121 protein-coding genes, 2 pseudogenes, 1 riboswitch and 1 other annotated feature (1 of these 125 only partly in view) are annotated in these 115,343 nt (G+C 42.0%); of the genes and pseudogenes, 23 read left to right on the top strand and 100 right to left on the bottom strand.

Features of this window, described 5'->3' with window-relative positions:
- Positions 1–300: 300 nt before the first annotated feature.
- The 13 genes and pseudogenes from CN378_RS03260 to CN378_RS03205 form a co-directional block, all read right to left on the bottom strand.
- The gene (locus CN378_RS03260; protein WP_098350502.1) at positions 301–1,263 is read right to left on the bottom strand and encodes a helix-turn-helix transcriptional regulator; all 963 of its coding nucleotides are present in this window, start codon (positions 1,261–1,263) and stop codon (positions 301–303) included.
- A gap of 52 nt (positions 1,264–1,315) precedes the next feature.
- A complete protein-coding gene (locus CN378_RS03255) occupies positions 1,316–1,498 on the bottom strand; it encodes a PspC domain-containing protein (protein WP_082197370.1) in 183 nt (60 codons plus the stop codon).
- 148 nt (positions 1,499–1,646) lie between these two features.
- Entirely contained in the window at positions 1,647–2,192 is a 546-nt protein-coding gene (locus tag CN378_RS03250; protein ID WP_483295047.1) for a GNAT family N-acetyltransferase, read from the bottom strand.
- A 113-nt stretch (positions 2,193–2,305) separates the two neighbouring features.
- Positions 2,306–2,998 carry an aspartate/glutamate racemase family protein gene (locus CN378_RS03245; protein WP_098350500.1) on the bottom strand — a complete coding sequence of 231 codons (693 nt, stop codon included), beginning with the start codon at positions 2,996–2,998 and terminating at the stop codon, positions 2,306–2,308.
- Positions 2,999–3,284: 286 nt separating this feature from the next.
- Entirely contained in the window at positions 3,285–3,851 is a 567-nt protein-coding gene (locus tag CN378_RS03240; protein WP_098350499.1) for a CBO0543 family protein, read from the bottom strand.
- Between the two features lie 749 nt (positions 3,852–4,600).
- Positions 4,601–5,092, bottom strand: coding sequence for a hypothetical protein (locus CN378_RS03235; RefSeq protein WP_098350498.1), 492 nt, complete (start codon positions 5,090–5,092; stop codon positions 4,601–4,603).
- An 878-nt stretch (positions 5,093–5,970) separates the two neighbouring features.
- Positions 5,971–6,549, bottom strand: a complete 579-nt coding sequence (locus CN378_RS03230) for a YcxB family protein (protein WP_098350497.1) — start codon at positions 6,547–6,549, stop codon at positions 5,971–5,973.
- 180 nt (positions 6,550–6,729) lie between these two features.
- Positions 6,730–7,203, bottom strand: a complete 474-nt coding sequence (locus tag CN378_RS03225; RefSeq protein WP_098350496.1) for a GNAT family N-acetyltransferase — start codon at positions 7,201–7,203, stop codon at positions 6,730–6,732.
- A gap of 374 nt (positions 7,204–7,577) precedes the next feature.
- The gene (locus tag CN378_RS03220) at positions 7,578–8,852 is read right to left on the bottom strand and encodes an MFS transporter (RefSeq protein WP_179884788.1); all 1,275 of its coding nucleotides are present in this window, start codon (positions 8,850–8,852) and stop codon (positions 7,578–7,580) included.
- A 59-nt stretch (positions 8,853–8,911) separates the two neighbouring features.
- Positions 8,912–9,721 (bottom strand): hypothetical protein, encoded by an 810-nt coding sequence (locus tag CN378_RS03215; protein WP_257140975.1) that lies wholly within the window; start codon positions 9,719–9,721, stop codon positions 8,912–8,914.
- A gap of 72 nt (positions 9,722–9,793) precedes the next feature.
- A pseudogene (locus CN378_RS23105) lies at positions 9,794–10,054 on the bottom strand (winged helix-turn-helix domain-containing protein); the annotation flags it as partial.
- A gap of 371 nt (positions 10,055–10,425) precedes the next feature.
- Complete coding sequence (locus CN378_RS03210; RefSeq protein WP_098350493.1) at positions 10,426–10,797, bottom strand: hypothetical protein; 372 nt, start codon at positions 10,795–10,797, stop codon at positions 10,426–10,428.
- Between the two features lie 299 nt (positions 10,798–11,096).
- Entirely contained in the window at positions 11,097–11,987 is an 891-nt protein-coding gene (locus CN378_RS03205) for a LysR family transcriptional regulator (protein ID WP_179884786.1), read from the bottom strand.
- A gap of 104 nt (positions 11,988–12,091) precedes the next feature.
- Between CN378_RS03205 and CN378_RS03200 the strand changes: the two genes are divergently transcribed.
- A complete protein-coding gene (locus CN378_RS03200; protein WP_098350491.1) occupies positions 12,092–13,303 on the top strand; it encodes an MFS transporter in 1,212 nt (403 codons plus the stop codon).
- A 182-nt stretch (positions 13,304–13,485) separates the two neighbouring features.
- On the opposite strand, the gene CN378_RS03195 is transcribed toward CN378_RS03200, so the two are convergent.
- The 8 genes from CN378_RS03195 to CN378_RS22500 form a co-directional block, all read right to left on the bottom strand.
- A complete protein-coding gene (locus tag CN378_RS03195) occupies positions 13,486–13,839 on the bottom strand; it encodes a hypothetical protein (protein WP_098350490.1) in 354 nt (117 codons plus the stop codon).
- Positions 13,840–13,982: 143 nt separating this feature from the next.
- Positions 13,983–14,504, bottom strand: a complete 522-nt coding sequence (locus CN378_RS03190) for a hypothetical protein (protein WP_098350489.1) — start codon at positions 14,502–14,504, stop codon at positions 13,983–13,985.
- A 142-nt stretch (positions 14,505–14,646) separates the two neighbouring features.
- Positions 14,647–14,991: a hypothetical protein gene (locus tag CN378_RS03185; RefSeq protein WP_098350488.1), complete on the bottom strand. Its 345-nt coding sequence runs from the start codon at positions 14,989–14,991 to the stop codon at positions 14,647–14,649.
- A gap of 482 nt (positions 14,992–15,473) precedes the next feature.
- On the bottom strand, positions 15,474–16,469 hold the full coding sequence (locus CN378_RS03180; RefSeq protein ID WP_098350487.1) for an aminoglycoside phosphotransferase family protein: 996 nt from the start codon (positions 16,467–16,469) through the stop codon (positions 15,474–15,476).
- A gap of 152 nt (positions 16,470–16,621) precedes the next feature.
- The gene (locus tag CN378_RS03175; protein ID WP_098350486.1) at positions 16,622–17,266 is read right to left on the bottom strand and encodes an HAD family hydrolase; all 645 of its coding nucleotides are present in this window, start codon (positions 17,264–17,266) and stop codon (positions 16,622–16,624) included.
- Positions 17,267–17,429: 163 nt separating this feature from the next.
- The gene (locus tag CN378_RS03170) at positions 17,430–18,056 is read right to left on the bottom strand and encodes an HD domain-containing protein (RefSeq protein WP_098350485.1); all 627 of its coding nucleotides are present in this window, start codon (positions 18,054–18,056) and stop codon (positions 17,430–17,432) included.
- 179 nt (positions 18,057–18,235) lie between these two features.
- Positions 18,236–18,703 (bottom strand): GNAT family N-acetyltransferase, encoded by a 468-nt coding sequence (locus CN378_RS03165; RefSeq protein ID WP_142323565.1) that lies wholly within the window; start codon positions 18,701–18,703, stop codon positions 18,236–18,238.
- Positions 18,704–18,851: 148 nt separating this feature from the next.
- Positions 18,852–19,001, bottom strand: a complete 150-nt coding sequence (locus tag CN378_RS22500) for a hypothetical protein (protein WP_179884785.1) — start codon at positions 18,999–19,001, stop codon at positions 18,852–18,854.
- 337 nt (positions 19,002–19,338) lie between these two features.
- Between CN378_RS22500 and CN378_RS03160 the strand changes: the two genes are divergently transcribed.
- Entirely contained in the window at positions 19,339–19,647 is a 309-nt protein-coding gene (locus CN378_RS03160) for a hydrolase (protein WP_098350483.1), read from the top strand.
- Between the two features lie 674 nt (positions 19,648–20,321).
- Here the strand turns inward: CN378_RS03160 and CN378_RS03155 are convergent.
- From CN378_RS03155 to CN378_RS03130, 6 genes are all read right to left on the bottom strand, one after another.
- Positions 20,322–20,726 (bottom strand): hypothetical protein, encoded by a 405-nt coding sequence (locus CN378_RS03155; protein ID WP_098350482.1) that lies wholly within the window; start codon positions 20,724–20,726, stop codon positions 20,322–20,324.
- 284 nt (positions 20,727–21,010) lie between these two features.
- Complete coding sequence (locus CN378_RS03150) at positions 21,011–21,457, bottom strand: hypothetical protein (RefSeq protein WP_098350481.1); 447 nt, start codon at positions 21,455–21,457, stop codon at positions 21,011–21,013.
- A 151-nt stretch (positions 21,458–21,608) separates the two neighbouring features.
- Positions 21,609–22,805 carry a M20 family metallopeptidase gene (locus tag CN378_RS03145; RefSeq protein WP_098350480.1) on the bottom strand — a complete coding sequence of 399 codons (1,197 nt, stop codon included), beginning with the start codon at positions 22,803–22,805 and terminating at the stop codon, positions 21,609–21,611.
- 12 nt (positions 22,806–22,817) lie between these two features.
- A complete protein-coding gene (locus tag CN378_RS03140; protein WP_098350479.1) occupies positions 22,818–23,654 on the bottom strand; it encodes a MetQ/NlpA family ABC transporter substrate-binding protein in 837 nt (278 codons plus the stop codon).
- An 11-nt stretch (positions 23,655–23,665) separates the two neighbouring features.
- The gene (locus CN378_RS03135; RefSeq protein WP_098350478.1) at positions 23,666–24,328 is read right to left on the bottom strand and encodes a methionine ABC transporter permease; all 663 of its coding nucleotides are present in this window, start codon (positions 24,326–24,328) and stop codon (positions 23,666–23,668) included.
- On the bottom strand, positions 24,318–25,343 hold the full coding sequence (locus tag CN378_RS03130) for a methionine ABC transporter ATP-binding protein (protein ID WP_098350477.1): 1,026 nt from the start codon (positions 25,341–25,343) through the stop codon (positions 24,318–24,320). The genes CN378_RS03135 and CN378_RS03130 overlap by 11 nt, the downstream gene beginning before the upstream one ends.
- Before the next feature lie 122 nt (positions 25,344–25,465).
- A riboswitch (SAM riboswitch) is annotated at positions 25,466–25,570 on the bottom strand.
- A gap of 384 nt (positions 25,571–25,954) precedes the next feature.
- Here CN378_RS03130 and CN378_RS03125 point away from each other — a divergent pair.
- Positions 25,955–26,749, top strand: coding sequence for a DUF2935 domain-containing protein (locus CN378_RS03125; protein ID WP_098350476.1), 795 nt, complete (start codon positions 25,955–25,957; stop codon positions 26,747–26,749).
- 167 nt (positions 26,750–26,916) lie between these two features.
- Here the strand turns inward: CN378_RS03125 and CN378_RS03120 are convergent, their stop codons facing one another.
- Complete coding sequence (locus tag CN378_RS03120) at positions 26,917–27,174, bottom strand: hypothetical protein (protein WP_098350475.1); 258 nt, start codon at positions 27,172–27,174, stop codon at positions 26,917–26,919.
- 166 nt (positions 27,175–27,340) lie between these two features.
- Positions 27,341–28,762, bottom strand: a complete 1,422-nt coding sequence (locus tag CN378_RS03115; protein WP_098350474.1) for a M1 family metallopeptidase — start codon at positions 28,760–28,762, stop codon at positions 27,341–27,343.
- Positions 28,763–29,027: 265 nt separating this feature from the next.
- Here CN378_RS03115 and CN378_RS03110 point away from each other — a divergent pair, with 265 nt between their 5' ends.
- A complete protein-coding gene (locus CN378_RS03110) occupies positions 29,028–29,462 on the top strand; it encodes a hypothetical protein (protein WP_098350473.1) in 435 nt (144 codons plus the stop codon).
- A 432-nt stretch (positions 29,463–29,894) separates the two neighbouring features.
- Here CN378_RS03110 and CN378_RS03105 read toward each other — a convergent pair whose 3' ends face one another.
- From CN378_RS03105 to CN378_RS03095, 3 genes are all read right to left on the bottom strand, one after another.
- Positions 29,895–30,239 carry an ASCH domain-containing protein gene (locus tag CN378_RS03105; RefSeq protein WP_098350472.1) on the bottom strand — a complete coding sequence of 115 codons (345 nt, stop codon included), beginning with the start codon at positions 30,237–30,239 and terminating at the stop codon, positions 29,895–29,897.
- Positions 30,240–30,379: 140 nt separating this feature from the next.
- On the bottom strand, positions 30,380–31,099 hold the full coding sequence (locus CN378_RS03100) for a hypothetical protein (RefSeq protein WP_098350471.1): 720 nt from the start codon (positions 31,097–31,099) through the stop codon (positions 30,380–30,382).
- A 390-nt stretch (positions 31,100–31,489) separates the two neighbouring features.
- Positions 31,490–31,993 carry an MgtC/SapB family protein gene (locus tag CN378_RS03095; protein ID WP_098350555.1) on the bottom strand — a complete coding sequence of 168 codons (504 nt, stop codon included), beginning with the start codon at positions 31,991–31,993 and terminating at the stop codon, positions 31,490–31,492.
- 424 nt (positions 31,994–32,417) lie between these two features.
- On the opposite strand from CN378_RS03095, the gene CN378_RS03090 reads away from it, so the two are divergent.
- On the top strand, positions 32,418–33,170 hold the full coding sequence (locus CN378_RS03090) for a hypothetical protein (RefSeq protein WP_098350470.1): 753 nt from the start codon (positions 32,418–32,420) through the stop codon (positions 33,168–33,170).
- A gap of 616 nt (positions 33,171–33,786) precedes the next feature.
- On the opposite strand, the gene CN378_RS22830 is transcribed toward CN378_RS03090, so the two are convergent.
- From CN378_RS22830 to CN378_RS03065, 4 genes are all read right to left on the bottom strand, one after another.
- Positions 33,787–33,963, bottom strand: coding sequence for a hypothetical protein (locus CN378_RS22830; RefSeq protein WP_257140973.1), 177 nt, complete (start codon positions 33,961–33,963; stop codon positions 33,787–33,789).
- A gap of 168 nt (positions 33,964–34,131) precedes the next feature.
- The gene (locus CN378_RS03075; protein ID WP_098350468.1) at positions 34,132–35,403 is read right to left on the bottom strand and encodes a PucR family transcriptional regulator; all 1,272 of its coding nucleotides are present in this window, start codon (positions 35,401–35,403) and stop codon (positions 34,132–34,134) included.
- Positions 35,404–35,510: 107 nt separating this feature from the next.
- Positions 35,511–37,142, bottom strand: coding sequence for an L-glutamate gamma-semialdehyde dehydrogenase (gene pruA, locus CN378_RS03070; RefSeq protein ID WP_098350467.1), 1,632 nt, complete (start codon positions 37,140–37,142; stop codon positions 35,511–35,513).
- A gap of 54 nt (positions 37,143–37,196) precedes the next feature.
- The gene (locus CN378_RS03065) at positions 37,197–38,114 is read right to left on the bottom strand and encodes a proline dehydrogenase family protein (RefSeq protein ID WP_098350466.1); all 918 of its coding nucleotides are present in this window, start codon (positions 38,112–38,114) and stop codon (positions 37,197–37,199) included.
- A 319-nt stretch (positions 38,115–38,433) separates the two neighbouring features.
- Between CN378_RS03065 and CN378_RS03060 the strand changes: the two genes are divergently transcribed.
- Positions 38,434–38,709 carry a hypothetical protein gene (locus CN378_RS03060; RefSeq protein WP_098350465.1) on the top strand — a complete coding sequence of 92 codons (276 nt, stop codon included), beginning with the start codon at positions 38,434–38,436 and terminating at the stop codon, positions 38,707–38,709.
- A 40-nt stretch (positions 38,710–38,749) separates the two neighbouring features.
- Complete coding sequence (locus tag CN378_RS03055; RefSeq protein WP_098350464.1) at positions 38,750–39,445, top strand: YfjL-like protein; 696 nt, start codon at positions 38,750–38,752, stop codon at positions 39,443–39,445.
- Positions 39,446–39,635: 190 nt separating this feature from the next.
- Here CN378_RS03055 and CN378_RS03045 read toward each other — a convergent pair whose 3' ends face one another.
- The 9 genes from CN378_RS03045 to CN378_RS03005 all read right to left on the bottom strand — a co-directional run bounded on the left by CN378_RS03045 (position 39,636) and on the right by CN378_RS03005 (position 45,619).
- A complete protein-coding gene (locus CN378_RS03045) occupies positions 39,636–40,370 on the bottom strand; it encodes a hypothetical protein (protein ID WP_098350462.1) in 735 nt (244 codons plus the stop codon).
- A 71-nt stretch (positions 40,371–40,441) separates the two neighbouring features.
- On the bottom strand, positions 40,442–40,738 hold the full coding sequence (locus tag CN378_RS03040; RefSeq protein WP_098350461.1) for a DUF3784 domain-containing protein: 297 nt from the start codon (positions 40,736–40,738) through the stop codon (positions 40,442–40,444).
- A gap of 323 nt (positions 40,739–41,061) precedes the next feature.
- Complete coding sequence (locus tag CN378_RS03035) at positions 41,062–41,238, bottom strand: RNA polymerase sigma factor (RefSeq protein WP_306471832.1); 177 nt, start codon at positions 41,236–41,238, stop codon at positions 41,062–41,064.
- A gap of 278 nt (positions 41,239–41,516) precedes the next feature.
- The gene (locus tag CN378_RS03030; protein ID WP_098350459.1) at positions 41,517–41,738 is read right to left on the bottom strand and encodes a hypothetical protein; all 222 of its coding nucleotides are present in this window, start codon (positions 41,736–41,738) and stop codon (positions 41,517–41,519) included.
- A gap of 197 nt (positions 41,739–41,935) precedes the next feature.
- Positions 41,936–42,601 (bottom strand): HAD family hydrolase, encoded by a 666-nt coding sequence (locus CN378_RS03025; protein WP_098350458.1) that lies wholly within the window; start codon positions 42,599–42,601, stop codon positions 41,936–41,938.
- Between the two features lie 173 nt (positions 42,602–42,774).
- Entirely contained in the window at positions 42,775–43,119 is a 345-nt protein-coding gene (locus CN378_RS03020; protein WP_098350457.1) for an ASCH domain-containing protein, read from the bottom strand.
- A gap of 584 nt (positions 43,120–43,703) precedes the next feature.
- Complete coding sequence (locus CN378_RS03015) at positions 43,704–44,213, bottom strand: GNAT family N-acetyltransferase (RefSeq protein WP_098350456.1); 510 nt, start codon at positions 44,211–44,213, stop codon at positions 43,704–43,706.
- Positions 44,214–44,405: 192 nt separating this feature from the next.
- Complete coding sequence (locus CN378_RS03010) at positions 44,406–45,077, bottom strand: 5'-methylthioadenosine/S-adenosylhomocysteine nucleosidase family protein (RefSeq protein ID WP_098350455.1); 672 nt, start codon at positions 45,075–45,077, stop codon at positions 44,406–44,408.
- A 62-nt stretch (positions 45,078–45,139) separates the two neighbouring features.
- Positions 45,140–45,619: an Lrp/AsnC family transcriptional regulator gene (locus CN378_RS03005; RefSeq protein ID WP_098350454.1), complete on the bottom strand. Its 480-nt coding sequence runs from the start codon at positions 45,617–45,619 to the stop codon at positions 45,140–45,142.
- 196 nt (positions 45,620–45,815) lie between these two features.
- On the opposite strand from CN378_RS03005, the gene CN378_RS03000 reads away from it, so the two are divergent.
- On the top strand, positions 45,816–46,757 hold the full coding sequence (locus CN378_RS03000; RefSeq protein WP_179884784.1) for a DMT family transporter: 942 nt from the start codon (positions 45,816–45,818) through the stop codon (positions 46,755–46,757).
- A gap of 317 nt (positions 46,758–47,074) precedes the next feature.
- Here the strand turns inward: CN378_RS03000 and CN378_RS02995 are convergent, their stop codons facing one another.
- Together CN378_RS02995 and CN378_RS02990 are read right to left on the bottom strand one after the other, a co-directional pair.
- Positions 47,075–47,809, bottom strand: coding sequence for an N-acetyltransferase (locus tag CN378_RS02995; protein WP_098350453.1), 735 nt, complete (start codon positions 47,807–47,809; stop codon positions 47,075–47,077).
- Positions 47,810–47,822: 13 nt separating this feature from the next.
- Positions 47,823–48,932, bottom strand: a complete 1,110-nt coding sequence (locus tag CN378_RS02990) for a mandelate racemase/muconate lactonizing enzyme family protein (RefSeq protein ID WP_098350452.1) — start codon at positions 48,930–48,932, stop codon at positions 47,823–47,825.
- An 86-nt stretch (positions 48,933–49,018) separates the two neighbouring features.
- On the opposite strand from CN378_RS02990, the gene CN378_RS02985 reads away from it, so the two are divergent.
- Positions 49,019–50,269 (top strand): transcriptional regulator, encoded by a 1,251-nt coding sequence (locus CN378_RS02985; protein ID WP_098350451.1) that lies wholly within the window; start codon positions 49,019–49,021, stop codon positions 50,267–50,269.
- Positions 50,270–50,274: 5 nt separating this feature from the next.
- On the opposite strand, the gene nhaC is transcribed toward CN378_RS02985, so the two are convergent.
- From nhaC to CN378_RS02940, 9 genes are all read right to left on the bottom strand, one after another.
- Complete coding sequence (gene nhaC / locus CN378_RS02980; RefSeq protein WP_098350450.1) at positions 50,275–51,693, bottom strand: Na+/H+ antiporter NhaC; 1,419 nt, start codon at positions 51,691–51,693, stop codon at positions 50,275–50,277.
- 129 nt (positions 51,694–51,822) lie between these two features.
- Positions 51,823–52,917 carry an amidohydrolase gene (locus CN378_RS02975; RefSeq protein ID WP_098350449.1) on the bottom strand — a complete coding sequence of 365 codons (1,095 nt, stop codon included), beginning with the start codon at positions 52,915–52,917 and terminating at the stop codon, positions 51,823–51,825.
- 102 nt (positions 52,918–53,019) lie between these two features.
- Positions 53,020–53,547, bottom strand: a complete 528-nt coding sequence (locus CN378_RS02970; RefSeq protein WP_098350448.1) for a P-loop nucleotide/nucleoside kinase family protein — start codon at positions 53,545–53,547, stop codon at positions 53,020–53,022.
- A 30-nt stretch (positions 53,548–53,577) separates the two neighbouring features.
- Entirely contained in the window at positions 53,578–54,390 is an 813-nt protein-coding gene (locus CN378_RS02965) for a sugar nucleotide-binding protein (protein WP_098350447.1), read from the bottom strand.
- Positions 54,387–56,300: a S9 family peptidase gene (locus CN378_RS02960; protein WP_098350446.1), complete on the bottom strand. Its 1,914-nt coding sequence runs from the start codon at positions 56,298–56,300 to the stop codon at positions 54,387–54,389. Before CN378_RS02960 ends, CN378_RS02965 begins: the two co-directional genes overlap by 4 nt.
- Before the next feature lie 79 nt (positions 56,301–56,379).
- Positions 56,380–57,288: an alpha/beta fold hydrolase gene (locus CN378_RS02955; RefSeq protein ID WP_179884783.1), complete on the bottom strand. Its 909-nt coding sequence runs from the start codon at positions 57,286–57,288 to the stop codon at positions 56,380–56,382.
- 20 nt (positions 57,289–57,308) lie between these two features.
- Entirely contained in the window at positions 57,309–57,920 is a 612-nt protein-coding gene (locus CN378_RS02950) for a CPBP family intramembrane glutamic endopeptidase (RefSeq protein WP_179884782.1), read from the bottom strand.
- 155 nt (positions 57,921–58,075) lie between these two features.
- Complete coding sequence (locus tag CN378_RS02945) at positions 58,076–60,175, bottom strand: heavy metal translocating P-type ATPase (protein ID WP_098350443.1); 2,100 nt, start codon at positions 60,173–60,175, stop codon at positions 58,076–58,078.
- A 21-nt stretch (positions 60,176–60,196) separates the two neighbouring features.
- Positions 60,197–60,568 (bottom strand): ArsR/SmtB family transcription factor, encoded by a 372-nt coding sequence (locus CN378_RS02940; RefSeq protein ID WP_098350442.1) that lies wholly within the window; start codon positions 60,566–60,568, stop codon positions 60,197–60,199.
- A 261-nt stretch (positions 60,569–60,829) separates the two neighbouring features.
- Between CN378_RS02940 and CN378_RS02935 the strand changes: the two genes are divergently transcribed.
- Both CN378_RS02935 and CN378_RS22495 read left to right on the top strand, forming a co-directional pair.
- Positions 60,830–61,675: a COX15/CtaA family protein gene (locus tag CN378_RS02935; protein WP_098350441.1), complete on the top strand. Its 846-nt coding sequence runs from the start codon at positions 60,830–60,832 to the stop codon at positions 61,673–61,675.
- Between the two features lie 579 nt (positions 61,676–62,254).
- A complete protein-coding gene (locus tag CN378_RS22495) occupies positions 62,255–62,428 on the top strand; it encodes a hypothetical protein (protein WP_179884781.1) in 174 nt (57 codons plus the stop codon).
- A 263-nt stretch (positions 62,429–62,691) separates the two neighbouring features.
- Here CN378_RS22495 and CN378_RS02930 read toward each other — a convergent pair whose 3' ends face one another.
- The 6 genes from CN378_RS02930 to CN378_RS22825 all read right to left on the bottom strand — a co-directional run bounded on the left by CN378_RS02930 (position 62,692) and on the right by CN378_RS22825 (position 69,845).
- Positions 62,692–63,483, bottom strand: coding sequence for a nucleotidyltransferase domain-containing protein (locus tag CN378_RS02930; RefSeq protein WP_098350440.1), 792 nt, complete (start codon positions 63,481–63,483; stop codon positions 62,692–62,694).
- 82 nt (positions 63,484–63,565) lie between these two features.
- Positions 63,566–64,138 carry a GNAT family N-acetyltransferase gene (locus tag CN378_RS02925; protein WP_098350439.1) on the bottom strand — a complete coding sequence of 191 codons (573 nt, stop codon included), beginning with the start codon at positions 64,136–64,138 and terminating at the stop codon, positions 63,566–63,568.
- A gap of 691 nt (positions 64,139–64,829) precedes the next feature.
- Positions 64,830–65,270 carry a GNAT family N-acetyltransferase gene (locus CN378_RS02920; protein WP_257140972.1) on the bottom strand — a complete coding sequence of 147 codons (441 nt, stop codon included), beginning with the start codon at positions 65,268–65,270 and terminating at the stop codon, positions 64,830–64,832.
- 12 nt (positions 65,271–65,282) lie between these two features.
- Positions 65,283–65,969 carry an HAD family hydrolase gene (locus CN378_RS02915; protein WP_179884780.1) on the bottom strand — a complete coding sequence of 229 codons (687 nt, stop codon included), beginning with the start codon at positions 65,967–65,969 and terminating at the stop codon, positions 65,283–65,285.
- 106 nt (positions 65,970–66,075) lie between these two features.
- Positions 66,076–69,168 (bottom strand): isoleucine--tRNA ligase, encoded by a 3,093-nt coding sequence (ileS, locus tag CN378_RS02910; protein ID WP_098350438.1) that lies wholly within the window; start codon positions 69,166–69,168, stop codon positions 66,076–66,078.
- A 51-nt stretch (positions 69,169–69,219) separates the two neighbouring features.
- Positions 69,220–69,475: a binding site (T-box leader), on the bottom strand.
- 280 nt (positions 69,476–69,755) lie between these two features.
- Complete coding sequence (locus CN378_RS22825; RefSeq protein ID WP_219927342.1) at positions 69,756–69,845, bottom strand: putative holin-like toxin; 90 nt, start codon at positions 69,843–69,845, stop codon at positions 69,756–69,758.
- A 318-nt stretch (positions 69,846–70,163) separates the two neighbouring features.
- On the opposite strand from CN378_RS22825, the gene CN378_RS22490 reads away from it, so the two are divergent.
- On the top strand, positions 70,164–70,316 hold the full coding sequence (locus CN378_RS22490) for a hypothetical protein (RefSeq protein WP_179884779.1): 153 nt from the start codon (positions 70,164–70,166) through the stop codon (positions 70,314–70,316).
- Between the two features lie 143 nt (positions 70,317–70,459).
- On the opposite strand, the gene CN378_RS02905 is transcribed toward CN378_RS22490, so the two are convergent.
- Entirely contained in the window at positions 70,460–70,867 is a 408-nt protein-coding gene (locus tag CN378_RS02905) for an Lrp/AsnC family transcriptional regulator (protein WP_098350437.1), read from the bottom strand.
- Positions 70,868–70,997: 130 nt separating this feature from the next.
- Here CN378_RS02905 and CN378_RS02900 point away from each other — a divergent pair, with 130 nt between their 5' ends.
- Complete coding sequence (locus CN378_RS02900) at positions 70,998–71,759, top strand: MBL fold metallo-hydrolase (protein WP_098350436.1); 762 nt, start codon at positions 70,998–71,000, stop codon at positions 71,757–71,759.
- Between the two features lie 259 nt (positions 71,760–72,018).
- On the opposite strand, the gene CN378_RS02895 is transcribed toward CN378_RS02900, so the two are convergent.
- From CN378_RS02895 to CN378_RS02830, 14 genes and pseudogenes are all read right to left on the bottom strand, one after another.
- The gene (locus CN378_RS02895; RefSeq protein ID WP_098350435.1) at positions 72,019–73,095 is read right to left on the bottom strand and encodes a DUF3626 domain-containing protein; all 1,077 of its coding nucleotides are present in this window, start codon (positions 73,093–73,095) and stop codon (positions 72,019–72,021) included.
- 37 nt (positions 73,096–73,132) lie between these two features.
- Positions 73,133–73,342, bottom strand: a pseudogene (locus CN378_RS02890) (VOC family protein); the annotation flags it as partial.
- Positions 73,343–73,393: 51 nt separating this feature from the next.
- Complete coding sequence (locus tag CN378_RS02885) at positions 73,394–73,795, bottom strand: hypothetical protein (protein ID WP_098350434.1); 402 nt, start codon at positions 73,793–73,795, stop codon at positions 73,394–73,396.
- Between the two features lie 67 nt (positions 73,796–73,862).
- The gene (locus tag CN378_RS02880) at positions 73,863–74,240 is read right to left on the bottom strand and encodes a YciI family protein (protein WP_098350433.1); all 378 of its coding nucleotides are present in this window, start codon (positions 74,238–74,240) and stop codon (positions 73,863–73,865) included.
- Positions 74,241–74,270: 30 nt separating this feature from the next.
- Complete coding sequence (locus CN378_RS02875) at positions 74,271–74,738, bottom strand: DUF3291 domain-containing protein (RefSeq protein WP_098350432.1); 468 nt, start codon at positions 74,736–74,738, stop codon at positions 74,271–74,273.
- 204 nt (positions 74,739–74,942) lie between these two features.
- Positions 74,943–75,692 carry an ABC transporter permease gene (locus CN378_RS02870; RefSeq protein ID WP_098350431.1) on the bottom strand — a complete coding sequence of 250 codons (750 nt, stop codon included), beginning with the start codon at positions 75,690–75,692 and terminating at the stop codon, positions 74,943–74,945.
- Positions 75,682–76,455, bottom strand: a complete 774-nt coding sequence (locus CN378_RS02865; RefSeq protein ID WP_098350430.1) for an ABC transporter ATP-binding protein — start codon at positions 76,453–76,455, stop codon at positions 75,682–75,684. The genes CN378_RS02870 and CN378_RS02865 overlap by 11 nt, the downstream gene beginning before the upstream one ends.
- A gap of 140 nt (positions 76,456–76,595) precedes the next feature.
- The gene (locus CN378_RS02860) at positions 76,596–76,940 is read right to left on the bottom strand and encodes a DUF1048 domain-containing protein (RefSeq protein WP_098350429.1); all 345 of its coding nucleotides are present in this window, start codon (positions 76,938–76,940) and stop codon (positions 76,596–76,598) included.
- A gap of 1 nt (position 76,941) precedes the next feature.
- On the bottom strand, positions 76,942–77,280 hold the full coding sequence (locus tag CN378_RS02855; protein WP_098350428.1) for a PadR family transcriptional regulator: 339 nt from the start codon (positions 77,278–77,280) through the stop codon (positions 76,942–76,944).
- 264 nt (positions 77,281–77,544) lie between these two features.
- On the bottom strand, positions 77,545–78,018 hold the full coding sequence (locus CN378_RS02850) for a hypothetical protein (RefSeq protein WP_098350427.1): 474 nt from the start codon (positions 78,016–78,018) through the stop codon (positions 77,545–77,547).
- Between the two features lie 69 nt (positions 78,019–78,087).
- Positions 78,088–78,756 carry a Type 1 glutamine amidotransferase-like domain-containing protein gene (locus tag CN378_RS02845; protein ID WP_098350426.1) on the bottom strand — a complete coding sequence of 223 codons (669 nt, stop codon included), beginning with the start codon at positions 78,754–78,756 and terminating at the stop codon, positions 78,088–78,090.
- Positions 78,757–78,909: 153 nt separating this feature from the next.
- A complete protein-coding gene (locus tag CN378_RS02840; protein ID WP_098350425.1) occupies positions 78,910–79,281 on the bottom strand; it encodes a VOC family protein in 372 nt (123 codons plus the stop codon).
- Positions 79,282–79,411: 130 nt separating this feature from the next.
- Positions 79,412–79,738, bottom strand: coding sequence for a MazG nucleotide pyrophosphohydrolase domain-containing protein (locus CN378_RS02835; protein WP_098350424.1), 327 nt, complete (start codon positions 79,736–79,738; stop codon positions 79,412–79,414).
- 37 nt (positions 79,739–79,775) lie between these two features.
- The gene (locus CN378_RS02830) at positions 79,776–80,747 is read right to left on the bottom strand and encodes a quinone oxidoreductase family protein (RefSeq protein ID WP_098350423.1); all 972 of its coding nucleotides are present in this window, start codon (positions 80,745–80,747) and stop codon (positions 79,776–79,778) included.
- Positions 80,748–80,907: 160 nt separating this feature from the next.
- Between CN378_RS02830 and CN378_RS02825 the strand changes: the two genes are divergently transcribed.
- Both CN378_RS02825 and CN378_RS02820 read left to right on the top strand, forming a co-directional pair.
- Positions 80,908–81,339 carry a MarR family winged helix-turn-helix transcriptional regulator gene (locus CN378_RS02825; RefSeq protein WP_098350422.1) on the top strand — a complete coding sequence of 144 codons (432 nt, stop codon included), beginning with the start codon at positions 80,908–80,910 and terminating at the stop codon, positions 81,337–81,339.
- A 69-nt stretch (positions 81,340–81,408) separates the two neighbouring features.
- Positions 81,409–82,062 carry an SDR family NAD(P)-dependent oxidoreductase gene (locus CN378_RS02820; RefSeq protein ID WP_098350421.1) on the top strand — a complete coding sequence of 218 codons (654 nt, stop codon included), beginning with the start codon at positions 81,409–81,411 and terminating at the stop codon, positions 82,060–82,062.
- Between the two features lie 43 nt (positions 82,063–82,105).
- Here the strand turns inward: CN378_RS02820 and CN378_RS02815 are convergent, their stop codons facing one another.
- Both CN378_RS02815 and CN378_RS22485 read right to left on the bottom strand, forming a co-directional pair.
- Positions 82,106–83,203, bottom strand: a complete 1,098-nt coding sequence (locus CN378_RS02815; RefSeq protein WP_098350420.1) for a flavin monoamine oxidase family protein — start codon at positions 83,201–83,203, stop codon at positions 82,106–82,108.
- Between the two features lie 137 nt (positions 83,204–83,340).
- Complete coding sequence (locus CN378_RS22485; RefSeq protein WP_179884778.1) at positions 83,341–83,493, bottom strand: hypothetical protein; 153 nt, start codon at positions 83,491–83,493, stop codon at positions 83,341–83,343.
- A gap of 108 nt (positions 83,494–83,601) precedes the next feature.
- Here CN378_RS22485 and CN378_RS02810 point away from each other — a divergent pair, with 108 nt between their 5' ends.
- Positions 83,602–84,054, top strand: coding sequence for a universal stress protein (locus CN378_RS02810; RefSeq protein ID WP_098350419.1), 453 nt, complete (start codon positions 83,602–83,604; stop codon positions 84,052–84,054).
- Positions 84,055–84,214: 160 nt separating this feature from the next.
- On the opposite strand, the gene argH is transcribed toward CN378_RS02810, so the two are convergent.
- Together argH and CN378_RS02800 are read right to left on the bottom strand one after the other, a co-directional pair.
- Positions 84,215–85,609: an argininosuccinate lyase gene (gene argH / locus CN378_RS02805; RefSeq protein WP_098350418.1), complete on the bottom strand. Its 1,395-nt coding sequence runs from the start codon at positions 85,607–85,609 to the stop codon at positions 84,215–84,217.
- Positions 85,606–86,817, bottom strand: coding sequence for an argininosuccinate synthase (locus CN378_RS02800; RefSeq protein WP_098350417.1), 1,212 nt, complete (start codon positions 86,815–86,817; stop codon positions 85,606–85,608). Before CN378_RS02800 ends, argH begins: the two co-directional genes overlap by 4 nt.
- Before the next feature lie 210 nt (positions 86,818–87,027).
- Here CN378_RS02800 and CN378_RS02795 point away from each other — a divergent pair, with 210 nt between their 5' ends.
- Positions 87,028–87,348, top strand: a complete 321-nt coding sequence (locus CN378_RS02795) for a hypothetical protein (RefSeq protein WP_098350416.1) — start codon at positions 87,028–87,030, stop codon at positions 87,346–87,348.
- Positions 87,349–87,367: 19 nt separating this feature from the next.
- On the opposite strand, the gene CN378_RS02790 is transcribed toward CN378_RS02795, so the two are convergent.
- The 8 genes from CN378_RS02790 to sppA form a co-directional block, all read right to left on the bottom strand.
- Positions 87,368–88,207, bottom strand: coding sequence for an EcsC family protein (locus tag CN378_RS02790; protein ID WP_098350415.1), 840 nt, complete (start codon positions 88,205–88,207; stop codon positions 87,368–87,370).
- A gap of 465 nt (positions 88,208–88,672) precedes the next feature.
- Positions 88,673–89,866 (bottom strand): acetate kinase, encoded by a 1,194-nt coding sequence (locus CN378_RS02785; protein WP_257140970.1) that lies wholly within the window; start codon positions 89,864–89,866, stop codon positions 88,673–88,675.
- A gap of 747 nt (positions 89,867–90,613) precedes the next feature.
- Positions 90,614–91,597, bottom strand: coding sequence for a class I SAM-dependent methyltransferase (locus CN378_RS02780; protein WP_098350551.1), 984 nt, complete (start codon positions 91,595–91,597; stop codon positions 90,614–90,616).
- Between the two features lie 134 nt (positions 91,598–91,731).
- Positions 91,732–92,232, bottom strand: coding sequence for a thiol peroxidase (gene tpx, locus CN378_RS02775; protein WP_098350413.1), 501 nt, complete (start codon positions 92,230–92,232; stop codon positions 91,732–91,734).
- A 131-nt stretch (positions 92,233–92,363) separates the two neighbouring features.
- Positions 92,364–92,840, bottom strand: coding sequence for a GerW family sporulation protein (gene ytfJ, locus CN378_RS02770; RefSeq protein WP_098350412.1), 477 nt, complete (start codon positions 92,838–92,840; stop codon positions 92,364–92,366).
- Between the two features lie 15 nt (positions 92,841–92,855).
- Positions 92,856–93,566, bottom strand: a complete 711-nt coding sequence (locus CN378_RS02765; RefSeq protein WP_098350411.1) for a DUF2953 domain-containing protein — start codon at positions 93,564–93,566, stop codon at positions 92,856–92,858.
- 297 nt (positions 93,567–93,863) lie between these two features.
- A complete protein-coding gene (locus tag CN378_RS02760; RefSeq protein ID WP_257140984.1) occupies positions 93,864–94,316 on the bottom strand; it encodes an RDD family protein in 453 nt (150 codons plus the stop codon).
- 92 nt (positions 94,317–94,408) lie between these two features.
- Positions 94,409–95,419: a signal peptide peptidase SppA gene (gene sppA / locus CN378_RS02755; protein WP_098350409.1), complete on the bottom strand. Its 1,011-nt coding sequence runs from the start codon at positions 95,417–95,419 to the stop codon at positions 94,409–94,411.
- Positions 95,420–95,575: 156 nt separating this feature from the next.
- Here sppA and CN378_RS02750 point away from each other — a divergent pair, with 156 nt between their 5' ends.
- The gene (locus tag CN378_RS02750) at positions 95,576–96,376 is read left to right on the top strand and encodes an NAD kinase (protein WP_098350408.1); all 801 of its coding nucleotides are present in this window, start codon (positions 95,576–95,578) and stop codon (positions 96,374–96,376) included.
- Between the two features lie 145 nt (positions 96,377–96,521).
- Here the strand turns inward: CN378_RS02750 and rarD are convergent, their stop codons facing one another.
- From rarD to CN378_RS02720, 6 genes are all read right to left on the bottom strand, one after another.
- Positions 96,522–97,436 (bottom strand): EamA family transporter RarD, encoded by a 915-nt coding sequence (gene rarD, locus CN378_RS02745; protein WP_098350407.1) that lies wholly within the window; start codon positions 97,434–97,436, stop codon positions 96,522–96,524.
- Between the two features lie 74 nt (positions 97,437–97,510).
- The gene (locus CN378_RS02740) at positions 97,511–99,106 is read right to left on the bottom strand and encodes an amidohydrolase (protein ID WP_098350406.1); all 1,596 of its coding nucleotides are present in this window, start codon (positions 99,104–99,106) and stop codon (positions 97,511–97,513) included.
- A 115-nt stretch (positions 99,107–99,221) separates the two neighbouring features.
- Positions 99,222–100,805 carry an acyl-CoA synthetase MbcS gene (mbcS, locus tag CN378_RS02735; RefSeq protein WP_098350405.1) on the bottom strand — a complete coding sequence of 528 codons (1,584 nt, stop codon included), beginning with the start codon at positions 100,803–100,805 and terminating at the stop codon, positions 99,222–99,224.
- Between the two features lie 375 nt (positions 100,806–101,180).
- Complete coding sequence (locus CN378_RS02730) at positions 101,181–101,384, bottom strand: alpha/beta-type small acid-soluble spore protein (RefSeq protein WP_034765764.1); 204 nt, start codon at positions 101,382–101,384, stop codon at positions 101,181–101,183.
- Positions 101,385–101,470: 86 nt separating this feature from the next.
- Entirely contained in the window at positions 101,471–102,682 is a 1,212-nt protein-coding gene (thiI, locus tag CN378_RS02725) for a tRNA uracil 4-sulfurtransferase ThiI (RefSeq protein ID WP_098350404.1), read from the bottom strand.
- On the bottom strand, positions 102,679–103,830 hold the full coding sequence (locus tag CN378_RS02720) for a cysteine desulfurase family protein (protein WP_098350403.1): 1,152 nt from the start codon (positions 103,828–103,830) through the stop codon (positions 102,679–102,681). Before CN378_RS02720 ends, thiI begins: the two co-directional genes overlap by 4 nt.
- Before the next feature lie 331 nt (positions 103,831–104,161).
- Between CN378_RS02720 and brnQ the strand changes: the two genes are divergently transcribed.
- Positions 104,162–105,502 carry a branched-chain amino acid transport system II carrier protein gene (gene brnQ / locus CN378_RS02715; RefSeq protein ID WP_098350402.1) on the top strand — a complete coding sequence of 447 codons (1,341 nt, stop codon included), beginning with the start codon at positions 104,162–104,164 and terminating at the stop codon, positions 105,500–105,502.
- 98 nt (positions 105,503–105,600) lie between these two features.
- Here the strand turns inward: brnQ and ezrA are convergent, their stop codons facing one another.
- The gene (gene ezrA / locus CN378_RS02710; RefSeq protein ID WP_098350401.1) at positions 105,601–107,295 is read right to left on the bottom strand and encodes a septation ring formation regulator EzrA; all 1,695 of its coding nucleotides are present in this window, start codon (positions 107,293–107,295) and stop codon (positions 105,601–105,603) included.
- Between the two features lie 491 nt (positions 107,296–107,786).
- Between ezrA and hisJ the strand changes: the two genes are divergently transcribed.
- The gene (gene hisJ / locus CN378_RS02705) at positions 107,787–108,581 is read left to right on the top strand and encodes a histidinol-phosphatase HisJ (protein ID WP_098350400.1); all 795 of its coding nucleotides are present in this window, start codon (positions 107,787–107,789) and stop codon (positions 108,579–108,581) included.
- Between the two features lie 28 nt (positions 108,582–108,609).
- On the opposite strand, the gene refZ is transcribed toward hisJ, so the two are convergent.
- Positions 108,610–109,263, bottom strand: coding sequence for a forespore capture DNA-binding protein RefZ (gene refZ / locus CN378_RS02700; protein ID WP_098350399.1), 654 nt, complete (start codon positions 109,261–109,263; stop codon positions 108,610–108,612).
- Positions 109,264–109,546: 283 nt separating this feature from the next.
- Here refZ and CN378_RS02695 point away from each other — a divergent pair, with 283 nt between their 5' ends.
- Together CN378_RS02695 and CN378_RS02690 are read left to right on the top strand one after the other, a co-directional pair.
- Complete coding sequence (locus CN378_RS02695) at positions 109,547–110,032, top strand: GAF domain-containing protein (protein WP_098350398.1); 486 nt, start codon at positions 109,547–109,549, stop codon at positions 110,030–110,032.
- Positions 110,033–110,227: 195 nt separating this feature from the next.
- Positions 110,228–110,869 (top strand): phosphatase PAP2 family protein, encoded by a 642-nt coding sequence (locus CN378_RS02690; protein WP_098350397.1) that lies wholly within the window; start codon positions 110,228–110,230, stop codon positions 110,867–110,869.
- A 56-nt stretch (positions 110,870–110,925) separates the two neighbouring features.
- Here the strand turns inward: CN378_RS02690 and megL are convergent, their stop codons facing one another.
- The 3 genes from megL to CN378_RS02675 all read right to left on the bottom strand — a co-directional run bounded on the left by megL (position 110,926) and on the right by CN378_RS02675 (position 114,754).
- Positions 110,926–112,107 carry a methionine gamma-lyase gene (megL, locus tag CN378_RS02685; protein ID WP_098350396.1) on the bottom strand — a complete coding sequence of 394 codons (1,182 nt, stop codon included), beginning with the start codon at positions 112,105–112,107 and terminating at the stop codon, positions 110,926–110,928.
- A 179-nt stretch (positions 112,108–112,286) separates the two neighbouring features.
- On the bottom strand, positions 112,287–114,104 hold the full coding sequence (locus CN378_RS02680) for a sensor domain-containing diguanylate cyclase (RefSeq protein WP_098350395.1): 1,818 nt from the start codon (positions 114,102–114,104) through the stop codon (positions 112,287–112,289).
- 41 nt (positions 114,105–114,145) lie between these two features.
- Positions 114,146–114,754: a hypothetical protein gene (locus CN378_RS02675; protein WP_098350394.1), complete on the bottom strand. Its 609-nt coding sequence runs from the start codon at positions 114,752–114,754 to the stop codon at positions 114,146–114,148.
- 337 nt (positions 114,755–115,091) lie between these two features.
- Here CN378_RS02675 and rpsD point away from each other — a divergent pair, with 337 nt between their 5' ends.
- On the top strand, positions 115,092–115,343 hold the start of the coding sequence (gene rpsD / locus CN378_RS02670) for a 30S ribosomal protein S4 (protein ID WP_034765742.1). Its footprint extends 351 nt past the window's final position; 252 of the gene's 603 nt are visible here — the first part of the coding sequence; the start codon lies at positions 115,092–115,094; the stop codon falls past the right edge of the window.

The following is a 115,343-nucleotide window of genomic DNA, read 5'->3' as shown; positions in this document are numbered from 1 at the left end:
TTTCTTTTATTAGAAGCACTTTTGGTTTTTTGTCAGTCAAATATTACGTTGTTAATCATTATAGACATTCCATTAGAAACCCTTCATAAACTGATTCTCCAATGCTCTTTCCATAAAGACAGAGAAATCATCCCATAAGCTCTGATTCTTTGGCAGGTTTTCCATATTACTTACAATAGGTGTTCCCGAGTGCATTATTGATAAAAATGAAGCTCGATTAAAGATGAAAAATCCGAACTAACTTCAATCCCTGAAGGTAAAATAATAAAACTTCCCTGACAGCTAGCGTCAGGGAAGTTCTCATACTTGATGGTATTCAATTAATTCCGACAGGACTTCAATCATTCTTTTCTTAAGACTGATGGGCTCCATCACTTTAATCGATTGATTGTACGGTAAAAGTAAATAAGGTACATAGGTATGTAAGATCTCTTTTTCAAGAAGAAAAACGGCTTGATTGGAAGTCCGTTCTTGTAAATAATGCCCTAAAAACCAATGTTGGCAAATATCATCCAATGAACTTTTTTCCCCATGAAGAACCAAAGACATAATTCCTTCCTTATCTTCTATCGTGGGAAGAAGGTTTTTCACGAAAAAGTCACGTGCTGAAAAATTCTCCGGCCGGTTAAACGTATTTTCAGTCAGCATGAGACGTTCCATTCGATCGACCCTAAAACTTCGGATATCATTTCGAAGATGACAAAATCCAATCACATACCACTTATGATTCCAAAAGATCATTCTGTACGGATCAACCATTCTTTCACTTAATGGCTTTTCGCCACTTTTATGATAAAGAATGTTGACTGAGTACCCTTCAGCTACGGCCTGTTCCAACTCCTTCAGTAAAGGTTCCATAGAGGGTGGATGTAATCGACTTATGACTTCAAGACTGGTTACATGTTGGTTGACCTTTATTTCCTGTTCGCGATTGGAGTGGTGGCTTAGTTTAGAAATGGCCTTATTTAGCGCTTCCCCTCCATAATACCCGGCTTCTTCTGCAAAAACAGCCGCGTGATAAAGGGAAGTTTGCTCCTCAACATCAAAAAACAAAGGAGCCTCAACAAAATGGTTCAATAAAGAGTACCCACCGTTATGTCCTGGTTCTGAAACGATCGGTACACCACTTGTAGAAATGGTGTCAATATAACGATACACCGTTCTTATATTTATCTCTAGCTTTTCTGAAATTTGCTGTGCCGTCACTTTTTTCCCTGAACGAAGCATCCATAGAATGGCAAGCATATTGTCAATTTTGGGCATATGATTCTACCTGTATTCCTCTATATTTTTTTAAAAAATTAGAAATTAGTAATTATAATGTTCGGGGACTGTCATGCATGATATTAACAAGAATTATATAGATAAGTATATTAGCAGGTAATAAAAGAAATATTAACCTTACTCCCAAAGAAGAAATACCGAAATATTCCGCTATTCCTCCACAAACACCGCTTATTGACTTATCTGTTCGGGATTTTGTTAACTTGCTATTCACTTCAACTCCCCTCCTTGGGACACCAAAGCATTTATATTTTTGACAGGAATTATTCCATTAACGTGCCCGATAACTTGAATAAAAAAACCGAAGATCTGCTGCATGATCTTCACTTAATACCCCTGTCAGCTAAATAAGGTTTGTTATATTACAATTTCCATTCGTGCTCCAAAACACTGTATAGTAATGAATCTCGCCAGCCATCTTTCAATAACAAATCTTCACGCATTCTACCTTCTTTGGTCATTCCAACTTTCTCCAACACTTTTGATGAACCTATGTTCCTTGGATCACAAGTTGCATATATACGATGAAGCTTAAGTTCTCCAAATCCAAAATCAATTAATAGAGTGGCAACTTCTGTCGCTATCCCTTTTCCCCAATAATCTGGATTAAGAATATAGCCAATTTCTCCAACTTTATTAGTAAAATCCCTTATATTAAACTCTCCAGCTCCAATCAAAATCCCATCATATATAATGGCAAAAATAAACCTTGTTCTTGGGTTTTGTGCAGAGTCTTTAATCGCTTGATTTACAAAATCCTGCGAGTCTTTTTCTGTATTCGGTCCCCAAGGTTGATATTGACAAACGATCTCTTGTGATGCGTATGTATGTACACCCATCCAATCACTCGTAGTAAATTCCCTTAACCATAACCTTTCATTTGAGAGCCTACTATTACTGTTTTCTATTAGAATCCCCTCCGCATATCCTTTTTTTACTAAGCTGCCTCAATAATTGAAAAAGAGCAGTAGGTGGACAAATGAACAAATTTTCAATTATTGCCCAGCTTCTTTAAGAATCCTCATTTTTTTAGAGCCGTATTTACTGCTTCAATCGCATGAATAACGGTTGTATCAAACAATGGAACTTCTGAATCTTCGGGTTTAATTAACAATCCGATTTCTGTACACCCCAAGATGATCCCTTCAGCTCCTCTATCCACTAATTTTTGAATAACGCTCTTATAATACTCCTTAGATGATTGTTCCATTTTTCCTAAACACAACTCTTCATAAATCACGTTATTGATGGTGTTTCTTTCTTCTTTGTCTGGAACCAACACGTTAATCCCGTTAGATTGAATCCTAGATTTATAGAAATCTTGCTCCATTGTATATGCAGTTCCAAGTAAGCCAACTGTTTTCATATCGGCTCTTTGAATTTCATTTGCTGTTGCATCAGCAATATGTAATACCGGAATGTTGATCCGTGCCTCCACGTGATCAATGACTTTATGCATCGTATTTGTACAAATGACGATGAATTCTGCACCTGCTTTTTCTAAAGAGGAGGCAACTTCTCCTAATGCTCTACCCGCACTTTCCCAATCACCTTCCGCTTGATAGCGTTCAATCTCCTCAAAGTCAACGCTGTATAATAGACACTTTGCCGAATGTAACCCTCCTAATCTTTCTTTTACTTCTTCGTTGATTACTTTGTAATACTTTACGGAGGATTCCCAACTCATTCCACCTATAAGTCCAATCGTTTTCATTGCTTTGTCCCCCCTGGTTTTCAAGTCCCTCTACTTAACTTTCAATACTTTATCTTCTTTGAAATACTCCTTATAAAATAATGTTGTCGTGTTTCAATTGTGATGGTTTCTTAATCTATCTTAAATATAAGTCCCGAACCCACCTGCTTCTAAAATACCCACGTTAACTTAATACCAATTATTCCAAAAATTTTTACTTCTTACAATGGTTTTACTCCGCCAAAAAAAGCGCGATGTAAATAATCGCGCCCGTTACTTGAACAAATCATAGGCTCTCTTCCGTATCTCAAGAGCGATCTGATATTTTTTTAAAACTATCCATGTTGCTGAACCAATGCGCTACAAAGAAAAGGAATAGATAAATAAAAAAGTCATAAATGGTTGGCCATCCTTTTGGATTGTAAAAATCAATCATGGCAAAGAAATTCATACCTATAAAAGCTCCAATTGCAGCAAATATTGAACCCTTTAGTAGTGCATTCGTTCTCGGTTTAATTTGAAGTGCAAACATAATGGCAACAGGAGCTAATGAAAAATGATAGGGAAGAAATAACAGTGGAGCTATAGGTGAAAATTTCATGGGGTACGACCACAACCCATAAGACAAGGCAATAAGGTCAATTACTAATGATAAAATGATGGTTACAAACCCTCCAATAAGAAGTCTGCCTGTACTTTCCTTATTTCTAAACAGAAACCAAAGGATCCAAGGAATAATAAATAGTCCGATTCCAAACCACCACTGCCATGTAAACATAAAGGAATGAACTACTGCTTCAGTCATCAAATTATTTACTTCAATTATCTGTTGGGTAGCTCTATTCGCTTGTTGTATTCCTTCATTCACTGTCATTCTTCAATCCTCCTCACATATATCCTTTACCCCTGAATTGCACGTGTGTTTTAATGATTATCTTTTGTTATTTATTTTCCTTTTATGCGTATAACAATTTTATTAGTGTTTCTAAGCTCTCTGTACTTTAGTGCTAGAAGTCCATTCTAAAATCTTTCCCGAAACAAGAAGAAAGAGCCTCTGGCCTAATGGAGGTCGAAGCTATGAAAGTGTAAAAAATATTTACAATTGAAGTACTGGCGCAGCATAGATAATCTCACTTACATTAGCGCCCCCTATAACTGAATATTGTTATTCAATCCAAATTAATGGTTTCCTTTAACATTTTTTCATCTTCATTTTCCCACTCTACCTTTAAAATTATCTTTTCAGCAAAGTCATTAATTTTAGCTGTGGTACCAGGTCTTGAACCTCCACTTTGTAATATTTTTATGTTTTTTCCCTATGATGTGCCAGAACCCTCTCCAGTGGGATAGGATAAATAATATTTAACTTTTTTGGGGATATAATTATTCTGGAATTTTAGGTTCCCCCCAATATAGTATTTATCCTCTTCCTCGGAGCTGGTAAAGACAACTTCAATATTCGCATTCCAAGATCTAGAACTCCCATTTAGTACACGGGTTTCATCTCTTTCGCCACCACTACACCCCGTCGTAGTAAGGAATATAATAAAAACGATAAATGCTAATTTTCTAATGTTACCACCCTTTCATACTTTCAAGCATAATTTCAGTGTTGTTCTTCCGTTAAACTGCCCGTGAGCTGCAGATGCTAACGCTTAATGGCGTAGTTGGAAGGGAGGGGGCTGCTTCTTCAGCAAACGCCTCCTTAAATTCAAGCTGAAACAATGTTCGTATTTCTTCCTTCCAATTTTTTTGAACAAAGAACTCGAAAGCACCGTAAATAACAGGTATAACCAAAAAATAAAAGATTGCAAAGAATGAATTATCTTCAATAATTACAAATGGAAAATAGAAGAGAATAAGGCATAGAGTGAAATACATTAACATTGAAAAAGCGATATTTGTTTTATGAAAATATTTTTTTATGAAGTCCACAATGTACGAAATAATAATACTTGGGGACATATACATTAGGACAACTGGAAACATAAAGGTTACATAATAGATTATTTCCCCAATACCTTTTTCAGTAGTAAATACAACTGCAACAAAATAAATACTACCTAACAATGATACTATAGAAAGAGTTATGAGTTTCGAAATAAAATTTTTCACAATACCCCCCTCCTCGATTGATTTTACAATTATCTAAAGCACACACCTTGTTAAACTAAACTGCCCTTTATTTGAACAAAGGGGAGGCTGCTTATTTAGCAAACGCTCCTATAACTGAATAATGTCATTCAATCCAATTTAATGGTTTCCTTTAACATTTTTTCATCTTCATTTTCCCACTCTACCTTTAAAATTGTCTTTTCAGCAAAGTCACTAATTTTATCTTTGGTACCAGGCCTTGAACCTCCACTTTGTAATATCTTAATGTTTTTTCCTTTTGATATGTCAGAACCCTCTCCAGAGGGATAGGATAAATAATATTTAACTTTTTTTGGAATATAGCTATTTTGGAATTTTAGGTTCCCCCCAATATAGTATTTATCCTCTTCTTCGGAGCTGGTAAAGACAACTTCAATTTCCGCATTCCAAGATCTAGAATTTCCATTTAGTACACGGGTTTCATCTCTTTCGCCACCATTACACCCTGCCGTAATAAGGAATATAATAAAAACGATAAATGCTAATTTTCTAATGTTACCACCCTTTCATACTCTCAAGCTCCACTTCTAAGTTATTCTTCCGTTAACTAAACAAAAAAAGCTGAAGATCAGCTGCCAGATTGACCTTCAGCTATAGCCCCCTAAAATGGAACAAACAATTTTTTGATAATTTCGATAATAAAGGTTCTTTTTGTTGGGTATATGATGGTCTATCGTACTGCTTCAAAAATTTTCTTTCTCTCATAATCAAATTGGTCTTCCCATTCAGAACTATACTCATTCAATTTCACAATAGGTTTTGTCATTAATTCTCCCCACAACAAATATTTTTTGGATAATTGCAGGAGATCATTAATCTGTTCTTTAAATATTGCCCCTTTATTGGAGGGAATCTTTAGATAATGTTATTTTTTCTGATGAAACATTCTCCCTAATAATTTGTTTAAATAGCTTTATTTCTTCAATTGATTCAAAAAATCTCCTCGGTAGTACAATGGATTTGTTTTTTGACACATATAAAAGAAACATAGGAGAGTGTTCACGAACAAAAACAATTTCATTCCATTCAATATAATTTATCGATCTACCTCTATTTTGATTTATCCCATCTTTACTAATTGAATAAATGATTTCTTGCTTTATCAATTGGTCACTCTTATATTCTCTTTTTGCTTTAATTCTAATAACTGCTTTGGTGTAAAGAAAAAATATACCTGAAATAAAAACTGAAACCGTAGAACTCACAAATAAAATGGCTGCCATTTCTCCAAAAGAAAAAATGTCTCCAGGATTATAAAGAAAGTAAATACTTAAAGCAAAGAACAGTATAAATGTAGAAAGCGTAAACCATATAACCCATCTTCTACTATGAAAAGATGAGAACTTTTTATATTCTTTAAACGTTAATGTGCCACGCACAGTCAGAACTTCTTTAGAATCTATATCTGTGTTGCTCAATGGACACTCCTCCTTAAGTTCGAATGTTCAACTCATAATTTAAAAACAAAGCTACATAACCAATATATGTTAACTTTAAGCATCTTCCATTAACCTGCCCAATAATTGAAGAAGGGTAACTGCCGGATCAATTTGCTTATCTTAAGTTATGGCCCCCAATAGTTGAAGAAGAAATCATAATTATTCCAGATGTTTTATAAATAATACCCTGTCTTGATTTAATCCATCATAATTAGTATTAACGTAGACGCCATCAATTTTTTTATCGCCTTCTTCAATCTCGAATCCCATCTTAGTGTGATAAGCAATCGAAACTTTGTTAACAGGAGATGTTACACACCGGACAATGTTACGTCCATTTTGTTTTACTACATTAATGAATTGATTATATAGTTCTTTCCCAATATTGTGTTTTCTAAATTCAGGATGAACTCCTACAAAGTGAATATAGGACTCCTTAGGTTGAGATTGGGATAGAAATCCTATTAGAAAGCCTACAATTTCCCCATTTTTTTCCGCAATAAAACTTGTATTTTTAAAATGGTCAAAAAATAATTTTGGTAACATATCAGACATATTCCTTCCACCCCACCACTCATTTATAAGTGGTGCTAAGGTATAATAATCTGACCCTTTCACTATTCGGATATTCATTGTTACCCCCCATTTATGTACTATTACCGTCTAATGTTATCAATAAATTAACTCCTGAAATGCTTACTTCGATAATAAAAAAGGCGAATCACTGTGCTGCAATCGCCCCCTTTAGTTTAACAATGAATTTATAAATACTGTTCCCCAATAAAGAAAACTCATAGTTAAAAACACAGATGCAAAAACAGTAAGTGCTTTAGGTAATCTTCCATAAAAATAAATTAATGCTAATCCTACCAATATGTGAACGATAACAAAAAGAAAAATATTCACTCATTTCACCTCTACCAAATTGTAACATTTTGTATTAAGTGATTGTATACTTATTCCATTATCCTGCCCGTTTATGGAATAAGGATATACTTAGCCCTATTCTAATTTACTTCCTTTTTAAGTTCCCTCTTTGTGTCAGACTGCTCATCTATTGAAAAAGATTTTTCCTTCTTCCAGATAATCTGCTGAAAAACAATACCCACCATACCTAATAAGAATATAACCACTCCGATGCCCCTAAACACCAGGACCACTCCAAGCTGTTGTATCAGCACTCCACCAAGGAGAGGCCCAGCAATAAACAAGATACTTAACATCGAATCCACTATGCCGGATACCCTGCCAATTACTTCTCTCGGGGGCTCTTTCTGTATCATGTAATTAACAGCGGTTAAGGTGATCCCTGTACCAATACCGCCTATAAATGCAAAAAAAAGGCCTATGGTAAGAGGGCTTTCACTATTTAGAAATCCTAATCCACCAGCCATTATCCCAATCATTAAACTACCACTTCCGAAAAACCACCCGTACCTATCAATAGTTTCTTTTTTTGTTAGGACTAAAACAGCCAGTAGCGCTCCCACTCCGATTACCGAAATGGTCCAGCCTGTCATTTCTGGTTTTTCAGGAAACAATTCACTGAATAACGTTACAAATTGAGCATCTATCATTTGAATGGTCAAGGTAATGATCATCCCGTAAAGGATACTGACCAGTAGGATTCTATTCTTTAGGACTAGTTCCCAACCTTCTGTCCATAACCGAAAGAATTGAATTTCCCCACTCACTTCTTCAGGTTTCATATGATTTTTCTTAGTGATCATTGAAAAAATAATTCCTGAAATGAAGAAAGAAGCAGCGTTAACTGCAATTGAAATGTCTGGAGTAAAGACACCTGAAACCGAACCCCCGATTAATGGGCCAACTACTTTAACTAATTGAAGAAGGCTGCCATTGATGGTAACAGCCTTCATAATATGCTCTTCATCTACAATTTTTCGCATAAGGCCCTGCTGTGCAGGAAGGCCAACAACACCTACCGTATTGCGAAAGAGGAGAACCAGCAATGCCCAAAATGGGGAAGAAACGAACACAAGTAATAAGGTCAAGGCACCTCTGATCCAATCGGAATAAATAAGGATTCTCAACTTATCCTTTCTGTCGGCAAGTACTCCTGCCAACTGGCCAAATAAGGTACTTGGTATAGCGTACATCACAGGAATGAAAGCAATTAACATAGGTTCAGCGTTCCATGTATACCTAAATAAAATAAGTACGGCTATAAAGTCAAACCAGTTTCCTAGATTCGAAAGGGCATTTGCTGAAAAAAACTTGATATAATCTGGATTTTTCCATATTGAACTTTTTCTCTTCATCATTAGTACCTCCACATTCATTCTTTACCAAATGATAATGAATGAATGTCAGAGGAGTATCAGAGCAAAGCGTTAAGTTCACGGCTAATGATAGATTTTAATCCAGTTAACTTGTAGTCCAGTTCATATTGCGTTAATTGCGTTTTGTAATATTGCTGGAGTTCATTATACTTTCCTGTATCAGATAGAAAGAAAAGGATGATGGTGAGGCTAATGAACAACCCAGGTATGTATCTGGCTTCTATAAACTGATCCATACCTCGATCAAAGCAGATCTTTGCTTGCTCTTCATCCCCGTTGTACAGGTAATCTATCCCCTGAATAACGGTAAAGCTTGCCTGCTCCCTTGAGTAGGGATACTGATTGAGCCCAACTTCAATTTCCTTTATCCTTTTCTTAGCCCACATAAGGTCCTTTTGTAAAAATATTAAGTAAAGCTCTATAAAATAAAGATTTGGTATGAATCCTTCTGCATTCTTTTCCTGAATGACTTTGACAGATTGTTGTAAAAGGTTTTTGGCTTCCTCCCACTGACCGGTAAAACCAAGGACCGTTAATTGATTCAACCACTCCATTTCAAAACGGTGTTCTTCTGGGACCTTATCAGACACCAATGCTCTTTTAAAATAATCCAAGCATTTTGTTTTATCGTGCTCAATGTAGGAGTAAATGTGAAGTAAGTAAAAACATCTATCCCAAAATGAAAAGTCAGTTGTCTCAGCGATCCATCTGAAATTGCCTTTCATAAACTGAATATAGAGAACACTTTGCGGCTTGAGTTCAAACCCCAAAACAGATTGATTTTCCTCCAGTAGCTTTAAGGCATCACCCTGACCATATAACTGGTACTTGTGAAATAACCTTTCCATACTAGAAGACACCTCATAATCCTGCTTCAAGGGACTTACATCTTCCTGCTTGCTAATCTTCAGCCGGTAACCAATGCCCCTTATCGTCTCGATCCATATACATGAAGCAATTGGCTTCAGTTTCTTCCTTACACGGTAAATATGGTCATCAACCGTCCTATCAGTTGGCTCCTCTTGCGTCCACACCACTTCCAGAAGTTCTGCCCTTGTATAGACCCGGGATGGATTCCTAAACAAGCATTCAAACAGTTGAAATTCCTTTCGTAACAGTTGGATTTCTTCCGATCGATACTTCACAATATAATCATCCGGTAAAAGCTTGATACCTTCCATAAACATCACCTGTTTTGTAAGTCATTACTCATCTCAATGCGATCTAACATACTTTAATTGTCTTATTTGAATACAACTCAATTATCCCATTATTTCCTAATTTCACGCAACAGCGTTGTTCTAATAAGGAGCCCAATTAATAAAGGTGCAATCAGTTCTAGATTGCACCTACTTTGTACCAAGATATAAAGCTGGAGAGATCATTTGTCAGATTTTCGATTAACTTCTCTCGATAACGAAAACAGTACTTGATTTATTTCAAAAACCGATTCTATTTTCTTCAATATGCATTAAACTGTCCATTAATCGAATATACTTACTTTTCTGAAAGACATAATAGGCTAGGGATCGTTTCGCGATTTTGCTTAGAACTACTCTTTTTTAGCAGAATACTTTTCATACCATTCTTTACCCGTTGACCACTCATAAACTGGATTTTTATCTCCCAAGATTTCCACACAAGCAGCAGCCATAATATATTCTTCCAAACCATTTTCTTCGCTTTTTTTAAGTTTTTTAAGGAAGTGGTCCAGAGTGATTTGTTTTTTCGAAACGATGTTTTCAAAATCATCTAAATGAGCATTAATATAATCATTTGGATTTGAAGAAGATTTACTTATAGCATTCGAACTGACTATTGTTTCTAAGTCTTTTTCGACTTGTTGGATGATGTCCATTTCTTTCTCAGCAGATGTACAAGCAGTTAATAAGATCAAAAGAAAAATCGAGAATACTTTTTTCATTAAAATTCGACTCCTAATTTTACATACGTTAGTTATACGAAAAAAAATCGGAATATGTTAATTTCATTATATTCCGTTAAGTTGACCTTTAACTTAGTTCCAATTATTTCAAAGGCAATCAGCATATTCAAGAAAAATCTGCCCAGCATAAAGCTTTTTTCTATCCTGTACACCTTCTGTTGTGTTTATTTAATAATCAGATAAAAAAAGTTATAGTCAGAATAATTCATTTCCATTTTTCAATGAAAAAGTTGATGGTCATGCATTTTTATAATTCTAATTCAAACCAAGCAGAGAGATTAATCTTCATTTTTCTGTAAGATTAAATCAATTAGATTCCTCACTGCCGGAGCTAAATCAACACCCCGACGCATACACAATCTTATTTTTCTAGAAAGTTGTAGGTCTTTTATGTGAACTATATCAATAAGCTCTGCTTTTAAATAAGGAGCAATAGCTAATTTTGGTGCTAAAGTAATACCGTATCCAAATGCAACTATCTGAATCGCTTCTTCTATTCTCTCTACTTGAATTGGTGCATTCTGCAAGTGGATTTGCCTGACATGACATAACGAATCTATTAAAGCTTTAGTGGAACTTCCCTCTCCTCTTAGAATAAAGCACTCATTCATAAGATCTTTAAATTCTACAACCTTTGAACCTAGAGGGTGGCCTCGAGGTACAATAAAAAAGAGTTCGTCTTCTAGCAGATCAATCGCTTCCATCTCATCGGGAATCGAAAAAGGACTTGCAATTACTGCAATATCGGCTTCATACATGACCAATTTTTCTAATCCACTTTCAGTATTACCGGAATTCAACGTAATTTCAGCTGATGGATAAAGCTTTTTAAAGTTAGCAATCCATTTAGGAAGTAAGTAACTTGCCGGAAAATTTGTAGCAAAAATTCTTACCTTACCTGCTTCCCCAGTCGTATATTGTTGAATTTTCTTTTCTACTTCCTCCTCTGTAATAAACAATTTAATGGCTTGTTGATATATAAATCCACCTGCCTCGGTAAGCTCGATTCCCCGACCTTTTGCTCTAAAAAGTGTGACACCAAGTTCTTTTTCCAAATTCCTAATTTGCATAGTAATTGCAGGTTGACTAATATGTAACTGCTTTGCTGCGCTTGTAACACTTCCCATCTGTACTACATTGATAAATTGGCGTAAAGCGTGTAGATTCATCAACATCCCGCCTATAAATAAAATTTATGAATTTATAAAATATATATATTTTTCTTATTATTTTATCTCTTTTACAATAATTATGAAAGAGAGGGAGGAAATTGATGGGAAAAATATCTAGTAAATCGAACATAATAATAACTGCTCTCATTACAGGTATTTGCTTGCTAACAGATTCTATGCTGTATATTGCTTTGCCCCTTTATTGGAAAGAAGCTGGATTATCTTCACTAATAGAAGCGGGACTCCTATTGTCGGTTAATCGCTTAATTCGTATACCACTTAACCCGTTTGCTGCTATTATAACTAGAACCTTAAATCTTAGACTTTCCTTGTTACTAGCCATCTGTTTAACCATAATAGTAAACATTGGTTTTTTCTCCCTAAATGGGCTCCTATTTTGGTTAATACTTCGTTGTGTATGGGGATTTGCATGGGCCTTATTACGCCTTACAGGTCAATTACTGGTGGTGCAATTGTCTACCAATTCCAATAAGGGGCACTTAATGGGGATGTATAATGGAACTTATCGATTAGGAAGTTTAGCAGGAATGACCATAGGGGGATTTTTATGCTACCAAATCGGCCTTAAGTTAACTTGCCTGGTATTTGCATGTATATGCTTTTTAGCTATACCTTTCATATATTTTCTCTCTTATAAGTCTTTATCACCTAGACAAGAATCGGGAATAATTAAGATCTCTCTTCTGAAAAAAAGGGGTATCCAGTTATCGCTTTTCAGAGGTTTCATCGTATCTTTCCTTCTACAAGGTGTGTTTCTTTCAACTGTTAGTTTTTACTTATCTAAGCATTACGGTGGGGCTTTGACTTTTAACGGTATACTATTAACTTCAGGAGTGGTCTCAGGGCTTCTTCTCGGAATGAGATGGGCATGGGAACCCTTCTTGGCTCCATTTATAGGAAGGGTTTCAGACGGGAAATGGGGCAGGCATTCTATACTTCTGAGCGCCTTACTAATTATCGGAAGCTTATATCCTTTTATGGATAGCCAACTCCCATTTAAAATATGGGGTCTCATCATTATCGCCATACTAATTTGTTCAACCATTATCACAACCTTAACCGATACATTAGTATCTGACGAAGCTTACCAAATTGAGGGGAAAACTTCATTAATTAATTACTATTCACTCGCTGTAGACTTTGGGGCAGCTTTAGGGCCACTTATAGCCTATCAATTTATCACAGAAGGAAAACTCTTCCTCTTGCTCTGCTCAGGATTAGCTATCTGTCTAGCGATGATATCCTCAAACGAACATTTAAAACAAAAAGACGGTTCTTCTGTTACACAATGATCAGAAGAACATTTGTCTTTTACTAGTACTTCCTTATATATATCTTTTTTAGAAATCCTTCTCTAATTTCCAGCATTACTTTGGGCGATCAGCTTTTTCATTCTTTCGTTAAACTCCTTTTACTTGATCAAAGGGGTGGCTGCTTGTTCTGTAAACGCCCCCGTTTATAGAATAAGACTAAATTACATACTAATGCTTTTGTTTCTCCCTTTCTTAAAAAGATTAAGAATCAGGAAACTTAACAATAGTAGCACAACGTACATAATGGTGTAGAGACTGGGGGTTATTAGGACAGATAAGATTTCTGAAATGGATAACCCCGAGAACACAGCTAATCCTTTTCCAGTTGCATCCCTTTCAACTCCTGCAAATCCGCCTTCTGAAAGATAATAAAAAGCCAAATTAGATAGTAAAAACCCTATAAAAATGATTAAAATCGCATTTAACTTTGAGGTCTTAAAGAAAATCCCTAAGACTATACCTAAAAGCAAAAAGAACACAGGATACCAAAACAGCAGTGCAGCAAAAGAGGTCACTACATCAACTCCTAGTTTGAATTTTCAAAATAATTATAACACAAAATGGTTAAATATGGATATTCAATTAACCTGCCCAATAATCGAAGAAGGGCAATAATCGGATCAATTAGTTAAACTCCGGCTATTGCCCCCTGTATGACTTATAGTTTATTTTTGTAAATAACTTTACCTTCTTTGTCGTAAATTGATAATTCAAGTTCGTTGCTAATTGTTAAATTACTTTTGCTTTTATCATAAAACATCAACATACCCTTGGTACTACTAAATTGTTTAGTAGCAGTATTTCCATCACTAAATTTAACTGTTGCTTTTTCTGCTTTGTTTAATAATTTTTCATCTTGTACAATGACATATGCGTGAGGACTTCCAGTGCTTGTCATACCTAATTGCACTTTTCCCTTGCTATTGCCGCCCCATCCAGTTCGATTTACTATAGTCTCATCTTCATTTTTAGATAAATAATAAATGCCACCTTCATATAAGACCATTGTAGAATCTTGTACTTCTTCTATTGCTAATGGTTCAATGCTCTTTTCTTCAATAAATTGTTCGATTTCTGTTTTTGATAAAGAAGTGTAGTTAGGTTTTTCATCACTTTGAGAACAACCGATTACAATTCCACCGAAAGAAATCAAAAACATAAATAAAATAAACCTTTTCAAAAATCTCACCCCTTTTAAGATTAACATAGTTTTCCATTAACCTGCCCTTTAACTGAAGATAGGCAATAACGGGATCATTAGCAGATCTTTAGTTATTGCCCAAGTTTAATTGTAGACTTGAATCCAAGATATGTATTACTGATTACTGAAAGGTTTCAGCTTCCGTTTCAGTTAGCCACTTATCTATTGCCTTTACAGGAAAATATGTAGTATATCCAATTTTCACATAAGGTATTTCACTTGTAGTAACATTTCCCTCTTTTTTGGGTAGTATCTTTTCTAATTCCTCGTCGTTTATGCCAAGATATTCTTTTAGTTCTAAATGACTTAATAATTGATGTTCTTGAGGTGTAACAACAGTAACTTGATCAACTGGTCCAACCGCTTTCTGATTGCCGTTATTATTTAGTGCATTAGAAACTATCCAAGCACCAGCTAATATACAAATACCCAAGAATATTAGAGAAAAATTAATTGTTTGCTTCATAATATTAAGAACACTCTCCTTCCCATTAACTTATATAATAAATTATTCCTAATACTACCAATTATTACAAAGCACTGCATTGTGAGCAAGATTGGGCGATCAATATTTGTCCATTTAATACTTAATTTCAGTGCTTCTTCTCGGTTAAACTTCTGCCCTTTAACAGAAAAAGTAAATAAATTCTCCTATTTTCTTAGTAATTCCAGGTGGATCTCTTTTAAATAATAAAGCCCTCTCACCAAACATCCTAGAATTATTCCGAAAGCAAGTACTACACCGATTTCATCTAACGGAACTAAGAGATATCCTAAAATGCTTGCTGCTAATATCAAAAACAACAAAAACAACAAAATAACCTCTCAAACATTACATTTTAATATCATATTCTTAAAGAAACCTGCCCAATAATTGAAGAAGGGCAATAGCCGGATAAATTAGCTGATCTTGAGTTATTGCCCCCATTAGTTGAAGAAGGAAAAATACTAAAGTTGGAATGGTACACCTTTAGAAAATAAGTATTCTTCTGCTTCATTTATTCTCTTTCCGTTATGTCTTACAAAAAGTTCGTAACGTCTCTTTAACCACTCAAACGACCTGTCACGAATATGTGAGTCAGCAGCACCTTGTATTATAGGAACCACTTTAGTAAATGAGTCAAAACTTAATAAAGCTTCAAAGCAATCCAAATGCTCAATTCTCTTGTTTGTTATGCTCTGATAAGCATCTAACATAGGTTCTTTGAAGCTAGTCCCGAACATCGAGTATCCCAAAACAAGTGTATTTGCAATATCATAACGAGGATCTCCTATAAAAGCTTTTTCCCAATCCAAAATACACAATGTATTTTCATTAGTTATTATTGTATTCCAAAAATGATAATCACCGTGATTTAAAACTTTAGTAAATGAAACAGATTTGAACATATCGTAAATATTATGAAGGCAATTTATGTATACAGGGTCTTCAAACTTCTCAACTCTTGTTTTTAAACTTTCAATATAAAAATTGATATAATCTTCTTGTCTTAAATCGTTATCCGTAAAACAGTCATGAACCGCATCAGTGCAAATTGAGTGAACTTGTGCAAGCGTGAGACCAAACTTTCTAAATATTGACTGCATATCCTCTGGGTTTGCTAAGTAATATTTATCCAATGTAGCTCCCTTGACTAGTTCCATCAACATTATTCTCTTTTCTTCATCTTCAAAATAAACAGTAGGAATATTTATGTTCGAATTTACTGCCTTACTCTTTAGAATCTTTAATTCTTTATTAAATTTTTCAATTTCACTAAATTCTTTTAAGACGACTTCATTGGAAAATATATCTCCACCTTGAGAGTAAGTAAGATGGAACATTGTGATATCGTTACTAAATCCAGCTTTATTTGTTACTAAGTTATTTATCTCAATTGCAGTATCTATTCTTTTTGTTTTCTTTATCAATTGATCTGCAGTTTTATAAATTCCTTCCTTCATTTTCGGTTCCCCCAACTATTGCAATCCATTTGTTAATCCATATTTCTCCTTAGATCTTCTGCACTCTGAAACAAAGCCCCTTCTTCAACTAACCTGCCCAATAATTGAAGGATCAATTAGCTGATCTCTAGTTATTGCCCACGTTTAAAGCGTTATAAGAGGTTTAGTTCTTTTACTAATTCTAATAAATTTGTCTTTTTTCTATCTAAATGAATCCCCATTATTCCTACATTTTCTGCTCCTTGCACATTTTTGATGATGTCATCTACAAAAATGCTTTCGTTTACAGTTGCTCCTAACTTCTTTAATGCTATGTTGTAAATTGTTTCTCCTGGCTTTTCAGTTTCCACAAAAGCAGACAATACAATTTCATCAAAATATTTTCTAATGTCCAGCTTGTCAAAAATCCAGTCCATACTAGGCATTGCATTCGAGATTACCCCCAATTTATATTTCTTGCTTAGTGAATCTAAGACTCCTTTCACTTCAGGAAACAACTCACAATGAGCAGCAAAGTGAGCAAAAAACAACAATTCATTTGTTAGTTCAACCTCTCCAAGTTCTTCAGCTATTGTTCCGTAATAACTCTTGTAGTAATGTTCTTCTTCTTCCCATTTCGTTATAAAGGTTAGCTTTTGTTGTTTTGCTTTAAGTATCGCCTTATCAATTTCCTCTTTTTGATACCCTCTAGCTATAAGGAGATTCCTTACCCTGTCGTCTCCTTTTTGAAAAGTATCAAAGAGGACACCACCAGCATCAAAGAATATACATTTAATATCAGTATTTATTCTTTCCACCTTAACAATCCCTCTCCCTTTAAACTCCCCTTTTGGAAAATACTCAGTTAGACGGAACCCCCACTTATTTAAGTTTCGAATTGTTCCGTTAAACTGCTGCCCGTTTGTTGAATAGAAAACAGAATCCCCTCTAGGTGTAATTAGATAGGAGTCCTAAAAATTATTATTTAGTCAGGAGAGTATCTTTAATTATTTCCGTATCTATTCCTGCTTTTTTTAATTTCATTTCAGCTTCACTTTCAATTAAATCCTTTAATAGTTGTAGAGTTTGGTCAAACTCTACGTGTTTGCCCATCATAAAGCTCATACTGTGCTCAATTTCTAACCATGATGATAAATCAGCTTCATTATGTTGAATTTGTGCTTCTAATTTATCTAAAGCATTTGCCACTTTTGCTTCGTATGTCTCTTTATTTTCAAACTCGAACCATAGATCATATAAATCGTTCCCTAATGAATTTCCTAAAGTATCCCTTATCCTTTCTATTGATTTAATCTCATTTGATGCCTTTTTTTCCTTAACTGCATGATTATCCATCGTATTAAATGCAGGAATGTCCCCGGCTTCTGCCTCAACCAAATCGTGGATAGTAATCATTTTTAGTAATTTGGAGGTATCTACCTTCTGTTTTAAATAGGGTTCTATTAATATAGCCATTAAGGTGACCCTCCAGGTATGCTCCGCTACACTTTCCTGCCTACCGTTAGATAGCCAACTGTGCCTCATTTCAAATTTTAATTTTTCTCCCAGTTTGATAATTTCAAGTATCTTTAAAAGATTTGTTTTCATTTATCCTTCCCCCATAATCTAGTTTCGTCCATTAATAAATTATCCAGTGAGTAGTTTATTCACATGGGGACTTTAACCTAATACCAATTATTTCAAAATCAAACAGCTTACTCAAGAAAAACTTCAAACAAAAAAGAATCTCATCCTGTTCCGGATAAGCCCCCGTTTACGGAATAACGCTATATATCCTTTTCTAAACAATAGTGTGGTTTTCCTTCGAAAATTATTACTTTGACCTTATTAAATCCTATCCTAGACCAAAACGACAAACCTTTCTCATTCTCCTTATGAACCGCCAAATGTAATTTTGTTTTTCCTTCTTTCCTAACCAGACTTTCTAGAAGTTCAAAAACTTCATGAGAGTTACCTGACCCTTGGAATTTCTTATGAATAACAAATAAACTAATCCAAGGAGTATTATCAGAGGGATTATTTATGCAGTAGTCCACTAATCCTATGTAATTATTACCCTGCTTGATTAGCAGTCTAGTAGTATTTAATTTCTTGGATTCATCATACTCAGAAAGGATATCATCGTAGTTAATAGTGCTTTTACTTTTAGACATCTGATTATAAGAAGGGTTTGAATTCATAATTTCTAATTCAATCTTCCATTTATTAATTTCGTTAGTTTCAAAAGAAATCACGTCAAACACCCTTACACTCTTCAATCTTAACCAATGCTGCCGGATACTCACACAACAGGGAGGCTGCTTATTCAGCAAACGCCCCCTTTACTTGAATAACTCCACATGAGTGCCAAATCGATCCCCTTCATCTGTCCACTACCAGCATTTAAATTAAAATGAATATAACAAGGTTTTGTTCTCTCGCTTGTTGGATAATTTCCTTGCTAAAATCTGGACATTTAAACATATCAATATCAATTACAGAGTCTTTTACTAATTGCTTCGCCTCATTTGAATAATTTACAGCTATCTTCATATCTGCACCTCATTTTTTTCTATTTCTTCACCTGCCCAATAATTTAAGAAGGGCAATAGCCGGATCAATAACTGATCTTTAGTTATTTCCCCCTTTATGGAAGAAGGTCGATACCATTTTTCAGGAAATCGTCTATTAGTATTGCTTATTGAACATGTTTGAACTGCGAACTACACATAAGTAATGGGGACCGTTAAAGATCCTTTTTTTTATAAATATTTTGATTCTTAACAAAAAATGTGTTTTTGACCTCTATACTTGTCCAACCATTTCCTTCGCTTTCTCATATACTACTTGTGTAGGGCCCTACTCTATGAGAAAGGAGGTGAAATATATAATGAGTGAAAAACAAAACTATTGTAATTGTAAAAAATGCAAGGAAAGATATTGGCAAAAAAGCAATAATGACAGAAATGACCACAAAACAAACTGTAAGGGGTGTGTATGTAATGAGTTAAGAAAGTTACAAACCCAAACAGAAGTTGACGTATTTTTGTCAGGCGGACAAATATTAGAAGATGTAGTTTTTATTAGTTTAAATCCCAAAAATTGTTGTGCTTTCTTTGTAGATAATGAAACAGAACCAGGTTCAACATTAATAGTTGATTGTGAAAAAATCCAAGCAATCCGAATAGAAGCCGACTAATTATTGAAAGGTCCCATCAAAATGATGGGGCTTTTTTGATGCCCCTTTTACAGATTTATTTCAGTAATTACCGTTGTCTATTTTATAACTTTTATATTTAAAAAAAGAAAATAGAACGTAGAATTGAGCTAACAGTATCTCTTTAATGCTTTTTAGTTATTTTGTAATATTTGTCAATTTTGGAATAGAGAGTTGTTCAATTAAACTGGCATTATAATGGAAGAACTCCATAAAATTATGTAATGAGAATATCAGAGCTCCTTCTAAAATTAAGGTAATAAAAGCACCTTCTCAAAGAAGGAGCTCGTTCCTTACTTTTTTCAATAAACAATAAAAAAACCTGAACTAATTTAACTCCATAAAGGTAAATTAGTTCGGATTTCACTTAGAAAACTATCGAATGCTCTTTTAATGGTCTTGAACCTTTATCCACTCATATCCTTCTCGTTCAGAAGATCCTCGACTTCCTGCATGGTTTTGAAGTTCTAGACATCTGTGACTTTAAGTCCCTCTGTTTCGACTGCCAGCAATCCCGTCTGAGGACTGGAGGATTTGTGCTTTTATTTCTTCATTCCCGGACAAGTTGTATTTTTTGACAAGAGTGGTTTCTCCTTTTGAATCCGTTCCTGCAGCTTTTCCCTGCCGACGAGTGCGGCTGAAGTTCAACAACTAAATCAGTTGCCAATAAACATATTTCTACTAAAAGGAGCCCAGTTTTCTCCCCTAAAACCAGTCATTCCCTCTAGGTTAACAAAACAAGGGAGCACAGTATACATTACACCGGACTTTGCATTAACCCTAAAGGTCAGGATGTATCTCATCCTCGAGTTGTCAGCCGGTGTGATCGTTGCCATATCGGGGCGTATTGCGTTCTCTGCTGTTAATGCATCCTTCATTCCTACACTCGCAATATCAGCAGGACCCATATTACTTCTGATCCAATAATTTGAAACATTTGTTGCTGAACTCAAATCAGTCCTCTTATCATACGTCAATAAAATTTGATTTGAGGCAATTTGTGTTGCCTCCAGAAGAATTGGATGAGGTACCATCTGTCGCGCTGCATGAAAATTCAACATTTTAACCTCCACATACTTTGTAATAGTCAAATGACCTATTTTAAAGTATGTGAGTTCAGTTATTTAAATGCTTCATAAGCAGTCAGCAAGTCATAGAATATCTTTACTGCGCTACCCTATAAGTTAAATAATTTTCCATTAAATGGATTTTTAATACCTCCTTCAGTTAATAAAGGAGCTCGTTCTTTACTTTTTTCGATAAACTTAAAAAACCCGAACTAATTTGACTCCCTGAAGGAAAAATCAGTTCGGATTTCGAATGCTCTTTTAATGGTATGAAACCTTTATCCACTCATATCTTCTTCCATATCCTTCTCGTTCAGATGATCCTCGACTTCCTGCATGGTTTTGAAGTATGAGACATCTGTGACTTCAAGTCCATCCGTTTCAACTGCGACAAACCCGTCTGCCGATTGGAGGATTTGTGCTTTAATTTCTTCATTCCCGGTCAAGTTGTATTTCTTGACGACGATCGTTTCTCCTTTTTCCTCCATCGCTGTTAGTTCAGCAGAATAGGAATCAAGATCCATCCCCTTTTGGATTCGTTCTTGCAGCTTTTCACTGTCGAGAGGTTCGGCTGCCGGTTCGTCCATTTCCTTCGAATCCTGCTGGTCACTCATTTCCGCCGTGTCGCCTGAAGTATTTTCTTCGGGTTCAGCCTCTTCTGAACCGCATGCGCCCAGTATCGAGAGTGCGAAGAAAAGATTTCCTGCTATCAGTAATTTTTTCATGTCATTCACCTTTCTTTGGTTATTACGATACAATCTCTCATGTATTCTTTATCCTTTTCTTGTTTTTGTTAAACATTGGAACATTCTCCATGAAGCTTCTCATCTCTTTCACGCATAAAAAGACAGCCCTGATTTGGCTGTCTTTTCGTCCTTATTTACTTGTACCGAACTCTTTCCATATTTCTTCTAGTAGCTGCTTATCTGTCAACAGCTCATACCCTGTCAGCGCAAGTGCCTTTGCCCCGATCACAAGGGCACGGTCACCCTCGGTGGATTTAGCCGCTTCCCTGAATTCATTCGTGTGTACGACGAGGGATTCGGGGCCGATTTTGATATAGGGATGGATGGTAGGGACCACCCGGCTGACGTTTCCGGCGTCTGATGAGCCGAGTCCCTTTCGTTCCGTATCGTCGAAGGGTTCCCCTAGTGACTCGATGGAGCGCTGGAATACCTGATCGAAATGGCGGTTGAGCTGAAAGTGGTCGACTTCATTTTGAATTTTGATGACATTCAGTTTCGTCCCGGTGGCGAGGGCCGCTCCCTCAGCGATTGCTTTTACTTTCTTCGTGACTTCATTGCACGCTTCCCTGGTTGCCGCGCGTATATAGAAGCGGGCTTTCGCGTAGTCAGGGACGATGTTTGGCGCATCCCCGCCGTGGGTGATGATGCCGTGGATCCGTACATCATCGGTCACGTGCTGGCGAAGGGCGTTAATGCCGTTGAACAGCTGGATCACACCGTCGAGGGCATTGATGCCGTCTTCAGGGGAAGCTGCCGCATGGGCAGACCTTCCTTTAAATTCGAAATCAAGGGGGTCCACCGCAAGGGTTTTCCCTGTCTGCGTTGTCCGGTTGAACGGATGGACCATCATGCAGGCGTCCACTCCTTCGAACAAGCCTGCTTTTACAAAACTGCCCTTCGCACTTCCGTTTGGGCCGCCTTCCTCGGCAGGAGTACCGAACACCACTACTTCCCCTCCTGTTTCCTCGAGTACGGACGACAGGGCGATGGCCGCCCCGCAGCTTGCCGTCCCGATGATATTGTGGCCGCAGGCGTGCCCGAGTCCAGGCAGGGCGTCATATTCAGCCAGGTAGCCGATGACCGCCCCTTCTTCCCCTGAATGTTTGCGTGCCACAAAGGAAGTCTCATGACCCGCCACTCCCCTCTCAATGGAGAACCCGTTAGCTTCAAGGAGGGTGGTCAAGGTCTCTGAAGCAAAGAACTCTTCGTTTCCGATTTCAGGTTTGTCGTGGATCTGATGGCTGGTCGACACGAGTTTCACAGCCAATTGATCCACTGCTGATAGGATGTTGTGTTTACGATCGGCAATCACTGCTGGTTGACTCATCTCTTTTCCCTCCTAGTGCAATTCACTGACCGGCACGAATGTCGGGATCAGGGAATCTTTGTATGTTTTCTTGATATGTTCCGCTACGTCATCTTCCTGATAGAGCTCAACGATCTTTTTATAGGTTTTATTATCTTTATCTTTTTCCTGAGCGGCGATGATATTGATGAACGGCTTGGATTCCGACCCTTCGATATAGATGCTGTCGTCAACCGGGACCAACCCTGCTTCAACAGCCACACCATTATTGATGATCGATGCCGCAACATCCGGCAGTACCCGAGGTGTCTGGGCAGCGACGACCGGTGTGAATTCAAGGTTTTTCGGGTTTTCTTTGATGGCTTCAAGACCTTGTGACTGATCAAATCCTTCTTTCAGTTGGATCAAACCTGCTTCCTCCAACAGGAGAAGGGCACGGCCGAGGTTCGTCGCCTCTTGAGGGACGGCTACTGTACTGCCTTTCGGTAAGTCTTCTACCGATTTATATTTTTCCGCATAGATGCCCATCGGCGCGATGAGCGTCGAGCCGATCGGTACAAGATCCAGATTATGTTCTTCCACGAAAGAATCAAAATACGAAATCGTCTGGAAGGCGTTCAGGTCGATATCCCCATCGGCCAGGGCCTGGTTCGGCCTCACGTAATCGGCAAACTCCACGATCTCGATGTCAATCCCTTCCTTCGCTGCTTTCTCTTTCATATACTCCCAAATCGGCACCCCGGATCCATTCACTCCGACTTTCACGACTTCTTTATCTCCTGAGCCGGATGCACTGTTTCCCGAGCAGCCGCTCAAAATCAAGGTAATTAATAGAATCGCGATACTTGCTAGACTGATTGTTTTTTTCATATCTCTCTCTCCTAACGTCTTCTGATGATTTTTGATAATGTATTCCCTGCTGTCTGCAGTCCTTGGACCATCACAATTAAAATGATGACGGTCACAATCATGACGGATGTTTCAAATCGCTGATATCCGTAAGCGATGGCGAGATCCCCAAGACCACCGCCTCCGACTGCCCCGGCCATGGCTGATGCCCCGACAAGCCCGATGGTTGCAATCGTAATATTCAGGACCAGTGTACTCAATGCTTCCGGAATGAGGATCCCGAAGATGATTTGCCACGGTCCGGCCCCCATGGACTCGGCCGCTTCAATGACCCCCGGCTCCACTTCAAGGAGCGAGCTCTCTACCAATCTTGCAATATACGGTGCCGCAAATACGACAAGCGGTACGACTGCTGCCGCCGTGCCGATCGATGTGCCCACTACCAATCTTGTAAAGGGGATGATGGCCACCATCAAGATGATGAAGGGGATCGAACGGAACACATTGATGATGCTGCTGAGTACGGAAAAGACGGCTTTATGTTCGAGTAAGTGCCCCTTCCTCGTCACCACGACGATGATGCCGAGGGGAAGCCCAATCAACGTTGCGAATAGAAGGGAGAATGACACCATCGCCAAAGTATCCCATGTCGCTTCTATAATTCTTGGCCAGAATAATTCCCAGTTAACTTGCACGCTTCTCCACCTCGCTTACGAATAATCTGTTCTTCCAATATTCCAGGATTTCTTCCGTTTCGTTCTTGCTGCCGATGATCTGTACAATGAGATTCCCGAACGGCTTGCCCTGAAGTTCCGTGATCTGGCCGAACAATACATTGATGTGGGCATTGAATTTCTTTGCCGTTTCGGAAAGAATCGGCGCGCCCGTCGAATCCCCCTTGAAAATGAGGCGGCAGATGCGCCCTTCTTTGCTGTCATTCAATTTGTCGAGAACCGATGCCGGCAGCTGATCATTCATGACACTCTTCACAAAGTTTCTCGTCGTCGAGGTCTGGGGGTTAGAGAAGATATCGAAGACGCTTCCCTCTTCCACGATTTCTCCATTTTCCATGACCGCGACCTTACCACAGATTTCACGGATGACCCCCATTTCGTGGGTGATCATTACGATCGTAATCCCATACTCCGCGTTGATTCTCTTTAATAAGTTCAGAATCGATTCCGTCGTCTGAGGATCAAGGGCGGAGGTTGCTTCATCGCAGAGCAGGATCGAAGGCGACGTCGCCAGTGCTCTAGCTATCCCCACCCTCTGCTTCTGCCCTCCAGACAATTCATCAGGATAATGCTTCGCTTTGTCTTCAAGCCCGACAAACGCGAGCAACTCCTTTACTCTTTCGTTGATTTTATCTTTCGGCCATTTTGCCAGTTTCAGAGGATAGGCGATATTCCCAGCCACCGTCCGGGATTGAAACAGATTGAAGTGCTGAAAGATCATCCCGATGCGGTGCCGCTCCTTCCTCAGATCGATTGCCGACTGTTCCTTCAGGCTGCGACCCTCTATGAAAATATCACCCGAAGATGGTTTCTCTAAAAAATTGAGACAGCGGACAAGCGTGCTTTTTCCCGCTCCACTGAATCCGATCACCCCATAAATCTCTCCCTTCTCCACTTCAAAGGAAACTTCCCTCAATGCGGTGAATGGGCCATCCTTCGCCTCGAAAACTTTCGTAACATTCTGAACTCTGATCATACAAGACTTGCTCCTTTCCCTATGTATTCTTCTTGATGCCTGAGTTTTAAGGACATGGCTGAAAATAAAAAGTGCCCCCCTTCATAAGAAGAGAGGCACAAAAATATGTATATGTCCCGCTCTTCTCATCTTTCAAGTCATATGACTTGATGGAATTGGCACGGTATTCATAAGAACCCGTTGCCGAGGTATCGCAGGGCCAGTCCCTCCACCTCTCTGGATAAGAAGATATCGCTTTATTAAATTAAAGTTATGATGCGTTTTAGCATTAGGGTAATGGTAAAGGATTATAATTGGTTTGTCAATCCTGTTTTTGAATAAATTTCATAATGGAGGACATCATCAAATTGGTTCATTCAGCCAGTCTTTAACTAGTTGTAGCACTATTTTACGTTTTTCAATGAGAAGCATATTGACGATCGACAAAAAAAGTTCAGACGATAAAATTTTGGTACAAAAAGCACAGATCTTCCTCGGCAGGTCACACATAATCCCATACGTTCTCCCGAAAAACTCAATTCCTACACAAATCTGTTCAAACGGTTCATTTGGAATAAGACAACATTTCAACACGTATATTGAAAGGACTATTCAAACAAGAGGAGGATTTTATGTCAAATCCATTCGTTGCAAGATCGTTGGATGAAATTAGATTCTGGTCCAGGATCATGAAAGAGCATGCCTTATTTTTAAGTTTAGGTTTCACTTATGAGCAATCACAACTAATTGAAGAAGCTAAACAGTTCATTACTTTATTTGAAAGGATAGAAGAAAAATTATCTAGATACAGTTTAAATTCTGAATTACGTCAGGTTCAAGCATTCAATAGTGAGGTTTACCAAGCTGCTGCTGCTATATGGGGTTATAAACGAAAGATATTAGGGTTAACCCTCAGATGTGAAATCAGGCATAATAATTTTCCACTGTTAATTGATCACACAAGTAGGGAGGCAGCCTACTTTGCTAATCGATTGAAGGAACTAAATGAAGGCAGGCTCGCACCTACACCGGATGATGTCATCCAGGAAAATGTATTCTTTTTAAAAATTATGGCGGACCACGCCAAGTTCATCGGACATCTTTTAGATCCTTCAGAAAGGCAATTGGTGGAACAGGCAAGAGAATTCAGCCATGATTTTGATCAGCTAATGTTTCAAGCGGTTGATTTAGATTCTATGCGTCACCAATCAGAGACTGAACCATTATTGGATCAGTTCTTGGATCAAAACAGAGTCTCCGTAGTTTCGTTAAGAGATTTTAAGAAAACAGCAAGAGAATTAATCGAGGCATGTCGTATTAAAAGCAATATTCATCCCCTTTTAGCTGATCATACATTTAGAGAGGCTGAGAGATTCTTGGAAATCATTGATTTATTTGAAGCAAATATTAGCGCGAATCAAAAATAAGATCGTATTAAAATTTCAGCATTATTTAAGGAGTTGAAAAATGGTTTTGGGTTAGAGGAATGCATGGCTTGATAGTAAAAGAGCCACACATATGAGATATCTCTAAAATGTGTGGTCTTATTTTGATCTTATTTTCAACTAAAGCCCCTTTTCTTGAAAAAAGGAACTTATAGACCTCCGTTCATCATAATACCTAAAATTAGTATAATAAATCCCCCTACAAGTATTCCTAATAATGAAATGGAAGCTGTCTTGGCCTTCCCTTTTTTACTCAATAGAGCAGTTACCAAAGCTAATATTGCTCCAATAATTAAGACGTTGGTTCCTACATACCCACTAACTTTCCCGCTCATACTCATAAGAGCAAATAATAAAAAAGTAAACCCTATAACTCCAAGGGAAACCAAACCTAGGTACTTTCTCATTTAAAATCCCCTTCCGAAATATTATATTCTAAATACAACTCTGTATTATTAATTAGACTGTAAACAAAGTATTTAGTTTCAGATTATTACAATAATACCCCCCTTGAATTGAGCAAAGGGTGCCAGTTGTTCAGGGAACACTCCTAAAAAGGAACACATAAAAAGTTTATTCTTCATTCAAATTCAGCCATCCTTCAAAATCTTTATTATTCTCTAAGTTAAAATAATGCTTAGTAAACCTTATAAATTCGTTGGTGTCAATTCCTTTGAACTTGTACTCCTCAACGTATGTTTTAAGGAATTTCTTAGCTGTTCCTTCTCCTCCATACTTCTCAAAAAGCATCCCTAGTCCCATAGATGCTTTTCCATAAATATAAGAACTTTGATTACCGTTTTGGTATTGGTTTAAAGGAAGATTAACGGGGAGACTAAGTTCTTCTCTAAATTGATCTCCAAAATCAAAAGTAACGTCTTCCTCTTCATTAACGTAATACAAAAGCGTGGCAATCTCTGCTATACCCTCATCTAGCCAAGCATCGTTATAGGGGTCATTGCTAACCAAGCCATAGAACCACTGATGTGCTATCTCGTGAACAACCATACGTCTTAATGAGTCTGAGTCTACTGGTTTAGAACTATAAATAGAGCCCACAGTTACTACATTTGGGTACTCCATCCCAAGCCCTCCAAGGATTACATCAAACTCCTTATCAGTATAAGATCCGAATTCTTTTTGAAAATAGTCCAGAGCTTTCACCGCAGTTTCTAGCACTTCACTTGCTTGATCAGCTCTTTCTTTATCACTGAATACACGCACATTCACGTTATTTATAGTCGTTGTCTTATCAAAGATCAAGGTATCTTTTAGTAAAGCAAGGAAAATCTCTTTTTCATTTTTCACTTTGATTTTTTTCCCTTGGTCATTAAGTAGGTCATCGTCTTCACTTGATGAAACTATGGTATAAGAAGGTGGGACTTCTACATCCAATTGAAAATCACTAAAGGGAGTATGATAGGTTTCACCTCTTGATTGATACTCTTCTTTATTCCACCCGTTGCGATATGTTGGTACCATAGGATACCATTGGGCCAGATGAAGGCTTTCTCCGACTTTTGTAAATCTTAAACCCTCTGATGGCATTGTAAAATCATAGTTTATTTGAACATTGACATTGTGGTTCGGAGACAGTTGTGTTTTTAAGGGGAGGGTTAGGGTGTCTTTTTCTAAGGAGTAATTTGAAGTTGTTCCATTTAATTTGATATCTTTAATATTTACAGATGCCGGATGATCTAACGAAGGTGAACTTTCTTTTGTAAATATATTCGGAATGAAATATAAAACTAGCCTATCCCATTTGTCTTCAGATATATTGGTAATATCAATTTTTGCTTCCACACTAACCTTTTTATCTTTATCCATCTTTAAAGAAAGATTATAGGAACTCTTACTTCCTGGTAATACCTCTTTAGCAACAAAAGGCTGCTCTTTATTATTGCTCGATATGGTTAAGTCTCTTTGGAAGAGAGAACAATATGCAATTAAACAAATTAAACCAGAAAATATTACAAGGAGAGACCTATTCTTCAAATCATAACCCCCGTATGAAATGCAGTCGATTCTTTCAACAAATAGATGAATAAAAATTAAAACAACGTATACCCAAGATAATCTCCCTATTGAGTATTATGACTATGGGTTTGAATGTTCTTTGTGTTTGAAATATTTAACATTTTTCTATAATCTATTCTTATTCAGACAAGGTACTATTTATGAAATCTCCTATTTCACTCACTTTTTCCGGTATGATTAGCTAACTAATGGACAAAGTATGAAGAGACTGGAGGTGAATAAAGTGAAAAGGTTTATAATATTATTAGCGGTTTCCTTAAGTTTGAATGCTTTATCAATTCCAAGTTCGGCTAGACAGTTTGAATATCCTGCAAACAACGAAAAATCGTTTGCTAATGAAAATGTATTTTATCAACAAATGAACAAAAAGGATTATATAGAGTATAAGGATGCTGCATATAGTGTTAGAAAGAAAATGTCTTATAAAGAAATACCTGATGCATTATTGACATTTGAAAAGAAAACAGGAAATTATGTCGGTCAACCTAAACAAGAGCTCGCCACTTCTATACATCCTGATCGTCAAGTCTATTTCCTCGCTTCTTTTGTACAAACCCAAAATAAAGAGTATTGGAAGCATACAATCATAGATGCAGAAACTCAAAGACCACTTGAAGGTGGGATTTCTTATCACAGTTATGAAAATCCTTATAGATAATCCCTTTTAGTCGTCAAATTAATTGGCGACTTTTATATTTGTCCTCGGGTAACTTTTTTCTGTTAATCTCCCTAATAACTGAAGAAGGGTAATAACACATCAAACCAATTTTTATTGTTTTTTCCGCTCACAAATCTCCAGTTTGTTGTTCCATTCTACTCTAGCAATAATAGTGGTGGCTTTTCTTACTTAATCAAGATTACTTCAACCTTCACTGCCACGACAAATTATTTTGCCAGTTCTCGAATTTTTGGAAGTAGCATTTAATTTAGTAACACCTCCTAAGGAACCTGCAATTGAATCAAGTCGATATGTTATTTTCCGATGGATTAAACTGCTATTTAACTGAACAAGTAAAAAACCAAAACGTTGAACATCAGTCCCCGATCTTCATCTATATCCCCCTATAAAGGAACAAGATAGTTATACATTTCACCTGGAAAGGTTGACCCAGATAATTGCCCCCATAGGATGCTTATATGGAATGGGTTCTTCATAAATTTGGGGCTTTTCAAGAACCCAAGCATACGTTTTTTTATAAGGTAATGCTTGAAAATTCTCACTTTGAACACGATGAAATTCATTGCTTACTTGGTAATCCTTTAGGGTCAACTCTTTACTATCATTTACATTCACTTCACCATATATCATGCCTGAACCACTCTTTATAAGAGCGATAGGTCCTCGTATCTTTGTATTGGAACCCCTGATTTCCCAAGTCTTTTTCCCTTCCAATATTAATTCAATCCAAGGGGATTTTACTATCAGTCCTTTCATTCTACCTCTCCTTTTAAAAAGTTTAGAACTTCAATTTCCTTATTCAACATGTTTTTATTCCTTAATACGCTATCGCTTGCTATGTAATTGAAGGAAGGGCGGCTGCTTGTTCGGCATACACCCCTATAATGGACCCAGAACTATTGTGAAAGATTTGTCAGTTCAAAGAATTCAGGTTCTGGTTTCATTATTTTTGTACCTTTTTGGGATTGAAAATAAATTTCTTTATCATTTCCGTAGTACACCTTAATATCTAAATTCCCGAACTCAATGACACTTGATTTCTCTCGATTAGGTAACTTCTCATCATTCCAGTCAATCGCCTTATTTATTAATGTTTTTATTCCTTTGAGATTCGTTTTGTCATCTATAACTACACAATCCTCTTGGTGTAGGGTTTCATAAATACAAATGCTGTTTGGTAATTCTTCTATCCAAGAAGTTGATTGATAAATAGGAGTCTTATCAAAGATAACCTCTGTTTCTTCATCAAATTGATTATAATTCGACGAAATCCATAACTCTCCGTCAAAACCTTCTTTTCTCCATCGAGAAGAAAAGCCGGACCAATCATTTTCAACATCGTTATCATCCAATCCTGACTGGACATATTCAATTTTCCAGCCAAGGGATGGAAGTTTATTCATGTAAAAGCCATAAATATCTTCCCAACGATTTCCCTTTATTACATATTGACTTCTAGTTGGTTTTAATCCCTTATATAAAGGAATATCTTCGTGTTGCTCTGGTATAATCGACATACCTTTATAAGTATCATCAGTGATTTTATGATAGGCAAACCAACTCATAGAGATGATTATTGCCACTCCCACAGATAATAATAAATTTTTTCTACTCACTTAATCCCCCCTATGAAATCTTAGATCATTAACAAAGTTATTATTCACTAGGTAACAAACATTGTTATCTAAAGAAACTTACCTATAACATTTCACACGTCAGATTAAATGTCCTTATGGAACATCCGCTCCACTACTACCTTATTTTACCACATGTAATATTTTGGAATTAGAAATACTTGTGAAAGATAAAAATAATTCCCAGGCTCTGCTTTTTACTAGTGAACTTGATTCTTCCCCCAAGGGTTAGGAGTCATGTGAAAGTCTGTATTGCGTATCGGAGGGAAGACTGGTCTGATTGCACAAAAAAACTGACCCATGCCAAATCGCAGGTCAGTTTTTCATTCGTTTATATAAAGAACATTAGAAGTTCTACATCCCAGCCTTCTGCTACTCTTTCTCATCCTCTTTCTTCTTTCCGATCTTCGGCAATCGCACGGTCGTAATTTCCCGACCTTCAAAGAAATTTCCAATCCTCGTCATGATGAACGTGACCAGGGTAGCAAAGATCACAATACCGTAAAATCCTGCTCCAATCCCGATACCGACTCCCCCCACGTAGAAAATCATCGCAGCGGAAGTAAGTCCTTTCACCCTCAGGCCGTCCTTCAGGATCACCCCTGCCCCTAGGAAACCGAGGCCTGATACAATTTGGGCGGCGAGTCGGAAGGGATCCATCATTTTCCCACTGTCCGGTTGACTGAGCATTTCGGCACCTTCAATCGAGACAATGGTGATCAAGGTACACGCAACCGATACATACGTATATGTTTTTAAACCGGCTGGCTTATTCTTGGATGACCGGTCCCATCCGATGATGAAGCCTAATATGGCACTCACCACGATCCTGAAATAAATATCATGCTGCCAGAAGAAATTCGTTACTATATCCATGAAATGCGCCATGACTCCACCCTCCTTAAATGAAAAAGAGACCTCGCCACAAAACGAATGCATTCTTTCTCCTCTATCAGGGGAAAAAATCATGCATGTCGCTTCATAGGTGATCTCTTCCGTTCTTCCTACCAAGCTCTTAATACGAATATTTTTTCTATTATACACTAATTCTCCTGTCATTTCAATGTAAACCAGGGAAGGTTCTCACTCTACTTTTGGGTTATTTGGGGATGGGCTATAGGAAAAGGTAGAATCAGAACTTTACCCACTGTACAAGATATAACTCAAGTTGGATTACCATTTCATCAATCGAAAATATTCCTGTAACCCCCCAAAATAAATTACAATTATGTTACAATTTTATTTCATGCTATTTTTATAGCTTGATAGAAATGGGGGATCAGAAAGAAGGCGTTCTAGTATGAAAAACATTAAAAAGAAAGTTGCTTTAGGATTTCTTTGTCTGGGGTTAATAGGAGCTACTTTATGGACTGTAAGTAAAACAGGTGCTGATAATGTTGCTTCTGAAGAAGAAGGACAAAACGCAGAGAAAGTTGTTTTTAATAATCAAATAGAGCTAACCATAAATCCCGAACAGATTTACGGAACATTTGAAGCTGAGCATAGCTGGGATATAGATCCTCGAGTTCCTGAAAATTTAATTAGTAATGGCAAAACGTCAGTAGTCCAACTGAAAGTGCTTTCTGTAGGAGAAGCAGAAATGCTGCCTAAAACAGAAAATTTTTATACAGAAATACCCTATACACCTATCAACGTTGAAATTATTGATACAATTTCAGGAAATCCCTTGTCTGGTAAAAAGACTATCTACATTGAAGGGGGAGATATTAAAATTTCTAAACTTCTTTCATCTATGGATACTCAAAGAAGTTCAAAGATGGGATTAGATGAACTGTCACAAGACCAAAAGGATTCAATGTATATTTCTTATAAATCAGAATTTGATTATAAAATGAAAACTGGTAAAGAGTATGGAATTATCTTAGTAAATCCTATAGAGGATATTTATACTGTAATGGCTAATGGATATGGAATTTTTGATTTAGACACAACAGCAAATACTAAAAGTGTTAAAATGGCAAGTAAAATGTTTAAAAACGTAATAACAGGCAAAGAGTCTGCTTTAAAATTTTCAGAGTTAAAGAGCAACTAAACACTATCAAATAATATAAACAAGAGCAAAAAGACCAAGGAAACTCTTTGCTTTTTGCTTATTCCGATGGGTGCCCAACCTAGATACTTTCTCATGTTATCCTCCTGACAGTGCCTTCTTGATCCATTAATTGATCTTCGACTATTGTTCAAAAGTCACTTGATCTTTTTCTGTTGATTAAGAGCAACCAGATACACCATAATTGAAAACAAAATGTTGGATAATAACGCGATTAAGGACAACAAATTATCAATATTGAAAATTAGCGTAAACGCTATGGCTGCTAATACACTAACCAGTAGAGGATACATTAAACTTAATTGCCTATAAAATTTGTAGAGGATCAATGCGAAAACACTGACCAATAACAGCATTATTAAAATTTGTAACATTAGAAGTGAAAAAAATTCCATTATCCCCCTCCTCTATGAGTGTAATTTTACACTTATAGAGTTATTTTATCAATGTCATTTATCAATTATTTTCAACCGTTGCTATCTGGATGGATTCAGGGGATAGAGATCAAGTGGAAGAAGAGACAGAACCGTACGCACTCAACACTTTACAATTAAAGAAAAAGCGATTGCTATAGCAACCGCTTTAACTCTAAAAAGGATTAGGTTAATTCATCATAATACTTCTCCGGATCCGAAATTTGATTTGCCACAAAAAACGCTGCCTGACTCTTAAACATGTCGATATAAGAATCGTAATCCATCGCCAATCCTTCTAACTCATCAACGCTTCCCTCAACACTGACTGTATCTGTGACCAAATCGACTAGTACTTTCATATAAACGATCTCATTTTATGAAACGGTTCCTGTTACTTGTTTCTTTATTAAATCGACCTTAGTAATTCTGTCCTTTACACCTGTTGATTTGAATACAGTATATCCGACGCTTACGTTCTTCTTCACTGCAAATACCCCACTATTTTAAATTTCCCCAGGCTAAAATGTTTAAATTCCCTTCAACGCATCCTTATACCGCTGATAATACGCTTCCACATTATTCAACAGCAACAACTCCGTATACAAATACACCTTCATATTAAAATCATTAAAATCAATCGCAGTCAGTTCCTGTATCTTCTTGATCCTATAGTTCAACGTGTTCGGATGGATAAACAGCTCATTCGCCGTCTGTTTCCCCTTCCCGTCATTCGCCAGGTACACTTCAAGCGTCTTAAGCAAATCAGTTTGCTTCTTGACATCATTCTTGATCAACACCAGCAAATCATCACTGTAATAATCCTTTGATGTGTTTTTCTCATAAAGGGTCGGCAAGTACCTGTAAATACCCAGATGAGCGAATTCCCGGGGCATGGATTCTGGACGCGGGCTGATGAAGTTAGCCGTTTCGATGACTTCTGACGCTTCCAAGAAGCTTTTTCTCATTTGGTATAAGGTGGTGTATTCCTTCCCTATCCCGATGAGGAAATTGTAGAATTCTTCTTCTCCTGTTTGTTCTTTCACCTTTTCGACGAGATCTCTTGCTAATTCCAGGGAAGAAGACGGTGTATCTGACTTTCCGTAGAGAACGAGGATCACCTGGTATTCCGTCCGTAGTGAATAAATCTTTGTGTTAAAGCTGGATTCCTGGACCAGCTTCTCCAGTTGGTCGAGCATAGGCTTATAGTCCGACGATGCGATCGAGTACACCGCTACCGTGAACCGTTCCGGCAGGGTCAGCTTGACGAGGGAGGCATCATGGCGGAGCTGGCTTTCACTCCCGTACTCGTGCTGCAGGAGATGCCACAGTACTTCTTCTTTTCTGTCCTTTTTGATATTGACCTTTGCGTACATATCATTGATCAGGGTTCCAAGGTGTGCGGAGATTTCTTCAAGGAATGCGAGCTCTTCATTTTCCAAGAGACGGTTGGATTCCTGAACCCAGATATATCCCATCGTGTTTCCCAAATACTTGGCGGCAATGACGACGCGCTGATGGAATCCCAGCTCTTCCATCGCCTGCACCCGGATCGGATCCGTATGTTTCTCTAGCTGGTGGACGATGCCCTCTTTTTTCAGCCGGTCGATGATGAAGACCGGACATTTTTTCGTCAGGATCGTTTTCAGCTGTGTTTGATCGAATTTATTAGAAGAGGAACTGTATGAAATCAGTTCGAAATTTTTGTTTTCAATGATGACAGGATTGCCCAGTTTTGAGCTGATCAATTCCGTCGCTTTATGAATGTCTTCTGTTTGGAGGATGATATCAATGGCTTCCATAGGAATCTTACCTTTCCACGAGTGTTTGTGATTCCTATTATAGCGTTAAATCCCCCAATAAAAAATGAAAAGCTCCCCCGTATTGGGAGAGCTTTTCCGAGTTCGATTTATTCCTCATCCATAAACGGATAGGTAATGTCTGTTGTTGGAGCAAAGTTTTCTTTGATGATACGAGGACTGGTCCAGCGAATCATGTTGAACACAGAGCCTGCTTTATCGTTTGTACCTGAACCGCGTGAACCGCCGAATGGTTGTTGGTTGATCACGGCACCGGTTGGCTTATCGTTGATGTAGAAGTTACCGGCTGCACCGGATAGACGGCGTTCCAAGTGCATGATCGCTTCACGATCCTGTGCAAAGATTGCACCCGTTAATGCATACATGGAAGCAGTATCCACTGAAGTCAGTGTTTCTTCTAATTGATCGTTTTCATATACATAAATCGTTAATACCGGTCCAAAGATTTCTTCGGTCATCGTTTTGAAGTTTGGATTCGTTGTCACGATGACAGTAGGTTGAATGAAGTATCCAACAGAATCATCATACGTACCGCCGGCAATGATTTCAGCTTCTTCCGAATCAGCCGCATAGTCGATGTAGCTTGTGATGGAATCAAAGGCAGGTTTATCAATGACCGCACCCATGAAGTTCCTGAAGTCTCTGACATCCCCTACTTTAAGCTTAGCCGTTTCTTCCACGACACCGTTTTTCACTTCTTCCCACAGGCTTGCCGGGATGTAAGCACGTGAAGCGGCAGAACATTTTTGACCCTGGTATTCGAATGCTCCGCGAACAAGGGCAGCGACCACTTTGTCTGCTTGAGCTGTTTCGTGAGCGAAGACAAAGTCTTTACCGCCTGTTTCCCCAACTAGACGAGGATACGATTTGTAGTTAGTAATGTTTTCCCCGACTGTCTTCCAGATCGTTTGGAACACGCTTGTTGATCCAGTGAAGTGGAATCCGGACATGCGTGGGTCTGTTAATACCACTTCAGAAACTTGAGAACCGCGTGAAGGAACAAAGTTGATAACGCCTTTAGGCAGGCCAGCTTCTTCCAGGATACGCATGAAGTAGTAGTTTGATAGTAAAGCCGTTGTAGCCGGTTTCCACACCACTACGTTCCCCATGATCGCAGGTGCTGACGGCAGGTTTCCACCGATTGCCGTGAAGTTAAATGGAGAGATCGCTAATACGAAACCGTCTAATGCGCGGTATTCTAAACGATTCCAGATGTTCTTCATGCTGTCCGGCTGCATTTGATAGATTTGGTTTGCATAATCCACGCCAAAGCGTAAGAAATCCGCTAATTCTTGTGCAGCATCAATTTCCGTTTGATAAGCTGTTTTAGATTGACCCAACATCGTAGCCGCATTGATGACGTCACGGTATGGACCAGAAATTAAGTCAGCCGCTTTCAGGAAGATGGATGCTCTGTGCTCCCATGGCATATTGGACCAAGATTCCTTCGCAGCCATTGCCGCTTCCACTGCATCGCGAAGTTCTTTTTCTCCTGCTTGTGAATAGGTAGCCAATACATGTTTATGATCATGTGGCATCACGACTTGCTTCACTGTATCTGTCTTGATTTCCTCACCATTGATGATGATCGGGATCTCAACCTCAAGACCAGATTGGCGTTCTAACTCAGCTTTTAACGTTTCTCTTTCTTTCGTACCTGGGGCATATGTATTACCAGGCTCATTTGTCGGTTTTGGGATGTTGTAAATTCCGTTACTCATTCTCTTCACATTCCTTTCTGATTACATTCTGTCTGGATGTTTTTTATAAAAAAGTTACTTGCTGAAAATCCCTTTCAGTGCGAATGCGATGTTTGCCGGCCGTTCCGCCAGGCGTCGCATGAAATACCCGAACCAATCCTCGCCATATGGCAGGTAAATGCGGACGGTGTATCCTTTTGCTAACAATTCGGATTGCAATTGGTTCCGCATTCCGTAAAGCATTTGAAACTCGAAGCGATCGTTCGGGATATTGTGTTCTTTCACTAATCCGATGGTGTAATCGATAATCGCTTCGTCATGGCTTGCGATCGCTGTATAATGGCCGTTCAAGAGTTGCTTCTTGATGAGATGCTTAAGATTCTCATCCACCTTCTTCTTCTCCTGGAACGCCACTTTACCCGATTCATTATATGCACCCTTCACAAGCCTCAAATAAGGGGAGAACTGATTAAGATCATCCACATCCTCCTCTGAAACATAGAGATAGGATTGAATCACCGTCCCCACATTGTCGTACTTTTGACGGAGCTTCTTGTAAACGTCAAGGATGGCATGGCACCTCGAGGAATCCTCCATATCGAGAGTGACCGTGATTCCGCTTTCATTTGCCTTCGACAGAATCAACTCCATGTTTTCCATGACAAGATCTTGACTGATATCCAATCCCAGGGAAGTCAGTTTGACAGAGATTTCAGTCTCAAGCCCATGATAGGCAATGGCACTGATACTCTGGATGCATCCTTGGACATTCTCCCGCACCACCTCTGTGGAATCGACGAACTCACCAAGATGATCGACCGTTACCTGGAATCCCTCCTCGTTCAATTGCGTAATCAATGGAATCGCTTGTACAAAGGTTTCTCCCCCCACAAGCTTGTTAGCCCCAAATTTCGATCCCCACCGTTTAGCCATTTTATCCAATGCCTTATTGTGAGAAAGAAACATGAAAAAACGCTTACTGATTGCTTCCATGATTACAACACCTCCTTATAGTGACTGTTACCTCAAGTGCGAGGTGATTAAACGAAGAAATGTAAATCTTAAGAAAATTATAACGGGAATAGTGGCTCGGAAACAACGTGCTCGGGACACAAATATTTGTGGGTTGAGTTATGGTGGAAACACAAAAGGGGGATTGGCGGAAAGGTAATAATATGTAAAACAACGAGAATGCTCATCATTTTTTTAAATGGATGGTATTTTTTTCAAATAAATTTAGTTGTAAATAAATCCTTAAAGTGTATAATTACACTGTACAGATTTATACAAACTCCTAACAGGTGGTGTGATCGTGACAGAAAAAAGATTTTCTTGGTTAAGCTATTCAGCTATTGGATTAGGAACCTTGTTGATTTTTCACCCTTTGTTAACGAATTTTTTCCCGGACTATTTTGTAGGTTTACAATTCACCGGTATCTCATTAACGCTGCTATTCAGTGTTTTAGCCTTTAAGAAAAAGAATGAAGAGAAACTATTGGCTTTTATAGGGTTATCGCTTGCCATGATTATGTTGGTGTTTGTTGGTGTCCTTCTGTATATACCTTTTCATAAACAGAATCCAGTGTAAGTATTGCTAAACACCTTATTATCGTATGGAGTGACTTTATATGAATAAAAAACGGATCTTCAACATGCTCATGTTACTAATTTTCTCTTTTTTGATTATATTGATCTACTCTATTTTTAAAGGGATCCCTTTCGGTAGTTATATAGCAAAAGCAAAAATCACTGATTATGTGGAGCAAGTCTATGGCTTTAATGAAAGTGTCCCCAAACCACCATTCAACATCGAAGATTCCTCTTATGAAGTGTACCTCCCACAATTAGGAAGCCGATTTTCCTATGATCTTTTACATAATCTAATTGTTGATGAAAAACTAGCAAATGAGGTGAATGATGAATTCCAGGATGATTACAATACGATAAAAGATTCATATAGAGACAATATTGAGTTGCCCGACGCTTTCTTGTTTAGCTCGGTTTTAGCTAATGGTGAATATTCAAAGAATATCCCAGTGTATCAAAAGATTTATCTTCTAGGAATTATCAACCGTAAGAAAATTTCTTCCGAGGAAAGTTCTAAAATGCCTGCCACACTGACAAAAGAAATAATAGAAGGGCTCGGGGAAAATTACAACATTACATCTCTTCAAGTGATATACACTGATTTAAATGGGCAATATGAAATCACGTTAGATAACAAGAAACCTATTTCAATTAAGACATTGAGTAAGAATACATCAAAAATGGATCAAATCGGCGAGGAAGATATAGAATTAATCCGTGAACTAAATGAAAATTAGTTATTCAACGAAACAGCTTTTTCCATAGGCAATAAGATTGTTAGAAGGACCATACAACCGGTGATGCAAGTAGGGAAGAACAGCCGTCACTCGCTTAGAACCTTTTATACTAATTTCAAGTACCTCGGGTTTATTAAAATCAAATACATCCGGATTTGATTCGAAGAGTCGTTGAATATGTTGAATCCGATCAGTCTGATTGATCTTCATTTGTAAGTTCCTCTAACTCATCCATTATGTCTTTCCAGTCATAATATTTCTCGGGATCTTCTAATTCATCTGGATTCTTAACTTGGGCGTAGACTTCATAAAAAGATTTATTCCCGTGGCTCTTTTCATACGTACGTTTTTCTTCTTCCAACTCTTTGATGATATCCAACCGGGTACGGTTACGGATCTTAAATGCCTGAAATATGGCTTGTATACGCGATGACCACAAGCTGTCCTTCCAATAAAATGTCACATGAGCAGGATATCGATTATGTTTATTTGTATCAACCACCTCTAAACCAAGATTTACATAGCGACTTAGAGTAGCCTTAGAAATTTTCAAGCCATTGCAGATCATATTGGAAGAATAAAGATAGTCGTGCTGGTAATCATATTTCAAAGATCCCTTGTCTGAGATAAGTAAGAACAGGGAATCGAGAAAGTATTTCGTGACAGCCAAATTCTCCACAGGAGGCATGGCCATATCCCTCAATGCTTCTGACAGTGACACGAGCAAGTTTTTATATTCATCAAGAGAATTCATTTTCTGTTTAAAAACTGTATCTTCAGTGTGTAGTATTTTCCGTACAAAACGATGATGTTTCATTTCAGTGGCATGCGCTAACATGAGAAACACAAATGCAGGGTCTTTTTCATAATCGATGTTATCTAAAATCAAGGCAGCAGAATTTATTTTCCCTTCTTCAATAATCATCACAAACCCCTCCTTTATCTATATTTTACCACAAAATGAAACAAAAAATACTTTTCGTTTCACCCCACTAGCTAACTTTCATGTTTAGCCATCCTAACATTTATCACGATCTGTGCACTGACAATCACAATCACCACACCAATAAAGACACCTACCGTCAGCTCATCCATAAAGAAACTAAAAACAATGGTCCACATCCCCATGACCATAACGAAAATTCCATTCACTTTTCCAAACGCAGATTCATTCTTGATGCTGCCTTCCTCATATCCTGCCATCAATTTGTAGCAACGTTTTTTCCATACCAACAACCCCATAATAATAGTGAGTACTCCTATTGAAATAAATATTATTTGAGCTACAAACATTTATTCACATCCTTGTTTGTACAGTGCAGTGGAGATTGTAGGAACTTCCATTCTCCTCTTGCCTTAAATCAGACAGTTATATTTTACCAAATATATATATAGTAGAACTCACTGTATTAAATTTGGCCAGTTTGTAAGCGGAGATTTTCCGGTTATACTAAGCTCGGACCTTGTTTTTTGGATAAATAGGCGGACGATTTCCGCTTAAGCACAGAAAAATCCAACCTTTTTTGTATTTTCAAGTAAATAGGCGGAATTCTTCCTTCTATTTAAGCCTTTTTTAATAGTAATGACTAATTAAGCGGAATCTTTCCGTCTATATATCAGCTCTGTTGCTTAGCCTGACCTCCCAACCGATTAGTACTGGAAAATAGCCATGTTTTCACAGAGGATTTCTCTTTAAATTGTTGTTTACTTCTGTAGGCTTTCAAAAAGGTCTCCTGTGTTAAATCCTCTGCTTGTTGATAGTCCCGTACCATTAAAAGTATGTATGTGAGGATCGATCCTCCATATAGAGTAAACCTGTTGATAATTCATCCCAACTTGCACAAGCCGTTCTTCCACAGAGTTTTATTTGATTGGTTTTAGTAAGAAATAGCATAGAGACACCCCATTCAATACAAAGTTTGTCTCTATTTTCTATTCTTGATTGTTGTAAAATATGCAACACTTAACTCACCGATATTCCCCTGATTCCATTCACCTGCTCAATAATTGAATAAGGTCAATAGCTGGATTCATTAGCTGATCTTCAGTTATTGCCCCCGATAGCAGAAGATTAATTAAAACTTTCTTCTGCTTTTTCTTTTGCATATAAAACAGCTTTAACCAAGCCAATACCTATAAGAGATAAAATTGCATTAAACCCAATTGAAAACAAGGCTAAGATTGGTACTTCGAATACGATAGAATATAAATATCCTGCTAGCATACTGATTAGTACAATAAATAAAAAGTGAATTCTTCTAATAAAAAATGCAACAAAACCACTTAACAACATAACTAATGACCCCCATTACTAAAAAATGAAGACTGAAAACCAACAAGAACTCCATATTATCTTTCCTTCCTTTTGCCTTTGATTAATATTGGTAACGTACACCATTAAACTGCCCGATAATTGAAGAAAGGCAATAGCCGGATCAATTTACTGATCTTAAGTTATTGCCTCATTTAGCTGATTAAGTAAGATACTATTTACTTCACTTCGCTACCCATCAGAATATCTTTCACCTGGTCAACTTTATCAACAATAAAAGTGGGGTTACAATGACTTAATTCTTCACATGAACCATACCCATAAGTAACTCCAATAGAGTCAATCCCAGTATTAATTGCCCCAATAATATCGTGCTTTCTATCTCCTATCATAATAAAGTTCCCAAGTGTATATTCAGTATATTTATTTAGTATGTATTGAATGATTTCAGTTTTTGAAGCTCTTGTTCCATCAAGGTTACTTCCTACAATAAGTTCAAAATACTGCTCAATATTAAAATGCTTTAGAATTTCCTCAGCGAAAACAGTAGGCTTAGATGTCGCAACAACTAATGTAAAGCCTTGTTCTTTTAACGATTTTAATAGCAAAGGAATATTTGCATATAACTCATTTTCAAACATTCCTATTTCCTTAAACCTCTCCCTATATAAATCTATTGCTTTTTGGGTGTTTGTCACATCAAAATTGTAATATTCAGCAAATGACACTTGTAATGGAGGTCCAATAAAACATTCAAGTTTATCAAGATCGGGCTCAACAATGTTCATTTTATGTAACGCATATTGAACGGATTTGGTTATTCCTACCTTTGGGTCTGAAAGTGTTCCATCTAAATCAAATAAAATTACTTTATATTTTTCCATATGAAAACTCCCTTCTAATAACAATTAATCAAATTAACCTTATCATTAATAGAAACAAATTCTGATTTCTTTATTAAACGATACTGCCCATTAATTGAAGAAGGGCAGTATCCGGCGATCAATTAGCTGATCTTCAGTTATTGCCACCTATACCGGAACAAGACAGTAAGATTTTATCTGGAAAGGTTGAACCAGATTATTGCCCCCATAGGATGCTCATATGGAATGGGTTCTTCATAAATGTGAGGTTTTTCAAGAACCCAAGCATAAGTCTTTTTATAAGGTAATGCTTGAAAATTCTTACTTTGAACACGGTGAAATTCATTGCTTACTTGGTAATCCTTTAGGGTCAACTCTTTACTATCCCTTAAATTCACTTCACCAGAAACCATACCTGAACCACTCTTTATCAGAGCAATAGTTCCTCGTATTTTTGTATTGGAACCCCTGATTTCCCAAGTCTTTTTGCCTTCCAATATTAGTTCAATCCAAGGGGATTTTACTATTAATCCTTTCATTCTACATCTCCTTTTACAAAGTTTAGAACTTCAATTTCCTTATTCAAAATGTTTTTATTCCACAAACCTCCCTTTAGTAGAACAAGGCAATTAGCTTTATGAATTGAATGATCTTCGTTTCCCTAAATGAAGTGTAAAATCATTTAGTCAAGCCATTTAACTATTTTGTTAAGAAAATGATTGCTAAAAATATTACTTCAAATTTATTATTATATTTTCTTTTTCTACTAATTTTTTGTCTATATTTATTTTGAATTTTAAATGAATCTTTTTTATTATGGTTCTCCATTTCTTACCTCCGAAAAGAATAAGACCTGATACATATCCAATTATTTCAAAATCGAGCATCTTACTCAAGAAAAACTTCAAACGAAAAGAAGCTTATCCATATTCTAGATAAGCTCCCGTTAGTGGAATAAGCACGTTATTCACAACGACTAAATACTCTTTCAAATTCACCATCTGTTTTTTAGTCACTCTTTAAATCTAATACTCTTCACTAAAATCATATTGCTTGACCCAAAATACCCCCCATTTAAACACTCACCAGTTTGTTCATTTTTCTCAGGAGAGCGTAAGGATGCTTATAATATACGAGAATAGTAAGCTACATCGGCAACTCGTCCGTGTAAATGCGATTCAGGCAACACCGCCACCAAAGTAAATCCGAGTTTTTCAATTAACTTTTTTGACGGGATATTTTTATTATCTATAGTAGCAAATAGGCGTTTAAGGTTTAATGTGCTTTTACTATGCTCAATGACCGCGGAAACCGCTTCATACGCAAAACCGCTTCCCCAATGCTCCCTCATGAAGCGATAACCAATTTCCCCAAGATAACCTTCTGCTATTTCTGGAATCATTACATCACCGATGAATTCATCCGTATCTTTTAAGGCGACCGTCCATTTTGTTTCTGTACGATTCCTAACCATTTCTAACATTGAGTGTTCATCACGAGGGGGATTAATTCCAAGAAATTCTTTTACTTCATCATTGTTCAACATTTTCATCATATTGGGAATGTCTTTTTCCGCTCTCGGACGTAAAACCAATCGTTCTGTTTGAATTTTCGGTGCTTCTTTTTTTGCCATGATTTATTCCAGCCTTTTTGCCTCCGCTACTTTAAGAAGCCTTTTTTTTAGAGCCTTACTTACTGCTTCAATTGCATGAATAACTGTTGTATCAATCAATGGAACTTCTACTCTTATTAATTCCGTGTCCCCTGGTTTTCTATCATGAAAAACATGATTTGTGCACGACAAACAGCCAGACTTTAAAGAGATTTATATAAACCTTTTTAAATAGTCCTCAAATATTTTGTTCATCACTTTCGGTGTATTTTCTATATAAACATTGATTTGTTCATTGTTTGATTCGACTTTATCAGAGTTTCGTTCATCTGTTGGAAAATCAGATATGCCTTTAATAATGATGCATTCAACATCATTCTTCCTGCAGATATAAGCGATTGCACCCGCTTCTGTATCGGCTATCGTGATTCCGTTTTCTTTAAGTTCTTCATAGTCCTTCCACATCACTACGGCTTTATCAGCGGTGCCTATGGTTCCGGTATAAAAATCATTTCCGTATTTTGATAGATTAATATCGACGATAAAGGATTGCTTAATAAAAGGCTCGATTTCTTTTACTGTGCAATCATATTGAACCGCTTTATCGGGTACAAAAATATCCAAATTACTGAATTGATCATCTATCCCTGCACAGGTTCCGGCAACGATGACTTTCGTTAAATGAAATCTAGAAATCATATACTGATTACCACCAACACCATTTACTTTTCTCACACCCGTACTGTAAAAAACAAGTTCAGTATCTTGAATGGTTCTGATGAAATACTCGCCGTAAGGATATGCGAAACGCTCATTATCTTTTACGCTGAAGTACTCCAATGTTGCATCAAATTCCCACTTCGTCGCTATACTTATTCCGATCATCGACTTACCCCTCTCCAAAGATCATTATATTTACGTTTCTGAATGCGGGGGCTGAACCCCACTCACTCCCCCAATATCGGCAGAACCGTCGAGTCCTTAATCTCCCTCAACGCCAAACTCGTCTGAATCTTCGTGATCCCCATTTCATTCAACCTTCTGATAAATAGCTCCAGTCCCTTTCGATCCTTGCATGCGACTTTCAGTAGATAATCATATTCCCCGGTCAAGCAATGACATTCCAGGACTTCCTCCATCGATTCCAGGGTCCCTTCCACTGCTTCCAGCTTTTCCGTTCTGTGTTCATTCGTGCTCATGAACACAAAGCATAGTAGATCAAATCCCAGTTTTTCGTGATTCAGAATGGCTACCTGCTTCTTGATATATCCTTCCGTCTCCAACCGCTTGATTCGTGCGTGTACGGCCGGTGCCGATAAATTGACCCGCTTCGATAATTCAAGATTGCTCAGCTGACCGTCCTTTTGCAGCAAATCCAAAAGCTGAAGATCCATTTGATCCAACACCCTGCTTACAACTGATTCCATGATTCTACCACCCTTTTCAATTGTTCCAAAAACCACTGATAAAACGATGTATAAATGAATTTTTATAATCTGATACTCTATCATACTTTCAATTATTTCGATTAATCTTCATTATACAATATGTTCTTTTGCAAATCGGATAAAATGTTAAAATTATTCTTATAGTAAATGTCATTGTGCACAGTGGCTCTTCGAAATGGAGCTGAATGACGTGAAATATCATTATCTACTGTTACTGACCAGCCTTCTATGGGGAGGTAATTTCATCGTGGGGAAAACACTTGTGGAGCATGCATCTCCGGGAACGTTGACGATATTGAGATGGGCGATCGCCATCGTCTGCCTGTTCCCGATGGTCTGGTGGAAGGAAAAGAAGCTCGTTCCACCTGTACGATCGATTCTCCCATTATGTTTGATGGGGCTGACAGGGGTTGCCCTCTTTCAGGCACTTCAATTTATGGCACTTGAGAAAACCTCTGCCACGAATGTTGGCCTGATTTCCACGTTAAATATGTTTTCGATTGCCGGAATCTCTTTTATTTTTCTCAAGGAAAAAATGAACGCCTTTCAACTTGCCTCCATGTTCATGTCCCTCTTTGGCGTGTTGCTTGTCCTGTCCAAAGGGAAAATGGAGATGATCTCTTCCCTGCGATTCAACGAAGGAGATCTATACATGCTCGCTGCCGTTGTGATGTGGGGCTTCTATTCCGTTTGCAGCAAATGGGCGATGAAGAGCGTCACACCGATGATGTCGATTCTTTACTCAGGGATATTCGGACTTCTTATCCTGCTGCCTTTCAATCTTCATAATTTCCGTGTGACCAATGTCGATGCTTCATTCGTGCAATCAATTTTGTATACCGGTGTGATCTCCACGGTGGTTTGCATGGTGCTTTGGAATGTGGGAGTGAATAAGCTGGGGCCAAGTACGTCGGGATTGTTCTTGAACTTTAATCCTATCTTCACGGCTTTGTTGGCGTTTGTCTTTTTGGGAGAAAAGATGAATGGGCTTCAGGCTGTTGGAAGTGTGATTGTTTTGGCGGGTTGTGTGTTGTTTTCGTTGTTGAAGACAAAGCCTCGTATGTTTAAGGAAGTTCCATCAGGCATGCTGTCGAATGAGCCTGTGAAGACTTTATAAAGAAAAAATGCTTGGAGAGAGATGCTCCAAGCATTTTTTCAGCGATTTCTACATACACAATAAGTCTTATAAAAATAAACCTCCAACATAAGCGGAAATATTCCGCTTATCGAGGAATTCTGCGCGAAATATCGAGTAATAGCCGGAAATATTCCGCCTATTTACTCCAAAAGCTTTAAAATGAACCATCCTCCCTTGCCTTAAACGGAAAAACTCCGCTTATTTCCCCCGAACCTAGTCCTCTTTTGCAGGATAACCGGAGAAACTCCGCTTATGAATCAGAGGATACTCAAAAGGAAGGATGAATTCATCTGCCTTCACTGCAATTCAGCTATTTTAATAGAGGTCATTGACTGCCTTCTCACATACAACACCCTATACCCGCCATCATCTTCCTCCTCCATCGAAATGCCGCGCCAGCCTTCTTGCAATAAAGCCTGCTGACCCTCGACATCCCCCATCGGAACTCTGGCAATCTCTGAGATCTCTCCCTCTCGATCCTCTCCATCAAGACGCTTAATGAACACATAGCGCAATTGATCGACGTACTTGATCTTAAGGGCAGCAATCTCCATTCCCTGCTTGAACTTATCTTTTAAACTGGGAATATTAAAGGGAGCGACGGTGCATGCCACATAGGTGAACCCTTGATCCAGCTTCACCTGCTCCTGCATGATCAAATGGGCCAGAGTTTGCTGAAGCCGGTTTCCCCTGTAATCCGGGTGTACATTTGAGATTTCCTGATAGATGACCCTTGGCAGTTCCTCTGCCTCGAGTCCAACATCCAGCCCCAGATGCTCTTCATCGATCGGGGGGATCAACAAGGCGCGGAATGCGATTAATCCCTTCTCTATAAAGGCTCCGATCATCAGCCCGTTTCCGGTTAATATATAGTCCAATTCCTCATACGTCAGGGGCTGTAGATTCTTCTTTTCCGTCAATGTCTCCACGACAAGCTCCTGCAGCTGCTGTACTTGACTTATATCTTCTTTACTTAACAAACGGACAGTGTATGATTCATTGTCAAGAAACCCTTCAAATAGATGATCCATGATCCCATGCTCCTTACTCTACGATACTTTTAAACTCCGTCAACTCTTCCAATATATCTTTATTTACGTTAACACCGAGGCCCGCTTTTTCAGACAGTCGGATATAGGGGACGTCATAATGCAGGTCTCCGATGTCCTTTGAAAACTTAATCGGACCCGTCAATTCTACACTAGTGATGATCTTTTTGGAAAAAGCCACATGGAATCCGGCTGCTGACGCGATCGATGACTCGACCATCGAACCAACCTGGCATTCCATCCCTGCCATCTCAGCCATGTGGGCAAGCTTCACGGCCGGGTAGATTCCTCCGCTTTTCATCAATTTGATATTCACTTTATCCGCTGCCTGCTTCCCGATGATCTCACGCATGTCACGTACGCCTTTCAGCCCTTCATCGATCATGAGGGGGATATCTGTCCTCGATTTGATCCGGACCATGCCATCTATATCATCTGCCAAAACGGGCTGCTCCAGCCAATCGATGTTCAAGTCTTGCAGGTGCCGCAGGGCCTTCATCGTCTGACTGCTGTTCTTCCAGCCCTGGTTCACATCTACCCGGATCGGCACGTCCAACCCGACACGTTCCCTGACTTTCCGTATTCGTTCAATGTCCTGGTCGATATCGGTTCCAACCTTCATTTTAAAGGATTGAAAACCTTTCTCGATCATACTGGCTGCTTCGTCTGCCATCGTATCCGGCTCTGTTATGCTCAGGACATGGGTGATCTGGAATTCGTCATGATAACGGCCGCCGAGGAGCTGATAAACGGGTTGATTCACTTTTTTTCCAATAGCATCATAGCAAGCGATATCGATGGCCGCCTTTGCTGTCGGGGCATTGCAAATGGCTTGATCCATCAGCTCATGGATTTTTTCAATATGAAACGGATTCTCCCCGATCAGTTTCGGGGCGAGGGTATGCTGCAGCACTTGAAATGTGCTTTCCCACGTTTCGCCTGTCACATGTTCATCCGCCACCGCTTCACCATATCCAATGATTCCTTCGTCCGTCTCCATTTCCAAAATGATAGAAGGCATATCATCATAGGTATGGTAACTTATGATAAAAGGCTGTTTCAGTGGTAATCGGATGGCATACAAATTTATTTTTTTTATGATCATATGTTAAACGCCCCTTAAACTAACAAATTTTATTTCCTCTTGGTATAATGTCGTTATATAGTCGTTAATTCAGAAAGGAGATTGTCATGAAAACGAAAATCGCCCTGATCGGGTCGAAAGAATTCATGGAACACGTCCAGACGTCCGTGGCACCAAATCTTTACAATATCGAACTGGTCCCCTATATTTACGATGAACCCCAGGAAGCAAGCATGCTTATGAAAGACCTCACACCTTGTGATGCCGTTTTGTTTTCCGGTGCACTGCCTTACTTTTTTTCAGAACAAGCCTGCCGCACACTATCTGTCCCGGTTCTTTACCTGGAACAGGATGAGACGGCCCTTGTGACATCACTGCTTTATATCCTGCACCATCATGGGATTGAACCAGACCGCGTGTCCATCGATTTAATGGATCTTTCTTTCATCGATCACGTCCAGTCAGACTTACACCTCAAGAACCCGCCCCGATACGTAATGGATTATAAAGAGCGCCTGCCCCACAACTTTCACATCAACGACTATACAGACTTCCACCGGCAGTTATTTCAGGATGGTCAAACCGAGTTGGCCTTAACGAGCATCCATGCGGTTTATGACCGGCTTGTCGAGATGCACATCCCTTGCATGAGAATGATCGACCCTGCCAAGTCGCTGATACGGGCCATCGAAGAAGCTCATTCCCAATCCCTTCTTTCGAAACGAAAAGCAGCCACGATTGCCGCTGCCCGTCTTTCCATTCAAGAATGGGATGGTGAACATGAACGTCTTCATGAGCTCGCCCGCTTGATGAAGGGAACACTCCAAAAAAATGAGGACGATGCTTCCTTCACGATTTACAGCAATAGGGGGAGCATCGAACATTTCCTGGAAAGCACCGACTTCCTTGAACACCCTATTCTTGCAGGCTTCGGATACGGTCCTACGGCAGCGGAAGCAGAAGCCAACGCACAGACCGCGTTGTCATATGCCAGAAAGATTGATCCTGATGGCTGCGCCTTTATTCTGAATGAGGAAAAAGAGTTGTCAGGACCTTACCCTGATAAAAGCAAGAAACAGCATCTGAAAAATGATACTCCCGAAATGCTGTCTCTTGCCAAACAATTAAAATTAAGTCCGTCGAACTTATCCAAAATCATTCAATTCCAGAAATCCCGGTCGTCCCGTGACTTCACAGCTGCAGAGCTTTCTGACTATATGCAAATCACGAGGCGCTCGGCAGAACGAATCTTGAAGAAACTGGTCGACAACGGTTCCGCTAAGATCATTGGAGAAGAAATGACGTATGCTCAAGGAAGGCCGCGCGCCATTTATGAACTGACCTTCCCCATCTATTGACCGGTTCAGGAGGAAAGTGTAGCATCCTCCTGCTCCATTGCCTTCATCTCGGTTTCACTCAGCTTGGTAATGCTGAAGCCCGTGAAGGCATAGATGATGGAAATGATCGGCACGATGAAATTCAGCACCGCATATGGAGCATACTCGAATGCATGGACGCCGAGCGTTCCTAAAATAAAGACGCCGCATGTATTCCATGGGATAAAGACGGATGTCAACGTCCCTCCATCCTCAAGGGCGCGGGACAGATTCTTTGAGTGCAGCCCTTTTTCCTTATAGGCATTCGCATACATCCTTGAAGGCACCACAACGGAAATATACTGTTCAGAGCATGATGCATTCGTGGCAAAACAAGAAACCACAGTGGAAGCCACCAAGCCTTTCGCTGTCTTTGTCACCTTAAGGATCTGGTTTACGATGGCTTGAAGCATACCTGTGTGCTCCAAAATCCCACCGAAGGTCATCGCTACAATCGTCATCGAGACCGTGTACATCATGGAATCGAGCCCTCCCCGGGAAAACAGATCATCGACCATCGTATTTCCCGTCTCGATCACGTATCCGCTTTGAAGAGCCGAAACAGCATCCGCAAACGAATCATGCTGAATGAAGACCTGTGCCCCAAATCCAAGAATGATCCCCACGATCAGAGCCGGTATGGCAGGAACCTTTCGTGCAACAAGCACAATGACAAGCAGTGGTACAATCAGTAAAAATGGTGAAATGACAAAGCTGTCCTGCAGAACCCCGATTGTTTTTTCAATGTCCTCGGTATTGACCCCGCTTTTTCCAAAGTTCCTTCCTAAATAAGCATATACAGCGAGGGCAATCACAAAGCCCGGTATCGTTGTGTAAAGCATATGTCGGATATGTACAAAAAGATCCGTATTGGTCAGTCCCGAAGCCAGGTTCGTTGTATCTGACAGCGGCGACATCTTATCACCGAAATAAGCCCCGGAGATAATGGCACCCGCAATCATCGGAGCCGGAATCCCCATACTAATGCCGATTCCCATGCCCGCAACGCCGATGGTCCCCATTGTTGACCAGGAACTCCCGATCGCAAGCGACACAACTGCACAGATGACAGCGATCGATAAAAGGAAAAGCGAAGGTGTGATCATCTTCAGACCATAATAGATCATCGTCGCCACGACTCCCCCGCCGATCCAAGCACCGATCGTCAATCCCACAAGCATGATGATGACGACGGCAGGTAGTGCAAGACGAATCCCCTTATACATCGCTTCCTCTATATCCTTCCACTTGAACCCCGCAAACCAGGCGACAAGTGCAGCCGTGACCGTCCCGATGATGAGAGGAATGTGCGGCCCCTGCTCCAACACGACAATTGTAATGGCCATTACGGTGATCATGACAAGCAATGGTATGATTGCCAGCCAAAAAGACATTTCTTTCTTCATCCAAATTCCCCCTTGAAATCCCTTTGTTTTTTGACTATTTATAATTGTCGCTAAATAGTCGTTATATGAGTATCATAAGGGCAGAATCTGGAGTCGTCAATCCGTTTTTGGTACCGTTTACAATTAGATTTATGCTTTTTTTAACGTCTCCGCTATTATTTTTGCAGCTTGATTCAACGCTGAAACATTAAATGTCATGTCCGGATGATGCAGCCCGGGAGTCAAATCCGCCCCGACCCCGATCATCGCCGCCTTCACTTCCGGATGCTTGATCGTGTAAAAATGAAAATCATCGCTGCCCGATGTAATGACCGGCGGAGCCAATGCTTCTTCACCCGCGATGGATCGAATCGCTTCCCTCGTGATGCTCTCAGCCTCTTCCGACACTTCCGCCCCGGGTGTATAATCTGCCCATTCATACTCAATCGTGACTCCGTACAGCTTGGCAATGCCATCGACCCCATCCTGGAGCCTGCGCTGTATTTCTTCCAGCACCTCATTCTTCTGGGCACGTACATCGATGGCAAACTCCGCATTTCCAGGAATGATGTTTAGATTCTCCCCTCCTGCAGCGAGCTTTGTCAGTTTGGCAGAATACGATTCAAATGGAGACAAATAGATCGTTTTTAAAAAGGCATGAATGGCCGCCAACACATCGATGCTATTCTTCCCCTGATGAGGTCTCGCACCATGAGCATCAACCCCTCTTATTTTCCCTTCCATGTAAATCCCTGCTCCGTGATGGACTGAAGGCGAAAAGGACCCATGATCCAATTCTTCTTTAGGTCTCAAATGAACGCCGAATAAATAACGGACATCAAGAAGTGCCCCTTTCTCAATCATTGTCAGCGATCCATTTCCCTTCTCCTCTGCAGGTTGAAAAATGAAACGGATCCGCTTATCCTTTGGAGGATCCTGAAGGCAATAAAGAAGCGATCCCAGAACCATCGACATATTGGCATCATGACCACAGGAATGATTCGCTTTCATCCCCCCGTCCACCTCTTGCCACAGGGCATCGATATCCGCGCGTACAGCCGTCACTTCCTTCCCTTCTCCTATCTCAGCGATCAACCCTGTCACATCAGAAAATCTCCTGTAGCTCACATTCAGTTCATCGAGGATCCCTGCAATTGTATTCGTCGTTTCAACTTCCTTCCAGCTCACTTCCGGATGAGCGTGGAAATGGGTGAACCATTCTAGTATCTGTTTTTCAACATTCATGCTTTTTCTCCTTTCATTCCTTTTCACTGTGTATGCTGAGAGTGGAAGGGGAAATCCTGCTTTTGTTCAAAAGCATGGGGCTGCACTGTTACTTACCACCCTTTAATTGTCTATCACTATTTCCCCTTCTCCTTGAGGTATTTCAAAACCATTAAGATATGACGTTAAAAGTTCTTCTGAAATAGGGAAGGAATTGGCATCAAACCGCTGGTTACGTAACGCAAGTCGTTCGCGTAAAACATGTGGTTGAACCTTTAAATAAACAAGTATCCATTTACCTCCGGAATCCTCGATCAGTTTTTTGTATTGGTTCCTTCTTGCGCGGTCCCAAAAACTAAAGTCAATCACCACCTGCTGTTTATCTTGAATGAGCTTTATTAAACGATGGCGCAATTTCTCTTCTGCGTCTTTTTTGTACTCCTCAACCTTTTCCATTGGGAAATCAATCCCCCACCGGCCATTCGTTGCCCAAATTTCTTCATCGATTGAAAGGCGGACAAACCCACCCCGCTCCAATATTTTTGAAAACGTCGTTTTACCGGAACCAGCCACACCACACATCATGACCACCAAAGGAGTTACATCATTTCGTTCACGATAAATGAGGTCAAAATTAAATGTATCAAACATTTACAAGCCTCCTATTTCAACAGGATCTGACTAAACTAAATCGCTTACCAATGCCCTATTCGTCTTCAACAAACGCTCCGGAAGACTTTTCCGAATGCTCTTCAACCCAAAATGAAAGGTCTCCGGTTTATCTTCAAGGAGGCAATCATGAAACGTAATATCTTTATTCGTAAGACTGCCAACTAATTCCTCAACGAATTGAGCCTGTGTCATCATATCGACCGCACCCAGATGAAAAACTCCTTTAAGGTGATGAAGAATGATGTATATCAACTGTTTGGCCAATAGTTCATCCGTGAGATGATTACACTCCAGATTGCTGTAAACATCAATAGAGCCTTCTTCAATCCCACTTTTGATCTGGTCCAGCCTCGGAGAATTCTTCCCCCATATTTGCGGAATACGTATGATAACGGCACGTTCCTTTAAAGTCTCCTGCAGCGCAGTTTCACACTCTACTTTGAACTGCCCATAAGGTGATGCAGCATTAGGTTCGTCTTCTTCTGTATGATGCTTCGTGAAGTCCCCATCGAACACGTTGGCCGTGGAAAAGTAATAGAGTGTGCTTTCCGTGTTTTGAATTTCCAGTGCAAGCTCCTTGTGAAACTCAAGCTGTTGATCGAAGGCACCACGTAGACATGAGATGATGACATCAGGCTTGATGTCTTGGATGACTTCCTTCATTTTTTTCTTATCCCTGATGTCTAATTGAAATTGTTTTTCTTCGGGAAGATCTACCGGTCTGGTTGCATAGGTCCCGTATACCTCAAAGGAACCTTTGCACTCTTTCACCAACGCTTTCCCCACTAATCCGCTTGCGCCCAAGAGGAGCATCTTCTTCATAACGAATCCCTCCAGTTGTTGCTTTCTCCAAGTATATAATGTGAAAACCACATCAAATTCTGCTTCATGATCGCGACATTCATCCCCGGCTGGTCAGGACTATAGGCCATTCCTTTAAAGATAATGAATTCTGTCTCCACGTCCATATCCTTCAACCCCTTGTGAAGCTCATAAGCATTGGAAATGGGAACCCGTGCATCCATGTCGCCGTGCTGGATCAAGGTGGGAGTGCAGGCTGATTGGATATAGTTCATGGGCGAAGTCTTTGCATACACCTCAGGGTCATTCCAAGGCGTATCTCCTAAATGCATACGAATGAAGTAAGGTATATCGGTATTCACGTAATGATGTCTCCAATTTGTAATCGCTCCCCCGACGGAAGCCGCTTTAAAACGATCACTATAAATTGAGCAGAAGGCTGATATAAATCCTCCCTGACTCCATCCCATCACCCCTACTCTTTTCTTATCAGCGATACCCTTTTCAACGAGTGCGTCAACCCCGGATATCACATCCTCACAGTCCCCGAGTCCAACGTTTCGATGGTTTGCTGTTAAGAAGTCATTGCCATAACCGGAACTTCCCCTGTAGTTTGGTTCCAGGACGATAAAGCCTTTTTCCACAAACTGCTCAACAGGATATTTTTCATTGAAACAGCCGGAATGAATGGGGAAAGACGCCCATCCCGGACCGCCGTGGATGAGGACCAGTAATGGGTATGTTTTATTTGGATCAACATCTGCGGGAGTGGTTAAGACCCCTTCTATTTCAAGATCATCCGTGCTTTTCCATGAGATGACTTGCCTGTGACTTTGGCGCTTGTCTTTGAAAAAAGAATTTTCATCCGTAATTTGTTGGTCATTTACATAGATTTCGAAGGTTTCATTTGGTTTGGCCATGGAATAGGTGAGATGATTTCCATCCCTTGTGATCGATGCATCCTTTACAAATCCGTCTTTATTATCACCGACAACGCCATTTTCGGTTACCAATCCAATATGATAGTTCGTTTGATCCTGCCACGTTATAAAAATTCCCTTAGACGTCCACCGTATCGGAATAACGGAACTATCCATATTGGACAGTGGTCGGGTGAACTCCCCCGTTTTCAAATCATAGATTTCCAAAGTATTGTCCTGTATATGGTTTTTGTAGTAATCCTTTTCCCTCATGCTTGCTGTATAACAGATTTGGTTGTTGTCGGAAGAAAAGCAGACACTCCCTCCTAGCAACCTATCGATATTCAACTTTTGCAGCTCGCCTGTTTCAATATCGAGTATGGATAGACTTCTATTAAATATTTCTTCCATGTTTGGACTTGGAGCAGTCAGTAACACAGCCTTTTTTCCATCGCTTGAGATATCAAATTCAAGTATGTGAAATTCCTGACCGTCCGTTAGCGGCTTCTCTTTTCGGCTAGAATCATTGATCTCAAGGTAATGCAGACAGTGATGCCGATATTCCCTGCCTACGTGATGGAAATCTCCATAGGTTTCCCTTCGCTTCTTGATTTCCTCCGATTCTTTGGACAGAGCAATGTAATAAAAACCTTTTCCGGTTGGAGCCCATTTGAAATGGGTTATCCCTTCTTTATGATCCGTCATTTGAACAGTAGGAGAGCCATCTAATGACATTACAAAAATCTGATTTTTCTTTTCAACTGAACGAAGGTAAGCGAGTTGTCTGGAATCTGGAGACCATGATGGGGACGTCCCTTCGTCGATACGGAAACATCGGCCCTTCTTTTTTTCATAGATCCATATATGTTGTTGATATGTATTGGCTTCCCAGTCCGCTGTTTGTTTGACGAAGGCTATATTTTGACCGTCTTCGCTTATAGTGGTATTTGATAAGGTTGGGAGTGAGAGTAGGTCTTTTATGCTTGGATATTTTTCGATATTGCTATTCATTTTTTAACTCCTTAGTGTTATTGGTACTGACTTCAACACAAAGAGCATCAATCCCTGCTTGAATGGATGCTCACGTAGGTCAGCAAATGGGGGACTGACTGTCAGGTTTAAAGTAGTTCCTGATTTCCTCCACAACCGCTTCTCTCTGATCCCAATGCAACATATGAGTAGCATTCTCTACCCATTTGACTCCCATCCTGGAATGGCTCTTCACATCTTCTATTAATTTGTCATTAATCACCTTAAACTCTTGAGGTAACGTAGCCACCAGCAACAACATATTATCCCCTAATTGACTATAAACCTTGTTGATAGGTGAACGGGCCATAGACTTAATCACTGAACCGGCGACTTCTGAATCAGCTATAAGCTTCACTCTTCCATCAACTTCTTTGACGTAATCCTTTGAAGCTATTATTTTATCTTCATTCCAATCGCTGTATGATTTAGCTTCTTCATCGTAAAAAGCTTTATAGCTTGGATATTCAAATGAATCAAAGGACTCTGCCGTGTATTCAATCTCCTTTTCTACACTGTTAATGTTCGGCCATTTCCAATCTGGCTTTGATGCCAGTTCATCTACAATGTGATAAAAATGAGCCTTGGTCGTATAGCCACCATCAAGTAGCAACGTTTTGATGACGTATGATCCATACTTTTTCATGAAATGAAGAGCTATATCTGCACCGTATGAGTGGGCCATAAAGTAAAATTTCCCTACATTCAATCTCTCCAGAGCCCGGTACAACCAAGTCGTCATATTCTCCATTTCATACTCTGCCTCGGTTGCGAACTTATCACTTTTTCCATGTCCGGGAAGGTCGATTGAAATGATTTGATACTCTCCTTTTAATTCTTCAGCTATCTCTATAAAACTCAGACTTGTGTTGCCCAATCCATGTAGACAAATGATGGTTGGGGAATGATTTTCTCCCCAGATGTGGCCTCTTAAATGGTAATGATCAATTGATAAGAATATTTCCTTCAAAATGGCACCTCAAGTCATTTTTATAAATTAATATATGTAACTAGCAGATTCCATAGCGAGTGAGCTATGATTGGAACCCAGATATTATTAAATCTAAGTGCAAGAACGCCTAAGCCCAACCCTAACCAGATAATCTGCAATGGAAATGGGTGTAAGAGGGCGAAAGTGATGGAAGAAAAGAAGAACATGAACACCTTCCAGCGCTTGGAGGGAACGATGATCAAAAGACCTCTATACAAAAGCTCTTCTTGGATGGGAACGATGAGGCAAACATTGAGTAATAGGAAAAACAAATGAAGTGTGGAAAGCTGCGGCAGTCTGATAAGCCCAAATGTATCTTCAAAGCCTATTATGGTCTGCTTTAAGAACGTCACACAGATCAGTGTGACTGTGATCCACATATACATTTTCTTCTCTTTCAGTACATCCAGACTGAATATGTGGATATATTTTTTTCCAAAAAGAAGTATCAGGATCATGAAAAAGATGAGGACCAAGAATCGTTTTCCCAGCTTAAACATTAAGGATCTTGGGATACCTTGGATAAAGTAAAACATATCTGGTAATTTCGCGGTTTCCAATACAAAAGCGGTTACGAATATGGTTAAAAACAATATGGCCTTCTTAAACACCGACAGTTCCTCCCTCATTCCCTCCCCTGAAATAAAGTAATACTATCCTATTGTAAGTTTATCATAACCATTTAGAAAATATTGGATTTAAAAAACACAAAAAAAGCCCATCGCCGTGGATGAGCCCTTTTGTCTATTTAATGAAGAAGTTCTAATTAATGTGACGCTTTTGCCTTTTCCCCGATCATCACTGTCAGACTGATCAATGTAACCAAAATGGTTGCTCCCATATCAGATAAGATGGCAATCCATAATGTCAGTAACCCTGGAATCGTCAGGAGTAATGCGATCAGTTTTAACCCCAATGCAAGGGAAATGTTGATCTTAATGATGTTATTGACCCTTTTCGCAATTTTGATGGCGGAGGGAAGTTTTCCGAGATGATCCTGCATCAGCACGATATCGGCAGTTTCAATGGCGCTGTCGGTTCCTTTCCCCATGGCGATTCCCAGGTCTGCTGTTGCCAGTGCGGGGGCATCGTTGATTCCGTCACCCACCATGGCCACTTTTCCTTTGTTTGTGAGTTCTTTTACTTTAGCGACTTTTTCGTCTGGAAGGAGACCTGCATAGTAATCGGTCAATCCTACTTGCTGTGCCACTTTTTCTGCCGTCTTGTCGTGGTCTCCTGTCAGCATCACCGCTTGTTTGATACCGGCAGCATATAGGTCTTGTATGATTTCCTTGCTTTCTTCCCTGATTTCATCCGTAATGCCGAATAATCCAAGAACTTCTGTATCGCTTGAGACGATCACAAGCGTATACCCATTCTCTTTCATCGTATGGATCTTTTGCTCGACTTCAGACGGAACGGAGCATTCGAGGCTTTTCTCGTTTCCGACTCTGTAGTTTTTCCCTTCGATCATGGCGGATACGCCTTGACCAGAGATAGTGTTGATTTCTTCAGGTTCTGAGAATGCCTGGTTGATGGAATCTTCACTGATTTTTTTCATGACTGCCTTTGCAATCGGATGTGAAGATGATTTTTCAATTGAACCGGCAATCCGGAAAAAGTTTTCTTGATCGTAGACAGCCATTTCTTCTACATACGGATGCCCTTTGGTAAGCGTACCGGTTTTATCAAATGCAACGGTGTCAATTTTACCGAGTTGCTCTAGGAATACGCCACCCTTCACAAGGATTCCGTTTTTCGCATTACGGGCAATCCCGGACACGATGGCAATTGGAGACGAAAGGATCAGTGCACAAGGACAACCGACAATGAGTACCGCGAGCCCTTGATAAAACCACTCTCCCCAATCCCCATTAAACAGGAGGGGGGGAACAAGTATCACCAATGCAGACACGATCATGATAATCGGTGTATAATACCGGGCAAATCGATTGATAAATTGTTCTGTCGGTGTCTTGGTTTCCTGCGCCTCTTCGACTAAGTGCAGGATTTTCGCAAGGGAAGAATCTTTGTATTCTTTCGAAATTCTTACCTTGAGGACCCCTTCGTTGTTGATGCTTCCCCCGAAGACTTTCTCATCCTTTTCCTTTTCAACCGGCATGGCTTCACCGGTTATGGCAGCTTCATTTACGGAACTCTTACCGGATTCGACGATTCCGTCTGACGGGATTTTCTGTCCGGATTTCACAAGGACAAGATCGCCTGCACGCAATGAATTGATCGGTACGACCCTTTCCTTGTCCCCTTCGATCAGAATCGCTTCTTTCGGTGCTACCTTCATTAATTCCTCCATGGACTTCCTTGCCTTTTCCATGCCCATTCCTTCAAGAAGTTCGTTGACACCGAAGAGAATGGCAACAAGTGTCCCTTCTTTCCATTCCCCAATGGAAAATGCGCCTATCAGGGCAATCGTCATCAGCGTATCGATGTTGAACTTGAATTTAAGCAGATTCTTTGCTCCCTTGATGAAGGTTGGATATCCGCTTGTCGCAGCTGCCGTCAAATACATGATGACCGGGACCAGATTATCCAATTGCGAATCTACATAGATCGCTGAGAAAAAAATGATGGCTGACATTCCAAGCAGGATCTTCATTGTGCTGCTGTTCGTATGCTCATGGGAGTGGTCATGGGCATGTTCATCCCCATGGTCCTTTACGAGGACCGCTCCATCAGCGGAGAGGATTTTCTCCACTTTTTGCATATCAACGCCCTTATTCAGGATTAATTTGCTGCTATTATAAAGAATTCTTGAACCTTCTCCATTTTCCAGCTTATTGATTTCCTCTTCCATTTCCCTCGCACAATTCCCGCACGAGAGCCCTTGAAGCTTATATTCGTCCATCTTGAACTCCCCCATTATTTCCTAGTGGTGTCTCGCGTGGTGCATCGTTTGCTGAAGCATGTTCATCACATGATCATCATCGGCAGAATAGTATAATGTTGTGCCTTCCCGCCTATATTTAACCAATCGCAGGTTTTTCAGGAAACGCAGCTGATGAGATACGGTTGTTTGAAGCAGCGACAGCTTTTCAGCAATATCATTAACAGAATGTTCTTTTTGCGCGAGTAGATGAAGAATCTTCACACGAGTCGGCTCGGACAACGCTTTAAACGTTTGAGTGACGATAAATAACGTCTCCTCATCGATCTCCACACAAGCTTCATCTATTTTGTCATCCTGTTTATGCCCATTGGGTTCCACGATATTTTCTTCATGTTTATTATTCTTTCGCATGTCGTCTCTCCTATTCTATTTCAATATATGACAATGTGTTCATGTATTCTTATTTATATGATAAAAAAAGAAAATGGTCCTGTCAAACAGATGAAAACCTTATCTATTTCATTTTTTATCCCCTTATTCCAATCCCTTCTAGCGATAGATGAACGTTATGTGACATTGCCGCTTAGGAATTGTGTTACGACTCACCATCCTGTTAATATATGAACATATATTAATATATGATCTATTCTAACACGAAAGGACTCCTATGAAATGAAAAATAAATTTTCGTTCTTTACGATTATCGTTACCATTGCGGCATTAGTTCTCGGCAACTTGGTAGTTGCGACTCATTCAGGTGATGCATGTGGAAGCGATTGGCCGATATGTAACGGCAAAATCATTCCCGACATCACTAATTATCGGATCGTGATTGAATACTCCCACCGGTTATTTACTACACTCCTCGGGCTTGTCATTCTAATCAATGCCATCATTGCTTGGAGAAAGACCACTGATAAAGCAGTGAAAGGAATAGCGGTTCTTTCCCTGGTTCTCTTATTTACCCAGGCGATGGTTGGTGCGATGAATGTACTATTGGGGACACCGACCGGTTTCACTACACTGGATGTCATGTTCAGCTTATTTCTACTAATCTCCCTCATTTTCCTTCATGAAGGCTTACAAAGAGGAGATGGCATCTTGAAGTTGAATGAAGTGAAAAGGCCTTTGATGATTGGTTTTTCAGCTGTCATGCTGGAGGTATTGGTTGGCGCTTTATTTAAACATTTTCAACTGAGCCAATTACTATTTGAAGTGAGGAACACAGATGTTGCACTTGCCAATGTTACTTACTCGATACACGGGATCCTCGGCATGGTGGCTTTATTCTCCGTTGGCTATGCCGTCTTCCTGGCGTTAAGGTTTAACGTGATGAGAAAATCAGCCTTGCTTCTTATCCTGCTCTCCACTTTGACAACCTTTGGTGGATTTGTGGTTAAAACAGAAGAACTGAGCCCTGTGACGTCATCAGCACACATGATCCTGTCCATTCTGACCGTAGCTTTATTGAGCAGGATGACGGCGTTCAGTTACTTTAATCAAAAGAAGGTCAAATAAAGTCATGAAACAAGACCGGCTCAACTGAGCCGGTCTTGTTCCCGGTTTACATGTGAAAGCAAGATATCCCTTCTGTAAGCTAAGTCTCCTCTAAATTATTCAAACCTTATCCTTCTTAATCCCACCATCAAAAATAGAGCCGCAAACCCAAGCAGAATCCCAACCGGTGCAGCGATGTCCGCAATCCCGCCGCCTCGTACCGTCAACTCAGCAAACCTTTCCAGTGAATGCTTAAGAAAGTCAGTTTCATGGCTTCACCCCGTGTAGAAGATAATCCCTTTAAAACCGTAAATCAATGCTTTGGTAAGAGGAGGATGAAGCGCATTGTCAGGTTTTTCCTTTTCGACAAAGGGTATAGAATGTATATCTCACATACAAAGGAGCGCATTGACATGAGCCATTATATTGGAGGCATGGGCTGGTTTATGATGAGAAAGAAAAGTGTAATGAAGAATTGTTGAAGTTGATTAAATGATTTTTTTATATTCACCAAGAGGCACTGGATTCTAACCGCTTGGTGATTCTTTTGTTCAAAGGCGGGTACATCGTTCTCATTAAAGAAAGCCAGGAGGTGACTGCATGAATCGCTGGTACTCCCCATTTATTGTCGGAATCATTGTGTTCCTGTTCTTATTGCTCATTGGGAAATACGAAGTGACTTTCATCCTGAGCTTAAGTGGAGGCATTACATTGGGCTTTTTTCTGATGTATTGGCTTAATAGGGGAAAAGATAAGAGAGCTGGGGGGAATTAGTTAGCTCTAGTATGGGGTTTGAATCGGAATGTGGTATTATTTGGAATAATACGCAATAATTAAAAAAATGACGCAATTATCGGAAAAATGACGCAATTAGTCTCTTCCCCCTTCTCTCTTAAAGAGAAATACGATAAGAAAAGAGCTCCAACCCGATAAATTGGCTGGAGCTCTTTGGTTTGAAAGCAATCTTGGACGATTTTAGCTGTATTCTTTAAGGGTTTTGATCATTTTTTCGATATAGGGTTTCCCATTAATTCTTCCTACTCTTCATACCAAACCTCCCTCAACGCATCCCTAAACAACATGTCCAATTCCTCCGTTGGGTCAGCTCGCTCTACCTTAATCGTTTTCACATACGTTTCTAAATGCCGGATTTTTTCAGAAACATATTCATTCATCAAATCCGGCCACGTCTCCAGGTTCAGTTCCTCCCCCGCCATTTTCCGTTTTACCAACAGTGCGACCGAATCTTTCATCTCACCCGCCGGCAGCAGGTCTTCAACCAGCTCCTGAAATGCAATCGGCGGGCTCGCATGATATTTCTCGATCCACTGTGCAGCCAGCAAGGGGCGAAGCACATTCAAGTATTTCTTAATCCCTCCTTCTTCAGGATCTCGAAAGTTGCCCTTCGCCATATTTACATAATGGTACAGACTGGGGACAGGTGAAAATAATGTCTGATTCAGTACCTTTATTCGATCAATAACAGTATAAGGTTGGTAATACACAACCGTTGATGTAAGCCATTCGATAATTGACGGGTTTGATTTCCTTAGTAATCTCAGTGCCTTCGTCAGCTCCCACCCGCTCATATCCAATAACGGGTCAATCGGAATGGAGATAGAATCCCTCGCAGGAATTTCAATCACATCCCTTTTTTGATCGATGGATAAATACCAGTCAGATTTGTGGATATAAATGAAGCGGACGTCATAGTCACTGTCCTTAGAGGGAAAGCCCCAAGCCCTGCTGCCTGATTCGCAGGCGAATAAAATTTTCAAGTCGTGATCGATTTCAATTTGTTTAATGACGTCGAGGATGTGATCTTTCATGCGTTCCCCCCCAATTGCACATTGAGATTCTAGCCCTCTTCAAAAAGCGTATACTTTCATGTCATGCGGGATACCCATTCAGTCATTTTTCTGATCGTTCGAATGTGCCTCTTTTTCGGATAATCTTGAATCCTAAACGTTCATATAGTTTGATGGCTCCGGGGTTGTTTTGATTCACGTGCAGGCCGGCCGATTTCATCCCATCTTGTCGGAGCTCTTCTAAGCATTTAGCCGTCAATACAGCCGCAATTCCCTTTCCTCGCCATTCTGGTATGACACCTGCTTGAATAATAAATCCTGTCTTTCCCGAGTCCTGAGCAGCTGTAATAAACCCCACTGCCTGATCTTTGACTTTCGCGATATAAGACTTGTCAGGCAGAAAGTCAGGGTCTCCCGATATCCACTCTACCCATTTTTCTATCGGCCATCCCGGAAAACCAGACCGATCCCTAAAGGATGCGACATACACTTCATAAAATATTTCATTCGATGAAGGTGACCAGCTTTTAAATGACAAAGAATAGGGTGTTTCGATGGTAGGGATGTCGGTTAAGGAATGTTCCATCACATATTCCTGGAAGACCAACTCAAATCCCTGTTGTCGATAGTCTTGAAGAATTTCTTCTGTAATGTTTTCGCATTTTATGTTTGTCATATCATTTCTACTCCATTCATACACAATGTATTAATTTGAAGATATCACGCTCTTTCCATTAGGTCCAGAAAGTGACAACGGCTGCTTATAAATTGCTTTTCGTATATTCATTCGCACCTGAAAATCTAAAAAAATGAGGCTGGGACAAAAGGGTTTCAGCTAAAGAAAAATCCGAACGAGTGATTTGATAAAAATCTAACTCGTTCGGATTTTTGATTTTTAGTGCTAAAGCTTAATCTATGCATTAAGCAGGTTCTAGCTGGTGATTGGAGTGCAAGACGAAGACTCCTGCGGGAAAAGCGGAATAGGTGAGACCCTGCAGGAGCAAAAGCTGTGAGGAGGCTCGCCTTCCGCCCGAGGAAAGCGAAGTCCTGCACGGAAATCAACAGCGATATTACACGTGATCTAATTGTTCGTCTTTAGAGTGTATAGATTTAGTTATGTCCCAGCCTCATTTTTATATCACAAGATAAGCACTGGCTAGACAGTTATTTACTTAAAACACACTACCACAATAATGGAAAAACTCCCTTTATTAAAACGGGCAGAGGACGCTCACAATGAAGGATGACGCTTCATTTATCGGCCACTCGAAATGGGAACCGGTTCAAAAGATTCCTGAGCGTTTTTCATATCATTTTTTCATTAGCTCTTGTAAAGAACCATTTTGCATAAAACCCACTCTGCTCTGCTATAACTTCTTTTCCAAAATGATCTTATGCAAGCCTTTCGGATCTGTATACGTATCGATGACATCAAACCCATTCTTGATATTGAGAATCAGCATACTGCGCCATTTATTCATGGTTTTGGTTTGCACCACCTTAAACCCAAGTTCCTTCAATGTTTGATGCTGCCGTTTCATCAACTCCGCGGCGATGCCCTGTTTTCGATATTCCGGATCCACGCCGCCCAACCAGCTGTAAAAGGTGTGGGAGTCCAGTTCATAGCCTATTTTATATCCAATGACTCTGGAATCTTCCATCGCCACATCTATTAATATTTCAGGCTTATTGGCCATTTTGGTGATCAAATCGTCCGATGTTTCAAATATAGATCCATGTAATGTCACCATTCCATTCATGATATGGTCTTCGGGTAACGAGCGAAACTGATGATAATGAATACGCAAGGCGTTCCCTCCTCATCGAGTGAATTGTTTAGGAGAAAGATAATGTAACAGTTCATCCAACGATTGAATCTCTTCATCTGGCATTATATCAGAATCGTTTTCCATCCCACCTGGATTGAACCATATACCCTTGAGGCCCGCTCCTTTAGGCCCACCCACATCCTTCTCCAGATTATCCCCGACGAATAATGCGTCTTCAGGATGTACTTGAAGCTTATTCAACGCCAATTGGTATATGCGTTGATCGGGCTTCTCCAATCCGACCTCCTCAGAAATCAAAATGACATCAAAACACTCATGTAAACCGGAATTCATGATCTTTGCTTTTTGTCTATGTACGGTTCCGTTTGTGATGATGGCCACTTTCATATGCTCCTGGATCCTCTTCACCAGATTGACGGTATGCTCACTGATTGAAAAACATTGAGGAAAGTGGTGATTCCAGAAATCCTGTATCTGTATTAATCGGTTTATTGGTGGAAATTCACAAAAAAAAGATTCAAATACAGCTGTTTTATCATTGATGCCGTAAGCTCTTTTATCGTATTCCTTGAACGTAAGAAGCATCTCCCGCTTTAATTCATCCTCTACATTCCCATAACACTCCTCCAACAAGATAAGAAATAGGTTATCCACTGCCTGGTTTCGATCGAGTAAGGTATCGTCTAAATCAAATAGCATGGCTTTGTATTCGCTCATATGCAGTCACATCCTTTCTACCAATTATTTCAAATAATAATCATTTACTCAAGACAAATCTCCCCAAAAAAGGGCTCACCCTCGTTTGGGTAAGCCCTTCTTTTCATTACACTTCTACAAAGATCCCTACACGGTCTCCATCCATATCGACGGCCTTCATGTTTTCTCTCTTCTCAAACCTCATGCTCTTGATCAAGAGGCTGCCCTGCAGTAAATCTTCAAATTGCTCTATTACCTCTTTCATGGAATCATCCACATCCAACAAAAGACGCACGCGCTGTTCCACCGGCAGATTCAATTCTTTACGGTATTGCTGGACGGCACGAACCAGCTCACGGGCTTTCCCTTCTTTACGCAGATCCTCTGTGATGGTTGTATCCAGGAATGCGCTGAACTGAGCGTTTGAAGCCATCTCCAAGCCTTGATGGGTTTTTTGATGAACGATCAGGTCATCCTTCTCAACCGAAACCTTTTCCCCGTTAGGAGATTCAAATTCCACATAGCCTTGTTCTACAACCTTCTTTGCTTCTTCAGAAGATAAGGTTTGTAAATGCTTCTGCGCCACGCCTACCAGCTTCCCGAGTTTCGGACCGGCAGTCGGGAAGTTCAGCTTCAGTTCATACTGCACGGAATCTCCTGCGTTGTCCTGCAATTGAACGTTCTTCACATTGATTTCATCTTTTATGATGTATTTATATTTCTGAAGAGGTTCTGTATCTTTTTTGGAACCAACGACCGTAAGCTCTGATAAGGGCTGTTTCGTTTTGATGCTTGTCACATTCCGGGCGGACCGGGCAAGCTCCACGACTTGCAGCACATGATCCATTTCTAGTTCAAGGGCCGGGTTGATCTCATCTTGTTCAGCTTTAGGGAAATCGGCCAGATGCACGCTTTCACCTGTCAGATTCATATGGATATCTTCTGCGATGAACGGCGTGAACGGTGCCAGTAACCGGCTCACACTGATCAATACTCGATGTAACGTGTGATACGCCGCCAGTTTATCTTCATCCAACCCTTCGCTCCAAAAGCGTTCACGTGACCGGCGGATATACCAGTTACTCACTTGATCAACCAGGATGGATAATTCTCTCGCTCCTGCCGTAAAGTCATACCCATCTAAATGTTCCGTTACATTTGTGATGACCGTATTCAATCGTGATACCATCCACTGATCGAGCAGCGAAGGCGTTCCAGCTTCATGCTTTTCAGGATCAAATCCATCAATCACCGCATACAGGGTGTAAAAGGAATGAACGTTATTCAGTGTGTCGACCATCTTTGATTTTGCCTGGCTGACGACGTTTTCCGAGAAGCGTTTATTATTCCATGGAGCACTGTCTGCGAGCAATGCCCATCTGAGAGCATCGGCGCCAAACTTATCGACGAGTTCCATTGGATTCATGACATTCCCTTTACTCTTGGACATTTTTCGTCCGTCTTCATCGAGGATATGTCCGAGTGATAAGACTCGCTTATAAGGAGCTTTGCCTGTGAAGAGGGAAGAAACTGTCAACAGGCTGTAGAACCACCCTCTTGTCTGGTCCACTCCTTCCGCGATCACATCCGCAGGGAATTGTTGTTGGAATAACTTTTCATTCTCGAATGGATAATGGTATTGGGCAAATGGCATCGAACCGCTGTCGAACCAGACATCGATGACTTCTTTCGTCCTCCTCATCTCATGGGAGCAGGACGGACATTCCACGGTCGCTTCGTCGACGTATGGTTTATGAAGCTCAAGACCCTCTCTCCAGCCGCTTTTCGCATGTGCTTTCAGCTCGGCAACGCTTCCCGGGACGAATTGATGGTCACAATCCCCGCAAACCCAGACGTTCAGCGGTGTTCCCCAGTAACGGTTCCTGCCCAGATTCCAATCGACCATGTTTTCGAGGAACTTTCCGAATCGTCCCTCTTTCATATGATCCGGATACCACTCGACGGATTTATTGTTCTTGATGATCGTGTCTTTTATAGTTGTTGTCTTGATGAACCAGCCTTCCATTGCGTAGTAGATGAGGGGTGAATCACAGCGCCAGCAGTGCGGATAGCTGTGTTCATATTTCTCTTTGGAAAAAAGAAGGTTGCTGTCTGCCAGCATTTTGATGATTTTCACATCGCTGTCCTTTGTGAACTCCCCTTCAAGAGGCTTGAACTCACTGGTGTAACAGCCCTTTTCATCCACGATATTGACGAAATCCAATCCGCTTTCTTTGATGGCATTGTAATCATCTTCCCCGTGTGCAGGGGCCAGATGAACGATCCCTGTTCCGCTGTCGTCGGTGACAAATCCTGCCGCAATTACTTCATGGCCGCGGTTAAGCTTGAGATTGTTGAAAGGCGGTTGATATGAAACGCCAACGAATTCCCGTCCTTTATGCTCACTGACCACTTCAACGTCTTCTCCCAGCACCTCGTTCACCAGTTTTTTCGCCAGGATGTAGGTCTCTTCTCCACGCCTGGCTTTAACGTAATCCACGTCTTCATGGACGGCAAGGGCGACATTTGACGGAAGCGTCCACGGTGTCGTCGTCCATCCAAGAAAGTATTCATGCTCTTTTCCATCCACCTTGAACTTGGCTGTCGCTGACAGATCTTTTACATCCTTGTATCCTTGGGCTACCTCATGGGAGCTGAGGGACGTTTGACAGCTCGGGCAGTACGGGACGACCCGATGTCCCTGATAGAGCAAACCTTTCTCATGGATCTTAGAAAGGATGTGCCAGACACTCTCGATATAATCATTTTGAAGGGTCACATAAGGATCATCCATATCCACCCAGTATCCGATGGCTTCGGTGAACGTACGCCACTGTCTCTCATAATCGAACACACTTTTTTTACACTCTTCAATGAATCTCTCTACCCCGTATTCCTCGATTTCCTGTTTACCCGAGACGCCGATCTTCTTTTCAACACCGAGTTCCACCGGCAGTCCGTGGGTATCCCATCCTGCCTTCCGTTTCACTTGATACCCCCGCATCGTCTGATACCTGGCGACGAAATCTTTGATCACACGGCCGAGGACATGGCCTGCATGCGGAAGACCGTTGGCCGTCGGGGGACCTTCGTAGAACACGAATGTCTTTTCCCCTTCACGGTTGGCCACTGATTTTTCAAAAATATGATTCGAATTCCAGAAATCCTGGATCCGCTGCTCTCTATCTACCGACTTTTCGTTTACATTTACCTTTTCCATGTCATCACTACTTTCATTTTTTATAAATAAAAAAACCCGCCCCTAACCTTAGTTAGGGACGAGTTAATACCCGCGATACCACCCTGATTCTGTCCATAAACCCGACTTCAAGTTTACGTGACAGCACTCATGCAACGTACAATCATACGCGTTCCTTGTAACGGCGGAAACCCGTCAAAGCTTAAAGTACCTTCAGCTTTGCTTCTCGGAGAGGATATTCAATATGATCTGAACGTTGACTTCCACCAACTCGTCAACTCTCTGTAGAACAGACACCATACCTACTCGTTCTCGTCATGGAATGTAAGTGATCCAATATATGTTATAAACAATCTATACGATACAGGTTAAATTTGTCAATCATTTTATTTTATTATTGGCACTGCTCCATCTATCTATTCACTATTCTTTACTAACGAATGGAGTTATGTATATAATAAGGGTAGTTAAATACACTAAAAAAGGAGCCCTGACGGCAATCAGGACTCCTCCACAACATAAACTGCATCGAAAGTGCAGCGGCTCACTCAGAGTCAATCGAAACAGAAGTAATCATTAATGATCCTCATGAGCGGTGGGGACGATGGTTACTTCTTTTTTTGCGTAACCGCGACAATTGCTACAATCAATGTTCCAAAGGCAATCATGATTTGTAATACATCTCCTACAGCAATCATTAGCGTATCACCTCCCTTCACTTGGGAGTGTGAGCCGCTACCCCATCTTCCGTATTATGTTGTGTCCTTCCATTATATCACAGACGAACGTCCGTTTGCTCCCTCCCGAAAGGACCGGTTTGAAAATTTGATTCGGTTCCGTTTATACATTCTTATAAGAATAATTTATGATGAATTTCAGCGTAGACCTGCGGTTTCATGACAAAACTCAATCTCAATCGCATTTTAGAAAGAAGAAAGAATGTTTTATAGTAAAAAAGTAATGGTAAAATATACTCTGTCTACTGAGAATGGATCGATTTTCTTCAAGGAGAGAAAATGAAATATAACCTCGGCGATATTGTAGAATACGAAGATGAGTTATACACCATATTCTGGATCTATGATTCTGAATATGTGGAATTAAATTCCGATGAGAAGAAATGTGTGTTGGCGAAGGCTGAAGATCTTAGGTTGGTTAGAGCAAAATAAACAAGACTGAAAGAACGTGATATAAACAGAAGTCATCCATCTCAGTGACCCATCTTATGATGGAAAACATTATTTATTCAAGGACTTACAGGCTATCGATCACTGATCAACCTGATAAGTCCTGACACATCAAAAAATGGCTACTAATTAATCACAATTGATAATTTGTAACTGACCAGCTCACTAAGCTTGGTCAGAAAGTCATCGAGTACCTCATTGTTCTGAAATTTACATTCGAGAAGGTAGCAACTTTCCCCGCTGATTTTATAATTGTGAAGAATATGTTCGGAGTTTTCTTTTACAAACGACAAATATGGTTGATGGTTGGCGCTCCTCAAATAGATATGGATCATGGCATGGACCGAGAAGCCCATCTTCAATTGATTCAAACGAATGGTATACCCCTCAATGATTCCCTTGTCTTCCATTTTCGCCACCCTGGCAGAGGCAGCAGGAGCTGTCAAATGAACTTTTTCTCCTAACTCCTTCATTGAAATCCTACTGTTAAGGGACAATTCGTCCAGTATCCTTACATCTGTTTCATCCAGCATCCTGTAAACTCCTTTCAAAAATAAAGTAAAACAGTTAAAACACTTTCGTTATGGTATGTATGCCTTCACTCTTATGCTTTAAACTATACATTGTTAACAGAAATGAATAAAGAATAGGAGCGAATGACTTATGAACATCCAACTGATCAGAAATGCCACGCTTATTGTAGCGTATGCAGGAAAAAAATTCATCATCGACCCATTCCTTGCGGGAAAAGGCAGCTACCCTCCTTTCCCGAATTCACTTCGTCAGGATCAACAGAATCCATTGGTCGAACTACCGGTTTCCCTTGAGGAAATCGTTCAAGACGCGGATGCTGTCATTCTCACGCACCTGCACTTGGACCACTATGACGATGCAGCCAAAGAAGCACTGCCGAAGGATATCACCATCTTCGTACAAAGTGAAGAGGACGCTGCCGCCGTCAGGAAAGACGGTTTCCACCACGTGGAAGTTCTGAAAGAAGATTCCATCTTTGAGGACATCCATCTTGCCAAAACAAAAGGGGAACACGGCCGGGGGGAAATCCTGAAGCTTACAGGACCTGTCTGCGGTGTGGTCTTCTCCCATAAGGACGAGAAAACCCTCTATGTAGCAGGTGACACAGTCTGGTACGAAGGGGTGAGGGAAGAAATCGGCACACATCGCCCTGACATCATCGTCGTCAACGCAGGTGACAATCAATTCCTTGAAGGCGGCTCCCTCGTCATGGGAAAGGAAGACGTGCTCCAAACGGCAGAAGCTGCACCAAGAGCGACCATCATCGCCGTCCATATGGAAGCAGTCAATCACTGGACCCTGTCCAGGGAAGAATTAAAAGAGTATGCTGCTGATAAGGGCATTTCCACTCAACTGCTTGTGCCCAAGGATGGAGAAACTATCCGTTTTTAAAATCATTCCTCTCTTGACTGCTGGGAAGTATAAAGAAAAATATTGAGGTCTGATTCAATATGAGTCAGACCTTATTCATCGACAGGAAACACTCCAATTGAAAGCAAATAAAGTCTTCTCCACGTTTGGCGTCTTATCGTTGGCGATACAAGACTGCTCCGCATTGTGAAGAGAGTTATAATTTAATAAAATAGAAATCACAATAAAACCTAATGCCAATACCGTCAAGTATGATTTTCTCATCACAACATCACCTCAATCATTTTACAAGCGGTCTTCCATACTTCACCAAGACATGCCACAATAGCTTCATTTCCTGCAGCACGTCTTCATATTCACCCCGATCACTCCAGGAATCCCGATCTCGTTTCAAACTCATGACGGCTGACCCGATTGTGTGGGCATCAATCCTATCCTTATAAGCGATCCGCTTTGCCAGGGACGGCATGGACGGTCCCCTGAAATCAGAAGGAACCTCCTGTACTTGAAGGACAAAACCCATATGCCATTTAAGATCGATGGTATACCTGGAACACATTTGTTCCAGGGTTTCACCGACCTTTGTATCCTTGAAGGATGGATCGGCTACCAGCACTTCCACGTCTTCTTTCAGGGAAACCGGTCCGTGAATCTGGGATTCGATATAGTGATTCAGGTTTCGATGGGCCACGCGTTCCTTCCTGCCATGACCAAGGTGATTCAATACGTGTTGAATAAACCTCGTCGGAGTCAACTCCTTCTCTCCCAGTGCAAAATCTCTTAAAAATATCTCTTCCAAAAGACCAGCCAGGATCATATCAAACTCTTGATACGTCCCCTTCTCAAAGGGGTTTTGATGAGAATCCATGTATGTAAAGGTCGATCGGGATGAGACCTTCGGGGATAACAAAAAGTAACAAGAACCGAACCGCGGGGAAGGACCATCCGGGTGTAACATCAGGTTCAATGCCCCGTACTTTGGCCGTTCACTCATTAAGGTCCCTTCCGATTGATAGGCTCCCCCAAACAACTTCTCTTCCCACAGATCCCGGTCACCACCTGGATGGGGAGACACTTTCCCATTTGAAGTGAATGTTTCAAACTGACTCTTATATTCTCCATATTCAAGCATTGATTCCGCCACGTTCTTCATTGTGGAAGTTGGTCGATCCGGATGGAAATGTAATCCGATCTGAGCGTACGTTTTCATATGATGAACGGCCTGTTCGAACACTTCGCCTGAAAGATTGGACATGTTCAGGACATGATGAATGGTCGCCTTCGCTTCTTTTTTATGCTTTAGTGCATAGGCCGTAAAATAATCGATTGCCTGACTCTGTGAGGATGTTAACTCCATATAGATTCCACTCTCCTAACTCTATGGCTCCCACCCATTATTTCTCCCAAAGCTCGATCAGTCTGCCTTCAGGATCTTTAATCCAGATAAACTGACCAAATTCACTCACTTCTTTATCCTTTGCAAGGGGCACTCCGATTTGATTCAGATGCTCGATCGTTTCATTAAAATTATGTACTTGGAAGTTTAACATGACCTGCTGTTCTGACGGGAAGTATGGATCATCTTCGGTAAAGAAAGAAACAACATATTAAATCGCTCCTTTTAAGTCGTATAGAAGAAGGCCGTTCCAAGGATCTTAATTGATTTGTTCTTCTATTTCTCTCATAACCATCCATTTTTCATTCATGAATGTCCAATTCTCGATGGTAAATAATCGTGCTGCTACTTCCTCATCTTTTACAATTAATTGTTCATAGAATACTACAGCATTCTCGCTATCTCGTAATCGAATGACTCTATTTTCGAACCTCTTATTTGCACCCAGAAATTGACTTACGGATTGATTCATGCCATTTACAGCTTCTCTTTTATTAAAAATTGTCGGTCTTTCATTGCCCCTCTTAAAGAAAGCTACGTAGTAATCTTCTGTCATTCTTTCTACCAAAGAGGTGTCACCCGAGCTCATAGCGTGACTCCAGTCCCTGATGAATCCATCATGCATTTTGGTAAAGTCATCTAAGCGTGTTTGTAAGCCCATGATTTAATACACCTTCTTTCAGTTTTTCACTTCAAAGACCAGATACCTTCATCCAATTGAGCTGGGATCATTCGTCTTTATCCGTTTGCTCCGGTGCTTCGAACACTTGACGCAATTCCACCTGACCTTCCCCATAGCCCTGTGGATCCGGCACCCGCATGGCCCACTCGATGGCTTCTTCCCTCGACTTCACGTCGATGAGAAAGAACCCTGCCACTAATTCTTCGACCTCAAAAGGTCCCTCTGTTACCACCGGCTCTCCACCTGGTTCCGGATACGAAACGCGGATACCGTTCGAACTCGGATGAAGTCCTTTCGCCATCACCCGAACTCCTGCTTCTACTAAATCCTCATTGTACTTCGTCATGGCTTCCATGAGTTCAGGACTCGGAAGATTTCCCGCTTCGGAATTTCTGGAGGCTTTGACGATCATCATAAAAAGCATAGAATTTCCCTCCTTAAGGAATTCATCAGATTATAACTTAAGAATACACGGATTCCCACTCTCATCAAATGCATTCTTTAAGTCAAACGCATAAGGTGTAGCTTTATGTTCAAGATAATAATCGTACCTTTTGAAAGCTTCCTCCCATGAGACATACTTCACCTTCTCTGTCCACCAGATGACATATGAAGAATGTTTCCCATCATGAGGCTCCATCCAATTGTTCCTGTTTCGCAGTGCCTGACTGTGCTTCCCCCCATATGTAAAACGGTACAACGTTTGAAGGTTTTTCCACACCGTTAATGTCAGTACCGGATACCCATTCCCTTTCGCCTTTTCAGAAAGGGCGACACCCTCTGAAGAGAACTCCTCAATGAGATGTCCCGAAGCATAAGCCTGACGCATGACTTTATAACCCATGTCATAAAAGCCAAGGGACGCCGGATGGTCGTAAGGATCTCGCAACCTGCCAATCGTGTAAATTGAAATGAATGCCATAAGCTGCCCTCCAATGACAATCTTTGAAAAAGACCTTAATTTAAGCCAACTACCATATTAAAGGTATTCCATTTCCAACAAGAATCTTCCTCTTTTTCGCAAAAAAAGAGGACACAAATTACGGTTGGGTACTAAACAGTAATCCCCAATCCTTTTGTGTCCACCCGACTTTTTCTCTTAATCTGCGAGGCATGAACCTACCCCTTATCCAAGCTGACGCTTAAATATCCTCCCTGCAATAAAATAAGCAATGACCATTATACCGACGCACCAGGCAAGGGAGGTCCAGATATCGCTGCCGACCGTTCCTCCATACAAAAGGGCACGTATGGCATTCACGATGGATGTCACGGGTTGGTTCTCTGCGAACACCCGTACAACGGTTGGCATCGTTTCCGTTGGCACAAAGGCAGAGCTGATAAAGGGGAGGAAGATCAATGGGTATGAGTATGCCGTCGCCCCTTCCATTGAGTATGCCGTCAATCCCGGAATAACCGCAAGCCATGTCAGTGCCAGCGTAAACAGTACCAGCACTCCTGCTACTGCCAGCCAGGCTAAGATATCAGCACCAGAACGAAAGCCCATCAACAGCGCTACGAGAATGACGACCATAACGGCAAGCAAATTGGATACAAGGGAAGTCAGTACGTGTGCCCATAATATCGAGAAGCGCTTGATTGGCATTGTACTAAACCGCGCCATCAGTCCGCTCTTCGCATCCGTAAAGAGCCGGTGCGATGTATAAGCGACACCGGAGGCAATCGTAATCAGCAGAATTCCAGGTAACAAATAATTCACGTAGCTGTCCGTCCCTGTCTCGATGGCACCGCCAAATACATAAACAAACAACAGTAGCATCATAATTGGAGTAACGGCAACCGTGATAATCGTATCAGGACTCCGTAAAATGCCACGCATCAGCCGTCCAAATAATACCCCTGTGTTACTGTTCATTTTCATTTCCTCCTTTTTTGCCAATGATTGAGAGGAAGATTTCCTCTAGCGTCGGCTGCTTCTCGATATACTCCACTTTCGCAGGTGGGAACATTTCCTTCAGTTCAGCAAGGGTACCCGTCGTAATGATTTTCCCTCCATGAAGGATGGCGATACGGTCCGCCAACTGTTCTGCTTCCTCCAGATACTGGGTGGTCAGTAAGATGGTCGTTCCGCCACCCGCAAGCTCCTTAACGGTTTCCCAGACTTCCATTCGGGCCTCAGGGTCCAGGCCTGTCGTTGGCTCATCGAGAAAGATGAGAGGCGGCGCCCCGATCAGGCTCATGGCGATGTCAAGCCTGCGCATCATCCCACCAGAATAAGTATCCGCACGTCTGTCGGCCGCGTCCTTCAGACTGAAACGTGTCAGGAGATCTTCTGCGATTCGTGGCGGATTGGACACTCCCCGTAATTTCGCAATCATAATCAGATTTTCCCTTCCTGTCTGGATACCATCCAGGGCAGCAAATTGTCCTGTCAGACTGATGCTTTGACGAACCTGATCCGGCTGGTACTGCACATCTAAGCTGCACACACTCGCCTTACCGCTATCTGCCTTCAGCAGCGTCGAAAGAATATTGACGATCGTTGTCTTACCCGCCCCATTGGAACCGAGAAGTGCGAATATCTCCCCGCACTTCACCTCAAAATCCACTCCCTTTAAGACTTCCTTGTCTTTGAACGACTTTTTTAATCCTTTTATTGAAATCGCTGCATGACTCATCTTTTTTCCTCCCTCTATCTTAAGAGCTACTTAGTATAACTGGTAATCAGTATTACTTACTACTGTTGCAAAAAAATAACTGAATAGTCGGTTCAGCATTTATAACCAGCTTGCTATTCAGTCGGTATGATCTAATGGATTCACTTTTTTCCACGACCTATCGTATCGTTCAACTTAGCCCGATGCTTGTCACTCCATGTTTCCGATTCCTTCACCAAATCATCACAGAAAGCAGCTACGTCCTCACCCGTGAGGTCAGTGACTTTCCTGCCATCCGCTGCACCCTCTTCGAATAGATCGAGAATGCCATTAAAGATACGGCTCGTGTCCCTCCAGTCAGTGAGGCCCCCGGCAGTCCACATATATTTTTGGATCGCTTTGTACGCATGGAGGTACTCATTTGGCAGTGTCTTCGCACGAGCCTCCATTGCCCGCCATTCACGCTTGTCGGCCATACTTCCGGTAATCTTTTCAATAAACTTCATCTTATCCTCTCCTTATGATTTCTTTCGTTTTGAGTTCGTTCATTTTGCTTGAAATAAAATCCCATTTACCCCAGAAAATCTTGAGCTTCTCCTGCCCCGCTTCATTCAGGGTGTAAAATTTCCTCGGAGGCCCTACAGAGCTTTTCTTCTTTTCAATATTCACCAGATTGTTTTTCTCAAGGCGCATGGTAATGGTGTACACTGTACCTTCCACCACATCCGTGAAACCAAGTTCCCTCAGCTGCTGCGTAATCTCATAGCCATACGTTTCACCACGGCTGATGATCTCAAGTACACACCCTTCAAGGACCCCTTTCAGCATTTCTGTAAAGTTTTCCAAACAGTCACCTCCTCATTTTATATCCTTCCGTATTCAGTAATACTAACTACCACTATATAGTATGACAAAGTAGTGGATGTTGTCAATCCAAATTATAAAAGCTGAAGATTGTGGTTAAATCCTCAGCTTTTATTGTGGTTATAGATATTTTCGGGAAATTTGTTTCTTTTAATCAAGCGAGTTGTGGTTGATTTCCGCTCCAGGTGCTCGCTTTCCCCGGGCCTGAGCGGTGCCCTCATCATTAGCGCTTATCACCTGAAATTATTATTGAAAAGACTCTGCCATTTGAATCAATTGTATTTTACTCACTTCTTTTGGGGTTACCTTAGGATAATAAATAATTTCATAATACATGTCATCTTTCCAGGCAAGGATTCTTCTACCAGAGTTATTCGGGATGAAATCTCCAAAAGTATCATGTCCGATTTTGACCCTTTCGACCTTATCTGCTTCATACTCTGGTTTTGATGACGAAATTCGGATATCCATCATATTTATATCAGCGTTTAACGACATTTCCGCTTCCTGTTGATCTTCTCCAACTGAAAAATCGTTCACCTTCATTTCAGCAAATGGTACCTGTGTAGGTGTCTTGAATTCAAATGTCATTTGGCTTGCCTTTGGAGTGTAATATAGATCGTACATCCTCTCACGGAACTCTGACCAGACCAATATTATGGCTCCTATGGCTGCTAACAGTATTACAGAGAATATTATTTTCCGTTTTGTTACGTTCATCAATCCTCCCCTGTTAATCATTCTCCCACCTTTACTATTTAATTTATGAAAAGTCTACCAGAAGCAAGCTCAGGATGAAAACCGCCTCCAATTCCCCTCAGAAACCACTTCGACTTCTCCATCGATTACCTTAATGGCAGTCTGATCATCAATCGCATATGCAGGTCCATTCATCCCCGAGGCCCATCTTTCTGCATCAGCCATCGTATTTTCCGGCAGCATCTCATGGTCCAAGTGGGGGAATATTGAAAAGTCAACCATACCTAGCGCTGTATCCCCGCCGTTCGGAGGAGTCCAGCCAACAAAGGTTTCCCCGATTTTAGGGGCCATCACCATACTCCCTGCGCTCATTCCCACATAGACTGCGTCAAGCGTCGGCAAAAGATCTGCAAATCCGGATTGTTGCATCCAGTGAGCCAAGTAGAGAGCGTCACCGCCCGATACGAGAAAGACGTCTGTTTCCTTTACCAGCGGCATCCATCGGTCCCTATTGATGCTTGGCAGCGCTGTTAGTTCCAGCACGCCGACAGACTTCCACCCCAGGTCCACCATGGGATTCTCGGAATTCCCGCTGATGAACTCCCAAGTTTTGACGCCGGGACCGACCCAGGGGTGTCCGTACATGGCGGTGGGGATGCACAGGGCGGTGCAATCGGCGATCGGCTTGTCGAGCATCGTAACCAGGGCTTCGTGTATGCTTTTGTTATTGACGCCTGCGGATGTGAGCAGTAATTTCATCATTTCATCTCCCTTGTATAAGATGGCAATTCTTTGATTTTCCCAGTCATTAATATGGAGGTTCTTCTTCCACTAATCCTCATGGTTCAATAAGAAATTCCACAAAAAAGGCCGTTAATCCTCCTTGGATTGACGACCCTACCTGTTCATTTCCTACCAGTGTACTTGAAGCTTATTCCCATTTGGGTCATAAAAGTGGAAAAAGGCGTGACCATTATCTTCTTTTATATCATCGACCTTCACTTGATGATCCATTAAGTGTTGATGAAATTTAGATAACTCCGAACTTGTAAAGGCAATACTAAATTCCTGTTCATTCTCAATTGTAAAATGGGCATATGTCTCATCTGCGGTAGGAATCAAGATAAGCAGGAAAGGCCCTTCATTTACTTTGAAAACCGCAAGTTCGTCATTCAAATTTACTAACTGGAGTCCTAATACATCTTTATACCATTGTGCAGACAGTTCTAAATCTTTCACGGGGATTCTAATATAATGTACTTGTTCAATAAATGATTTGCTCATATCCTTGTCTCCTTTATTCAATTCGGTATCTCATATAGTTCTCTTTCTACCCACCCTTTTCCTTCCAATTATTGAATTAATTATGAGCTTTCATTTACGCATTGCTTTTACAAATATGTTTCTCAATGATTTATTTGTTGTGTCCTCTTATAAATTCCTCTAAATTTGGAGATTGATTATATTTCATTGCTGCTTGTGTATCCTTATTAAAAATGGCCTCTGTTAAATCAATATCATTTATGCTCGCAATGGCCACTGCGTAATGGATAACGTCCACTAACTCTTTTTCTAAAGACGTATTCCCCGAATTTGCTTTTCGACCTTCTAATTGGTTTAGTACCTCTGCAACCTCACCAATTTCTTCTACCAATTTCATAAATAAAGCTGATGAAGTGCGTCCTTCTTTGTATTTTAGTGCCAGGTAGTTCTGTAACTCATGGAATGTTAGTTGCTTCATATGGATCTTCCTTTTTTATGAACTATTATTTAACTGCTTACGAGTGTGCTCTGATCAATAGTTTCCCCTCATACTCACGGCTTTCCATCAAATCATGGGCTTTTGCGGCTTCACTCAAATCAAAAATGCCAGCAATGGGAAGCGTGACTTTTCCTGTGGCAAATAAATCGATGACTTTTTCAGCAGCTGGAGCTAACACTCCCGGCCTACGCTTCCTTGTCGTACCCAGGCTGAATCCTTTTACATTTCGGCAGGAAGAATGAACATCACCCGTTGTAAAGTGACCCGCACTGCCGCTGCTGTTGCCGAATTGAACAAGGGTTCCATAGAGGCCGAGGCAGTCCAGGCTCGAGGTCGTGACTTCACCTGCAACGGAATCAAAAATGATATGAGCCCCTTCTCCCTTGGTGATTTGGAGCACTTCTTCTGAAAACCTGTCGTATGTATAAACAAAATCTGCTCCCAGGTTCTTCACATAGCTTTCCTTCCCCAAATTGCCAACCGTTGCAATGATGGTCTCAACCTCCGCAAGCTTCGCTAATTGAACAAGCATGGAACCCACTCCCCCAGCCCCGCTATGGACAACGATCGTATCGCTTTTCCTCACCTGACCGATTTCGTGTAAGAGAATAAAAGACAGGATCGATACAGTCGGCATGGCAGCCGCCTGTTCAAAGGAGAGGCTCTCAGGAATCTTGAAGGTCAATTGTTTATTGGCTTTCGCATATTCTGCGTATGAGCCGCCCGTAGGAAAAGCAATGACACGGTCCCCGGCCGCATATCCGGAAGATTTCCCTGCTGCCACAACGGTTCCCGCAGTATCAAGTCCCAGGGTGAGAGGGAAATTCCCTTTTCCTTTCCTGCCCTTCCTTGCTTTGATATCCGCATAGTTCACACTGGTAAACGCCGTTCTGATCAGCACTTCATTTTCACTTATGTTCGGAGTCTCCACTTCTGCTAATCGAAGCACAGTGGAATTCCCAAATTCGTTTTGAATTACTGCTTTCATCCTAACACCCCTTTTTTCCAACATCTCCTTTCCATTTTACTGTAATGATGAAAGGTTCGGATAATAGAAAAACTGAAAGAGCGGTCATAATCTGCGCTTATGTTGACAAGCCGTTCCAGGGTGTGTTAATTTGTATATGCAAATGAAAGGGTGTTGGTTTATGAACGAAGAAGAAGACGTTCTGATTCACTGCTTATACTTCACGGCGAGCCGTTTTTCCCGGAGCATCACGAAGCTTGCAGAAAAATACCTGGATGCCGGAGGACTTGCTCCATCGTATTTCTATATGATTATGGTCATCCACTTCAAACCGGGGATCACACAGAAGGAACTGTGCCAGAAACTGGCGATTGCCCCTTCCACCAGTACACGTTTCATCGATAAATTGGAAAAGAAAAATATCGTCCTGCGCAAGATATCCGGTAAGCAGACCTTTATCTCTTTAACAGATGAAGGAGAAGAATTGTACCGGGAATTCCGTGTTTCAATCAAAGAGCTATTCGATGACTATTCCCAAACACTGGGGAAGGAATTCAGCCTGGATTTAAGCCGGATGCTGCATGAAGCGAGCTTGAAGCTTGAAAAAGAGTGATGACGTTTAAGCGCTCTTTTTTTACCTAGTCATTTGCATATACAAATATTAAAATTGGAGGAATACTTTATGAATAAAACCATTATCATCATCGGAGCAGGGAAAGGGATCAGCTATGAGACAGCCAGGAACTTTGGATTAAAAGGATACAATGTGGCAATGATTTCACGGACGCTTACGTCGCTGCAAGAGCTTGAGACGGATTTGGCATCTCAAGGGGTTACAGCTAAAGGGTTTCAAGGAGATGTTTCATCCGCCTCTTCCATGAAGGATGCTCTATCTGCAGTCAGGGCAGAATTCGGGGAAGAAATCGAGGTTCTCCTCTACAATGCCGCGTCTATCAGACCCGGGCAGCCAACCTCGATCACCCCAGAGGATTTCCTATATGACTTTAAAGTGAATGTAGCCGGGGCACTGATAGCCGTTCAGGAAGCCCTTCCTTACATGAAAAAAGAGTCAGGATCCATTCTGTTGACCGGTGGAGGACTTGCTCTGCATCCAAGTGCAGAGGTTGCCTCCTTATCAGTCGGGAAAGCGGCGCTGCGAAGCCTTGCTTACAGTCTTCATCAGGAACTCTCCTCCAAGGGCGTGCACGTCGGGACCCTGACCATTAACGGCTTTGTCCAGGAGGACTCTTATTTCTCAGCAGATAAGATTGCCGGCGCTTTATTCAAAATGCATGAGAATAAAGGAGACGTTGAAGTTGTATACGAAGAGGCATGACAAAGAAAGAGCCATCACCGTGCTTGGGTGATGGCTCTTTCTTTCATTTGTCCCGGGTACCCGGCAATTTGGAAACCGCACGTTCTGCTGACAGGAGCGCCCCTTCAAGATGACCACCATTTTCTGCCGCGGTTTCGGTTCCTGCAAATAGGATTTTCTGTTCCCATATACCAGCATGCCCCGGCGGACCATATTCAGGAAAGCTTGTCAGCGGGTCGGCATCCTCCTCCACGGCAGTATGGGGTTCAACAGACCAATCCTTGTACAACAGTGAAACCGGCTTACTTGCCTGCTCACCGAACAGACGGGTCAGCTGTTCCACGACAAGACGTAATACTTTATCCTCACCAAGCTCCCTGCGAACAGCTGCCGGCATTCCGAAGAATCCAAAAAGAGCACCTGCCCCTTGAACTGGTGACGCGTCATGGATTTCCTGAAGCGGCCCGGCCCAGCTCGTTACCTGGCCCGAAAGCCCTTCATCCCGCCAGAAAGGCCGTTCATAAACGGCCACTGCTTTCGCCTGCCCGGCCATCCACGTGGGCTTTTCGAGCAGACTTTTCATGAGTTCTTCCGGAAGATCCGGGGAAAATTTGATGCGTCGTGCCACGAGCCGTGGCGGCATAGCTAGGATGACCGCATCCGCCTTCCATGCCTTCTTGCCTTCCGGTTGATCTGCTTCCACCGTGATTTCCCCTACATGGTCCATCCGGATGGCCCTTACGGTTGTATTCAAATGAACGGCCCCGGAAGGAAGAGTATCATAGACGGCATCAATGAGTGACTTCACGCCGCCCTGCAGCCTGAAAGATCTCTGTACTGCCCCTTCCGGCAACCTGTGATGTTGCGGTCTGGCGTTTTCTGACTGCTCATATAGAAGGGCTCCGTCCGTATGCTGCAGGAACGTCTGTAAACCGAGTTCCATCACAAGCCTCGTCATGACAGGTTCATAATCCGGCCAGAACCACGTTGGACCGAGGTCGATTCTCGCAAGGTCCGTCCCTCCGATTGACTCGCTTACAACTCTTCCACCGATCCGATCACGGGCTTCAAGTACCAGGAACTCAACACCCTTTGAGTGGAGAAGGGAAGCTGCCCGGAGACCGCTCAATCCTGCCCCGACTATGATGACAGGTTTCTTCATACCGTGACCTCCTATCCTCTTCATATAATAGAGTATTGTAGCAGAAGGGACGGAGCATTTCATGCAAAGAAGCTTCTACCTCCAAAATAAAAAAGCTTAGGGAAACACGACTGTTCCCCCCAAGCTCTTTCCTCTGCCTACTTATCGTACTCTTCGTTCTCATACGTACCGTAATGGCCGTTCTCCGTATCGATGACACCGCTCGTATACGAATCCATGATCTGCTGGCTCACCTGCTGGTTCGCATTCTCATCATACGTGAACTGTTCTTTCGGATCTTTCTTCTTCATGTCGATTCCCCCTTGAAAATAAATAGTCTTTTCCCTGTTATTGTTCGAAAATTGGCTACAGATATGAGTGGAAAAATATAGTATGATGGATGTAAGGAGGAGATCACTATGAGTTTAAAATATCAGAACATATTAGTAGCTGTAGATGGATCTAAAGAAGCAGAATGGGCCTTCAAAAAAGCGATCGCCATCGCAAAACGGAACGATGCCACTCTGTCCCTGATCCACGTCATCGATACCCGCTCTTTCGCAGCAATCGAATCCTATGACCGCACAGTAGGAGAAAGAGCCATCAAGTATGCTGAAGAATTATTAAATGAGTACAAGACAGAAGCTGCCGAAGCCGGATTGACCAAAGTCAAGACCTATGTCGAGTACGGCTCCCCGAAAGTGATCATCCCAAGAGAAGCAACCAAAAACGTCAAGGCAGACCTCGTCATATGCGGAGCAACCGGCCTCAACGCCGTGGAACGCTTCCTCATCGGAAGTGTCTCAGAGCACATCACACGTGCCGCCCACTGCGACGTACTGGTTGTAAGGACGGAAGAAGTGGAAGATTGATTTCCTAAAAAACAAAAGAGAGGATGAGTGGAGTTAGACTCTACATTCATCCTCTCTTTTAAGTATGAGAAAAAATAATACTCTGTATAGTGATTGAAGCGGAAAGCGAGCACCTGGAGCGAAAATCAACCAGCACTCGCTAATGGGTTTTAATTTCATTCTAAACAGATTGAGTAGCCATTGCCCCCAACTGAGCCTTCCCCTTCTCAATCTGCACCTTCACCTGCTCAAACCCCGTGCCACCATACGACTTCCTTCTCTCAACAGCCGAATACGGAGTCAAAATCGAATAGATATCCTCTTCGATCAACGAAGAAAAACCACCATACTCCTGAAGCGTTACATCCTTCAAATAGCAGCCTTTCTCAATGCAATACAGCACAAGCTTCCCGACAATTTCATGGGCCTGTCTGAACGGAATCCCCTTCGTTGCCAAATAATCCGCAAGCTCCGTCGCATTGGAGAAATCATTTCCGACCGCTTCTTCCATCTGTCCTTTATTCACTTTCATCGTAGAAATCATACCCGTGAAAATCTTAAGAGATCCCACCACGGTTTTCACCGTATCAAACATCCCTTCCTTGTCTTCCTGCATATCCTTGTTGTACGCAAGAGGCAACCCTTTTAAAACCGTCAAAAGGGAAATGAGATTCCCATTCACCCTGCCTGTCTTCCCTCTGACAAGCTCCGCCATATCCGGATTCTTCTTCTGGGGCATGATACTGCTTCCAGTCGTGAAGCTGTCATCGAGCTCGATGAATCGGAACTCCTCCGTGGACCAAAGGATCATCTCTTCCGCGAGGCGGGAAAGATGGGTCATCATGATCGAGCTGTTGCTCAGGAATTCCAGGATGAAATCACGGTCACTTACGGCATCCAGACTGTTTTCATAGCAGGAATCGAAGCCAAGAAGTTCAGCTGAATACTCGCGATCGATTGGGAATGTTGTCCCGGCAAGCGCCCCGGCACCCAGTGGAGAAATGTCGATTCTTTTTAACGAGTCGACAAGTCGCTCCTTATCACGGTTCAACATCCAGAAATAACACATCAGATGATGAGCGAACGAAATCGGCTGGGCACGCTGGAGATGAGTATAGCCAGGAATGATCGTTTCCACATTCTCGTCAGCCTGTACGATGATCGCTTCCTGTAAATCTTCAACGAGCTTGACGATTTCCTCCACCCGTCTTTTTAAAAACAGATGCATGTCGGTCGCAATCTGGTCGTTCCGGCTTCTGCCCGTGTGAAGTTTTCCGCCGACTTCACCGATTAAATCAATCAGCTGTTTCTCAAGGTTCAGATGAATATCTTCATATTCCACGGAAAATTCCAGTTCATTTTTTTCTGCCTTAGCGTATAGCACGTGTAATCCATCCAGGATCTGATCGGATTCACTCACCGTCAGAATTCCGCATTTCTTTAACATTTTCACATGAGCGATGCTGCCTTCAATATCTTCTAACACAAGCTCCTGGTCAAATGAGATGGATGCATTGAATTCATCCACCCACTCTTCCGGCTTCTTGGTAAAACGTCCTCCCCATAGCTTACTCATAGAGTGACTTTCTCTTTCTTCTCAGCGTTCACAATAGAAGACACCTTTGTCGGCAGACCCCATAGTTGAATGAATCCAACGGCAGCATCATGATCGAATTCATCCGCTTTTGTATACGTGGCCAGCTTCTCATCATAAAGGGAATTAGGCGATTTTCTTCCTTCCACGATCGCATGTCCCTTGAATAATTTCACTCGGACGACACCATTCACATACACCTGTGTTTGATCAAGGAATGCCTTCAGCGCTTTATTCAATGGAGAGAACCAGAGTCCCTCATAAATTAATTCGGTCATTTTTTTCTCGATCACCGGTTTGAAATGAGCAAGTTCCTTCACCAATGTCAGATCTTCCAGTTCCTTATGCGCTTTTAAAAGAGTCATGGCAGCCGGACATTCATACACTTCACGCGACTTGATCCCGACCAGGCGATTCTCCACATGATCGATGCGTCCGACCCCGTGCTTACCGGCCAGCACATTCAGCTTGGCAATGATTTCATCCAGTGGATAGGAAACATGGTCCAATTCCACAGGTACCCCTTTGGAGAAAGTGATTTCAACCACATCCGCTTCATTCGGTGATTCTTCGATGCTTGATGTCAGGTCGTAAGCATCTTCCGGTGGTGCAGCCCAAGGATTTTCCAGCACACCGCACTCATTGCTTCTGCCCCAAAGGTTCTGGTCGATGCTGTATGGGGAATCCAGATTGATCGGGATAGGAATTCCCTTGTCCTTTGCGTACTCAATTTCTTCCTCACGTGACCATTTCCATTCACGAACCGGCGCGATCACTTCTAAAGAAGGATTCAGTGCTGCGATCGAGACTTCAAATCTCACCTGGTCATTTCCTTTTCCCGTACAACCATGTGCCACAGCCGTTGCATTTTCCTGTTCTGCGATTTCCACAAGCTTCTTGGCAATCAACGGTCTTGATAGAGCGGACACCAGTGGATATTTTCCTTCGTAAAGTGCATGACTTTGCAGGGCAAGAAGGGCGTATTCATTCGCGAACTCTTCTTTCGCATCGATGACATAGCTTTTGGACGCCCCGACCGTCAATGCTTTTTCTTGTACAAAATCAAGATCTTTCCCTTCACCCACATCCAGGCAGCATGCAATGACTTCGTATCCTTTTTCCTTTAACCATTGAACCGCAACCGACGTATCCAAACCACCTGAATAGGCTAATACCACTTTTTTATTCATCCGTATCTCCTCCTGTTGATTTTCTATATAAATGAATATTTATTCTTTAAGATGAATTTATATTAGCAGTTTACAAGAAATACATCAATACTTATTCATAAATTTGTATAATTATTTTATGAACATTAGGTGACATTGCCTTTGCACTGGGCTTACGGGCGAATTTATTGTAGGATGAAAGAAGAATGAAAAGTGAGGAGCATCCAGAAGATGAGGAACGAATTCTTTGCTTATAATCGCAGACTGGGAATCCTTCTTCCCGTGATGTTGAAGGAATGGCCGATGTATTCTCCTGAAGAACAGGAAGAGATCCTTCTTGAGTGGGAGCGCGTCCGTGGAACAATTCCAGACCGTATCGGGGAAATTGATGGGGAGATTGAGCGTCTTCAGGAAGAACTCGCTCAGGAAGATGACTTCGAACAGTCCTGCATGATAAATAATGAAATTTCCGAACGGGCTTCGGAGATCAATGATTTATGGATTTGGTACCGGACCAATCCGGAAAAAACAAAAAGGGGAACGATGCCTTGAACACATCATTCCCCTTTTATTATTGTTCATTTTTCTTATCGCGTAAATATCGATACTGATAATATTTCTCCGCAAAATCCGTGATTTTTCTTGAAAGCTGATAATTGGAGCCCGCTCCGATGGCGATGCTGACAAGGGGCAGGCCGGACCACTTCTTCCCTTTAAACATGGTGATCGCCATCGCTTTCAGTGCCTGCTTCATGGATCCTTCCAGCCAAGTATAATCCGTCAGCTGCTCCGATCCATCATAGAAGTAATTCGAATCCTTCTTGTTCAGGTCCTCCATCAGATCCTCCCACGCAAGGGCACGTAGTCTTGCCGGCAGGGTCGCCGCATGGAACACCTTCAGGGATGTCATCATTTCAAATGGAGTCTGCACATCAAATCCGTACGTGATGGCGATCAGCTGCACGGAACGCAGATTGATGACGAGCATGGCCGGCAGATCCGATCCGAGTGCCACCAGGCCGCCTGTCCCCGTCACCCCTCCTTGTACGAGAGAATAGATGCGATGGCGTCCTGCATGCTGTTCCGCTATGTAATGAAGCTGGTCAATCGTCAAGTAGTGAAGATCCTCGACCGTCTGAATGTCCTGATTGAAGGCCCGTGCCGTCACAAGGATGCGCTCACGTGCGTCGTTTTGCATCTGTGAACCTTGAATCAGGGAGTGCATATGAAACAACCAGCCATCCAGCCGCTGAAAAAATTGATCCTGCACATCTTCAGGAACCGATTCAAACGCGTAATCCAACCACTTCACATATGTATGCTCCAAATCATTCGCTTCATATTCATACAACTCTTCTCTCCACGTCTTGATCGACTGCCATACCTGCTTATCTCGTTCTGACCAGTTCACTTCTCCCCACTCCTTACATTCCTCAATTTACGTTTAGTATATCATATATAGGGTGAGCAATTCTTTCGTTATGAGAAGAGTGTTGGGAATAGTCAGTAAATTTTTCAGGGGCGGGCGTAAAGAAAATTCGACATCTCGGCATGACTAGTTGAAATCTCGCTTGATAAATCAGAATCCCGCATGAAAGATTTCATTTCCCGCATGATTATCTTTCGTCCGGCACGATTCCCGGCATTTCTCGCATGATTCCCCGGCGAGGGCGAGATTCAGACAAAGAATCCCCCACCTCATCCGGCCTAAAACCCTCTTACAGGTCTACATTCCCAGCTGAAACAGACAATCTGAAGCAAAAAACCGGTCAGAATGGAGATCAAATAACCAAAACCCGGTTATTCCAGGAACCGGGTAACCACTTTTTTTGAGCAAATAAAAAACAGGACCGCCAAGGCGACCCCGTTTCATTTATTAGATATTCCCTTTTTCTACAACATCACGGGCAATCATGACTTCTTCATTCGTTGGAATGACCATGACTTTAACCGGTGAATGCGGGTAGTTGACGAATGCTTCTTTTCCGCGTACTTTGTTGCGGGCAGGATCCCAGTATACGCCCATAAATTCCAAGCCTTGAAGAACTTTTTCACGGACCAGTGTACTGTTTTCCCCGATACCTGCTGTAAAGACGATCGCGTCTACACCGTACATGCGTGAAGCATAAGATCCGATGTATTTGTGGATACGATTGGCGAACACTTCAAGGGCAAGTTCCGCACGCTCGTTCCCTTCTGAAGCCTGTTGTTCAATGTCACGAAGGTCACTTGAGAATCCAGAAACACCAAGCATACCGGACTTCTTGTTCAGGATGTTTAATACTTCATCAGCCGTTGATCCTGTTTTCTCCATGATGAACGGGATAAGGGCCGGATCGATATTACCTGAACGAGTTCCCATGGCAACCCCTGCAAGTGGTGTGAAGCCCATTGATGTATCGATTGATTTACCGCCTTCGATCGCTGCGATACTTGCACCGTTCCCTAAGTGACAGGAAATCAGGCGAACTTGCTCTTCCGGACGGCCAAGCATTTCAGCTGCACGCTGAGATACATACTTGTGGGAGGTTCCGTGGAAACCATATTTACGGATTCCGAAATCTTCATAGTACTCGTACGGAAGGCTGTATAAGAATGAGCTTTCCGGCATGGATTGGTGGAACGCTGTATCAAACACGGCAACCGCAGGAACATTCGGCAACACGCTTTGGAATGCTTTGATTCCCGTTAAGTTTGCCGGGTTATGAAGTGGCGCTAAATCAGACAGCTCTTCGATTTTCATTACAACTTCATCTGTGATCAGAACGGAGTCATTGAAGACCTCTCCCCCATGTACGACACGGTGTCCGATACCCTGGATTTCATCAAGTGAATTGATGATGCCATAGCCTGTCAGTTTTTCAAGCAGCATTTTAACCGCTACTTCATGGTTCGGGATATCCGTTACTTCTTCACGTTTCTCATCGTTCACTGTTATATTGAAAACCGCATCGTTCAATCCGATACGTTCAATCAGACCTTTGGTAATAACCGTTTCTTCAGGCATATCAAAAAGCTGAAACTTTAATGAAGAGCTTCCAGCATTAATTGCAATCACTTTTTTTGCCACGTTGTATCGCTCCTTTTGTTTTCGATCTATCGACTCTATCTTTATTCTGTTCATTGAATCGTTTTTTATCTCTCAATTCCCCATTAAATCACTGACTCCACCCTATTTCAAGAAAAAGCTTGAAATGACATCGTTTTCATGTTAAATTAAATATTTTCACAAAAATTAGAATACGAAAAGCGGAGGGGCTTTGCCCAGAGGCGACAAGCATAAGGCGGGAACACCGGAAAGGCGCCTTTTGCCTTTTTGGTGTTCTTGACTTATGACCTCGAGCCTCTAAGCCCCGGAGCTGGACATATCGAAAAGCGGAGAAGGCTTGGTCAGTCCCGACAAGCATAAGATGAATGGGCTGAAAAGGCGTCTTTTGCCTTTTTGCCCATTTAGCTTATGACCTCGAGGGACTAGCCGTCGGAGCTGGACAATAAGAAAAGCGGAGGGGCTTCGCCGATAGCCCACTCTACTAAAATAAGCGGAGAATTTCCTGTTATTGAAGAATGCATCTCAAAATATGGAGGAATAGGGGGAATAATTCCGCCTATTTACTCCGAAAGCATGAAAATGGACCATTCTTCGTTACCTTAACCGGAATAACTCCCCTTATATCCCCCAAAACGGACCCTGCATTGCAGGATAACCGGAAAAACTTCCCTTATTAAAACAACCCTGTATACATCAACAAAAAAAAGCAGTCTCATTCAGTTACGAATAGGACTGCTCATTGGTGTGTTCATTTAGGTTTTGTATTTATTATTTATTCTGTACAAGCCACTGATCGATCTTCGACAGGATGTCCTGAAGGGCTCTCTGGTTCGATAAACTTGGCAGTTGCGCAAGAAGTACCTCTTTTGGAGGCTTGATTCCTGTCTTTTTCTTCTGAAGGATCAGGATACTCTTCGCCGAGTTTTTATTTTTAAATAGGGAAAGCGGCAGCTGAAGGAAGCCCTGGATGTCGGCTTTCTCTTTCAAGTATCCTTGAAGCTGTGCGCTGTGCGGTGATTCAAACAGTCCGTTCGGCACGATGAAGAATAAGTATCCTCCGTCTTTCGTATGCTTCAGACTTTGTTCGATGAACAGATGGTGGGCATAGGAATGGCCCTCATCCGCTTTCAGTTCATAATCCTGGGCGCGCAGGTCATTCGGATAATACCCGATCGGCAGGTCGCAAAGGACAAGATCGACGGGATCGATGAACAACGGCTCTAATGAATCCTGGTTAAAGAGCTGTAACGGATGCTTCTGAAGGTCCGCTCCCACATAGGCGAGTTTGATCAATACTTCATCGATTTCAACCCCGATGGACTGGGTTTCTTTTCCCGGCATTTGGTTCAACACCGTCGTCAATAGGTTCCCTGTTCCGATCGCAGGGTCAAGAACCGTAAGCTTATCCATATCTGCCGTGAATTTATTCACCAGATAGCTGATAAATAAACCGAGTGAGTCCGGCGTCATTTGGTGATTCGGCTGTACGTTTTCTTTCATGCCTTTTAAAATCGCGAATTGAAAGGCTTTACGGATATTTTCATTCTCAAGTTGAGAAAGGTTTACTTCATCGTACTTCTTGTTCAGGCGCTTCTTGGTCAGTTCGCTGACCTCTTCCTGGAGGACATCCCCCTGAAACAGGTTCTCCCCCGTTTCGGCAACGGCTTCTAAGTAACTGCAGGCGAGTTCTTCCTGCAGCAGCGTTGCTGTCTCGTCGATTATTCCAAATAATGATTCGACTGGCGAATTAATCATCGGCATTCATTCCTTTATCTCAATTTCATTCATCTATTTTACCTTTGTCCAGGACGTTTGTAAAAAAAACAATGCTGACCATGGGAAAGTCAGGTCAGCATGTCTTAAAAAATATTCTGGTTGGGATAGGATTACTTCGCGTTTTTCACTGCTTCAACCGCAGCATCATAATCCGGGTGGTCCGTCGCTTCGCTAACATATTCCACATATGTTACTTCATCATTGCTGTTTACAACGAATACAGCACGTGCAAGAAGACGAAGTTCCTGGATGTGAACGCCGAATGCTTCACCGAAAGAAAGGTCGCGGTGATCGGAAAGCGTTTGGACATTTTCGATTCCGTTCGCTCCGCACCAGCGTTTCTGTGCGAATGGAAGGTCCACTGAAATCGTTAATACTTCTACATTATCAAATTTCGTTGCTTCTTCATTGAATTTGCGTGTCTGTGCATCACAAACTCCGGTATCGATGGAAGGAACGACACTGATCAAACGCACCTTGTTTTTGGAATCATTCAGTGTGACTTCTGATAGATCATTAGCTAATACTGTGAAGTTGGGAGCTTTGTCGCCTACTTTTACCTCATTACCTAATAGAGTGACAGGGTTGTTCTTAAACGTGATATTTGCCATTATTTGTTCCTCCTCTATGAATAGTATGTACACTTTTCATAGTACAGAAAAAGGGAGGGGGAAAGCAAATCATAGGGGTCTTTTCCGAAAAAAAAGATGAGCTCACTCATGACGAGTAAGCTCTTTGTCCATTATAGATCCAGCTTATGATTTTGATTGTGCTGCCCGTTGTTATCCTGCTTATTGTCATCCTTTTTCATCATGCCCTGAATTTTTTCAATTGCACCTGGAGCCAGGTCCAGCAGGCGATCGATCAGGTGGGTGCTTTCATCTAAATGAAGCATCTTGATTCCTTTCGAACTGACGATCAGGAACGCGATCGGGGTAATGGAGACACCGCCCCCGCTACCTCCGCCAAACGGCTGCTGCTTAGGGGATGACTTATCACCGCCGCCATCTCCGCCTTTACCGCTGTCGTCCTTGCCCTTACTGTCGATGATGAATTCACTCCCACCTGCAGCAAATCCAAAGCCTACCTTTGAAACGGTGAGGATGACGCTTCCATCGGGTGTTTCAACGGGATCACCGATAATCGTATTCACATCGATCATTTCTTTTAAATTTTCCATTGCCGTGGTCATCAGACCTTCAATCGGATGTTCTGACATGTGAAGACCTCCTAGTTAAACTGAATGTTTTTCTCCAGAAATGATGGAAAGGGGCTTTGTCTTAAACCTGGCTCTGCCGCCTCTCCAGTACCGAAGTATCTTGAAACCTACTAGGATAGCATTCCCTATCCGAAACTGGATAATACATGAAAATTGTGTTTGGATCACCGCATGCTGGAATGTCGGGGTCACCTCGATGACGGGCATCGATTGAAGGCGCATATACCCGCTTAAGATTCCGATGATACTTCCCTTCATCCCCCAGATCGTCCCGGTCAGTGTCCCCGTCGAAGCCGCATCCCCGGTCCCGAACAGGGTCTTCCACTGGACCTCATCCAATTTGACTTTTTTCAGAAAACCCCTGATGATCCGGTGCATGGACTGGACGTGGACGACGACTTCCTTCGTATCATTTAAACTCGCAATGAAATCATTGGGCGTAATTTTCTTTTTGGAGGCCTTCTTCATGGATGGATTGCTTTCGTTCCCCTTCTTCGTTTCCTGCTCAACGACGACATTCGGCCCATCGTCATCGAGCTTTACGAGGGGAATGTCGATCGTATATTTGATCAAACCGAACCAGGCCCTCAGCTTCACCTTGAAATGATCATTGTCATTTCCATGGTACAAGGAAATCGTAACGGTCAGCTTCGTGATAACGATCATGAATAAAAGAAAAATGATAAGTGCCGCAATAATGATTAACGTCCAGATCCACCAGCTCATAAATTCACACCCTTCAACCTCTTATTATGGTCATTGTGGGGGAAAATAAACTTGGGCGGATGGAATTTGCAGTGAAAAATGGCTTATGCGACCTTGCCGGCTGAATGATTGCGTCATTTTAAGTGATTGCGTCGTTTTTGGATTAATTGCGTCATTTTGCCGGGGGATTGCGTCATTAGTTCCTTTATTGCGTCATTTCACCCCGCAATTGCGTCTTTTACCATAAATAGGTAACCCGCCCCTCGCCCACAAAAAAACAAACCCGCCACATCAGCAGGTTTGCCTCTCTCTTCTATATTACACAGCCGGCGTAAACTCCAGCTTCTTCTTTTCCTGAACCACCGTCGTATCGGCAAACAGATCTTGGATCCCCTGCTTCTTATTGGTAAAGGCCACGACCACGTATAAAATAAAGACGGTCGTGGAGATGAACCGGCCGATCAGCTCTCTGAAGAGCACCGTTCCCCATGAGGGTTTCTCCCCTTTCAGCTCAATGACCCGGATACCGAATACCATTTTCCCGATCGTCTGGCTGAAGTATTTCGTCATCAGGATGAAATACCCGTAGAACACGATGCTCGTCAAAATGGAAATCGGTGCGAACATCGAGCCGTCGGATAAAGAAATGTCCAATAGTTTAAAGATTGGATTCACGATCAGCCGCGTGATGCTTCCGATGACGATCAGATCGACCAGATACGCCCAGAATCGTATCCAGAATCCCGCCAGGTAGTATCCGTTGCGGGGGATGGTCCTTGAAAAGTCAGGAGAAGAAGATTGGACTTCGATATGCTCCCGTGTTTCATGTTCTTCATAACGATCACTCACTTCATTCACCTTCCTTATTCAGAATATAGATACATCAATCGTGGAGAGCCCGGGTTTGATAATAGCTTCATCAGTGCCGCAGCTTCCATATCCTGACCCATCATTTTCTTTGCACCCATACTGAAGAATTCGGAGAAAGGATCGCCCGCCGTGTATTCAAATACTTGTGCATCTTTTAATTTATAATCTTTCTTCATCGCTGCGATGGTGTCTTCCACATAGCCGAATTCATCTATCAAATTGACTTCCTTCGCCTGGATCCCATCGTACACCCGGCCGTCCGCGATCTTCTTCACTTCTGCTTCGGACATATCCCGGCCTTTCGCGATGACGTCCACGAAGCCCTCATACGAATTGTCGATCATCGATTGAATGATCTTTCGTTCTTCATCGGTCATTTTACGGGTTGGACTCATGATGTCTTTGTACGGTCCACTTTTGATTGTGACGAAATCCACGCCGTATTTCTCTGCCAGCTCAGAGTAGTTGATGCTGTGCATGATGACGCCGAGTGAACCTGTCAGCGTTTCTTTGCTCGCAAAGATCTTCGTAGCCGGAGCCGATATGTAATAACCACCGGATGCTGCCGTACCGCCCATTGATACATAGATCGGTTTCTTCGTCTTTTCCATAATTTCTACAAGCTTTGAATGGATCTGTGCACTTTCCACGACCCCGCCGCCTGGTGAATTCACTTTCAGAATGATGCCTTTGACGGATTTATCTTTTTCCACGGCATCAAGCTTATCCATAAAGAGTTCATGGTTATATCCGGGACTTTCAAATAAAGAACTTGCCCCGCCTGTATCCTGAATGACACCTTCGACTTCCAGGACCGCAATCCGTTTATTCGCATTTCCTTCATCAATGATGTTTTCGGAAAATGGATTGTCCGTCCCTCCGAACATGTCTTCAAATGCCTTATTAACATCACTTGTCACAGCAGAGGTCGCAAAGTTGACGATTACCGAAACAAAGAATAATGCGCCAGCGATTCCCAATGCCGTCCACCTTTTTGCATTCATCTGTATATTCCTCCCTCGTTTACCCTATCTTATGTAAGGATATGAATATCATTCACATGTGAAAACATGATAGAATATTCACTAAGTTAGATTCTAGCAAAATTTCATGGAAATGGGAAAAATTATCTTATTTTTTAATTTCAGGAGGTACATACGATGAACAACCGACGAAATATCTATTTCTATGCTTTACACGACGAAGGCATGCAGGCGAAGCTCGATCATTTATACGAACTTGCGACCCGCTATGATTTCAATATTGTCGAATCTCCCAAAACGGCGAATATCATCGTCAGTATCGGAGGCGACGGAACCTTCCTGCAGGCCGTCCGCCAAACCGGCTTCAGGGAGGACTGCCTGTATGCAGGTATTTCTACAGGCGGAACCTTGAGTATGTACTGTGACTTCCATATCGATGATACATCCAAGATGATCGAGGCCATGACAACGGAGCAGATCGAAGTGCGAAAGTATCCGACCATCGAAGTGACCGTCGACAACCAGACATCCTTCCACTGCCTGAATGAATTCAGCATCCGCTCCGGCATCATCAAGACCTTCGTCATGGACGTCTTCATCGACGACAATCATTTCGAAACGTTCAGGGGTGACGGCATGATCTTCGCGACTCCGACGGGCAGCACCGCTTATAACAAATCCGTCAACGGCGCCGTCGTCGACCCGATGCTCCCTTGCATCCAGGTGAGTGAAATGGCATCCCTGAATAATAACCGCTACCGTACCCTCGGGTCCTCTTTCATCGTGAGCGGACAGCGCCGCCTGGTACTGAAGATCGTCCAGGACGGAAACGACTACCCTGCCATGGGAATGGACAATGAGGCATTGAGCATTCAGCATGTGGAAAAAGTCGAAGCAAAACTGAGTGATAAAGTCATCAAAACGGTGAAATTAAAGGATAATTCGTTCTGGGAGAAAGTGAAAAGGTCATTTTTGTAGGTTTGAGGATGAGCAGGTTCGAAGTGAAACGGGGCTGATTGCGGCAGTTTCAGAGGTTGTTGCGTCCGTTCAAACTTATACGAAAATCCGAATCCTATAATCACACACAAAAACGCTCCAGTCAAAAAGACTGGAGCGTTTTTCATCATGCCGACAATCTGGCTTCCCGTCTGCGCTTCCTGGCGTATCGCACGCGTGAGGCAGTGAAAATCGTCAGTGCGAGCCAAATGAACATGAACGAAACGAGATGGGTCACGGAGAACTCTTCATGGTACATAAATATACCGAGTATCAACGTGATCGTCGGAGCGATGTATTGCAAGAATCCGACCATATACAGCGGGATCTGCTGTGCGCCTTTAGAGAAAAACAATAAAGGTATCGCCGTGGCTGCCCCGGCTCCCATCAGCAGGAGATCCGTCCCTAAAGAAACGTGGAAGAGGGAAAGGCTTCCTTCATTGAACATGTAGCTGAGATAGATCAGTGATAATGGCGCGATGGTCATCGTTTCGAGTGTGAGGCCGATGGATGATTCCACCTGGATGAGCTTTTTGGCTAATCCGTATAGGCCGAATGAGAACGCGAGACCGATGGCGATCCAGGGAAATTCCCCGTAGGAAATCGTCAGGATGAGAACGCCGACGGCCGCTAATCCGAATGAAACGATTTGAGCTTTCGACAAGCTTTCCTTCAAAATGAACACGCCCAACAGGACGCTGACCAAAGGATTGATATAGTAGCCGAGACTTGCTTCCACCATTTGATTCGTATTCACGGCCCAAATATAAATGAACCAGTTCGTACTGATCAGGAGTGAAGCAAGGAGCAAGGCGAATAACTGCTTCTTTTTGGTCAGGGATGTTTTCAGATAGTCGGCAAAATCTTTCCACCGTTTTGTGACGAACAAGAATAAAAGCATGAACCAGAAGGACCAGAAGATGCGGTTGGCGAGAATTTCATCCGCCGACACATGATTCAGCCATTTCCAGTAGATCGGCAGAATCCCCCAAAGAAAATATGAAAATGCCGTGTAGAGGATCCCGGCTTGATCGTTCTTCATAAAAAACACCCCCAAAACTATTTCTGTTTCCGAAATATCTCCATTATATCGGTGAATAGTTTTGGGGGCAACGATTATTTATTTTTTTTATAAACGATGGTTTCATCCACGATGGTCATATCGACGACTTTGCCAAGTAATTGATCTTCCTCTGTGTTGAATGGGTCGATATCAAGTACCGTGAAGTCCGCCGTGTAACCTTCACGGATCTCTCCCCGATCGTCTTCATGGTGACAGGCATAGGCGCTGCCCTTTGTAAAAAGGGAAATCGCTTCGTACATCGTGAGCTTCTCCTCTGGACGGTACACCGTTCTCTCAGGATCAAGTGGGTTCGTCCGGGTGACCGCCGCATGAATGCCCCACAGCGGGTTGATAGGCTCGATCGGTGCATCGGATCCCCCTGCACACGGAATGCCTTCGTCAAGGAGCGTTTTCCATGCATAGTTATATTTCATGTTTTCCTCACCCAAACGTTCGATCACCCAAGGGAAATCCGACGCCACGAACCTCGGTTGGATATCCAGGATGAGGGGCAGTCCCTTGATTTTCCCGATCAGTTCTTCACGGAGGATCTGGGCATGGATGAGGCGGTCGCGTCTTCCATGCACCGATGGCTCCTCAAGGATTGCATCGACGACATTTTCAAAGGCCTGATCCCCGATCGTATGGACGGCAATCGGCAATTCATACTTCCTTGCCTTCTTCACGAGTTCAAGAAGTCTTTCACTCGTATGGATACTGACCCCTTTTGTACTCGGGTCATCTGCGTATGGATAGCTCAACAGTGCCGTCCTGCCACCTAATGCCCCATCGGCAAAAATTTTCATGGCCCCGAATTCGATGAAGTCATTTCCGCTTAAGAAATGGTGACCATCTTCCTTCCAATCTTCAATCACTTCATGATGGACGAGAAGATGGGCCCTGAATTTCTTTTTGTCTTCATTGATGGCCTTCAGGAAGGCATCGTATGTTTTCTTGAAGTTCCCGTAATAACTCAGATCCTCTGTATGACCGCCGACCAATCCATGCTCCCAACAGCTTTTAATCCCTTTTGTGAGGGCTTCGACGAGATACTCGGACGAAATGGACGGCAGGGCATCGATCATCAGATCCTGTGCCTTATCTTTCAGTAAACCGTTCAGGGTCCCCTCTTCGTCCCTTTCGATCAATCCGCCTGCAGGATTCGTGGTATTTTCATCGATCCCTGCATGTGTCAAAGCGAGTGAGTTGACGACCATCGCATGACGGCAGATCCGTTTCAGGAGTACGGGATGATTCGGGACGACGGCATCTATTTCCCGCTTCGTGAGGACCGCTGCATCACTCCAAAGGTTTTCATTCCACCCTTCCCCGATGATCCATTTTCCTTCTTCCGTTCTATTGGCTTTCTCCCTGATCGCATCCAGTACCTCCCGCTTGCTGTTCATACTGGAAAGGTCGAGTCTCATCAGCGTTTCACCGTGACCGATCAGATGCATATGACTATCGACAAATCCAGGGAACATCACCTTCTGCTCCAGATCGACTTCTGAATCAATCGCAAACTTCTTTTTCAAATCCCCGGATGAGCCCAATCCTTTGATGAGGCCATTTTCCGTAAAAACCGCTTCTACATGATGTCCTTCTTGCTGCATTGTGTAGATGATACCGTTTTTCCATAAAGTACCCATGATGTATTTCCTTCTTTCATAAAAGTCTATTTCTCAAATGTATCATATTATAGAAAAATTCTGAAATGGAAAAACTCCAATAAAATAGAGAGCCCGGTAGGCTCCCTATTCCTGATCAGTTTTTCACTGAACTCAATTCTTTTTGTCTCAGTTCGATTCGTCTGATTTTACCGGACGTTGTCTTTGGAAGTTCATCGACAAATTCGATCTTGCGCGGGTATTTATAAGGTGCTGTCAAGTCTTTGACATGCTGTTGAAGGGCAGGGATCAATTCGGGATCCTGCTGGTCCACGCCTTCCCTCAATACGACAAAGGCCTTTACGATCAGCCCCCTGACTTCATCAGGGCTTCCGACAACGGCACATTCCTGAACCGACGGGTGCTTGACCAGGGCATCCTCCACCTCGAACGGCCCGATCGTGTAGCCGGAGCTGATGATGATGTCGTCGCCGCGTCCTTCAAACCAAAAGTAGCCGTCTTCATCCTTCTTCGCTTTGTCTCCCGTAATATAGTAATCTCCCCTGAACTGCATGGCCGTGCGTTCAGGATCTTTATAATAGTTCTTGAACAGGGCAGGCGTTTCCACGTGAACCGCGATGTCCCCCACTTCGCCTACTTCACAAGGATAGCCTTCCTCATTGATGATTTCGACACGGTTTCCAGGGGTCGGTTTCCCCATGGAGCCCGGTTTCAGTTCCATTCCCTTCATGATCCCGACGAGGAGGGTGTTCTCCGTTTGGCCATAGCCGTCACGGACTTCGATTTCGAAGTGTCTCTTGAACGCATCGATGACCTCCCTGTTCAACGGTTCCCCTGCGGACACGGCACTGTGCAGGTGATCGAGATTATACGTTCCCAGATCATCCACCTTGGCCATCAGGCGGTACTCTGTCGGCGTACAGCACAGAACGTTGACGTGATTGTCCTGGAGCATCTGGAGATACTTGTTCGGATCGAATTTCCCTTGGTATACAAGGCCGGTTGCCCCAGAACCAAGAACAGACAGGAACGGACTCCAGATCCATTTTTGCCAGCCGGGACCTGCCGTAGCCCAAACCGTGTCCCCTTCTTCGATGCACAGCCATTCACGGGCCGCTGTCTTCAGGTGGGCGTATGCCCAGCCATGTGTATGGACAACCCCTTTCGGATTCCCCGTCGTACCTGATGTGTAGGAAAGGAAAGCCATATCATCCCTTTTTGTATCGGCGAATGCTAATTGTTCAGAGGAGGATTTCATTTCTTCTTCTATGGCCATCCAGCCGTCCCGTTTTTCCCCGACTACGAACTTTTTAAGATTCTCCATGCCCCTCACATGTTCAAACTGCTCGACAAATGGAGAATAAGCTACGATCCCCTTCACATCCCCGTGATCGATACGGTATTCCAGATCCTTCGTGCGCAGCATTTCAGAGCTCGGTATCACCACGAGTCCGGATTTCAGGGCTGCAAGATATACGGCGTACGCTTCGATCAGGCGGGGAACCATGACAAGGATGACATCCCCTTTTTCAAGACCCTGCCCCAAGAAAACGTTTCCAATTTTATTTACATCCTTCAATAATTGCGTGTATGTAATGTCTTCTTTTTTTCCTTCTTCATTCTCCCACTTGATTGCAAGCTTGTCCTGATCACTTGCAAACTTCTCTACTTCTTCCACCAGATTGTACTTCTCCGGTGCGATCAATTCTTCCCTCTTCATTCTGACTCCCCCTTGTTTGTCGATTCCCTTCTATTATACAAAATAATTTAAATTTTTTAAATTATTTGGTTATATTCTATCATCGTCAATATGTGAGGCTATTCGACAAACACGACTAAATCCGATCAATCCTATAAAATAATTTTTAGGATCACTTGTAAACCGCTATTGATTTCCGTGCAAGACTTCGCTTTCCTCGGGCGTTCGGCTAGCCTACTCGTCAAAAGCCCGAGGAGGCTCAACNNCCGCGGAAAGCGAGCACCTGCAACGGAAATCAACCAGCACTCGCTTCTTGAATTTTGAAAAACAGCCTTCTTTTTTATACAAATAGAAAAGGAGCGGGGAATCCCGCTCCTTTGTAGCCATTGTATTTAATTATTTTGAATATCCGCCACCGATTTGTTGTTCAGCCATTTGAACTAAACGTTTAGTGATTTCACCACCTACAGAACCGTTAGCGCGTGCTGTTGCATCTGGACCAAGTTGAACTCCGAATTCAGAAGCGATTTCGTATTTCATTTGGTCGATTGCTTGTTGAGCTCCTGGAGCTACTAATTGATTTGAACTGTTGTTTGCCATGTGTTTTCACCTCCTTGTTGAATATAGATTGTGTCAAAACACATGGCTTCATACAGTTAATTTCGTTGGTAAATTATCCTAAATTTTTAGAGTAATTCGTCAAAGGATTTTTCGATATTCGATCCTGTCGATCCGTCGATTGTCATCGTTTCTGTCCCGTCTACAGCCTCTTTTAGAAGGGTTTCGAAATCAACGAAGCTTTCGTAAAACTCCACTTTTTCTTTTTTAGGACGCGTTTTCGGTGCAGGCGGTGTGAAGATGGTACAGCAATCCTCATAAGGAAGGATGGAAATGTCATGGGTATCGATCTTCTGGGCGATATCGATGATTTCCAGCTTGTCCATGGCGATGAGCGGTCTCAGCACCGGAGTATTCGTGACAGCGTTGATCGCCTGCATGCTCTCCAACGTCTGACTTGCCACCTGGCCGAGGCTTTCCCCGGTTATGAGTGCGAGGCCTTCATTCTTCTCACGGATTTGATCGGCGATCCTGAGCATCATTCGCCGCGTTGACGTCATGGTGTAATTTTCAGGCACCTGATCATGGATCGTTTGCTGGACCTTCGTAAATGGGACGATATGCAATTTCACTTTTCCGCTGAAAGCAGACAGCTTCTTCGAAAGATCGATTACCTTTTGCTTTGCCCGTTCACTCGTAAACGGCGGGCTGTGAAAATGGACCGCCTCGATCTCAACGCCCCGTTTCATCGTCAGATAACCGGCTACCGGGCTGTCGATGCCTCCTGAAAGCATGAGCATCGCTTTCCCGCTTGCCCCGACCGGCATACCGGTGGACCCTTGATAAATTTCAGAGGAAAGATACACTCCCTCTTTTCTCACTTCCACGTTCAGTTGAATATCGGGTTTTTTTACATCCACCTTTAATCCGTCCATATTGCGGAGGATATAGGATCCCACCTCATAATTCAGTTCATTCGTATCCATTTCAAATTTCTTATCCGCTCTACGTGCAGATACTTTGAACGTTTTCCCGGGGGAAAAGCTCTTCTGGACGAGAGCCAGTCCTGCTTTCGTGATTTCCCCGATATCTTGAGGGACTTTCACGACAGGGCTGAATGATTGGATCCCGAATATTTTCTCGAGTCGTGGAATGATTTCCTCCCCGTTTTCGTCCCCCAATTGAATGTGGAGACGATCCCTGCCTGCTGCCACCGATATCGTCGGAAAGTCTTTCAGTGCCTGCAGAATATTCTCCCGGAGCTTGGCTGTAAACATCTTGCGGTTTCTTCCTTTGGTTGAAATTTCACCGTACCTTACTAGTATGCGATTATATTTCATCGTGATCTCCTCATTGTGTATTGTAATAAATCGATTTCTCTTTTCAATAACTGTATGAACTGTTTGCATTCTTCCATTGTATTATGGAAAGACAGGCTGATCCGGATCGAATTGGCAGCCAGGCTATCCGGTACACCCATCGATAAGAGGGTTTCACTCGGCTTGCTTTGCTTGGATGAACAGGCGCTTGTCGTCGATACGTATACCTCATGCCGGTCGAGGGCATGGATAAGCACTTCCCCTTTAAAGTCCTTCACGGAAAAATTCAGGATGTGAGGAGAGTGATTCCGGCTTGGTGTATGAACGGTCACACCTTCGATCGTCTCTAATTCTCCCCTGAGGAATTGTTGGTTTTCTTCCATTATAACCAACTTCTGTTTGCTTTCTTCCACATGCATTCGAAGTGCTTTCGCAAAGGATACGATCCCGCCTGTGTTCTCCGTTCCGCTCCGCAGGTTTCCTTCCTGCTCTCCACCGGACAGGATAGGGGAAAGCTTAAGGCCGTCCCTCACATACAGCATGCCGGTTCCTTTGATGCCATGAATTTTATGAGCGGAAATGCTGCATAAATCGATGAGCTTTTCGTCGAGAATAAGGGGGACCTTCCCGCATGCCTGTACAGCATCGACATGAAAGAGGATCTTCGGATAGTCCTGCAAGATCTTCCCGATTTCCCTGATCGGCTGAATGCTCCCGACTTCATTATTGACCTGCATCACAGAAACCAGGATCGTATCCTCCTGGATCGCTGCCTTCAATTCAGAGGGACGGACCTTGCCCTCATGATCGACGTCGAGATATGTCGCGGTATAGCCGAACTCTTCCAATTGATGAAAGGCGTTTTTGACGGAGGGGTGCTCTATATTGGTCGTGATGATGTGTTTCCCTCTATGACCATACTCGAGAGCGGTCCCTTTTATCGCCAGGTTATTGGATTCGGTGCCTCCTGAAGTGAAGAATACCTCTTTTGTATTTATACCTAATAGGGAAGCGATCTGTTCCCTTGATTGCTGAATCAACTTTTCCACCCGGCCGCCGAATGAATGAATGGACGATGGATTGGCAAAGTAGCCTTCATTGACTTTCAGGAATGTATCGAGAACTTCCTTATATGGTTTGGTTGTTGCGCTATTATCAAAATAGATCATCGTATACACCTTCTTTAGAAATGACACTGACTTTTATACTCAATCACTAATCTTACCATAAATCATCGCTATCCCAAATGAAATTCATTTTGGACCGGGAATAAATTATAGTAGAAACATAATTACCGGAAGTTTTCCTTATATTTTTTTCATTTTCCAAAAATTATTATTGAAAAATGACAGAATTTTTGCGAGAATCTAAAAGGAACTTGTCATCTAAGTTATTCAAATATACTAAATTGTAAGACTATTTAGTTTTTCGACACTTTTCAACAAAGTTATGATAAGATAATTTCTGCTCATGATAACGATTACAGACGGAGGGGTATATATGGACAAGAAAGCGCTATCATTCAGTGGGATCTTAACGATCGGGTTAATGCTGTTCGCTCTTTTCCTTGGAGCTGGAAATATGATATTTCCGCCATTTCTTGGTCAGCAGGCGGGAGAGCATGTTTGGACCGGGATCATCGGCTTTCTTATAACGGGAGTGGGGCTTCCTTTACTGGGCGTCATCGCCATCGCTAAGTCGGGAGGCGATCTTCAGACCCTTGCAAGCCGGGTTCATCCTCTTTTCGGACTTATCTTTACCATTGTTATGTACCTGGCAATCGGACCGTTCTTCGGAATACCGCGGACCGGAACAGTCGCTTACGAAATCGGGGTCATCCCATTCCTTTCGGAAGAGACTGCGAAATACGGAATTCCTTTAGTCATTTATACCATCATCTTCTTTGGCTTGACGGCGTGGCTTGCCATGAACCCATCAAAGCTCGTGGACAGGATCGGGAAAATCTTGACACCATCCCTGATTGTCATCCTGACGATCCTGGTGGTCAAAAGCATCATCAGTCCGATGGGAGATTTCGGTACGCCGAACGAAGCGTATCAGGATGGTCCATTGTTCAAAGGATTCATTGAAGGGTATCTTACGATGGATACGATCGCAGCCCTTGTGTTCGGGATTGTGGTCATCAATTCCATCAAAGATCGCGGCATCACCGATAAATCAAGTCTGACGCGCATCACGATCATCGCAGGATTCATCGCGGCGATTGGACTCGCACTTGTGTATTTATCACTAAGCTATATCGGTGCAAGCAGTACGGATTCCATCGGTGTACAGGCAAACGGTGGTGCGATCCTTTCAGCAGCAGCGAGCCAATTATTCGGGTCGATGGGAACGATCATCCTTGGACTCGCGATTACGTTTGCATGTATTACGACGTCAGTCGGACTTGTTTCTGCATGCTCACAATTTTTCGCGAAGATCCTTCCCGTATCGTATCCGAAATTAGTGATCATCGTATCTCTGTTCAGTATGATCATCGCCAATATCGGATTGACTCAGTTGATCGCCGTATCTTTACCGGTTCTGATATTCATCTATCCATTGGCCATCGTCCTGATTCTTCTGTCGTTCATGCACAATGGATTCAACGGCTACTCCCTCGTTTATGTAGGGGCGTTGATACCAACGGGCCTTATCAGCTTGATCGATGGAATCAAAACGGCTGGTGTTGACGTAACGGCTATCAGTCAATCACTTGAATTCCTTCCCTTGTACACGCAAGGAATCGGCTGGATCGTCCCTGCCATGATCGGGGCCATCATCGGATTCGTCATTGCCGCCCTTGCAGGACAGACGAAACGGATCATCGAAGCAAGATAATGCCAAGTGCTCCGGGGGGGGACTCCCCCTCAAAGCCCATAGAAAAAGGACCGGTTCAGAGGTTTCTGAACCGGTCCTTTTCTTTATGGCATGGATGATTATCTTCCTTCTAGATCCATCATCTTCTCAATTTTCTTCAGTGCGCCCGGCTCCACCTTTTCAATGGTGGTCGCGGCTTCTTCCAACGCTTTCCGGTAATCATATTGGCGAAAGGCTTCTTCAGCTGTCTGCAGTCCGTCCCGTACGGAGCTGTATTTGCTGCGGTAGCGATTTCCGTATTGAATGATCTTCTCGGATAGGATGACATTCTCGATCAAATCTCCCGTTTTCGTATAGAAATGATCGACCGTATCTTCTGCCCCCATCAGCGTTTCCTGGATAAACTTCATGTTCAATGGTTTTTCCGTCAAGCTTGCATTCACCTGCTCGATCTTTCGGTGAACTTCATCCAGAAGATCTTTGTAATCTGCTGGTAGTCCGGGTACATTGCTTTTGGAAATCATCCGGCTTGCTTCAGAAACTTTTTTCTTCAGCTCCTGGATCTTTTCCCTTGTGGCCAATTCATCTTTACGGAGGTTCTGCAGATAGACGGAGAACTCACTCTGCTGCTGATTCAGTTCTTCCAGTCCATTTCTGATTTCCTTCAGCTCATCACTTAAGTTAGAAAAAGCCGTCGCATTCGTTTCTTCCTTGTGCATCAGCATTTCGTGACGTTTTGAGAGCTGGATGATTTTCTTTTCAATCTCGTTTGGGGTACTAAGGTCGGCATCCTGAAGATGGTAGCCTTGTTTCACGATGCTCACTTCCGATTGAATATCATCATTGTCTTCCTTTGCCTTGATCAGCCCTTCAGTCGTTTGATCTCGATACTGCTGGACAAAATGTTTGGCGTGGACTTCTTTTTCCAATAAATCGTAAAGGTTCTCCACCTTCACCTTGATTTCCTGTATGCCTTCTTCGACTTCTGCGACCTGAAGCTCTTCAAGATTCTTGTTGAAGTGAAGGAGGGTTTCCTTTAAAGAGGCCACCTCTTTATCCACATCAATATGATCAAGGGTATATCCCTGATCCTTCATCTCGATGTATCCAGCCTCAAGATCGGATAATTGGGAAGGAAGAAGGTTTTCACAATCGGTGATCAGCTTCGGTACCGTCTCCATTTTGTAGGAAACCTCTTTCATTTCCTCTGCAAGGCTAAGCACGATTTCCCGTGCATCAAGATAATTCCCCTGTTCAGTCAGTTCATTGAATTGATTGATTTGTTCAGAAAGCTTATCAAGGACATTTTCTATGTGCTTAGCGGTTTGACCGTATGTATGACGATAGGCGAGGAGCTGCTTCTTGCTGTTACGGAAGTCTTCTTGAAGTCCCAGGATTTCTTCGCGGTTCTTCTCTTCACTGCCGACCAGTTCATTTAATTCTTTCAGGATCTCTTCGATCTTCTCTTCGGTTTCAGTCAGGATATGCTGAATTTTCGACAGGATCTCTTTGGTTTTATTGAATCGGAATTTATCGGTGTACTCTTCTGCATCGAATAGTAGTTCTTCAACATCAGGAAGCTGCACCGCAACAATCTCATCCCATTTCTGTCTCCAGCCGTCAAACAATTCTTCTGTCTGACCCGTCATATTCAGTTGCTTCACCCTGGAAAGTTCGTCTGAAACCGGTTTGTTCATAATATCGATTTTCCAGGCTTCATACCGATCAATTTCAGCGTAATATTTTTTTCTAGAGATATATCCGATTAGGAATACGATTAAGATAAGTATTATTCCAGCGATGACGTATTGCATCTTAAGCCCCCTGTTCAACTATTCAGTAGACATCTATATGAATGTGAATGTTTCATTACTATTTTGTCATTGTTATAATGATACCATGTTAACGACATTTTTTGACTATTAATTTCTGATTTTTTAGTGATAAAAGTCAATTTTAGCAAATTTGAGGGGAAATGGACATGATTATTGGGTTTGGTGGCGATTGGGCAAGATTTTAATGACTTATATACAAGCAAGTGCTGGTTGATTTCCGTTCCAGGTGCTCGCTTTCCGCGGGGCTGGCGGTGAGCCTCCTCGGCTGCGCCTGCGGGGTCTCACCTGTCCAGCTATTCCCGCAGGAGTCGAGCACCTTCCACTCCAATCAACTTATTGAGTTTCAATTTTTATTTGATCGAGACTAATCATCTAAAAGCGTTTATTACCCCTCCTAAAATTTACTTGATTGCTGTTCAATTCTTTTAATAGCACAAATTATTTATTATAGAACAAGGAAGTGATACATCATGCCAAAGATCGATGGACATGTTCATAGTCCTTTTTGTCCTCATGGTAGTAGGGATTCGTTTGAGTTGTATGTGGAGAGGGCGATGGCTCTTGGTTATAGTGCTATAACGTTTACGGAGCATGCGCCGCTGCCTGAGGGGTTTGTTGATACGACGCCTGATCGGGATAGTGGGATGGATGCGGCTCTTCTTTCAGACTATTTCAGGACGATTGATATTCTTAAGGAGAAATATGAAGAGAAGATCACAATCCGCTCAGGGCTCGAGGTTGATTATATTGAGGGGTTTGAAAAAGAAACGAAGAAATTCCTCACAACATATGGACCGCGGATGGATGACAGCATTCTTTCGGTTCATTTTTTGAAGTACGGGGATCAGTGGGATTGTCTTGACTTCAGTCCGGATACGTTTCGATCCATGATCGGTTATTATGGATCGGTTGATGAGATCTATAAACGATACTATGAGACGGTACTGAAATCGATCCAAGCCGACTTGGGGCCCTATAAGCCGAAGAGAATCGGGCACATGACCCTGGTGAAAAAATTTCAGCAGCTGTATCCTGCTTCCCATGCGTTCTCCGAGGATATTTCGAGTATCCTGCAGGAAGTGGCCTCAAGGGATCTCGAACTTGATTATAACGGTGCAGGATTCGTGAAACCTCATTGTGGAGAGTCCTACCCTCCCCTGGATATCGTGAAAGAAGCCCGTGCATTAGGAATCAAGACCGTCTATGGTTCTGATGCCCATACGGCAAAAGGGCTTGATCAGGGACGGACCTTGATGGACATATAAAAGGAAAAGAACTNNAGTTCTTTTCCTTTTATATGATCAGCTCTTTCTTCATGACTTCCTTCGCTTCCGAAACGAGGAGAAGATCAATCCATTGATCGATGTTTTTATAGTACTGATCGATAAAGTAATATTCCTGGGGAAACATCTGCCATACTTCCCTTAACTGCTGGCTGTGGAGGAACGGCATGGTGAGCATCGATTTAAGCTGGATGACGAGAAAGCTGACAGGCTGTTTTTTCAAGGCATGATCCTTCATCCCCTGTTCAAATAAGCGTTTCATATAATGTCTTTCTTTCATTAAATAGGAAGAAATGATTTCACGGACCACCTGTGAATCGATGGACACTTCCCTCCAGATAAAGCGGGACAGTTGATGATTGTCACTTTGGAATTTCAATATTTTATAAACGGCCCGCTTCAGGCAGAGATCGGCACTGACATAATTCAGCGCTTCCACCTCTTCCTGGAGAAAGCGTAAATACGGTTCAAAGAAATGGGTGAAGCACGCTTCCAATACTCCCTGCTTGCCTTTAAAGTAATAGGAAATCGTAGCCGGATTCACGTTCGCCCGCTTTGCTATATCCCTGACGGATGTCCCATCAAATCCATGATCATAAAATAAGTACACAGCTGCTTTAAAAATGGACTCTTTCGTCGATTTGGAGGTATCTAGTTTTTTCATATTACCCCTTCTTTCATCTTTAATAGGCGAATGAAAAAAACAGTGGCGAGGATCAATGTATAAAAAACTTCATCAGGAAAAATTTAAATCATTGAAGGTTATGAAGAAATATGCTAAAAATGGTTCAATAGATGTTTCTATTATAGTTTGTTTACTCAAAGAATTCGTGTTTTCGTATGGATTTCCTTTAAGTATTTCTCGACAGGATTTGTTGTTACGGGAGCCTTACGGGAACATTCGGACATGAAATAACGCATATTATGTAGAATTGGGGGAGTTATTGATGTTTCAAGTAGAAAAATATCAAGGTACAAAAGAGCAGGGCTTTGGTCTTGTCACAAAACAATTGAAGGCTTTGTTAGAAGGCGAGCCGAATCCGATCGCGAATCTGAGCAACGCTTCCGCCCTCCTGAACCAATTTATGGACCGGATTAACTGGGTGGGCTTTTATTTATATGAAGAAGAAAGCAACCAACTTGTACTGGGGCCGTTCCAGGGGCTGCCGGCATGCGTGAGGATCCCTCTTGGAAGAGGGGTTTGCGGTACTTCCGCCAGTGAACAAAAGACCCTTCGCGTTGAGGATGTCCATCAATTCCCGGGACACATCGCCTGCGACGCTGCCTCCCAATCCGAAATCGTCATCCCTCTGGTGAAAGAAGGGAAACTGATCGGGGTCCTGGATATCGACAGCCCGGAAAAAGCCAGATTCGACGAAGAAGACCAGAAGTATCTCGAAATCTTTACAGAAGAGCTTGTAAAACACCTCTAAACTCAAATCACAAAACCTGCCGGCGAAGTGACTATTCCGGCAGGTTTTTTTGCGATGGAAGAAATTCGGTAACTTGTTAAAAAGTTCACGTTTCCCTGCCCGCTTTAAAGGGAAAAGAGTAACAAACACGTGAACGTAACACAGTAATATCCCATACAATATCCAGAATGAACTACAGGTAAGAAGAGGTGAAATATGAGAGCAAAGAAAAAAGACTTACCCTATTTATTATGTTTGCTGGTGATGCCGGCGTTAGGTTTTTTATATACACTATTGAATACGGATACCCGTGAAGCCGTGATCCTCTCTACAACCATCGATGGGTGGATCCCATTCGTGCCGGTGTTCATTGTGCCTTATATTTTATGGTACGCCTTTATCCTGGGATACCTTTTTTATTTTTGGTATAAAGACGTCTCTACCTTTCTTAAAACCCTTAGTATCATCGTCATCGGTGAGTTGATTTGTTTCGTTATCTACTTTTATTTCCAGACCACGGTACCACGCCCGGATGTTGCAGGGGACGGCCTGTTTGTGGACCTTGTCCGGATGATCTATAATCACGACCAGCCGTATAATGCTTTCCCGAGCATTCACGTCTTAACGACTTTCGCCATTATTCTCGGCAATTTCAATATAAAAAATAAACACTCGTTCCACTCTGTCTTTGTCCCGATCATGGGATCATTGATCATCGTATCGACCCTATTTGTAAAGCAACATTTCATTCTCGATATGATCAGCTCGATCTTTTTGACGGCGTTCATTTATGGCATCATCTTTGAGCTGTACGGTGTTGGTACGGAAAAATCAACCCAGGCTTATATGAAAGACTGATACATTCCCTGCATAAAAACAGGAAGGAACCGGCATTCCGGTCCCTTCCTGTTTTTTTATGCTCTATCCAGTGCCTGCGATAGATCACTCCAAATGTCTTCCGGGGCTTCTAGTCCCACAGAGAGCCGTAGAAGTGAATCATTGATTCCCATGCTCTTTCTCGACTCTTCAGGCACGACGGCATGAGTCATGGTAGCAGGATGCTGGATCAATGTTTCAGCATCGCCAAGACTGACAGCGATCTTGATCATGTCAAGATCATCCATGAACTTCTGCGCTTCTTCCTTTGAGCCTTTCAGGGTAAAGGAAATCATTCCGCCCGGTTTTTTCATTTGTTTCTTCATGACCCCGTGCTGAGGGTGATTCTCATGTCCAGGGTATATGACCGTTTCTACGGCGGGATGCCCGGCTAATAGATCGGCAATCTTTTCAGCACTGTCACAGTGACGGTCCATTCGCACAGCCAGTGTCTTTAACCCCCTCAGTAATAACCACGCATCGAATGGAGAAATGATGCCGCCGATATCCTTTTGTGTCGTCATCCTGATTTCGGCCATTTTCTCCTGTGTACCGACGACGAGGCCGGCAACGACATCTCCGTGCCCGCCGATGTATTTCGTTGCGCTGTGGATGACAATGTCGCATCCAAGTTCCAACGGACGTTGAAGATATGGAGAACAGAAGGTGTTATCCACTACGACAGGGATCCCCTTTTCCTTCGCAACCTTCACAACGAGCTCCAGGTCTATGAGCTGCATGGTAGGATTGATCGGGGTTTCCACATAAATGCAGCTTGTATTTTCCAAAATCTTACCACGGATCTCTTCTTCTGAATTCATAGATGAAAAGTCATGTCCGATGGCAAATTTCTCTTGAAGCAGCTCAAGGAGACCGAACGTACACCCGTATACCCCTTGAGAGCACAGGATATGATCCCCGGATTTCGTCAGTGAGAACAGGACCGCGCTGACAGCCGCCATCCCGGAACCGAAGGCAAGGGCCGCTTCCCCGCCTTCCAATGAAGCCATCCGTTCTTCCAATATGGATACTGTCGGATTTCCCAGTCTTGAATATATATATCCTTCTTCTTCACCTGCAAATCGATTTTCCCCTTGTTTCGCATTTGCAAAGGTATAAGTAGAGGTTTGGTATAAAGGGGGCGCTAAACTATCAAAATGCTGAGACGATTGATACCCCTCGTGAATCACCCTTGTTTCAAAACGTTTCTCATCTTTCATACAGTATTCCTCCCAGTATTCCCTTTAATTCTAAGTAACTACTATTCTAGAATATGATAATCGAGGTGAAAAAGAAAGCGTTTACACTAAAGCGGTAAAGGAAATGCACGGATTCTAAAACAAAAAACAGGAAGAACCAAGGATGGCTCATTCCTGTTCCGATCTTATTTTTTACTAGCTCAATCACAGTCTTTCACAACCTGGTTCTTTCCATTATTCTTGGCAAGATAGAGTGCTTCGTCTGCTTTTTTGACTAATTCTTTCACTGACTTGGGACATGTGTCATCACTTGCTGTCCATATGGATAATCCGCATGAGAGTGTGACGGAAGGGTTGGTCTTCAATGGGACGTCTTTTATGATGCGTTCCGCGATTTCCAAGCCTTTTTCACGACCGAGGGATGGCAGGTAGACGGCTAACTCTTCTCCTCCCCATCTGGCAACGAATCCATGGTGGCTGACGATTCCCTTGATGAGATTCGACACTTCTATGATGACCTCATCCCCGATTTGATGACCGTAGTTGTCGTTGATGGATTTGAAGTCGTCGATATCGATCAGGAGCAGGGTCCCCAGTTCATCCTTATTCATGGAGGATTCCATTTCATCATCGAGATAATTCCGTGCAAACAGCTTGGTCATGTGATCGGTGATGACCATATGCTCGAGCTTTTCACGAAGGGTCGCATTGGTGATGGCAAGGGTGGAATGATGGATGAACGACTGCAGGAGCTTGTACATATCAAATGAGAACATATACGGTTCCTTATGCAGCACGACACAGAATCCAATCAGGACTTCATTTTGAATCATGGGAGCGGCCATGATCGAAGGAAAGGCCGCTGCTTTTTCAAATCGATCGCTGACATCCCCTAAAAAGATCGCATCCCTTTCCTTTTCGATGCGCGTCTTGACGTATGAAATATAATTCCTGCCTGTTTCTTCAAAAAAGACTGGGGAGCTTTCTTCCAAAATGATGTATTCCCCTTTTTGAAGGAGCACGAATCCGATGGCGGATGCTTGGAAAGACCGCTTGATTTGTTTTTTCAAGAAAAGGACGGTTTCGGTCAATCGTAAATTCAAGTTCAATTGATGGGATGTTTCATTGATGAGCTGAAGATCGGTGATGAGCCTTTTCGACTGCTCATAAAGCTTGGCGTTCTCCAGGGCACTCCCCGCCGTATAGGCAAGCAGGCGGATGAACTCGATCTTCTGATCCGTAAAGGTGGCATGGGACATGGACTTCACCTCGAGGACCCCATAGATCCCCTGTTTCCCTTTTAGCGGGGCATACAGGACATCCTCTTCCCCTGATTCAATGCTTCCATTTACAAAGGCCTGCATGGCGGATTCGTTGGCACGGTCGAAGTCGAAGTTCTTTATGGGGAGTTCACCGAATTCATGCCGGTCATGTGACAACAGCAAATGGAATTCATCGACCGGGAATACCTGCTTCAGCGTCTCGATGATCTGGACGAGTAGCGTATGAACGTCCCTCGTCGAATGGAAGATCTCTGTCACTTTGAATAATTCCCTGTATCTTCTTTCGTCTTCGAGGACGGTCTGAATGCCGCCTGTATGCTGTAAAAACTGATTGCTCGCCTTCCAAAAGGAATGCAGCCAGCTTTCATCTGCCCATCCATGATCGTCCTCTTTCTTCACTAAAAGGATTGCCAAAGGACTTCCATCCTCCTTCGTGAAGTGAAACTTAACAGATGAGCGTTCTTCCTTTTCAATCAAGATGGGACGGAGGATATACTCCTCCTTGGCTTCAGCCAGTATGAGGGGAGCATCCACATTCTGATGGGGAGGATAAAGATCATACGCTGTATCATTATAAAAATATAAAAATGCCTGCTCGACCCCCAGGCAATCTTTCACAACCGTCAGCCACTTTTGCAATTGAACAGAAGGATCTGCCTCCGCTGACATTTCTTCATAGATTAAATCGAATAGCTTTGATTTGTATTCATGCAATACATATTGAATTACGTACATTTTTCTCACCCACACCTGAAAGGTTTGTGACACTATTTACATCATTGACTCCTGGCCAGTACCAATTCCTTCCCGAAGACAACCAGCCATAATGAATCGTCTTCGGATAAAGAATGAATTTCTTCCGGTTTCCCGTTTCTGTCTGAAAGATCCAGCAGGACCGGATCCTCTTCATCCCCCTTGGGAATGCTGATGAATCGGGTCTTTTCCTGAATCTGAAAGGGATGACCGCTTGTTATAATAGAAGAAGGAGCACTCTTCCTCTCCTCTAGCACCTCTAAAGAATCCGAAAATAATACCCACTTCTTCTTTTCCAATTGGGCCCAAACCCCGTTTATTTCCTTGGTGATCCCAAGTTTTTTCGCTGGATGATGCAACGACACACTATGTAATACCTTAAAGTAATATTGGTTTTCCCGTTGGATTTCATATATGACAAGGACCGGCTGTTTTTCTACTATCTTAGCCACTGCGATGACCGGGTTATGACGTTCGTCTCCCCCAGCCAACACCTGAGCATGGACGGATGGGTCCGTCTCATCGACTACTTCCGATGAGGTGGAGGTATACAGGAATCCTCCCAAAACGACCAGCAGACACAGACCAATCAATATATATCGAAGAAATTTCTCTCTCTTTGATTCTTGCAAATCTGCTCACCTAATTAACATAATTTTCTACTTCATTATATCACATCAAATGACTTATGGACTATTTTGTTTGGGTAATCATGATTGTTCTTTTGAGGAATCTTAAAATACTTCCTTGACTTCTATTCTCGCACGTCATATAATATTCTTTGTGTAAAATAATGCAGCTTCAGTGAAGTCCTTTATGTTCGTATTTTGTTCCTCTACATATTTGAGGTGTATCTTGTAACCCTCTGCTGCTAGGGCGAAGGTACATGAAAACAAAATGCACATAATTGTTTATTCACAGGTGTTTTTATTTTACAACAAAATAAAAACAATAAAGGAGGAGTCATTCATGGCTCGATATACTGGCCCAAGCTGGAAATTATCCCGTCGTCTTGGAATCTCTCTAAGCGGTACGGGTAAAGAATTAGAAAAGCGTCCTTACGCTCCAGGACAACACGGTCCTAACCAACGTAAAAAAATCTCTGAGTACGGTTTACAACTTCAAGAGAAGCAAAAACTTCGTCACATGTACGGAGTAACTGAGCGTCAATTCCGTAACCTATTTGACCAAGCTGGCAAATTACAAGGTAAACACGGTGAA

This window comes from Bacillus sp. AFS015802 (assembly GCF_002561455.1).
GTDB lineage: Bacteria > Bacillota > Bacilli > Bacillales > Bacillaceae_B > Rossellomorea.
The sequence above is the reverse complement of the archived record's forward strand: the minus strand, read 5'-3'. Positions and strand labels throughout refer to the sequence as shown.

Excerpts from the sequence above, each read along its gene's own strand:
- CN378_RS03260 (WP_098350502.1), bottom strand. The coding sequence starts at position 1,263 with ATGCCCAAAATTGACAATATGCTTGCCATTCTATGGATGCTTCGTTCA.
- CN378_RS03245 (WP_098350500.1), bottom strand. The coding sequence starts at position 2,998 with ATGAAAACGATTGGACTTATAGGTGGAATGAGTTGGGAATCCTCCGTA.
- CN378_RS03240 (WP_098350499.1), bottom strand. The coding sequence starts at position 3,851 with ATGACAGTGAATGAAGGAATACAACAAGCGAATAGAGCTACCCAACAG.
- CN378_RS03225 (WP_098350496.1), bottom strand. The coding sequence starts at position 7,203 with ATGAATATCCGAATAGTGAAAGGGTCAGATTATTATACCTTAGCACCA.
- CN378_RS03220 (WP_179884788.1), bottom strand. The coding sequence starts at position 8,852 with ATGAAGAGAAAAAGTTCAATATGGAAAAATCCAGATTATATCAAGTTT.
- CN378_RS03215 (WP_257140975.1), bottom strand. The coding sequence starts at position 9,721 with ATGGAAAGGTTATTTCACAAGTACCAGTTATATGGTCAGGGTGATGCC.
- CN378_RS03210 (WP_098350493.1), bottom strand. The coding sequence starts at position 10,797 with ATGAAAAAAGTATTCTCGATTTTTCTTTTGATCTTATTAACTGCTTGT.
- CN378_RS03205 (WP_179884786.1), bottom strand. The coding sequence starts at position 11,987 with ATGAATCTACACGCTTTACGCCAATTTATCAATGTAGTACAGATGGGA.
- CN378_RS03200 (WP_098350491.1), top strand. The coding sequence starts at position 12,092 with ATGGGAAAAATATCTAGTAAATCGAACATAATAATAACTGCTCTCATT.
- CN378_RS03185 (WP_098350488.1), bottom strand. The coding sequence starts at position 14,991 with ATGAAGCAAACAATTAATTTTTCTCTAATATTCTTGGGTATTTGTATA.
- CN378_RS03180 (WP_098350487.1), bottom strand. The coding sequence starts at position 16,469 with ATGAAGGAAGGAATTTATAAAACTGCAGATCAATTGATAAAGAAAACA.
- CN378_RS03170 (WP_098350485.1), bottom strand. The coding sequence starts at position 18,056 with ATGAAAACAAATCTTTTAAAGATACTTGAAATTATCAAACTGGGAGAA.
- CN378_RS22500 (WP_179884785.1), bottom strand. The coding sequence starts at position 19,001 with ATGAAGATAGCTGTAAATTATTCAAATGAGGCGAAGCAATTAGTAAAA.
- CN378_RS03160 (WP_098350483.1), top strand. The coding sequence starts at position 19,339 with ATGAGTGAAAAACAAAACTATTGTAATTGTAAAAAATGCAAGGAAAGA.
- CN378_RS03155 (WP_098350482.1), bottom strand. The coding sequence starts at position 20,726 with ATGTTGAATTTTCATGCAGCGCGACAGATGGTACCTCATCCAATTCTT.
- CN378_RS03150 (WP_098350481.1), bottom strand. The coding sequence starts at position 21,457 with ATGAAAAAATTACTGATAGCAGGAAATCTTTTCTTCGCACTCTCGATA.
- CN378_RS03145 (WP_098350480.1), bottom strand. The coding sequence starts at position 22,805 with ATGAGTCAACCAGCAGTGATTGCCGATCGTAAACACAACATCCTATCA.
- CN378_RS03140 (WP_098350479.1), bottom strand. The coding sequence starts at position 23,654 with ATGAAAAAAACAATCAGTCTAGCAAGTATCGCGATTCTATTAATTACC.
- CN378_RS03130 (WP_098350477.1), bottom strand. The coding sequence starts at position 25,343 with ATGATCAGAGTTCAGAATGTTACGAAAGTTTTCGAGGCGAAGGATGGC.
- CN378_RS03125 (WP_098350476.1), top strand. The coding sequence starts at position 25,955 with ATGTCAAATCCATTCGTTGCAAGATCGTTGGATGAAATTAGATTCTGG.
- CN378_RS03120 (WP_098350475.1), bottom strand. The coding sequence starts at position 27,174 with ATGAGAAAGTACCTAGGTTTGGTTTCCCTTGGAGTTATAGGGTTTACT.
- CN378_RS03105 (WP_098350472.1), bottom strand. The coding sequence starts at position 30,239 with ATGAAAGGACTGATAGTAAAATCCCCTTGGATTGAATTAATATTGGAA.
- CN378_RS03095 (WP_098350555.1), bottom strand. The coding sequence starts at position 31,993 with ATGGATATAGTAACGAATTTCTTCTGGCAGCATGATATTTATTTCAGG.
- CN378_RS03090 (WP_098350470.1), top strand. The coding sequence starts at position 32,418 with ATGAAAAACATTAAAAAGAAAGTTGCTTTAGGATTTCTTTGTCTGGGG.
- CN378_RS22830 (WP_257140973.1), bottom strand. The coding sequence starts at position 33,963 with ATGAAAGTACTAGTCGATTTGGTCACAGATACAGTCAGTGTTGAGGGA.
- CN378_RS03075 (WP_098350468.1), bottom strand. The coding sequence starts at position 35,403 with ATGGAAGCCATTGATATCATCCTCCAAACAGAAGACATTCATAAAGCG.
- pruA (WP_098350467.1), bottom strand. The coding sequence starts at position 37,142 with ATGAGTAACGGAATTTACAACATCCCAAAACCGACAAATGAGCCTGGT.
- CN378_RS03065 (WP_098350466.1), bottom strand. The coding sequence starts at position 38,114 with ATGGAAGCAATCAGTAAGCGTTTTTTCATGTTTCTTTCTCACAATAAG.
- CN378_RS03055 (WP_098350464.1), top strand. The coding sequence starts at position 38,750 with ATGAATAAAAAACGGATCTTCAACATGCTCATGTTACTAATTTTCTCT.
- CN378_RS03045 (WP_098350462.1), bottom strand. The coding sequence starts at position 40,370 with ATGATTATTGAAGAAGGGAAAATAAATTCTGCTGCCTTGATTTTAGAT.
- CN378_RS03040 (WP_098350461.1), bottom strand. The coding sequence starts at position 40,738 with ATGTTTGTAGCTCAAATAATATTTATTTCAATAGGAGTACTCACTATT.
- CN378_RS03030 (WP_098350459.1), bottom strand. The coding sequence starts at position 41,738 with ATGTTGTTAAGTGGTTTTGTTGCATTTTTTATTAGAAGAATTCACTTT.
- CN378_RS03025 (WP_098350458.1), bottom strand. The coding sequence starts at position 42,601 with ATGGAAAAATATAAAGTAATTTTATTTGATTTAGATGGAACACTTTCA.
- CN378_RS03020 (WP_098350457.1), bottom strand. The coding sequence starts at position 43,119 with ATGAAAGGATTAATAGTAAAATCCCCTTGGATTGAACTAATATTGGAA.
- CN378_RS03015 (WP_098350456.1), bottom strand. The coding sequence starts at position 44,213 with ATGGCAAAAAAAGAAGCACCGAAAATTCAAACAGAACGATTGGTTTTA.
- CN378_RS03010 (WP_098350455.1), bottom strand. The coding sequence starts at position 45,077 with ATGATCGGAATAAGTATAGCGACGAAGTGGGAATTTGATGCAACATTG.
- CN378_RS03005 (WP_098350454.1), bottom strand. The coding sequence starts at position 45,619 with ATGGAATCAGTTGTAAGCAGGGTGTTGGATCAAATGGATCTTCAGCTT.
- CN378_RS03000 (WP_179884784.1), top strand. The coding sequence starts at position 45,816 with ATGGAGCTGAATGACGTGAAATATCATTATCTACTGTTACTGACCAGC.
- CN378_RS02995 (WP_098350453.1), bottom strand. The coding sequence starts at position 47,809 with ATGGATCATCTATTTGAAGGGTTTCTTGACAATGAATCATACACTGTC.
- CN378_RS02990 (WP_098350452.1), bottom strand. The coding sequence starts at position 48,932 with ATGATCATAAAAAAAATAAATTTGTATGCCATCCGATTACCACTGAAA.
- CN378_RS02985 (WP_098350451.1), top strand. The coding sequence starts at position 49,019 with ATGAAAACGAAAATCGCCCTGATCGGGTCGAAAGAATTCATGGAACAC.
- nhaC (WP_098350450.1), bottom strand. The coding sequence starts at position 51,693 with ATGAAGAAAGAAATGTCTTTTTGGCTGGCAATCATACCATTGCTTGTC.
- CN378_RS02975 (WP_098350449.1), bottom strand. The coding sequence starts at position 52,917 with ATGAATGTTGAAAAACAGATACTAGAATGGTTCACCCATTTCCACGCT.
- CN378_RS02970 (WP_098350448.1), bottom strand. The coding sequence starts at position 53,547 with ATGTTTGATACATTTAATTTTGACCTCATTTATCGTGAACGAAATGAT.
- CN378_RS02965 (WP_098350447.1), bottom strand. The coding sequence starts at position 54,390 with ATGAAGAAGATGCTCCTCTTGGGCGCAAGCGGATTAGTGGGGAAAGCG.
- CN378_RS02960 (WP_098350446.1), bottom strand. The coding sequence starts at position 56,300 with ATGAATAGCAATATCGAAAAATATCCAAGCATAAAAGACCTACTCTCA.
- CN378_RS02945 (WP_098350443.1), bottom strand. The coding sequence starts at position 60,175 with ATGGACGAATATAAGCTTCAAGGGCTCTCGTGCGGGAATTGTGCGAGG.
- CN378_RS02940 (WP_098350442.1), bottom strand. The coding sequence starts at position 60,568 with ATGCGAAAGAATAATAAACATGAAGAAAATATCGTGGAACCCAATGGG.
- CN378_RS02935 (WP_098350441.1), top strand. The coding sequence starts at position 60,830 with ATGAAAAATAAATTTTCGTTCTTTACGATTATCGTTACCATTGCGGCA.
- CN378_RS22495 (WP_179884781.1), top strand. The coding sequence starts at position 62,255 with ATGAATCGCTGGTACTCCCCATTTATTGTCGGAATCATTGTGTTCCTG.
- CN378_RS02930 (WP_098350440.1), bottom strand. The coding sequence starts at position 63,483 with ATGAAAGATCACATCCTCGACGTCATTAAACAAATTGAAATCGATCAC.
- CN378_RS02925 (WP_098350439.1), bottom strand. The coding sequence starts at position 64,138 with ATGACAAACATAAAATGCGAAAACATTACAGAAGAAATTCTTCAAGAC.
- CN378_RS02915 (WP_179884780.1), bottom strand. The coding sequence starts at position 65,969 with ATGAGCGAATACAAAGCCATGCTATTTGATTTAGACGATACCTTACTC.
- ileS (WP_098350438.1), bottom strand. The coding sequence starts at position 69,168 with ATGGAAAAGGTAAATGTAAACGAAAAGTCGGTAGATAGAGAGCAGCGG.
- CN378_RS22825 (WP_219927342.1), bottom strand. The coding sequence starts at position 69,845 with ATGATTGCTGTAGGAGATGTATTACAAATCATGATTGCCTTTGGAACA.
- CN378_RS22490 (WP_179884779.1), top strand. The coding sequence starts at position 70,164 with ATGAAATATAACCTCGGCGATATTGTAGAATACGAAGATGAGTTATAC.
- CN378_RS02905 (WP_098350437.1), bottom strand. The coding sequence starts at position 70,867 with ATGCTGGATGAAACAGATGTAAGGATACTGGACGAATTGTCCCTTAAC.
- CN378_RS02900 (WP_098350436.1), top strand. The coding sequence starts at position 70,998 with ATGAACATCCAACTGATCAGAAATGCCACGCTTATTGTAGCGTATGCA.
- CN378_RS02895 (WP_098350435.1), bottom strand. The coding sequence starts at position 73,095 with ATGGAGTTAACATCCTCACAGAGTCAGGCAATCGATTATTTTACGGCC.
- CN378_RS02885 (WP_098350434.1), bottom strand. The coding sequence starts at position 73,795 with ATGGGCTTACAAACACGCTTAGATGACTTTACCAAAATGCATGATGGA.
- CN378_RS02880 (WP_098350433.1), bottom strand. The coding sequence starts at position 74,240 with ATGCTTTTTATGATGATCGTCAAAGCCTCCAGAAATTCCGAAGCGGGA.
- CN378_RS02875 (WP_098350432.1), bottom strand. The coding sequence starts at position 74,738 with ATGGCATTCATTTCAATTTACACGATTGGCAGGTTGCGAGATCCTTAC.
- CN378_RS02870 (WP_098350431.1), bottom strand. The coding sequence starts at position 75,692 with ATGAACAGTAACACAGGGGTATTATTTGGACGGCTGATGCGTGGCATT.
- CN378_RS02865 (WP_098350430.1), bottom strand. The coding sequence starts at position 76,455 with ATGAGTCATGCAGCGATTTCAATAAAAGGATTAAAAAAGTCGTTCAAA.
- CN378_RS02860 (WP_098350429.1), bottom strand. The coding sequence starts at position 76,940 with ATGAAGTTTATTGAAAAGATTACCGGAAGTATGGCCGACAAGCGTGAA.
- CN378_RS02850 (WP_098350427.1), bottom strand. The coding sequence starts at position 78,018 with ATGAACGTAACAAAACGGAAAATAATATTCTCTGTAATACTGTTAGCA.
- CN378_RS02845 (WP_098350426.1), bottom strand. The coding sequence starts at position 78,756 with ATGAAATTACTGCTCACATCCGCAGGCGTCAATAACAAAAGCATACAC.
- CN378_RS02840 (WP_098350425.1), bottom strand. The coding sequence starts at position 79,281 with ATGAGCAAATCATTTATTGAACAAGTACATTATATTAGAATCCCCGTG.
- CN378_RS02835 (WP_098350424.1), bottom strand. The coding sequence starts at position 79,738 with ATGAAGCAACTAACATTCCATGAGTTACAGAACTACCTGGCACTAAAA.
- CN378_RS02830 (WP_098350423.1), bottom strand. The coding sequence starts at position 80,747 with ATGAAAGCAGTAATTCAAAACGAATTTGGGAATTCCACTGTGCTTCGA.
- CN378_RS02825 (WP_098350422.1), top strand. The coding sequence starts at position 80,908 with ATGAACGAAGAAGAAGACGTTCTGATTCACTGCTTATACTTCACGGCG.
- CN378_RS02820 (WP_098350421.1), top strand. The coding sequence starts at position 81,409 with ATGAATAAAACCATTATCATCATCGGAGCAGGGAAAGGGATCAGCTAT.
- CN378_RS02815 (WP_098350420.1), bottom strand. The coding sequence starts at position 83,203 with ATGAAGAAACCTGTCATCATAGTCGGGGCAGGATTGAGCGGTCTCCGG.
- CN378_RS22485 (WP_179884778.1), bottom strand. The coding sequence starts at position 83,493 with ATGAAGAAGAAAGATCCGAAAGAACAGTTCACGTATGATGAGAATGCG.
- CN378_RS02810 (WP_098350419.1), top strand. The coding sequence starts at position 83,602 with ATGAGTTTAAAATATCAGAACATATTAGTAGCTGTAGATGGATCTAAA.
- argH (WP_098350418.1), bottom strand. The coding sequence starts at position 85,609 with ATGAGTAAGCTATGGGGAGGACGTTTTACCAAGAAGCCGGAAGAGTGG.
- CN378_RS02800 (WP_098350417.1), bottom strand. The coding sequence starts at position 86,817 with ATGAATAAAAAAGTGGTATTAGCCTATTCAGGTGGTTTGGATACGTCG.
- CN378_RS02795 (WP_098350416.1), top strand. The coding sequence starts at position 87,028 with ATGAGGAACGAATTCTTTGCTTATAATCGCAGACTGGGAATCCTTCTT.
- tpx (WP_098350413.1), bottom strand. The coding sequence starts at position 92,232 with ATGGCAAATATCACGTTTAAGAACAACCCTGTCACTCTATTAGGTAAT.
- ytfJ (WP_098350412.1), bottom strand. The coding sequence starts at position 92,840 with ATGTCAGAACATCCGATTGAAGGTCTGATGACCACGGCAATGGAAAAT.
- CN378_RS02765 (WP_098350411.1), bottom strand. The coding sequence starts at position 93,566 with ATGAGCTGGTGGATCTGGACGTTAATCATTATTGCGGCACTTATCATT.
- sppA (WP_098350409.1), bottom strand. The coding sequence starts at position 95,419 with ATGAATGCAAAAAGGTGGACGGCATTGGGAATCGCTGGCGCATTATTC.
- CN378_RS02750 (WP_098350408.1), top strand. The coding sequence starts at position 95,576 with ATGAACAACCGACGAAATATCTATTTCTATGCTTTACACGACGAAGGC.
- rarD (WP_098350407.1), bottom strand. The coding sequence starts at position 97,436 with ATGAAGAACGATCAAGCCGGGATCCTCTACACGGCATTTTCATATTTT.
- CN378_RS02740 (WP_098350406.1), bottom strand. The coding sequence starts at position 99,106 with ATGGGTACTTTATGGAAAAACGGTATCATCTACACAATGCAGCAAGAA.
- mbcS (WP_098350405.1), bottom strand. The coding sequence starts at position 100,805 with ATGAAGAGGGAAGAATTGATCGCACCGGAGAAGTACAATCTGGTGGAA.
- CN378_RS02730 (WP_034765764.1), bottom strand. The coding sequence starts at position 101,384 with ATGGCAAACAACAGTTCAAATCAATTAGTAGCTCCAGGAGCTCAACAA.
- thiI (WP_098350404.1), bottom strand. The coding sequence starts at position 102,682 with ATGAAATATAATCGCATACTAGTAAGGTACGGTGAAATTTCAACCAAA.
- CN378_RS02720 (WP_098350403.1), bottom strand. The coding sequence starts at position 103,830 with ATGATCTATTTTGATAATAGCGCAACAACCAAACCATATAAGGAAGTT.
- brnQ (WP_098350402.1), top strand. The coding sequence starts at position 104,162 with ATGGACAAGAAAGCGCTATCATTCAGTGGGATCTTAACGATCGGGTTA.
- ezrA (WP_098350401.1), bottom strand. The coding sequence starts at position 107,295 with ATGCAATACGTCATCGCTGGAATAATACTTATCTTAATCGTATTCCTA.
- hisJ (WP_098350400.1), top strand. The coding sequence starts at position 107,787 with ATGCCAAAGATCGATGGACATGTTCATAGTCCTTTTTGTCCTCATGGT.
- refZ (WP_098350399.1), bottom strand. The coding sequence starts at position 109,263 with ATGAAAAAACTAGATACCTCCAAATCGACGAAAGAGTCCATTTTTAAA.
- CN378_RS02695 (WP_098350398.1), top strand. The coding sequence starts at position 109,547 with ATGTTTCAAGTAGAAAAATATCAAGGTACAAAAGAGCAGGGCTTTGGT.
- CN378_RS02690 (WP_098350397.1), top strand. The coding sequence starts at position 110,228 with ATGAGAGCAAAGAAAAAAGACTTACCCTATTTATTATGTTTGCTGGTG.
- megL (WP_098350396.1), bottom strand. The coding sequence starts at position 112,107 with ATGAAAGATGAGAAACGTTTTGAAACAAGGGTGATTCACGAGGGGTAT.
- CN378_RS02680 (WP_098350395.1), bottom strand. The coding sequence starts at position 114,104 with ATGTACGTAATTCAATATGTATTGCATGAATACAAATCAAAGCTATTC.